The organism is Reichenbachiella sp. (assembly GCF_965223055.1).
Lineage (GTDB): Bacteria > Bacteroidota > Bacteroidia > Cytophagales > Cyclobacteriaceae > Reichenbachiella.
Genome location: NZ_CBDCVM010000011.1, coordinates 743,690 through 859,032 on the forward strand (window position 1 = coordinate 743,690; position 115,343 = coordinate 859,032).

The 115,343-nt window shown below is 39.3% G+C and carries 102 protein-coding genes and 1 tRNA gene (2 of these 103 running past the window's edge); 50 read left to right on the forward strand and 53 right to left on the reverse strand.

The genetic code is table 11. The annotated features are described in order from the left end of the window. Both ACOQO5_RS14510 and ACOQO5_RS14515 read right to left on the reverse strand, forming a co-directional pair. Positions 1-1,230, reverse strand: the 5' portion of a protein-coding gene (locus ACOQO5_RS14510) for an efflux RND transporter permease subunit (protein ID WP_420582408.1). The gene continues 1,179 nt to the left of window position 1, outside the view; only the first 1,230 of its 2,409 coding nucleotides appear in the window; its start codon is at positions 1,228-1,230; its stop codon lies off the left edge, out of view. Between the two features lie 174 nt (positions 1,231-1,404). Continuing rightward, positions 1,405-1,839, reverse strand: a complete 435-nt coding sequence (locus ACOQO5_RS14515; protein WP_420582409.1) for a TerB family tellurite resistance protein — start codon at positions 1,837-1,839, stop codon at positions 1,405-1,407. A 365-nt stretch (positions 1,840-2,204) separates the two neighbouring features. Here ACOQO5_RS14515 and ACOQO5_RS14520 point away from each other — a divergent pair, with 365 nt between their 5' ends. Further along, positions 2,205-3,395: a sodium:calcium antiporter gene (locus ACOQO5_RS14520; protein ID WP_420582410.1), complete on the forward strand. Its 1,191-nt coding sequence runs from the start codon at positions 2,205-2,207 to the stop codon at positions 3,393-3,395. A gap of 55 nt (positions 3,396-3,450) precedes the next feature. On the opposite strand, the gene ACOQO5_RS14525 is transcribed toward ACOQO5_RS14520, so the two are convergent. From ACOQO5_RS14525 to ACOQO5_RS14535, 3 genes are all read right to left on the reverse strand, one after another. Beyond that, complete coding sequence (locus tag ACOQO5_RS14525) at positions 3,451-4,125, reverse strand: energy transducer TonB (RefSeq protein WP_420582411.1); 675 nt, start codon at positions 4,123-4,125, stop codon at positions 3,451-3,453. 86 nt (positions 4,126-4,211) lie between these two features. After that, entirely contained in the window at positions 4,212-4,469 is a 258-nt protein-coding gene (locus tag ACOQO5_RS14530; RefSeq protein WP_420582412.1) for a hypothetical protein, read from the reverse strand. Next, a complete protein-coding gene (locus ACOQO5_RS14535) occupies positions 4,462-5,037 on the reverse strand; it encodes an RNA polymerase sigma factor (RefSeq protein WP_420582413.1) in 576 nt (191 codons plus the stop codon). Before ACOQO5_RS14535 ends, ACOQO5_RS14530 begins: the two co-directional genes overlap by 8 nt. 112 nt (positions 5,038-5,149) lie before the next feature. Here ACOQO5_RS14535 and ACOQO5_RS14540 point away from each other — a divergent pair, with 112 nt between their 5' ends. The 4 genes from ACOQO5_RS14540 (at position 5,150) to ACOQO5_RS14555 (ending at position 8,984) form a co-directional block, all read left to right on the forward strand. Beyond that, positions 5,150-5,743 (forward strand): 5-formyltetrahydrofolate cyclo-ligase, encoded by a 594-nt coding sequence (locus ACOQO5_RS14540; RefSeq protein WP_420582414.1) that lies wholly within the window; start codon positions 5,150-5,152, stop codon positions 5,741-5,743. Between the two features lie 9 nt (positions 5,744-5,752). After that, on the forward strand, positions 5,753-6,712 hold the full coding sequence (locus ACOQO5_RS14545; RefSeq protein WP_420582415.1) for a YpdA family putative bacillithiol disulfide reductase: 960 nt from the start codon (positions 5,753-5,755) through the stop codon (positions 6,710-6,712). A gap of 455 nt (positions 6,713-7,167) precedes the next feature. Continuing rightward, entirely contained in the window at positions 7,168-7,863 is a 696-nt protein-coding gene (locus ACOQO5_RS14550) for a hypothetical protein (RefSeq protein ID WP_420582416.1), read from the forward strand. Beyond that, a complete protein-coding gene (locus tag ACOQO5_RS14555; RefSeq protein ID WP_420582417.1) occupies positions 7,860-8,984 on the forward strand; it encodes a DUF3179 domain-containing (seleno)protein in 1,125 nt (374 codons plus the stop codon). Before ACOQO5_RS14550 ends, ACOQO5_RS14555 begins: the two co-directional genes overlap by 4 nt. Here ACOQO5_RS14555 and ACOQO5_RS14560 read toward each other — a convergent pair. From ACOQO5_RS14560 to ACOQO5_RS14570, 3 genes are read right to left on the reverse strand one after another with little or no spacing between them, the layout of a single operon-like run. Then, on the reverse strand, positions 8,947-10,338 hold the full coding sequence (locus tag ACOQO5_RS14560) for an alanine/glycine:cation symporter family protein (RefSeq protein WP_420582418.1): 1,392 nt from the start codon (positions 10,336-10,338) through the stop codon (positions 8,947-8,949). The genes ACOQO5_RS14555 and ACOQO5_RS14560 overlap by 38 nt on opposite strands. A gap of 13 nt (positions 10,339-10,351) precedes the next feature. Then, positions 10,352-11,023 (reverse strand): arylesterase, encoded by a 672-nt coding sequence (locus ACOQO5_RS14565; protein WP_420582419.1) that lies wholly within the window; start codon positions 11,021-11,023, stop codon positions 10,352-10,354. A 36-nt stretch (positions 11,024-11,059) separates the two neighbouring features. After that, positions 11,060-11,467 carry a YciI family protein gene (locus tag ACOQO5_RS14570; RefSeq protein WP_420582420.1) on the reverse strand — a complete coding sequence of 136 codons (408 nt, stop codon included), beginning with the start codon at positions 11,465-11,467 and terminating at the stop codon, positions 11,060-11,062. A gap of 193 nt (positions 11,468-11,660) precedes the next feature. Here ACOQO5_RS14570 and panD point away from each other — a divergent pair, with 193 nt between their 5' ends. The 3 genes from panD to ACOQO5_RS14585 all read left to right on the forward strand — a co-directional run bounded on the left by panD (position 11,661) and on the right by ACOQO5_RS14585 (position 15,383). After that, positions 11,661-12,029: an aspartate 1-decarboxylase gene (gene panD / locus ACOQO5_RS14575; protein ID WP_420582421.1), complete on the forward strand. Its 369-nt coding sequence runs from the start codon at positions 11,661-11,663 to the stop codon at positions 12,027-12,029. 95 nt (positions 12,030-12,124) lie between these two features. After that, a complete protein-coding gene (locus ACOQO5_RS14580) occupies positions 12,125-12,820 on the forward strand; it encodes an ABC transporter ATP-binding protein (RefSeq protein WP_420582422.1) in 696 nt (231 codons plus the stop codon). A 1-nt stretch (position 12,821) separates the two neighbouring features. Next, a complete protein-coding gene (locus ACOQO5_RS14585; RefSeq protein ID WP_420582423.1) occupies positions 12,822-15,383 on the forward strand; it encodes an ABC transporter permease in 2,562 nt (853 codons plus the stop codon). 220 nt (positions 15,384-15,603) lie between these two features. Here ACOQO5_RS14585 and ACOQO5_RS14590 read toward each other — a convergent pair whose 3' ends face one another. The 3 genes from ACOQO5_RS14590 to ACOQO5_RS14600 all read right to left on the reverse strand — a co-directional run bounded on the left by ACOQO5_RS14590 (position 15,604) and on the right by ACOQO5_RS14600 (position 19,289). Next, positions 15,604-16,632: a glutamine synthetase beta-grasp domain-containing protein gene (locus tag ACOQO5_RS14590; protein ID WP_420582424.1), complete on the reverse strand. Its 1,029-nt coding sequence runs from the start codon at positions 16,630-16,632 to the stop codon at positions 15,604-15,606. A gap of 145 nt (positions 16,633-16,777) precedes the next feature. Next, positions 16,778-17,848 (reverse strand): outer membrane beta-barrel protein, encoded by a 1,071-nt coding sequence (locus ACOQO5_RS14595; protein WP_420582425.1) that lies wholly within the window; start codon positions 17,846-17,848, stop codon positions 16,778-16,780. Between the two features lie 100 nt (positions 17,849-17,948). Continuing rightward, positions 17,949-19,289 carry an ammonium transporter gene (locus ACOQO5_RS14600; RefSeq protein WP_420582426.1) on the reverse strand — a complete coding sequence of 447 codons (1,341 nt, stop codon included), beginning with the start codon at positions 19,287-19,289 and terminating at the stop codon, positions 17,949-17,951. 488 nt (positions 19,290-19,777) lie between these two features. Here ACOQO5_RS14600 and ACOQO5_RS14605 point away from each other — a divergent pair, with 488 nt between their 5' ends. From ACOQO5_RS14605 to ACOQO5_RS14615, 3 genes are all read left to right on the forward strand, one after another. Then, positions 19,778-20,131, forward strand: coding sequence for a YraN family protein (locus tag ACOQO5_RS14605; RefSeq protein ID WP_420582427.1), 354 nt, complete (start codon positions 19,778-19,780; stop codon positions 20,129-20,131). Between the two features lie 98 nt (positions 20,132-20,229). Then, positions 20,230-20,703, forward strand: a complete 474-nt coding sequence (locus tag ACOQO5_RS14610; RefSeq protein WP_420582428.1) for a DUF3291 domain-containing protein — start codon at positions 20,230-20,232, stop codon at positions 20,701-20,703. Positions 20,704-20,772: 69 nt separating this feature from the next. Further along, a complete protein-coding gene (locus tag ACOQO5_RS14615) occupies positions 20,773-23,406 on the forward strand; it encodes an ATP-binding protein (protein WP_420582429.1) in 2,634 nt (877 codons plus the stop codon). Here ACOQO5_RS14615 and ACOQO5_RS14620 read toward each other — a convergent pair. Next, a complete protein-coding gene (locus tag ACOQO5_RS14620; RefSeq protein WP_420582430.1) occupies positions 23,398-24,078 on the reverse strand; it encodes a LytR/AlgR family response regulator transcription factor in 681 nt (226 codons plus the stop codon). The two genes, ACOQO5_RS14615 and ACOQO5_RS14620, sit on opposite strands and share 9 nt — an antisense overlap. Before the next feature lie 114 nt (positions 24,079-24,192). Here ACOQO5_RS14620 and ACOQO5_RS14625 point away from each other — a divergent pair, with 114 nt between their 5' ends. Both ACOQO5_RS14625 and ACOQO5_RS14630 read left to right on the forward strand, forming a co-directional pair. After that, entirely contained in the window at positions 24,193-25,665 is a 1,473-nt protein-coding gene (locus ACOQO5_RS14625) for a vanadium-dependent haloperoxidase (RefSeq protein WP_420582431.1), read from the forward strand. Between the two features lie 12 nt (positions 25,666-25,677). Then, positions 25,678-26,148 carry a doxx family protein gene (locus tag ACOQO5_RS14630; protein WP_420582432.1) on the forward strand — a complete coding sequence of 157 codons (471 nt, stop codon included), beginning with the start codon at positions 25,678-25,680 and terminating at the stop codon, positions 26,146-26,148. Positions 26,149-26,186: 38 nt separating this feature from the next. On the opposite strand, the gene ACOQO5_RS14635 is transcribed toward ACOQO5_RS14630, so the two are convergent. The 10 genes from ACOQO5_RS14635 to ACOQO5_RS14680 all read right to left on the reverse strand — a co-directional run bounded on the left by ACOQO5_RS14635 (position 26,187) and on the right by ACOQO5_RS14680 (position 35,896). Then, positions 26,187-27,218 (reverse strand): hypothetical protein, encoded by a 1,032-nt coding sequence (locus tag ACOQO5_RS14635; RefSeq protein WP_420582433.1) that lies wholly within the window; start codon positions 27,216-27,218, stop codon positions 26,187-26,189. A 156-nt stretch (positions 27,219-27,374) separates the two neighbouring features. After that, positions 27,375-29,168, reverse strand: coding sequence for an AMP-dependent synthetase/ligase (locus ACOQO5_RS14640; protein WP_420582434.1), 1,794 nt, complete (start codon positions 29,166-29,168; stop codon positions 27,375-27,377). A gap of 5 nt (positions 29,169-29,173) precedes the next feature. Next, positions 29,174-29,944, reverse strand: coding sequence for an EcsC family protein (locus ACOQO5_RS14645; RefSeq protein ID WP_420582435.1), 771 nt, complete (start codon positions 29,942-29,944; stop codon positions 29,174-29,176). After that, a complete protein-coding gene (locus ACOQO5_RS14650) occupies positions 29,937-30,809 on the reverse strand; it encodes a GNAT family N-acetyltransferase (RefSeq protein WP_420582436.1) in 873 nt (290 codons plus the stop codon). The genes ACOQO5_RS14645 and ACOQO5_RS14650 overlap by 8 nt, the downstream gene beginning before the upstream one ends. Further along, a complete protein-coding gene (locus ACOQO5_RS14655; protein WP_420582437.1) occupies positions 30,809-31,153 on the reverse strand; it encodes a tRNA-binding protein in 345 nt (114 codons plus the stop codon). The genes ACOQO5_RS14650 and ACOQO5_RS14655 overlap by 1 nt, the downstream gene beginning before the upstream one ends. Next, complete coding sequence (locus ACOQO5_RS14660) at positions 31,150-32,007, reverse strand: nucleoside phosphorylase (RefSeq protein WP_420582438.1); 858 nt, start codon at positions 32,005-32,007, stop codon at positions 31,150-31,152. The genes ACOQO5_RS14655 and ACOQO5_RS14660 overlap by 4 nt, the downstream gene beginning before the upstream one ends. 69 nt (positions 32,008-32,076) lie before the next feature. After that, positions 32,077-32,715: an acetyltransferase gene (locus ACOQO5_RS14665; protein ID WP_420582439.1), complete on the reverse strand. Its 639-nt coding sequence runs from the start codon at positions 32,713-32,715 to the stop codon at positions 32,077-32,079. Positions 32,716-32,740: 25 nt separating this feature from the next. Beyond that, complete coding sequence (locus tag ACOQO5_RS14670) at positions 32,741-33,973, reverse strand: hypothetical protein (protein WP_420582440.1); 1,233 nt, start codon at positions 33,971-33,973, stop codon at positions 32,741-32,743. 3 nt (positions 33,974-33,976) lie between these two features. Beyond that, positions 33,977-35,251, reverse strand: coding sequence for a DUF2851 family protein (locus ACOQO5_RS14675; protein ID WP_420582441.1), 1,275 nt, complete (start codon positions 35,249-35,251; stop codon positions 33,977-33,979). A gap of 63 nt (positions 35,252-35,314) precedes the next feature. Beyond that, positions 35,315-35,896 carry a TIGR00730 family Rossman fold protein gene (locus tag ACOQO5_RS14680; protein WP_420582442.1) on the reverse strand — a complete coding sequence of 194 codons (582 nt, stop codon included), beginning with the start codon at positions 35,894-35,896 and terminating at the stop codon, positions 35,315-35,317. Between the two features lie 119 nt (positions 35,897-36,015). On the opposite strand from ACOQO5_RS14680, the gene ACOQO5_RS14685 reads away from it, so the two are divergent. The 5 genes from ACOQO5_RS14685 (at position 36,016) to ACOQO5_RS14705 (ending at position 42,249) form a co-directional block, all read left to right on the forward strand. After that, positions 36,016-37,803, forward strand: a complete 1,788-nt coding sequence (locus ACOQO5_RS14685; RefSeq protein ID WP_420582554.1) for an ABC transporter ATP-binding protein — start codon at positions 36,016-36,018, stop codon at positions 37,801-37,803. Between the two features lie 108 nt (positions 37,804-37,911). After that, positions 37,912-38,928: a TerC family protein gene (locus ACOQO5_RS14690; RefSeq protein WP_420582443.1), complete on the forward strand. Its 1,017-nt coding sequence runs from the start codon at positions 37,912-37,914 to the stop codon at positions 38,926-38,928. A 60-nt stretch (positions 38,929-38,988) separates the two neighbouring features. Further along, a complete protein-coding gene (locus tag ACOQO5_RS14695) occupies positions 38,989-39,474 on the forward strand; it encodes a hypothetical protein (RefSeq protein WP_420582444.1) in 486 nt (161 codons plus the stop codon). A gap of 53 nt (positions 39,475-39,527) precedes the next feature. Next, positions 39,528-41,516 (forward strand): OmpA family protein, encoded by a 1,989-nt coding sequence (locus ACOQO5_RS14700; RefSeq protein ID WP_420582445.1) that lies wholly within the window; start codon positions 39,528-39,530, stop codon positions 41,514-41,516. A gap of 307 nt (positions 41,517-41,823) precedes the next feature. Beyond that, positions 41,824-42,249 (forward strand): DUF1987 domain-containing protein, encoded by a 426-nt coding sequence (locus ACOQO5_RS14705; RefSeq protein WP_420582446.1) that lies wholly within the window; start codon positions 41,824-41,826, stop codon positions 42,247-42,249. Positions 42,250-42,726: 477 nt separating this feature from the next. On the opposite strand, the gene radA is transcribed toward ACOQO5_RS14705, so the two are convergent. Then, complete coding sequence (radA, locus tag ACOQO5_RS14710; protein ID WP_420582447.1) at positions 42,727-44,100, reverse strand: DNA repair protein RadA; 1,374 nt, start codon at positions 44,098-44,100, stop codon at positions 42,727-42,729. A gap of 153 nt (positions 44,101-44,253) precedes the next feature. Between radA and ACOQO5_RS14715 the strand changes: the two genes are divergently transcribed. The 7 genes from ACOQO5_RS14715 (at position 44,254) to ACOQO5_RS14745 (ending at position 53,318) form a co-directional block, all read left to right on the forward strand. Further along, a complete protein-coding gene (locus tag ACOQO5_RS14715) occupies positions 44,254-44,472 on the forward strand; it encodes a FeoA family protein (protein WP_420582448.1) in 219 nt (72 codons plus the stop codon). 6 nt (positions 44,473-44,478) lie between these two features. After that, entirely contained in the window at positions 44,479-46,590 is a 2,112-nt protein-coding gene (gene feoB, locus ACOQO5_RS14720; protein ID WP_420582449.1) for a ferrous iron transport protein B, read from the forward strand. Positions 46,591-46,593: 3 nt separating this feature from the next. Then, on the forward strand, positions 46,594-48,402 hold the full coding sequence (locus ACOQO5_RS14725) for a MutS family DNA mismatch repair protein (RefSeq protein WP_420582450.1): 1,809 nt from the start codon (positions 46,594-46,596) through the stop codon (positions 48,400-48,402). A gap of 60 nt (positions 48,403-48,462) precedes the next feature. Continuing rightward, positions 48,463-49,599: a 5-(carboxyamino)imidazole ribonucleotide synthase gene (locus tag ACOQO5_RS14730; RefSeq protein WP_420582451.1), complete on the forward strand. Its 1,137-nt coding sequence runs from the start codon at positions 48,463-48,465 to the stop codon at positions 49,597-49,599. After that, the gene (gene purE / locus ACOQO5_RS14735) at positions 49,600-50,082 is read left to right on the forward strand and encodes a 5-(carboxyamino)imidazole ribonucleotide mutase (protein WP_420582452.1); all 483 of its coding nucleotides are present in this window, start codon (positions 49,600-49,602) and stop codon (positions 50,080-50,082) included. A gap of 130 nt (positions 50,083-50,212) precedes the next feature. Further along, positions 50,213-51,853 (forward strand): hypothetical protein, encoded by a 1,641-nt coding sequence (locus ACOQO5_RS14740; protein ID WP_420582453.1) that lies wholly within the window; start codon positions 50,213-50,215, stop codon positions 51,851-51,853. Then, the gene (locus tag ACOQO5_RS14745) at positions 51,843-53,318 is read left to right on the forward strand and encodes a DUF5723 family protein (RefSeq protein ID WP_420582454.1); all 1,476 of its coding nucleotides are present in this window, start codon (positions 51,843-51,845) and stop codon (positions 53,316-53,318) included. Before ACOQO5_RS14740 ends, ACOQO5_RS14745 begins: the two co-directional genes overlap by 11 nt. On the opposite strand, the gene ACOQO5_RS14750 is transcribed toward ACOQO5_RS14745, so the two are convergent. The 5 genes from ACOQO5_RS14750 to ACOQO5_RS14770 form a co-directional block, all read right to left on the reverse strand. Then, positions 53,315-54,043, reverse strand: coding sequence for a HisA/HisF-related TIM barrel protein (locus ACOQO5_RS14750; protein ID WP_420582455.1), 729 nt, complete (start codon positions 54,041-54,043; stop codon positions 53,315-53,317). The two genes, ACOQO5_RS14745 and ACOQO5_RS14750, sit on opposite strands and share 4 nt — an antisense overlap. 151 nt (positions 54,044-54,194) lie before the next feature. After that, entirely contained in the window at positions 54,195-54,890 is a 696-nt protein-coding gene (locus ACOQO5_RS14755) for a response regulator transcription factor (protein ID WP_420582456.1), read from the reverse strand. Between the two features lies 1 nt (position 54,891). Beyond that, entirely contained in the window at positions 54,892-56,508 is a 1,617-nt protein-coding gene (locus ACOQO5_RS14760) for a sensor histidine kinase (protein ID WP_420582457.1), read from the reverse strand. Positions 56,509-56,569: 61 nt separating this feature from the next. Next, the gene (locus ACOQO5_RS14765; protein ID WP_420582458.1) at positions 56,570-57,283 is read right to left on the reverse strand and encodes a YjjG family noncanonical pyrimidine nucleotidase; all 714 of its coding nucleotides are present in this window, start codon (positions 57,281-57,283) and stop codon (positions 56,570-56,572) included. Beyond that, positions 57,283-57,654: an ArsR/SmtB family transcription factor gene (locus tag ACOQO5_RS14770; RefSeq protein ID WP_420582459.1), complete on the reverse strand. Its 372-nt coding sequence runs from the start codon at positions 57,652-57,654 to the stop codon at positions 57,283-57,285. Before ACOQO5_RS14770 ends, ACOQO5_RS14765 begins: the two co-directional genes overlap by 1 nt. A 126-nt stretch (positions 57,655-57,780) precedes the next feature. Between ACOQO5_RS14770 and ACOQO5_RS14775 the strand changes: the two genes are divergently transcribed. Then, entirely contained in the window at positions 57,781-58,413 is a 633-nt protein-coding gene (locus tag ACOQO5_RS14775; protein ID WP_420582460.1) for a carboxypeptidase-like regulatory domain-containing protein, read from the forward strand. A 57-nt stretch (positions 58,414-58,470) separates the two neighbouring features. On the opposite strand, the gene ACOQO5_RS14780 is transcribed toward ACOQO5_RS14775, so the two are convergent. Next, the gene (locus ACOQO5_RS14780) at positions 58,471-58,797 is read right to left on the reverse strand and encodes a hypothetical protein (protein WP_420582461.1); all 327 of its coding nucleotides are present in this window, start codon (positions 58,795-58,797) and stop codon (positions 58,471-58,473) included. 261 nt (positions 58,798-59,058) lie between these two features. Here ACOQO5_RS14780 and ACOQO5_RS14785 point away from each other — a divergent pair, with 261 nt between their 5' ends. Both ACOQO5_RS14785 and lipB read left to right on the forward strand, forming a co-directional pair. Continuing rightward, on the forward strand, positions 59,059-60,741 hold the full coding sequence (locus tag ACOQO5_RS14785) for an AMP-binding protein (RefSeq protein ID WP_420582462.1): 1,683 nt from the start codon (positions 59,059-59,061) through the stop codon (positions 60,739-60,741). A 43-nt stretch (positions 60,742-60,784) separates the two neighbouring features. Next, positions 60,785-61,507, forward strand: coding sequence for a lipoyl(octanoyl) transferase LipB (gene lipB, locus ACOQO5_RS14790; RefSeq protein WP_420582463.1), 723 nt, complete (start codon positions 60,785-60,787; stop codon positions 61,505-61,507). On the opposite strand, the gene ACOQO5_RS14795 is transcribed toward lipB, so the two are convergent. Both ACOQO5_RS14795 and ACOQO5_RS14800 read right to left on the reverse strand, forming a co-directional pair. Next, on the reverse strand, positions 61,504-62,205 hold the full coding sequence (locus ACOQO5_RS14795; protein ID WP_420582464.1) for a LytR/AlgR family response regulator transcription factor: 702 nt from the start codon (positions 62,203-62,205) through the stop codon (positions 61,504-61,506). The two genes, lipB and ACOQO5_RS14795, sit on opposite strands and share 4 nt — an antisense overlap. Beyond that, a complete protein-coding gene (locus tag ACOQO5_RS14800; protein ID WP_420582465.1) occupies positions 62,202-63,263 on the reverse strand; it encodes a sensor histidine kinase in 1,062 nt (353 codons plus the stop codon). Before ACOQO5_RS14800 ends, ACOQO5_RS14795 begins: the two co-directional genes overlap by 4 nt. Positions 63,264-63,466: 203 nt before the next feature. Here ACOQO5_RS14800 and ACOQO5_RS14805 point away from each other — a divergent pair, with 203 nt between their 5' ends. The 3 genes from ACOQO5_RS14805 to ACOQO5_RS14815 all read left to right on the forward strand — a co-directional run bounded on the left by ACOQO5_RS14805 (position 63,467) and on the right by ACOQO5_RS14815 (position 67,479). Next, positions 63,467-65,689, forward strand: a complete 2,223-nt coding sequence (locus ACOQO5_RS14805) for a DUF5916 domain-containing protein (protein WP_420582466.1) — start codon at positions 63,467-63,469, stop codon at positions 65,687-65,689. A 99-nt stretch (positions 65,690-65,788) separates the two neighbouring features. Then, on the forward strand, positions 65,789-66,562 hold the full coding sequence (locus tag ACOQO5_RS14810; protein WP_420582467.1) for a hypothetical protein: 774 nt from the start codon (positions 65,789-65,791) through the stop codon (positions 66,560-66,562). Positions 66,563-66,705: 143 nt separating this feature from the next. After that, entirely contained in the window at positions 66,706-67,479 is a 774-nt protein-coding gene (locus tag ACOQO5_RS14815) for a hypothetical protein (RefSeq protein WP_420582468.1), read from the forward strand. Between the two features lie 83 nt (positions 67,480-67,562). Here the strand turns inward: ACOQO5_RS14815 and ACOQO5_RS14820 are convergent, their stop codons facing one another. From ACOQO5_RS14820 to ACOQO5_RS14840, 5 genes are all read right to left on the reverse strand, one after another. Continuing rightward, positions 67,563-71,309, reverse strand: a complete 3,747-nt coding sequence (locus tag ACOQO5_RS14820; protein WP_420582469.1) for a M4 family metallopeptidase — start codon at positions 71,307-71,309, stop codon at positions 67,563-67,565. A 321-nt stretch (positions 71,310-71,630) separates the two neighbouring features. After that, complete coding sequence (locus ACOQO5_RS14825) at positions 71,631-72,824, reverse strand: class I SAM-dependent methyltransferase (RefSeq protein WP_420582470.1); 1,194 nt, start codon at positions 72,822-72,824, stop codon at positions 71,631-71,633. 90 nt (positions 72,825-72,914) lie between these two features. Then, positions 72,915-73,907: an aspartate-semialdehyde dehydrogenase gene (locus ACOQO5_RS14830; RefSeq protein WP_420582471.1), complete on the reverse strand. Its 993-nt coding sequence runs from the start codon at positions 73,905-73,907 to the stop codon at positions 72,915-72,917. A 233-nt stretch (positions 73,908-74,140) separates the two neighbouring features. Beyond that, positions 74,141-75,670: an FtsX-like permease family protein gene (locus tag ACOQO5_RS14835; protein ID WP_420582472.1), complete on the reverse strand. Its 1,530-nt coding sequence runs from the start codon at positions 75,668-75,670 to the stop codon at positions 74,141-74,143. After that, on the reverse strand, positions 75,603-76,547 hold the full coding sequence (locus tag ACOQO5_RS14840) for an ABC transporter permease (protein WP_420582473.1): 945 nt from the start codon (positions 76,545-76,547) through the stop codon (positions 75,603-75,605). Before ACOQO5_RS14840 ends, ACOQO5_RS14835 begins: the two co-directional genes overlap by 68 nt. 72 nt (positions 76,548-76,619) lie before the next feature. Here ACOQO5_RS14840 and ACOQO5_RS14845 point away from each other — a divergent pair, with 72 nt between their 5' ends. The 3 genes from ACOQO5_RS14845 to ACOQO5_RS14855 all read left to right on the forward strand — a co-directional run bounded on the left by ACOQO5_RS14845 (position 76,620) and on the right by ACOQO5_RS14855 (position 82,399). Then, complete coding sequence (locus ACOQO5_RS14845) at positions 76,620-76,958, forward strand: DUF1801 domain-containing protein (RefSeq protein ID WP_420582474.1); 339 nt, start codon at positions 76,620-76,622, stop codon at positions 76,956-76,958. 115 nt (positions 76,959-77,073) lie between these two features. Then, the gene (locus tag ACOQO5_RS14850) at positions 77,074-77,367 is read left to right on the forward strand and encodes a hypothetical protein (protein ID WP_420582475.1); all 294 of its coding nucleotides are present in this window, start codon (positions 77,074-77,076) and stop codon (positions 77,365-77,367) included. Further along, positions 77,315-82,399 carry a lamin tail domain-containing protein gene (locus ACOQO5_RS14855; protein ID WP_420582476.1) on the forward strand — a complete coding sequence of 1,695 codons (5,085 nt, stop codon included), beginning with the start codon at positions 77,315-77,317 and terminating at the stop codon, positions 82,397-82,399. Before ACOQO5_RS14850 ends, ACOQO5_RS14855 begins: the two co-directional genes overlap by 53 nt. Positions 82,400-82,734: 335 nt before the next feature. Here ACOQO5_RS14855 and ACOQO5_RS14860 read toward each other — a convergent pair whose 3' ends face one another. The 4 genes from ACOQO5_RS14860 to proS all read right to left on the reverse strand — a co-directional run bounded on the left by ACOQO5_RS14860 (position 82,735) and on the right by proS (position 86,725). After that, a complete protein-coding gene (locus ACOQO5_RS14860; RefSeq protein WP_420582477.1) occupies positions 82,735-83,487 on the reverse strand; it encodes a carboxypeptidase-like regulatory domain-containing protein in 753 nt (250 codons plus the stop codon). Positions 83,488-83,586: 99 nt separating this feature from the next. Continuing rightward, on the reverse strand, positions 83,587-84,567 hold the full coding sequence (gene floA, locus ACOQO5_RS14865) for a flotillin-like protein FloA (RefSeq protein WP_420582478.1): 981 nt from the start codon (positions 84,565-84,567) through the stop codon (positions 83,587-83,589). Between the two features lie 17 nt (positions 84,568-84,584). Beyond that, complete coding sequence (locus ACOQO5_RS14870) at positions 84,585-85,055, reverse strand: NfeD family protein (RefSeq protein ID WP_420582479.1); 471 nt, start codon at positions 85,053-85,055, stop codon at positions 84,585-84,587. 185 nt (positions 85,056-85,240) lie between these two features. Then, a complete protein-coding gene (proS, locus tag ACOQO5_RS14875) occupies positions 85,241-86,725 on the reverse strand; it encodes a proline--tRNA ligase (protein ID WP_420582480.1) in 1,485 nt (494 codons plus the stop codon). Positions 86,726-86,813: 88 nt separating this feature from the next. On the opposite strand from proS, the gene ACOQO5_RS14880 reads away from it, so the two are divergent. Next, positions 86,814-88,172: a hypothetical protein gene (locus ACOQO5_RS14880; RefSeq protein WP_420582481.1), complete on the forward strand. Its 1,359-nt coding sequence runs from the start codon at positions 86,814-86,816 to the stop codon at positions 88,170-88,172. A 25-nt stretch (positions 88,173-88,197) separates the two neighbouring features. Beyond that, positions 88,198-89,763: a hypothetical protein gene (locus tag ACOQO5_RS14885; RefSeq protein WP_420582482.1), complete on the forward strand. Its 1,566-nt coding sequence runs from the start codon at positions 88,198-88,200 to the stop codon at positions 89,761-89,763. On the opposite strand, the gene ACOQO5_RS14890 is transcribed toward ACOQO5_RS14885, so the two are convergent. From ACOQO5_RS14890 to ACOQO5_RS14910, 5 genes are all read right to left on the reverse strand, one after another. Further along, positions 89,753-90,268 carry a shikimate kinase gene (locus ACOQO5_RS14890; RefSeq protein WP_420582483.1) on the reverse strand — a complete coding sequence of 172 codons (516 nt, stop codon included), beginning with the start codon at positions 90,266-90,268 and terminating at the stop codon, positions 89,753-89,755. The two genes, ACOQO5_RS14885 and ACOQO5_RS14890, sit on opposite strands and share 11 nt — an antisense overlap. Continuing rightward, a complete protein-coding gene (locus ACOQO5_RS14895) occupies positions 90,265-91,959 on the reverse strand; it encodes an ABC transporter ATP-binding protein (protein ID WP_420582484.1) in 1,695 nt (564 codons plus the stop codon). The genes ACOQO5_RS14890 and ACOQO5_RS14895 overlap by 4 nt, the downstream gene beginning before the upstream one ends. 101 nt (positions 91,960-92,060) lie before the next feature. Further along, on the reverse strand, positions 92,061-92,804 hold the full coding sequence (gene truA / locus ACOQO5_RS14900) for a tRNA pseudouridine(38-40) synthase TruA (RefSeq protein ID WP_420582485.1): 744 nt from the start codon (positions 92,802-92,804) through the stop codon (positions 92,061-92,063). Positions 92,805-92,810: 6 nt separating this feature from the next. Next, positions 92,811-93,998 (reverse strand): glycine C-acetyltransferase, encoded by a 1,188-nt coding sequence (gene kbl / locus ACOQO5_RS14905; RefSeq protein WP_420582486.1) that lies wholly within the window; start codon positions 93,996-93,998, stop codon positions 92,811-92,813. A 5-nt stretch (positions 93,999-94,003) separates the two neighbouring features. Then, positions 94,004-94,249, reverse strand: a complete 246-nt coding sequence (locus ACOQO5_RS14910) for a hypothetical protein (RefSeq protein ID WP_420582487.1) — start codon at positions 94,247-94,249, stop codon at positions 94,004-94,006. 166 nt (positions 94,250-94,415) lie between these two features. On the opposite strand from ACOQO5_RS14910, the gene ACOQO5_RS14915 reads away from it, so the two are divergent. The 7 genes from ACOQO5_RS14915 (at position 94,416) to ACOQO5_RS14945 (ending at position 102,443) form a co-directional block, all read left to right on the forward strand. Beyond that, positions 94,416-95,201, forward strand: a complete 786-nt coding sequence (locus tag ACOQO5_RS14915; RefSeq protein ID WP_420582555.1) for an enoyl-CoA hydratase/isomerase family protein — start codon at positions 94,416-94,418, stop codon at positions 95,199-95,201. 38 nt (positions 95,202-95,239) lie between these two features. Beyond that, complete coding sequence (locus ACOQO5_RS14920) at positions 95,240-96,760, forward strand: lipopolysaccharide biosynthesis protein (RefSeq protein WP_420582488.1); 1,521 nt, start codon at positions 95,240-95,242, stop codon at positions 96,758-96,760. A 220-nt stretch (positions 96,761-96,980) separates the two neighbouring features. After that, entirely contained in the window at positions 96,981-98,627 is a 1,647-nt protein-coding gene (locus tag ACOQO5_RS14925) for a tetratricopeptide repeat protein (protein WP_420582489.1), read from the forward strand. Continuing rightward, the gene (locus tag ACOQO5_RS14930; protein WP_420582490.1) at positions 98,620-99,369 is read left to right on the forward strand and encodes a DUF4292 domain-containing protein; all 750 of its coding nucleotides are present in this window, start codon (positions 98,620-98,622) and stop codon (positions 99,367-99,369) included. The genes ACOQO5_RS14925 and ACOQO5_RS14930 overlap by 8 nt, the downstream gene beginning before the upstream one ends. Positions 99,370-99,382: 13 nt before the next feature. Beyond that, the gene (locus ACOQO5_RS14935) at positions 99,383-100,564 is read left to right on the forward strand and encodes a murein hydrolase activator EnvC family protein (RefSeq protein WP_420582491.1); all 1,182 of its coding nucleotides are present in this window, start codon (positions 99,383-99,385) and stop codon (positions 100,562-100,564) included. Positions 100,565-100,715: 151 nt separating this feature from the next. Beyond that, positions 100,716-102,236, forward strand: coding sequence for a 2,3-bisphosphoglycerate-independent phosphoglycerate mutase (gpmI, locus tag ACOQO5_RS14940; RefSeq protein WP_420582492.1), 1,521 nt, complete (start codon positions 100,716-100,718; stop codon positions 102,234-102,236). A 133-nt stretch (positions 102,237-102,369) separates the two neighbouring features. Next, positions 102,370-102,443: transfer RNA gene (locus ACOQO5_RS14945), tRNA-Ala, on the forward strand. 50 nt (positions 102,444-102,493) lie between these two features. Here ACOQO5_RS14945 and ACOQO5_RS14950 read toward each other — a convergent pair. The 3 genes from ACOQO5_RS14950 to ACOQO5_RS14960 all read right to left on the reverse strand — a co-directional run bounded on the left by ACOQO5_RS14950 (position 102,494) and on the right by ACOQO5_RS14960 (position 105,202). After that, positions 102,494-104,323, reverse strand: coding sequence for a tetratricopeptide repeat-containing sensor histidine kinase (locus ACOQO5_RS14950; protein WP_420582493.1), 1,830 nt, complete (start codon positions 104,321-104,323; stop codon positions 102,494-102,496). Between the two features lie 71 nt (positions 104,324-104,394). Further along, positions 104,395-104,763, reverse strand: a complete 369-nt coding sequence (locus ACOQO5_RS14955; RefSeq protein WP_420582494.1) for a hypothetical protein — start codon at positions 104,761-104,763, stop codon at positions 104,395-104,397. Between the two features lie 163 nt (positions 104,764-104,926). Beyond that, entirely contained in the window at positions 104,927-105,202 is a 276-nt protein-coding gene (locus ACOQO5_RS14960) for a UBP-type zinc finger domain-containing protein (RefSeq protein ID WP_420582495.1), read from the reverse strand. A 265-nt stretch (positions 105,203-105,467) separates the two neighbouring features. Between ACOQO5_RS14960 and ACOQO5_RS14965 the strand changes: the two genes are divergently transcribed. Together ACOQO5_RS14965 and ACOQO5_RS14970 are read left to right on the forward strand one after the other, a co-directional pair. Continuing rightward, entirely contained in the window at positions 105,468-105,938 is a 471-nt protein-coding gene (locus ACOQO5_RS14965) for a YHS domain-containing (seleno)protein (protein WP_420582496.1), read from the forward strand. A 76-nt stretch (positions 105,939-106,014) separates the two neighbouring features. Then, positions 106,015-106,704: a DUF2461 domain-containing protein gene (locus ACOQO5_RS14970; RefSeq protein WP_420582497.1), complete on the forward strand. Its 690-nt coding sequence runs from the start codon at positions 106,015-106,017 to the stop codon at positions 106,702-106,704. Positions 106,705-106,933: 229 nt separating this feature from the next. On the opposite strand, the gene ACOQO5_RS14975 is transcribed toward ACOQO5_RS14970, so the two are convergent. The 3 genes from ACOQO5_RS14975 to ACOQO5_RS14985 form a co-directional block, all read right to left on the reverse strand. Beyond that, positions 106,934-107,428, reverse strand: a complete 495-nt coding sequence (locus ACOQO5_RS14975) for a cupin domain-containing protein (RefSeq protein WP_420582498.1) — start codon at positions 107,426-107,428, stop codon at positions 106,934-106,936. Then, positions 107,428-108,540: a DEAD/DEAH box helicase gene (locus ACOQO5_RS14980; RefSeq protein WP_420582499.1), complete on the reverse strand. Its 1,113-nt coding sequence runs from the start codon at positions 108,538-108,540 to the stop codon at positions 107,428-107,430. The genes ACOQO5_RS14975 and ACOQO5_RS14980 overlap by 1 nt, the downstream gene beginning before the upstream one ends. Before the next feature lie 224 nt (positions 108,541-108,764). Further along, complete coding sequence (locus tag ACOQO5_RS14985; protein ID WP_420582500.1) at positions 108,765-109,046, reverse strand: DUF427 domain-containing protein; 282 nt, start codon at positions 109,044-109,046, stop codon at positions 108,765-108,767. 259 nt (positions 109,047-109,305) lie between these two features. On the opposite strand from ACOQO5_RS14985, the gene ACOQO5_RS14990 reads away from it, so the two are divergent. From ACOQO5_RS14990 to nth, 3 genes are read left to right on the forward strand one after another with little or no spacing between them, the layout of a single operon-like run. Continuing rightward, on the forward strand, positions 109,306-109,905 hold the full coding sequence (locus tag ACOQO5_RS14990; RefSeq protein WP_420582501.1) for an RNA polymerase sigma factor: 600 nt from the start codon (positions 109,306-109,308) through the stop codon (positions 109,903-109,905). After that, positions 109,880-110,110 carry a hypothetical protein gene (locus ACOQO5_RS14995; RefSeq protein ID WP_420582502.1) on the forward strand — a complete coding sequence of 77 codons (231 nt, stop codon included), beginning with the start codon at positions 109,880-109,882 and terminating at the stop codon, positions 110,108-110,110. The genes ACOQO5_RS14990 and ACOQO5_RS14995 overlap by 26 nt, the downstream gene beginning before the upstream one ends. Before the next feature lie 45 nt (positions 110,111-110,155). Further along, positions 110,156-110,809 carry an endonuclease III gene (nth, locus tag ACOQO5_RS15000; protein WP_420582503.1) on the forward strand — a complete coding sequence of 218 codons (654 nt, stop codon included), beginning with the start codon at positions 110,156-110,158 and terminating at the stop codon, positions 110,807-110,809. Here nth and ACOQO5_RS15005 read toward each other — a convergent pair. Continuing rightward, on the reverse strand, positions 110,799-112,304 hold the full coding sequence (locus ACOQO5_RS15005) for a hypothetical protein (protein WP_420582504.1): 1,506 nt from the start codon (positions 112,302-112,304) through the stop codon (positions 110,799-110,801). The genes nth and ACOQO5_RS15005 overlap by 11 nt on opposite strands. 337 nt (positions 112,305-112,641) lie before the next feature. Between ACOQO5_RS15005 and ACOQO5_RS15010 the strand changes: the two genes are divergently transcribed. Next, positions 112,642-113,007, forward strand: coding sequence for a hypothetical protein (locus ACOQO5_RS15010; protein ID WP_420582505.1), 366 nt, complete (start codon positions 112,642-112,644; stop codon positions 113,005-113,007). 22 nt (positions 113,008-113,029) lie between these two features. Continuing rightward, positions 113,030-114,568, forward strand: a complete 1,539-nt coding sequence (locus ACOQO5_RS15015; RefSeq protein ID WP_420582506.1) for a YifB family Mg chelatase-like AAA ATPase — start codon at positions 113,030-113,032, stop codon at positions 114,566-114,568. Here the strand turns inward: ACOQO5_RS15015 and ACOQO5_RS15020 are convergent. Further along, positions 114,565-115,343, reverse strand: the 3' portion of a protein-coding gene (locus tag ACOQO5_RS15020; RefSeq protein WP_420582507.1) for an isoaspartyl peptidase/L-asparaginase family protein. Its footprint extends 247 nt past the window's final position; the window shows 779 of its 1,026 coding nt (coding positions 248-1,026); its start codon lies beyond the right edge, outside the window; its stop codon occupies positions 114,565-114,567. The genes ACOQO5_RS15015 and ACOQO5_RS15020 overlap by 4 nt on opposite strands.

Sequence of the window (115,343 nt, forward strand, 5' to 3'; positions counted from 1 at the left end):
CGTAGCAGCTGCGAAAATGTAATATTTGTGTCGGTGGACCAAAAGATCTAATCCAGTTAAGACTTTATCTAAAGGGACGAATTCTAAATGCTTTAAATGTCTACTTGACGGTGGCTTTAAAAATGAAAAAACCGCCGGAATCATGATCAGACTTACGACAAACGTGGCAAGAATATTCACTCCGGCAATCACCCCAAACTCTCTCAAAACCACGATATCCGTGAAAGCCAAGACTAAAAAACCAACTGCTGTAGTAAAATTGGTAATCAAAGTAACGATCCCAATTTTTCTAATTATTCTCTCCAAAGCTTTACGTTGGTCACCATGCTGAAAGTATTCCTGATGGTATTTATTCAGCATATACACCGCATTCGGAATACCTATCACCACAATAATTGGAGGAATCAATCCGGTGAGAAGGGTGATTTCATAATTGAACAATGCGAGCGTACCCATCACCCAGACCACGATCATTCCGATGATGAAGAGCGCCACAAATACTACCTTGAATGATCTGAAAAACAGAAACAGAATAAATCCTGTGACCATTACTGAGAATATCAGGAACATGTTGAGTTCCTTTTTTATTTTGACTGTATTGATATATCGCACAAAAGGCAGTCCCGCATATCTCAAATCGATACCTGTATGCTCCCTATACTGCTCGGTCACTTGTAGAATATCTCCCACTACAGTATTTCGAGCTTTTGAATTCATCACCTCATTTTCTATGGTCACCAAAACCATATTTGCTCCATTTTCTGCATTCAAGAGCTGTCCGCTGTAAAATTTAAGGCTTTGGCAATAAGCTATTAGGCTGTCGAGAACTTTTTGATCAGATGGTACATCATCAAAGACATTCTGAAGTTCAAACCTATTGTCTTCTTTATTCTTTACTAATCTTTTGAGACTGGGTAAACTCAATACATCTTTCACATATCTGATACTAGTCAGCTCGTCTGTCATGTACTTCAGCTTTCGAAAGTTGTCCTCTTGGTAGACCATACTGTCTTTAATCCCGATAGCCAGGATATTACCGTCCTCTCCAAATTCTTTTTTGAACGCTTTGAAATAGACCATTTCAGGATCCGTTTTCGGAACGATATTAGCGAGACTAAATGACCATTTGACAAATTGAGCCTTATAAGCCATAAAGCCTGTAATTCCGAATAATGCAAGGATCAGTAAGAGCCTGTACTTGAGTATGATTTGTGAAAGTTTATACCACATGTGCAAAAATGAATCTGCAAAGGTAAGGATTTTTACTATTTAAATAAGGTGTCCTTTTTTTTGTTAGACAACCCAGAAACTGCACTTGTATTTTCAATAAAAGCAGAAATAAAAACGCACAAAAAAAGGAGGAAATTCCCTCCAATGATAATGTCATAGTATAGCGAGCAGATATCAATTTTGATACTTTAATACTGCCATTTTCAACGACTCTTTATTTGCAACAATTGTTGGATCCGAATAAACTTTGGCAGACAACTCTGCTATAACCGCTTTCTTGAACCCAAGTTTTACCGCCACTTCTTCACAATACTTAACCTCACTTAAAAATACTTCTTTGTCAATTTTCATTAATTGAACCACATTGAAGAGATATTCAAACTTTTCATCATCTGTTATTGTGTTTAGCGGAGGCAAAGGCTCTGGATTTTCCAACAATCCATTAATCTCTTCTTCCGTTACACCATTTGCTTTGCCCACCATCAATATCATGTCTCTTTCATCGTCAGCAAAATCATTATCAATGTTTGCCAACTTTACTAGCATGCTTAATTGCGATTTAATACTCATTGTTTTATCAAGGTTATAGTAAATGCCGGTTGCATTCAAAGGTAAGAATTTAAATCAAATTGTTTGTTCAATTGGAACAGGTGCTATTTTCTATCAAGTTCTAACTAAAGATACATAAAAATCCAAGATCAACATATTGCATTGAATAGTCTGAATTGGCAAATCTCTCCCATCGAATAAAAATATGAATAGCTAACAGCTGCACTTTTTTGCCAGTCGCTCAGAAAAATCGACAAGCCTTTGAAATTGAAATCCTTACATAATTAGGCTCAGTTTGCCATTAGTTTAAAAAAATGCTTTAATTTAGAAACCCAATCAGCATATTAAAAACATTATATATATTGAGTTGTGCTTTCTTTACTCTAGAACATATAGACCAAGCATAACTTATAATAATACAATATATGGGCATCATAATACCGTTGATTTTAATCGCGATAAGCTGTGTAGTTATTTGGAGAGCCGGAGATGGCTTTATGACTGCATCAGAATATATAGGCAGAAATCTTTCTGAGGGAGTACGAGGAGCATCAATTAATGCGATTGCTAGTTCTATGCCCGAAGTATTTACCTCACTGTTTTTCTTATTTGTTTTAATGGATGCTGATGGCTTCGCTGGAGGAATTGGCACCACTGCAGGTAGTGCTATATTCAATAGTATGGTTATCCCAGCAGTTTCGGTAATTGCCGTAATTGGAATTGGCTTAGCGCGAAGAATAAAAGTTTCCAAGAAAGTAATGTTGAGAGATGGTATCTCACTGATCATTACAGAAGCAATATTCTTAGTCCTAATAAGTGGGTCGGTTCTCGATTGGTATCACGGTCTGGTTTTAATGGGTGTGTATGTGATTTACATTACTTACATGTTTATGTCGATGCGAAGCAACCAGAAAAATGCTGAGCCTGAAGAAGAAGAAGAGGAAGAGGAAGAGGAGGAAGAAAGAGGAGAAGCACCTTCATTCTTTATCAGTTTAGTCTCCTTTAATCTTGAAGATCTTTTTATCCGTAACAATAAGGTGACTGGCAAAAATGCTTGGCCATTGCTCATTTTTTCAACCATATCTATAGCAGCGGTTTGTTACTTATTAGTGATTGCCTGTGAATGGATGGGGTCCGAGGTCTATGAAGTACCTTATTTGGGTTCATACAATGGCCTGGGCATACCGTTGATGTTTGTAGCACTTGTTTTGGCCTCCGCTGCCTCTAGTTTCCCAGACACTATTATTTCTATCAAAGACGCACAGAGAGGGCAATATGATGATGCCATATCAAATGCACTTGGAAGTAATATTTTCGATGTATGTTTTGCGCTAGGGTTTCCATTATTCATTTTCTGTATTCTGCATGGCCCAATTCATATGGAACCGTCTGATATAGCCATAAGTAGTGAAATACGATTCTTATTATTACTCCTAACAATTCTAGCTGTAATCATATTTACATCTTCACAATACATTGGAAAAACGAAAGCCTTCTTATTATTGGGCATATACTTCCTGTTTATTGCTTACATCATAGGAAGAAGTGCTAACAATCCAGTTGCCAACTCAATTGCAGACTTCCTTGTATCTACAGTCAAGCTCATTATCGGCTGACAACAGCAAGCGAATTAAAGAAACTAAAGGCGAATCCTTCGATTCGCCTTTTTTATTATCCTAGTTTGAAAGTGATAGGAAGAATCATTCGGACTTTCACTGGCCGGCCTCTTTGTTTGCCAGGAGACCAATCTGGTGAATTTTGGATCACCCGAACAGCCTCTTCATCACATCCGCCACCAATGCCTTTAACAGCATGGACATTCGTAAGCTTTCCACTCTTATCGATTACGAATTGAACATACACTTTGCCTTCTACTCCCATACGTCGCGCTTGATTTGGATATTTCATTTGTTTTGCGACATGCAGATAAAAGGCTGACAACCCTCCAAGAGGCTCAGGCAGTGTTTCAACAATGTCGAATACTTCGTCTGGCTCCTCGATATCAACGGGTTCATCAAAAATAGGATCATCAATAATATCAGTTTCATCCATTTCTACATCCAAATCAATGTCAAGTTCCTCTTCAATTTCGACATCATCTTCGACAGCCACAATTTTCGGCAACTCCACTACTGGAGGTGGCGGAGGAGGTTGCACTGTTTGCGGGATCTCCATGATTTCTTCGAAGTCTTCATCGAGTTCTCCTATGCTCACTATTCCCGCGTCGCCATAAAACCGCCACTCAAAGGCAGATACGACTAGCATCAAACTGATGGCTAGGCCTATATTGAAAAAGGCACTTCTCTTCCGTTCCAAATCGATCTTTGGATTTTTTCTTAATTCCATGATTATTGAATTTATAGTTAGTAAAACATTCGCCACCTTGGCGAATCAGAACTAAGACTATCCCGGGCGAGTCTTTATGCTTTTATTTATTCTGTTTTGAATTCATCAAAAATATCAACCTCATCTTGCGGCTCTGGTGCAGGTCTTTCCTGAATTCGCTTTATACCAGCGTACATCATAGCGCCAATGGCTAAGGCTGCCAACACGATCGCAATTATCCTAAACCAACGACCTAGCTTATCTTCCTTGGGCGTTTTAGGGTAAAGACCTTTGAAATCCATGTGTCTCTCAATCTGACCTCTACTCAACGCCTTTCTCCTCAATCTGATGTCGTATCTAGTCATTCTTTAGCTCATTCATTTTATCGTATCGCTTCTTCAATTTATCGAGCGATCGGTACATTTTCATTTTAACAGCACTTTCTTTTTTATCCAGAATGAAAGCTATTTCTTTAAAATTTTTGGTTTCAAAAAACTTCAATTCCAGTATTCTAATCTCTTCGTCCTCCAACTCACTGATCAATTCTGTCAGAACCTTCTGTTTTTGCTCAACATCTGCCTCGTCCAGTTCGCTACATGTCATTACCAGATTCACCTTATGATCTTCCAAACTCAAGAGTCTTTTTTTGTTGTCTCTGAAATGTTTGTTCGTCTCATTGGTAGCAATTCGGTATAACCAGGCCCCGAATGGCACGCCTCTAAACTCAAATTTATCCAATGATCGCATCGCATTCATAAACACCTTCGACGTAAGATCAGCAGCTAAATTCTCATCATCCGTTTTTCTATGTATATATCTAAAAATCGCCTCATAATACTTCTTGTATATCGGCTCAAAGAACTGCAAGTCCTTCTTAGCTTTGGCTATCATTGCCTCTTCATCCCAATCTTTCCGGTTTGTTTCAGTATCCAATGAATTGATCTTTGTAGGTATAATCCAACTTATGGAAAAAAGTCACGCCAATTTTATCAAAAATAAGTGTCTTGGCAGAATAGCGTCCATAGATATGTATTAATTTCGGTCTATGAGTCAGTCACCTACCAATGTCGACAAAAAAAAGTACCGCTCAGTTTTCTTGCGCAAACGAAAAATGCTGGGATCTAAGGATTTCGACAAGAAAAATATTAGACTTCTCTACCATTTCAATCAATTTTTTGAGAATCATTCGGGATCAATGATTCATTCCTTTCTTTCTATTGAGAAAAATAGGGAGGTAAATACATGGCCATTGATAGAATGGTTTAAAAGGAGAGGTAAACAAATTGTAATCTCCAGATGTAGTAACTCCAGTAATGAACTAACACATTACCTATTTGAAGAATATAAGCAACTCAAAGACAGCAAGTATGGAATTCCTGAGCCTCAATATGGCACAGTAGTTCTTCCGAAAGAATTAGATATAGTACTCGTTCCCCTGCTGGTGTTTGACCGTATTGGTCAACGAGTCGGTTATGGCGCAGGATATTATGATCGGTTCTTGGCAGAATGCCCGTCTAATTGTATTAAAGTTGGACTTAGTCTAGCCCCTCCATTGGACAAAATTCCATTTGCCGAGCCTCATGATATTCCTATGGACTATTGTATCACCCCTTTAGGTGTCTATGAATTCAATTCTTAAATTCGCAAAATGAGCAATATCTTAGATGTAGTAATTATTGGAGCTGGCCCTATTGGTCTAGCCTGTGGAATTGAAGCAGAAAAGAACAACCTCTCTTATCAGATTATAGAAAAAGGCTGTTTGGTCAACTCACTATACAACTATCCAATGAACATGACCTTCTTCTCGACCTCAGACAAACTGGAGATTGGAGGAGTTCCATTTATATCTCATAATAACAAACCAACGAGAGCCGAAGCACTGGAATATTATCGTCGGGTAACTACTTCCTGGAAATTGAATGTGAAGTTGTACGAAGGAGTTAAAGAAGTAAACAGAAACGACATTTTTGAGGTCATCACTGAAAAGGCCAATTACAATGCAAAACACTTGATAATTGCCACAGGGTTTTATGACCTTCCTTTTTTACTGAACGTACCCGGTGAAGATTTGCCAAAAGTAAAACACTATTATGATGAACCACATCCTTACTTCGGTCAGAAAGTGATCGTTGTGGGTGCGGCCAATTCTGCTGTGGATGTGGCACTAGAGACCTATCGCAAAGGGGCTGAAGTCACTATGGTGATTCGCGAACCAGAAATCAATCCTAGAGTTAAGTATTGGGTTAGACCTGATATTGAAAACAGAATTAAAGAGTCTTCTATTACTGCCTATTTCGACTCTTCCATTGCTGAAATAAGAGAAACTGAAGTAGACGTCAGAAGCCCCAAAGGTACCTTAACATTGGCGAATGATTTTGTTTTAGCAATGACCGGTTATCAACCCAATTTCACTTTCTTAAAATCTTTAGGAATTACAATCGGTGAAGATGAGATGCAAACGCCCACTCATAATCCGGAAACGATGGAAACTAATATCCAAGGCATCTACCTGGCAGGGGTAATTTGCGGAGGACTTCAGACCAACAAATGGTTTATTGAAAACTCCAGAATGCATGCTGAAGTGATTATTAATGAAATAGCAGGATAAATTTTAAAGCTGATAAAATCCTGAAACAAGCTTTAGCGTAATATTAGCATTGTCACAATTGGGTAGCAGAGCATTTCAAGTCACAGGTATTTATCATCAATAGTTACCCACATACGCGTTCCAGAAAACTTTTCGCGTAACCACACATGAATTATTCAATTGTTTTTTGAACTTCATAGATTTAAATAGTGTTTCATTAAAAACCATGCAACATTTCAAATATTAGATTTTCAATTTTTTTAATTCTGCTAGCACTAGCCAATATAGCTCAAGGGCAAACTTGTTGCACCGGAGGAGTCCCGGTTCTAGATGCTTTTGTTATCCCTAACAATAACAAAGGTCAAATTGGCACGCACTTGTTTTATGGATACAATTACAATAATGATCTTCTTTTTAATGACGAATCAATTGAGGATTCGCACATTTCAAGAAAAGTATCGTCACTCCAGCTCCAAATGGATTATGCACTAAGTGATCAATTCGGAATTTCTCTTTCGGTACCTTTTTTATGGCAAAAAGAAATTGTTGATCTTCAATTCAACAATGCAGAATACGTAAACAGAGGAATTGGAGATGTCAGTATATGGTTTACATATGCAAAAAAATTTAAGAGTGTAAATATTAATTCAGCTATAAGTCTGAAGGTACCTACCGGCAGTACAGATGAAGAATCTGAAAACAATCTAGCCTTCCCTATAAGTATGCAAATTGGAACTGGTTCGTTTGATATGGCGTTGATAGTACAATCAAGTTGGTATTTAGGAAAACAAAGGAAATTTTCTGTGGAAAATCAATTGGCACTACGTCTCAATTCATCTGGCAATAAATTCAAAGCGCACCCAAATTATAAATTTGGCGATCAGTATATGGTTTATGCTGGATTAGGTTATCATTTTTTATTATTCAATTTAGTGACCGATCTATTTCTAGGCACATCATATCAATACAGAAATCAAGATGAATTTGAAGGAGGGTTTGAGAACGTCAATACAGGCGGACATTGGTTGAATTCGAGTATTGGTCTGAATATCTTTTTAACTCAAAAGCTTTTCTTTTCATTGAACGGAGGTGCTCCATTGTATAGAAATTTAAATGGGTTACAACTGAGCACAACTTCGCAAATAAGTGCTGCTATAAATGTGGTATTATGATGAGCAGAATCTATATTTTATTGGCACTAGTGATATGGCTATCTTCTTGCAAAGAAAGTGAACAGATATCACCTTCTGATCTTACTTTAGTCCAAGGCGTAATTAATGATGATTTTTCTGGTGAACCTGTCGCCATTTATGCTAATGGAATAAACCAAACACTTGTTGCGTTTAGCCGAGACCATGCCGAGTATGGTGAACCACTAACGTTGAGCATGTCTTCTGATCTCGCTCCAGCTGTGCTTCAAGATCAATTTGGTAACAATTATGATATCAATGGCAAATTTTTAGGTTCTGAAGGCGGGAACAAATTCAACCTGCAAAAAGTAAATTTTTTAGTTGGATATTGGTTTTTCTTTCCTGCTTTTTTTGAAAATACAATTCTTTATAACGGACAGGTCGTGAATAGCACCAAACAAACACCTTCGGAAGGATGGTTAGTAAACACAGACTTTATTTTTACAGGTAGTTCAAGGGATGGCATTCCTTCTATCGACAACCCCACTTTTGTTCCCCTTGCTGGAAAAGAGTTTGTTGATGATCCATTTTACAGCTCATTGAGTCAACATGATCTAATGACTGTTCTAAAAATTGGCAATACTAGTCATGTTTATCCCCACCAAATACTGGAATATCATGAAATAGTAAACGATGCGATTGAAGGACAAAATATTACACTTAGCTATTGCCCATTAACCGGTACATCCCGAGCTTGGAAAAGTGAAGTAAAAAACGACTTTTCAGAATTTGGAGTTTCTGGTTTATTATATAACAATAACCTCATTCTATACGATCGTATCACAGAGAGTTATTGGTCTCAGATACTGGAATTATCGATCAACGGGGACTGTTTATCTGAAGAAATCAGCCCAATTCAGGTGTATGAAACCACTTTTAATGGAGTAAAGAGACTTCAAGGCGAAGTACACTTACTAAGTACTAATACAGGGTTCAATTATATTTATAATCAATCCATTTATGACGATTATAGGATTTCTGATCGTGTTTCATTTCCCATATCCAATCAAAACAATAGTCTCAATCCAAAAGAACGAGTATTAGGAATCATAAAAGGAGGGCAGGTTAAAACTTACTCTTTTGGTGATTTTGAAGATCTTTGAAATATCTTTTTGCCTCATTCAGTACTTTGGGTGATAAGTATATAGCTGAGACCATTGTTGGAATGGCCATTAATCCGTACATCACAAAAATTAAGTTGACCACCCCATTCAACGACCAAACAGAACCAATGACGATGATGGCTACATACCAATAATTAAATAGATGCCCATGTTCTGCCCCAAATAAATAAGAAAAACACTTTTTCCCATAATATGCCATGCCAAAGACTGTAGTAAAGGCAAAGATCAAAACTGGTACAAATAAAATGTAATGACCAAATACTGGAATGGACATTTCAAAAGCCTGGGCAGTCAATGAAATCCCATCATTTCCTCCGGCTTGCCACACCCCAGTAGATAGTATACATAAACCTGTCATCGTGCATACAATAAGCGTATCAACGACCGGGCCTAACATGGCCACAAGTCCTTCTCTGATAGGTTCATTTGTCTTTGCCGCACCATGCATCATTGGCGCCGTTCCGATTCCAGCCTCATTTGAAAATGCAGCTCTTTTTGCACCTTCGATAATTACAGCGCCAACAGCACCTCCTAAAACCGCATTTGCTGTAAATGCATCTTCAAAAATCAGGAAGAAATTTTCCAAAACGGATTCAGCATTGAGAAGCATAATCAACAGTACACTCAAGCCATAGACTACAACCATAGCAGGCACTAGTTTGGATGCTACATCTGCAATTCTCCTTAATCCTCCAAAAATAACTAGAGCGGTGAAGAATGTGATCACAAGACCTATTCCTATATTCACCAGCAGTTCATTCGAACCCATCCATCCCATGGGCCTGAGAATTACATCTTTGGTGACTTGAACAATTTGATTGGCTTGAAATATAGGTGTGGCACCAAAAAGCCCCGCAATACAAAAAAATGCAGCTAATGGCTTCCACACTTTGGGCATTCCTTCTCTTATCACGTACATAGGCCCTCCTTGCAATTCACCTTGACTGTCCTTCCCCCTATACATAACAGCCAGGGTGCACGTGAAAAACTTTGTTGTAATTCCAAGCAATGCACTCACCCACATCCAAAATATGGCTCCAGGACCGCCGGCAACAATAGCTAAAGCCACTCCGCTGATATTACCCATACCAACGGTAGCAGCTAGATGCCCAGATAAAGCTTGAAAGTGACTGATTTCTCCTTTTTCTTCTTCGTCGTCATATTTACCCCTAAGTACGTCTATACCATGTTTGAAATATCGAAATGGAAGAAATCGTGCATAAAAAGTAAAAAACATCCCCCCTCCGAGCAGCAATATTAGTAATGGCATACCCCAGACATAACCTACGGCAACATTGAAAAAAGCTTCTAGGGACTTTAATATTTCGAACATATTTGGATTGTATTTAGAGCATGGGAGCTAAATGCTTCCATACATTTTCAGCTAGTATTTGATGCCCTTCTGGCGTTGGGTGAATCCCATCTTCAAGATTCAATTCAGGGTTGCCAGCTACTCCTTCAAGCAGAAAAGGAATCAGCGGAATCTCATATTTGTTGGCTAAATCAGGATAAATTTTTTGAAAGTTGTCCGAATAAGTCTGCCCCATATTGGGTGGAACCATCATGCCAGCTAGCAATATTTTGCAATCAGGATACTTAACTTTTACTTTTTCAATAATAGATTCCAGGTTTTTTCTTGCTTCTTCTATGCTTATCCCTCTAAGCCCATCGTTTGCTCCTAACTCTAAAACAAAGATGCTCACAGGGTTTTTTAGTACCCAGTCTACTCTTGAGTTACCGCTTGCTGTGGTCTCTCCACTCAGACCAGCATTTACTGTGCGATATTTATAGCCCAAAGAATCCAATCGTTCTTGTATAAGTGCAGGAAAGGCCTCTGATAAGTCCAACTGATACCCAGCGGTAATACTGTTTCCAAAGAAGAGTATGGTTTTCTTTTTTTGTTCTGTCTTTTCGGTTTCTGTTTTTTCAGAGGAGGGTGTACTTGTCAGCTCCTTTTTGTTTTTAGGCTGACATGCCATCAATACTAGAAAACCGAAGAGAATGATTGACCTATTCATCTGTCGAAGATAGGAATTTATCGGGAACCCATTGTCTTACTTCAACACACTCCCTTTAGCTGCCCACCAGGGCTTGACATCAATGGCTAATCGACCAGCTTTCACAGCAGGGTCGTTGCTAATGATACTATCAGCTTCGGCTTTGGTAGCGACATCATAGATGACTATGCCTCTCATATCTCCATCATCTCCAAACGGGCCAGCGATAAGTAAAGTGCCCGTTTTCGCATTTTCACTCATGTAATTCTGATGGGCCAGTTGTATTTCCATCACTTTTGCAGAATCCAATTCTGGTTTATCTGACACTCTCATAAGAAACCCCATGAAGTATTGCTTCATAATATAAGTAGTGTCTCCATCTTGATATTCGAATTCTCGAGGTGCCTGGCTAAAGCCTAATTGTGAAATGCATATGAATAAAAACAGAAATGTGAGTTTTTTCATGGTCAACAAAGTCTAATTGAGTCCCCAAGATACTGAAAACGGTGATTTTATAAGAATTGTTCTTAAATCGAACTTTTCTAGACTATTCTAGTTTAGGTAATTAGCCTAATTTTGCAGAGTTGAATACAAGTGCCTTGAAAATTATTTAATTTCGCGGTGCAGCATTAAAGTCAAGAAGCGTATGAGATGGATCATGAGATCGAAGATTCACAAAGCGGTAGTTACCGAAGCGAATCTGAATTATGTGGGAAGTATCACAATTGACAAAGACTTGATCGATTTGGTTGGGTTGAGAAAAGGTGAGAAAGTACAAGTCGTTAGTAACACCTCGGGGTCACGCTTAGAAACCTATGTGATTGAAGGGCCAAGAGGTTCTGGAGCCATTTGTATGAACGGTGCGGCAGCTCATTTAATCAACGAAGGAGAAGAGATCATCATCATGGGCTATGAATTGACAGATCAGGATATCAAACCTCAGACTATCCTTGTAGACGAAAACAACAAATTCGTACAATGGCTCGAAGAATCATACGAGCTGAATCGTGATATGAATTTTAATTAAACTTTTCTAAAGTTAGAACTTTGGAAAAGATGACTAGACTTGCATTCAAAAACTTCTGGTATTACTTTCCGTAAAATTCGGAAACATCAGATTACATGTCTACAATTCTTAAAGTCGAAGGACTTTCAAAATCATATCAAAGCGGATCAAAGTCGCTTCAGGTACTTCATAATATAAGTTTCTCATTAGCGGCAGGCGAATCATTGGCTATCGTTGGACCTTCTGGAAGCGGCAAAACTACCCTCCTAGGTTTAGCAGCAGGTCTTGACCAATCCGATGAAGGTTCCGTAGAGATTAATCAGATCAAACTAAACAACCTGAGTGAAGATGATCGTGCGCAAGTGAGAAATGAACATGTAGGATTTATATTTCAGAATTTTCAGTTGATCCCTACTTTATCTGCACTAGAAAATGTAATGGTTCCCTTAGAACTAAGGGGAGATAATGGAGCTCAAACAGTTGCGAAAAGCTTGTTGAAGCAAGTGGGGCTTGAAGAACGGATCGACCATTACCCTTCACAATTATCTGGTGGAGAACAACAAAGAGTCGCCATTGCCCGAGCTTTTTCAAATGAGCCCAAGGTGCTATTCGCTGATGAGCCAACTGGTAATCTGGATGACGAAACCGGACAAAAAATTGAAGATCTTCTTTTTACACTAAATAGAGAAAAAGGCACAGCACTGGTTTTAGTGACACATGATGTAGCACTCGCTCAAAAAACCGATCATGTTATTCACCTAAAAGGTGGAAAAATGATTGAATCCTCGATGAAAGCTTCTATTGCCAGCTGATATGGACAGTAAGATTTCCGTATCACCGAAGAAATACTCTCGCAGCTGGCTGTTCAAAATGGCGTGGAGAGATAGCCGAAGGAGCCGATCAAAACTTCTTCTTTTTACTACTTCAATCGCTATCGGAATTGCGGCTTTAGTTGCTATCAACTCTTTCAAAAGAAACCTGGATGAAGAAATTCAACTTCAAGCTAAATCTTTGCTTGGTGCGGATCTCGAAGTTTTCAGCAATAAACCATTTACCAGAGAGCAATATGGTCTATTAGATTCTTTAGGAGAAGAGAGGTCTAGCCAAACGCGATTTGGTTCAATGGTTTATTTTCCTAGAACAGACGGAACCAGGTTAGTGCAGGTGAGGGGAATTCGTGGATTCTATCCCTATTATGGGAAAATAGAAACTGAACCTCACTGGGCAGCCGGAGATCTGACCAATGGGCCTTATGCTTTAGTAGATGAAAAGCTAATGCTGCAATTCAATGTGGAGTTGGGGGATGAGGTGCGCATTGGCAATTTGAGTTTAGAAATTAGAGGCAAACTCAAAAATGTACCTGGACAAAGTGGAATTTCAACTTCAATTGCTCCAGTAGTTTATATTTCAGAAGGCAATGCATTTGCTTCTGGGCTCATTAAAAAAGGGAGTAGAGTTACGTTTTCAAAATTCTATAAATACCCAACTGAAGCCACTGCGGACGAAGTTATAGCCACGTTCGGTGAACGACTAAAAGAACTGGAACTACGAAGCGAAACCGTAGAAGAAAGAAAACAAGATACCAGTGAGGCTTTCACCAATATGTCAGTATTCTTGAATTTAGCAGCTTTCATTGCTTTGCTTTTAGGGAGCATCGGTGTCGCCGGTGCTGTGCATATCTATTTAAAAGAAAAAAATAAATCCGTCGCAATTCTTCGATGTTTGGGAGTGAAAAGCAAACAAGCTTTTTACATCTATCTCTATCAGGTGCTATTTATGGGCTTCATAGGTTCAGTTATGGGCACTGCACTCGGCATTGGACTTCAGTATTATTTACCCCAACTTTTGGGAGAAATATTGCCATTTTCGTTCGAGCCTAAAATATTTGGCATTGTCATACTTGAAGGCATACTATTAGGTCTGATTATAGCTTTCTTATTTGCACTGCTCCCATTAATAAAGTTGGGGGAAATCTCCCCGTTACAATCTATCAGAGCAGCCTTTGAAACATCCGGCCCAAAGATGAGTAAGGCTTCCCTTGTGGTGTTTTCCTGCCTGGTACTATTCCTTTTTGGATTCGCCTTTTTCCAAATTGGAGAATGGAGTCAATCATTGATGTTTGTAGGTGGATTAGCTGTGACATTTGGATTGCTCATCTTGATAGCCAGAGGGCTGATGTCAATAGCAAAAAGTATTTCATCTCGGACTAACTCATTTTTAATAAAACAAGGAATAGCCAATCTACACAGACCAAATAACCAAAGCACCATACTTTTACTGACCATTGGAATTTGTGCTGTACTAATATCTACGCTACTTTTTTCCAGATTCATTTTGGTTGAGCAAATTACACTCACAGGTGCGGACCAACGTCCCAACATGGTCCTTTTTGACATTCAGACCAAACAAAAAGAAGAGCTCAAAGATTTAGTCGTCGATTATGATTTGCCTGTAGTCCAAGACGTGCCTATTGTAACGATGCGCCTTAAAGAGATCAACGGAATTAATAAAAAAATGGTAGAAAAAGACTCCACACTTGATATAATGAGTTGGGTCTTCAATCGAGAATACCGAGTGACATTCAGAGACTCTTTGATCAATTCTGAAACGCTGGCAAAGGGTACACTTCAATCCAAAGTGGAATCGCCCGAAGACTCCATTTTTGTTTCTGTCTCCGAAGGCTTTGCTGAAGGGCGCCAATGGAAAATAGGAGATGAATTACTTTTCAATGTTCAGGGTGCACTCATTAAAACATACATTGGTAGTTTTAGAAAAGTAGATTGGCGTAGAATGCAAACTAATTTTTTGATCGTTTTTCCTGCTGGAGTTTTAGAACACGCCCCTCAATTCCATGTATTGGTTACAAAGGTGGACAAATCTGATGTATCAGCCAGATTTCAACAAGCAGTCGTGCGATTGTTTCCAAATGTCTCGATCATAGATTTAGAACTGATCATCAAGACCGTAGAAGAAGTACTCAACAAAGTCTCCTTTGCCATCAACTTTATGGCGGCATTTAGTGTCCTAACCGGCCTAATTGTTTTGGCCGGATCTGTTGTTCTTAGCAAAACCCAAAGGGTACAAGAAAGCGTTTTATTGAGGACTATTGGTGCTAGATCCTATCAAATCTTCTGGATTACATTTTTGGAATATCTGGCATTGGGTGCTATGGCCTCGTTAGCAGGACTTCTATTAGCGCACACTTTCAGCTATTTGCTTGCGGAGTTTGTTTTTGAAAATGACTTTTTATTCAGTATTTACCACTCCGTTTTAATCTTTTTAGCAGTCACATTTGGAACCGTAATCATAGGATTATTCAATATCAGACCAGTCTTAAAGAAGAGCCCTTTGGAGATTTTGAGAAAAGAAATTTGAGGGTGGCTCAGTTGTTGCTTGTCTTATATATAACTAATTCAAGAAACAATGAAACATTTCGTAGTGATATTGATGATCATATTACTGAGTTGTTCTGCCACTTTCCTGATGATTTAGTTGTTCTTTCGCGCTTTCTCCAACATCATTTACTCGAGTAGAAACATTAAAAAAGGGAAACCCAAAAATGAGTCTCCCTTTTGTCAATTTGAAATAAACTTTCTTATGCAGTCACTGCGTCAGGCACTTTAGCAGTTTTTACAGTTTTGATAATTCTAGCTGCAATTTTGTAAGGATCTCCATTAGAAGCAGGTCTTCTGTCTTCCAACCAGCCTTTCCATCCATTCTCTACCGTAGCGATAGGAATACGGATTGAAGCACCTCTATCAGACACACCGAAAGAGAATTTGTCGATAGATTGAGTCTCATGATCTCCAGTTAATCTTTGATCATTCTCAGCACCATATACGTCGATGTGCTCTTTGACGAAAGGAGCAAATGCTTCACAAATAGTAGCATAAGTTTCTTTAGACCCACATGTTCTCAACACAGAGTTTGAGAAGTTAGCATGCATACCAGATCCGTTCCAGTCACCTTTGATTGGTTTTGGTCTCCACTCGATAGAAACACCATACTTCTCAGCAGTTCTTTCCAACAAGTATCTTCCGATCCAAATTTCATCACCAGCTTCAGCAGCTCCTTTCGCAAAACATTGGAATTCCCATTGTCCTGCTGCTACTTCGCCATTAATACCTTCTACATTTAAACCTGCATCAAGGCAAAGGTCTAAATGCTCTTCTACGATTTCTCTTCCGTATGCATTACTCGCACCTACAGAACAATAGTATGGTCCTTGTGGTCTTGGGTAACCAGCTTCTGGAAAACCTAATGGTTTGCCAGTATTGTTGTCGATCAAAAAGTACTCTTGCTCGAAACCGAACCAGAAATCATTGTCATCATCATCGATAGTCGCACGGCCGTTACTTTCGTGTGCTGTACCATCTGCATTCAATACCTCAGTCATTACTAGGTATCCATTTTTTCTATCAGGATCTTCGAAGATCGCAACAGGCTTCAACAAACAGTCAGAAGAACCCCCTTCTGCTTGCTGCGTTGAACTACCGTCAAAAGACCACATAGGGCAGCTTTCTAGCTTACCATCGAAATCACTTACGATTTTAGTTTTGCTTCTTAGACTTTGAGTTGGCTTATATCCATCCAACCAAATGTATTCTAACTTTGCTTTTGCCATTTTACTTAAATTTTAGCTTTTACTGTTTTACTTTAATTCTATTTCACATTGCGTTCCTAAAAACCGGATGACTAAGCATTAGTTTTAAAGGATTTGCCAAGGCACCCAAAAGAGCACCCCGGCAAAAGCTAAATCCTAAATTTCCTTAGAACGCATATACTGCTGCCAGCACGAATGATGACAGGCTCTTTCCTAATTCTGCATTTGCGATGCCTGAAATATTTCCATTGGCATCAAAAGTTTGATCTCCTTTTAGAACATATCCGTCATCATAAGACAACATATCTATTCTGAATTCTGGTATAAGTGTCAAAGCACCTATCGAATAATTTGCAGACAATGTCAAATCAATCACGTTTTCATCTGCTGCAATGGCGAACCCTGCCTCGTCTTTGAAGTACTCTCCTCTAAGACCTAATGAGAAAGAATCAGAGAGTGAGCTTTGTAAATAAAGCGCTGCACCTGAAAAACTATCTTTAGCTTTAGTAGCGTTTACTCCTAAATAAAGTGCATCTGTCAGATCCCATCCAGCGGTCAAATCCACCTGATAAAAATCATCTGAATAGATGAAATTGAAATATGCTCCACCATAGCCCAATTGTGCTCCAAGTACATAATCTCCTGAAGGATTGAAATCCGTAGCATCAGTTGGGTTCATTACTGCAAGCATGGCCGTAACGTCTCCAAAAGTAAAATCCGCTTTCAAACCAGAGTGAGAGAATGGTCCATAAGAGAACATATAAGATGTAGAGTAGTTGAAATTTGACGCTGGTGAGATCACTTCATATCCTAAAAAAGTATTGAAGTTTCCAATCGTCAAGGTCACAGCGTCACTCACATTCCAATATGCATACAACTGATTGATTATGCTTGATGAAGCTGTAGTTGATCCAAAAACAGCATCCGTTCCTCTTGGCCCAAATACCAAATCAGCTACAAAGCCTGTTTTCTCTCCTTCTAGACCCAATACAACATTGGCCATACCTAGCGCAAATCCAGGTTTGTTTGCAAACGAAGTAGTTGGTGCTATATATGTATTATACTCGCCATCAGCATCAGGCAACAATAAACTATTGGATGCATTTAAATTGGCTCTATAGTAAGCATCTACACTACCTGAAATTGACAGTTCAGGTGCGCTTGACTCCTCTTGAGCTACTGCAGTACTAGATATGGCGAAAATTGTCATCATTACAATGCATAGAAATTTCTTCATGATTAAATTTGTGTTTTGGTTCATAAATTTGTTTGACAGATTTGTGAGATTAAGACCTGCTGGAACATGTTGGCAGACATGTCCAGCAGGCAATTTTTTTTTACTCGTCGTAAACGATTGTGTATCCTCTGATACCATGTTCGTGTGTATCGAGTCCTTCTTCTTCGTGTTGTTCTGACACTCTAACTCCAAGCGTTTTCTTAAGAACAAAGAATATGATGAAGGCGATTGGGAAGGCTGCAATAGCATACATTGCTACCCCGTAAAGCTGAGTAGTGAATGAGAAATCTTCTCCTCCAAAGATACCTACAGCAAGTGTTCCCCAAATGCCACATGATAAGTGAACTGAAACAGCTCCAACTACATCATCTAGTTTTAATTTGTCCAATGTGATGGCAGATAATACTACGATGATACCAGCCACAGCACCTACGATCAGTGAGTTGTTTACAGAGATCACATCCGCTCCAGCAGTAATACCTACTAGACCAGCCAAGATACCGTTGAGTACCATACCCAAGTCCATTCTTTTGAATACTACAAATGCAGTTAAAAATCCGAATAGTCCTCCAGTACAAGCAGCCATAGATGTTGTAACTAACACAAATGATACTAAGTCCGGATCAGCAGAAAGTACAGATCCACCATTGAATCCGAACCAACCTAACCATAGTAGGAATACGCCGATCACAGCTAGTGGCACAGAAGTACCTGGCTTATCGATTACTTTACCATCTACATATTTTCCAAGTCTTGGCCCGATCACGATGATACCTGCCAATGCACCCCATCCACCTACAGAGTGAACAAGTGTAGAACCAGCAAAATCATAGAATCCAGCAGCATCAAGGAATCCTGCTCCCCATTTCCAGCTACCTAGGATTGGGTAAACAATACCTACATATAGTACTGTGAAAATCATGTAGCTTGAAAGTTTTACTCTTTCAGCAATAGCTCCTGATACGATGGTAGCTGCAGTAGCAGCAAACATGCCTTGGAATAAGAAATCTGTCCAGTAAGTATATCTTCCACCGGCATAGTCTATAGAAGCACCGTCGCCAGCGTCTAAACCAAACCCAGCAAATCCAAGTACTCCACCGATGATATCAAACTCACCAGGGTACATCAAGTTGAATCCACAAATCAGGTAAGTCACCAAACCGATAATAGGAGTGATAGTATTTTTAAATAGAATGTTTACGGTGTTTTTTGACTGGCCAAAGCCAGCTTCAACTCCCGCAAAGCCTAGGTGCATTATAAACACCAAAGCTGTAGCCAACATCATCCAAATGTTGTTGGCGGTGAATAGTGCAGTAGCACCGGCAGCAGCAGCATCAGCCACAGCAGCAGTTACTTCAGCTGGTGTTTCAGCAACTACGGCAGCTGGGGTTTCCATTACCGCGACTGAATCTTGCACTACATTCGTCAACAGATTAATCATAGCATTAATTTTTAGTTCTAAATTGTTTTTCTCAGGAAAGCCCACTTCGGACTTTCAAGCTTCTCTCATTGAATTTTGCAATTTTCGAGTCAACTGGGTTAAAATTTGACCTGACAAAGCTGTTAAGCTGCTAATTCAATCTATTTGGGGATGTTTTTAATGCTGTTGAGATGCTAAAGTAGTATTTTTACGTATTACTACGTAATTTTTATACTTATAATTTCAGTAAATACGTGAATAATTACATATCTCGTTAATATTTTACCCTGAAATTGAATTATTTACAAAATTCACGATCAAAGACACGTACTTTTGTTGAATTTTCACCTAAAGTCACTTTTCGTCGGATCTGATTCAATCAAGACACTTAATTACTGAATGATTTTCAGCAAATCCTACCTTAGTTTGTATTGTCGTAAATTGAATAAGATTGCCAGTACGTATATTTTCGGCATTATTAATAGATTAGCAGAAACAATACTTCGCAGTTGAAAACCAACCGACCAACAAAAGATATTGGCCAAAAGGCAGAAGAGCAGGCTCTTCAATATTTGATTAACCAAGGTTATACACTTCGAGAAAGAAATTATAGATACAAACGTTCTGAGGTTGATTTGATCTTACTTGATTCTAAAACGATAGTATTCGTTGAAGTGAAATATAGAAGCACTAGCCAATTTGGATATCCAGAGGAATTTGTTTCAGACAATCAAAAAAAATTGATTTTGCAGGGCGCAGAAAACTATCTCGCCGATTTAGGTTGGCAAGGGCCGATAAGGTTCGATATCATAGCTATTGATGCTCATTTTAATATTACACATTTTGAGGACGCCTTTTATTAGTATTCGTCAAGCTGATTCAATGCATGAGTCTTTCTCATGAATATTGGTAGACTGTCTTCATTACTATTCGTTCCTTAATATTCATAATCACAAATCATATGAAGCAAACAACCTACAACCTAGCACAATTAAATATCACCAAGCTGAAAGCTGACTTGGATGACCCCATCATGAAAGAATTCAAGGACTTTCTTGCACCTGTTAATCAATTGGCGGAAGAAAGCTCTGGGTTCGTTTGGAGATTGAAAGACGAAACGGGTGAGACTGCCATAAATGCGGAGACACCATTTGAAGACCCCATGGTATTTGTAAATATGTCGGTTTGGAAAGACAACGAAGCACTAAAAGCCTACACTTACAACACCGTACATAGTTACTTTCTGAAAAACAGAAAAAAATGGTCGGATAAAATGGACAGTCACCAAGTGGTACTTTGGTGGGTTGAACAAGGACATATACCAACATTAGATGAAGCAAAAAGAAAATTGGATCAATTGGAAAAGCAGGGCTCCACACCTTCGGCCTTTGGTTTACATGAAGTGTATCAAGCAGATGGTACACCATTGCCTTGATACACAAGAGAAATTATACTGGCCATTTCTAAATCAAATTTTATAGCTTTAGCGCTATTAATTTGATCCATGGAATCAGGAAGAGTAAAAATTTGGCATTCTATTGTCACGAGGTTCGGTCTTTTCTTTATGGGACTTCTCATACTGGCCATATTTGTATCGGGCTTTCTGATTTATAAAAGAGCGTCGACTATTATCAGTGCATTTGGCCAAGAGCGAATTGCACATAGCTCTACCTTGGCAGAGCAAGCATTCTATTCCTTGCTCAGTGAAGTAGAAAACGATATTTCCATTTTAGCGGAAAATATAAAGATTCAAGCTTTTGCTAATGACCCCACTTCAGAATTGCAAAATGAAATCACTCAACTATTCCATACTACATTAAAAAACAAACCTAATTATTTCCAAATACGACTGATTAGTCTTTCAGATGCGGATGCCGGGCAGGAAATTATAAGGTTGGATAAAAAGAATTCCAAGATTACCCAAACACTCGAAGACAAACTACAAAACAAAAAAAACAGGCCGTATTTCAAAGCAGCATCAAACCTTGGGCCTTCAGCCTTCTATTTTTCTTCCATTAGTCTGAATGAAGAATACGGAGTAGTGAGCCCTTCATTGACTCCTACTATTAGAGCCATTAGCCTGATATTTAATTCTAATCAAGAGCCTACCCATATGGTGATCATCAATTTGGATTTGAATAATTTCTATCAAAAACTAAGAAGCATAATGACTTCGGGAATTGAATTGATGCTGATCGATGAAGACGGGCAATACTTGTTTGCTTCTGACATGACCAGATGCTTTAGTAAACAGCTCAGAAGTTATGACAGATTCGACGCAGACTTTGTGGTACCTTTTTCATCTCTACATACAGATTCCACACAATTTAGATCCTTAGTGAGCAAAAAAGGCAACTCTTTTTTGTCCCAAATCCAACCCATTACTTACTCAAGTAATGACCGAAAAATTTACCTCTTATCCTTTCTAAAGGAAAACATAGCGCTTAGCAGCGTGCTCTATATTAAAAAGTATAGTTACCAAATTATTCCGTTGGTATCCCTAGCTGCCCTTCTCGTTGCACTTGTTTTTATCAGACTTTTGGCTGTTAGGATTGGATCTATCACACAAGCCATTGGCAATTACGAACAGCACTCGGCTCCAACGATAAAGCTTTCCGAAAACCGAAAGGACGAGCTGGGTGTATTGGCCAGAACATTCATAAAAATGAAGACCAAAATCAACCAACAGGTTAGTGACTTGAAATCGGCTTTGGACAAGGAGCAAAAAGCCATCAAAGAAAAAGATGAATTTTTACAAAACATGAGTCATGAACTAAGAACGCCGCTGAATTCTATCATGGGTCTTACCCAATTACTTAGAAAGAACAAACCAACACCGGATCAAGAGCCAATAGTAGATGCTATCCATAGGAGCACACAGTCCTTGGCTGGCTTAATGCACGATGTATTGGATCACCAAAAATTGATCGAGGGACAAGTTCAATTGAAATACAAATCAGAAAATATAGCAGAATTACTCTCAGACATTCATGCGAGCTACCGATTTGATGCTATCAACAAAGGACTTGGCTTTGAGTTGAAAATAGCTCCTGAGCTGAAAGAGCAATGGCATCAGACAGATGCTTTGCGTTTTACTCAGATCATCACCAACCTAATTGTTAATGCTATCAAATTTACCGATAAAGGGAAAATTACCGTTGAGGCTAAAGTTATAAATCACAAATTAGTCATCAGTGTTACTGATTCTGGAAGAGGTATTCTTCCAGACAATGTCATGCGTATACGCGAACGTTTCTATCAAGAACAAAATTACTCCTCAGAAGAAGGTTTTGGATTAGGGCTCTCGATTGTGAAACAACTCCTTGAACTTTTTGATGGACACTTGGAAATTTCGTCCGAAAAAGATGTTGGCTCGACTTTCACCATTAACCTTCCTTTGATGGTGGCAGAACATATGCCAAAGGTTTCTGCACTGAATGCAAGAAGACTCGCTCTTTCTGATTTTTCAGAAAAAAAGAATGTGCTACATATCGAAGATGACGAGTCTGCCAGGTTACTGGTCAGTCAGCTATTTCAAGCTCCACAAATTGAATTAATACAAACGAATAATCTAGCTTTTGCCAAACAAACACTCTCGAAACAAAACCCTGATCTCATAATAAGTGATTTGATGTTAGAGCATATTGACATTGGAAATGAGTTGATCAAAATCAATGCCTCCTTTAGTCACTCGATCATTGTTTTGTCTGCACTTGAAAACGAGCGCATGAAAGAAATAAGTGAATTCTACCTACAAAAACCTTTTGATGTAGATCATTTACTGGATTTGGTCATTTGCCTCCTTGGAAAGAACACCTTTGATCTACCTCAATTGAGCAAAAGCTATTCGCAATACGATCATGATAAAGTCAAAATTAAAAAATTTATCGCTCTCTTGATTTCGGAGTTTGAAACTTATCTGGACCGAATAGACCAAGCTTTTGAGAATCAAGACGAAAGCGAATGGAATGCCATTAGACATAAGTTGATCACTCACATTCGAAGTTTAGAATTGCACAAGCTCGAAAAGGCTCTCCCTCTCAGAATGAGTGCCTTGAATAAGACAAACCTTGGTGAAGTCAAGACTCTTATTCTTTACAACTTAAGTTATTTCAGGAATGAACTTCGGTTACTTTAATAGCTTGATTTTATTCAGAAGCTCATTTTCGTATTTGTCACTGATCGATATTTCTTCCTGGCCTATCTGCACATCTCCACTGGCTATACTGTCAATATGATTTACATTGACAATATATGAACGTTGTACACGCTGGAAGTACTCGGGCAGTTTTTCTGCCAGCTCAGTCAATGTCATTAAGGTCAGTAGTTTTTTTTCTTCAAACACCAACTCTGCATAGTTCGCAGCGGACTTGATGTATTTAACCTCTTGCAAATTGACCTTGACTAATTTGTTTCCATCTTTCACAAAAATCTGATCCGAAATTGAGTCGGATGACTCAGTTCCTTTCTTCACCTTTTGCATTCCCTTGAAAAATCGAGCAAAATCAATAGGTTTCACTAGAAAATCAACGATCTGTTCATAATCATAAGATTCTGGGGCAAAATCACGATTGGCTGTGATCATGATAACGGAAGTGTCTGAACTCAATGTTTGTAAAATTTCCTTTCCAGTTATGTCCGGAAGATTATAGTCCAGTAAAATAACATCAAACTGATTCTCGCTAATCAAATTAATCGATTCAAAACCGCTATTGGTAACAGTGACGTTCGACACAAAATCTACCTTAGAACAGAAATGCTCCAATAAGTCGCAAATCAACGGGTCATCATCTACAATCAGGCAATGCATACTTTATCAATTCATCCTATAGTTTCGTCCACCAAGATAGCTATTTCGTCCTTTACTCTCCAATCAAGTTGTTCATTCAATTATTATTGAAATTCGAACAAGTAAAACTTTACAATGAAAAATTTCATACGTTACGCAATAGTTATTGCAATTATTACTTCGGCTTGCACATCAAGTCAGAACACAACTGAGATCAAAGAAGAACCTCGAGGCACAGAAAATGTTGCTTATCAATGGGGTAAAATGGCCCTCGAAGCTACAGCCAATGATACAGATATGTTTAAGCCCAGACCTACAATCACGAGTAGATTTTTGGGACTGATTTTTACCTCCATTTTTGATGCTTGGACGCGCTATGATGCGAAAGCCACACCAGTATATCTAAAGGGAGTTGACAGACGCCCAGCTGATGAGCTTACTATCGCAAACAAAGAGATAGCTATCAGCTATGCTGCTTATAGAGCCATGTCAGAATATTACTATTCGGACTCTACCATGTTCAGAAATTTTATGATAGAACTAGGTCTAGATCCAGATGACAAATCGATGGATCCCACTACACCTGTGGGTATAGGAAACCTGGCCGCCCAGGCCGTAATAGAAGAAAGAAAAAGCGATGGCTCCAATCAATACGGGGATATGTCTGGCGAAATGGCTAAGCCATACTACGACTACACCGAATATTCACCAGTGAACACGGTTGACAAAAATGTAGACATCAACAGGTGGCAGCCTAAGTACTTCGCCGATGGCAAAGGGGGGAAATTCGCCCCAAGCTGCCTGACTCCCTATTGGCAATTGGTAAAGCCACTAATGCTAGACTCCTCCAGCCAGTTCCGCCCTGGACCTCCACCGATGGTAGGTTCGGAGCAACTAGCACAAGAAGTGAAAGAAGTCATTGATTTACAAGCAGAGCTAACCGATGAGAATAGAGCTTTGGTAGAATTCATGAGAGATGGTCCTAAGTCGGTACAGCAGGCGGGTCACTGGTTGATCTTTGCGCAAAACGTTTCTGTGAGAGATAATCACACATTGGATGAGGACGTAAAAATGTATTTTCTGGTGGAAGCAGTAGCAATGGACGGGTTCATTGCCTGCTGGGATTCCAAAATGTTTTATGACTATGCAAGACCTTATGCTTTAGTCCATGATTACTACCAAGATCAGGTGATCAAAGCTTGGGGTGGTCCCGAAGTTGGTATGACCGAACTGAAAGGTGAGCAATGGAGACCCTACTCTCCAGAAACATTTCTTTGTCCTCCATTTCCGAGTTATGTTTCTGGGCATAGCACAATCAGTGGTGGGTGTGCTGAAGCTCTCAGGCTATTCAAAGGAGACGACAACTTCGGAGCTTCGGTGGACTTGGTGCCAGGTATAATGACCGAACCAAACCACCTCGGCGATACAGTTACGCTCAACTTCCCAACCTTCACCAAAGCCGCTGAAATGGCTGGTATATCCAGAGTAATGGGTGGATATCATATCCAAGCTGATAATGTAGAAGGCTTGAGTTTAGGTAGAAATGTTGCCAGAGATGTTTATAAAAAATACCTCAAACTAGTAGGCGAAGAGAACAAAACCATTTAATCACAAAAGGTCATGAGTGTAAAAGAAATATCAGAAAAATTAGATAGCGGACTATTCGTCATGGCTGATAGATATAGCTTAAGATTGCTCGAATCTTCTATTGGCCTTATCTATATATGGTTTGGTGTATTAAAGTTTTTCCCCAATTATAGCCCTGCTGAAGTACTGGCTGGGGATACTTTAGAACTGATCACTTTTCACCTTTTTGACAAGCAGTTTCTACTTTGGATACTTGCCAGTGGGGAGCTATTCATTGGCCTGGCCTTACTATTAAGAATCAAATCCAAATATGTGATTTGGGGATTACTTGTTCATATGGGAGGGACTTTCTCTCCCATATTTTTCTTTCCTGAACTGGTATTCACCCACCCACCGTTTGGCTTTAGCATGGTTGGTCAATATATCATGAAAAATCTAGTAATTGTAAGTGCTGCGTTGGTGATTTACACCAAAAATTCAAGGAATGGATATCGCAATTTTTAATAACAAAAAGCTCCTTTTATCTCAAAATGAAATTGAATCTAAAACCCAAACCTGTAACTAGCCATAACCATCAATTGTTGTTTAGATTTCAAGAAACCATATTCAGTCCTTAATTGTAGTTTATTATTGTGTTGATAGTTTATGCCTAGCAACATGTTCCAGCTATATTCCAGTCGCTTGTCAAATTTGTAATAAACATTGTCATCAGCAATCCCCCTCACCAGCTCATAGGCTGCTTGTTGCGCAATTTTTTGTGTAAGGGGCACGTTTTCCCAAAAAACGCCAGACCCATTTGGAATTTCGTTGTTCGTATACTTCGCCCAATTGTCATCCATTCGTTGCTTGTCCTCTTCTGAAATCCCCAATGCTTCATCAAACGCAATATTGCCGGAGGTACGATTATCAAGCTTTTGGTGTTGTGCCCCTGCCCAAACTGCAAAAAATCTATCAGGTCTTTTTGTCTTTATTCTTCTAACAACTCTTAAACCACTGACTTCAACACGGACGGGTTCATTCAAATTTTCATTGGTAGTCCAGGACCAAGAATAATCAGCCATTAATGCAACAGGCCCCAGCGGCACAGCACCTAATAAATTGAAACCATAATACTGCCCACGTATATCTGTTGTGCTATAAAACAACTCACTGCCAACGACACTAAAACTGATTGTTTGTTCACCCCATACTTTTCCATAATATCCCCCAACAGATAAAAAAGGAAAAACCCATGCATCTGCTCTAAAGTTTAAAGTATTGATCCGGCCAACCGAAGGGCCAAAATCAAGAATTCCAGTTAAATCCTTAAAATCTAAATTGTCTTCAGGCGTATCAGGATCTTCAATTGTCATCTCAAAATTTTCCAGAATGAGTCCTTGACGATTAAAAATGGTACCGACACTCGCTCCGAATGGAAGTTGAAGTTTATACCCTTTTTTGTATGCTTTATTCCCTAAAATAGGAAGTACATATGGGTACTCCTCTCGAATCTGAGTACTATCAATGTCTTGGCCAATCAATTGAGTAAAACTCAGGAATGAAATAGTCAAAACACACAAAAATCGCTTATTCATTACAGTATTCATTTAGCAGGGTCGGTATTAATGATATCGTTCAAAGATTGATATATTAATCAATGATGACAACTTTAGTGTCTAAAATTTAGTCCTACGCGAATTCTGGAGCCATAAATACTATTTCCATTAAGTATGGAAATAGTCAGCAAATGACTAATTAGAAATCATATAAATTCGTTCAATCAGCTCTTTAAATTTGTCTTTGATGATTCGGCGTTTTAGTTTGAGTGTAGGTGTCAGTTCGCCAGTGTCAATACCCCAGACAGCTTCCACGAGTTCAAATTTTTTGATTTGTTCCCAATTGCCAAACTCTTCATTATATCGGGCGACTTCGGTTTGAAACAATTTGACCACCTCTGGATGAGATATTAATTCTTTATGTTCCAAATCGTCGATACCATGATCTTTTTGCCAATCTACGAGTACTTCAAAATTCGGAACTATGAGCGCTGAAGGAAATTTCTTGCCTTCTCCGACCACCATGATCTGTTCTATATAGATGCTTTCCTTGAATTTATTTTCCATGACTTGTGGTGCGATATACTTACCACCCGAAGTCTTGAACATCTCTTTTTTACGATCTGTAATTCTGAGAAATCCTTCTTCAATTACCCCAATATCTCCTGTATGAAACCAACCATCCTGGATTACTTCTGAAGTCAAATCAGGAGCTTTGTAGTATCCCATCATTACATTCGGGCCCTTGCAGAGTATTTCGCCATCTTCCGCAATTTTGACCTCTACATCATCTATCAATCTACCAACTGCTCCAATTCTTACGCAATCTGGAAATGCAGCCGTAGCCGTGATCACAGGTGAAGTTTCTGTCAGGCCATATCCTTCACAAACTGGAATTTCGGCTGCCCAAAAGATTCGAGCCAGACGAGGTTGTAGAGCCGCAGCTCCTGAAGAAATAACTTTCAACTCTCCGCCTAAAGCTTCTTGCCATTTGGAAAATATAAGCTTACGAGCAATTTTTAATTTAAAATGGTACCACCTACTAAAATTTCCATTGGGATCGTAGATTAGCCCCAGATCTATAGCCCAAAAGAATAGCTTTCTTTTAATGAAAGGTAATTCGTATCCTTTCGATACAATCTTGTCATACACCTTTTCAAGCAAGCGGGGCACACATGTAAACATATTAGGGCTTACTTCTTTGATGTTTTCTCCGATCTTATCCATGCTTTCAGCATAATACACGGCCAACCGGTTATATATATAAACGTAAATAGCAGTCCGCTCATAAATGTGACACATCGGCAAAAAGCTCAAGGTGCTATCCTCTCCTGGAATCATCGTACCCATGATTCTCTTAGATACACCCAGTGTATTTGACACAATGTTATGATGACTGAGCATTACCCCTTTCGGTCTTCCTGTGGTGCCAGAAGTATAAATGATCGTCAATAAATCTTCTGGCTTCACTTGATCTTTCAAAGCAAGCACTTCATTCAAATCCCCCTCAGGGTTTTTCTCTTGCACTGCTCTCCAATGATCCACTGATTCCACTTTGTCGAATGAATAGATAAAATCAATGCCAAGTGAAGCTGTTGCCTTTTTTACCTTTTCAATCAATTCTGCATCAGCAGCAAAAATCATTTTCACCTCTGCATGCCGAAAAATATACTCATAGTCTTCGACGGTGATGGTTGGATACATCGGAACAGTGACAACCCCAATTTGCTGGCAAGCAAAGTCCACAAAATTCCACTCAGGTCTGTTAGGAGAAACTATGGCCACCTTATCTCCAGGTTTCATCCCTAAAGCCAATAGACCTAAACTCAGTTCATTTACAATTTGTACGAATTCTTTAGTACTATATCCCTTCCATTGACCAAACTCTTTGTAATTCAAGGATTGTGCTAACGGGCCGTTTTCTAGTTGGGAATAAAGGAATTCAAATACGCGTGTAGGTGTCATCTTGTCTTTGTTGTATTCTTCCAAGATACTTATTTCCGATGTTTCAGGAGCGATTTTTTTGATTTTTCTGAATTGCCGTTTTCAATATTCAATCTTCTCATCCGGTAGGCATTCATGGCTGTTTTCCCCAGTCTATTGGTCAATTTATGATTCACATAAGCGCCTACAACCGCCCCCACTCCGGGAATCAGTTGGAGCAACTTGGCTAGGTCCAAGTGATCCCGATATTCTTGCTGAAAAGACTGCCAATCAAACGCATTAATATCCTTTGGTAATTTGTCTTTCTGAACTTCCCAATTGCTAACTATTAAATAAATTTCATTTCGCCTTTTTTGACTTGAGAAAGCCAACTGGAATACGTACAGAATGAAGAGCCTTTCTTTATAATCTTTTGTATCCACACCATAACTAGCGGCAATATCAAAGAGCATCTTCATTTTAATAGACAACCACAACGGGAAGTCGGCCAACCCACTTACAAATCCACCAAACCCTGTAATAGCACCTTCAGCTGTAGCTGTAGATGTGTATTTATTGATTTTGTCCCTGACTTGGTCCTCGATATCCATCATTGATCGCACCTCTGTAACGGGCTTGGTAGTAAAGTCTGCGCCAAACAAAACCGCTCGGGTCAGTTCCTTGATTACCTTGGTAATTACCTTGTGCAATCTATTGGGCAATAAACTATTGATTTTGGTTTGCACTTTACGAATAGCCGCGTTGGAAACAGATGGGGTTCTTTGCATGGTCACTTGCCATTCTGCCAATTCTCTTGCTATTTTTTCCTCGTATTTAGACATGGCTCAGTGATTTTTGCATTTCATACTGCTGTAGATCTGAGGTAAACCCAGATGATTCAAAAAATTGTATCACTCCCTCTTCTTTTGTTTCAATGTTTAAAACAGAAAGTCTCTTGTTTTCACTTAAAAAATGTGCCCTATTTAACAATGAGGACCCAACACCCATTCGTCTATGCTTTGGATTCACGGCTATTTGAGTAATTCTTCCATTTTTTGGTTGAAAAATAATATACCCCAAAAGGTCTTGTCTTAACCGACACTCCAATATTATCTCTTTAGGCAAATGATATATGACTTGAGTCAATTGATCCAACATACTTGGATTTATATCTCCAATAGAACGAAATTCCTCTATTTGGAAATCACTCACTTCGTTAATTTCAAATTCATTTTCAGCATTCACATCAAGCATACCATCTCTAATCATCAGGCACTGAAAAGTCCTACTTTTTTCAAAACCTGCATTCTGATAAGCTTTGATGGCGTGTTTGTTATTTACCAACACTTCTAGCACACACTTTTTAACTCCCGTATCTGTAAGTTTAGGTGAAATAAAATCATATAATTTCGTGGTGAGTCCCTGCCCTAAATAACCTGGAATAACTCCTGTGCCTCCATTGTAAGCTGCCAGTACTCCTTCATATTCATGGATAGATTGGAATATAAACCCCACTAATTTGTCTCCAGAAAATACGCCAGGTGACATGTCAAAGTTGATGTTTAGTTTAAATAGCATTCGGTCTTCAAATGCTTCTCGAGACATTTTCATATTCACCTGATAGTTGGAAAATGCCTCAACAAAAGTTCGGTGCATTTGACCAAGGTCTTCTTTGGTGAGTGTCCTATAATGCAACGATTGAGCCATCAGCAAAGTCTAGAGCCATTGGGCAATTTTCTTTCAACAGACGATAAGACAATATCTCCATTTTCATCCGCAAACCCGGTAACTAATATTTCTGACATAAATTTCCCGATCTGTCTTGGTGGAAAATTAACCACACATATAACCTGTCTTCCCACTAAGTCTTCTAAGTTGTAATGATCGGTAATCTGTGCACTCGATTTTTTCACACCAATCTCATCGCCTAGATCAACTGTAAGTTTGTATGCTGGCTTGCGTGCTTCTGGGTAGGACTCTGCTGTAAGAATTGTACCAACTCTCAAATCAACCTTTTCAAAATCATCCCAATTGATCAATTCATTATTCATACTCTATCTAATACTTTTTGAATTAAATCATCTACGATTTCTCCCGGATTATTGGCGAATTCATGAGTTACACGATTGGCGAGAATTGCACTAAGACTTAATACTTCATGGCCTAACAACCTTCCTAATGCATAATAACCGGCTGTTTCCATTTCAAAATTGGATAGTCTAAAATCACCTTGCCTAAACTGATTCAAAACGTCCATAAACTTTGGCGACTTATTTCTGGCTCTCAATGTTCTTCCTTGCGGACCGTAGAATCCTGGGCAAGTGGCCGTGTGGCCGTGCAACATGTCGAAGGCAAGCTTTTCTTTCAAAAGTTGTGACCCAGCCACAGCATAAGGAGCGAAAGGCAACCCTGTTGTTGCTTGTATTGATTTGGAAATCGCTTCTTCTTCTGGGGTCTGCGCAAGGTCATAGTAGCACATGAGGGTATCAAAACCAACTGCTATCTCCGAGGCCAAAAGGGAACCTACAGGAATGTCCAATTGCATACTTCCAGAGGTTCCTACTCTTATAATGTTGAGGCTTGTTTTATGTTCTTTAATGGTGCGAGTAGCCAAATCAACATTCACGAGAGCATCCAATTCATTCAAGAAAATCTCAATATTGTCAGTTCCCATTCCCGTACTCATTACGGTCAGCTTCTTGCCCTTATAGCTCCCGCGATGGGTAACGAATTCTCGATGCTGCGTCTTGAAATCTACATGATCAAATCGATTCGTGATTTTCTCGACACGTTCTGGATCGCCTACCGTAATGATCGTATCACTAATATCCTCAGGCTTTAGATTGAGGTGATAGACACTGCCATCAGGATTAAGAATAAGATCCGTTTCAGAAATTTGGGTCATGCTTTTTTTAGGAAATTAAATTTCCGAAAAGATAGCAAAATCTACATGACCAATGGAAAATTGTTGTGCTTATGCGTCTACCTTCTGTGCCGGATTGCCAAATACTGTGTCTCCATCAGCCACATCGGCTATTACCACAGATCCCGCACCAATTCTTGCATTCTTGCCGATCTTTACGCCACTCACAATTACCGAGCCCGCTCCGACAAAAGCATTTTCACCCAATTCCACATTAGCACTCACTGTAGCTCCTGCTCCAATTTGCACAAAATCTCCCAATTTGGCATCGTGATCAACCGTGCATCCGCTGTGTAAGATGCAATGATTGGCTAGGTCCGAACCTGCGCCTAAAGTAACATTGGCATTGATAAAGTTGCCATGGCCCAGTACAGCTGATTTGGCAATATGAGCCGAAGCGTGGATGGCATTAGTCGGCATGACTTTGCGCTTTTCAATCAATGCTTTGGCAATCGTCTGTTTTTCTTTGCTATCATCCGTTGCCACAAATGCTTCGCATTTTTGACCTATCAATTTGAGGAATCCTTGATCATTGGTTCTACCCAACACTGGAATATTATCTATTTCTGTATTGTGCAATTTCTTATCATCATCCAAGAAGCCATAGACTACGTTTCCATTCGATTCAAAAATTTCAAGAGCGGCTCTACCTAGGCCACCTGTACCAAAAATAATTACGGGATTTTCCATGCCGCAAAGTTAGAGAAAAGAAGTTTCAATTCTTCCTAAAAACATGTAGAGACTGTAATTGATAAACAACAAACATGAGTACAAATGGGGCATAATAAACTTTAAATCGAGCTAATGTTCCAAAATTAGGAGCTGAGAAACTTAAAAAAATGGAGAGCGAACTGACATATATAAGAATAGCCAATATTTCCGCATTAAAAAACATCTTATTTTTCGCAAAGTATACGACAGCTGCAATTGAGCCGATAAGTAATATTAAGTTCTCTATCTCAGAAAAAATAGTTGGGAAATTCAGGTTTTCTCCAAATAATGGACGATAAATCCCTGAGAACCATAAGTATGGGATGTTGACCAATGTATCCATCCAATTATCAAACCAGCTGAGCAAAAAAAGGCCTCCATCAGGAGACAAACTCAAAAACGTCTCATGACTTTCTATCAAAATGTGCCAAAATCTTTGGTAGGTCAAATTGGGGTTTAGCCAATTGAAAAATAATAATGTAGGAAGGATCATGACTGCCACTATTAGAGCAGATCTTTTCCATGTTCTAATTCCATCCAATTGTTTCCAAAAAGGCAGATGATAAATAGTCAAAAACAAAAGAAGCGGTAGAAGTACCGCCGCTATATAATACTTGATAGAAACCAGGAAAATCAATGACACACCTCCTATCAGGATATTTCCAATACTTAGTCTGCCAAGTTGACGCCATCTAACATACGAACCAAGAGTAAAGGTTAATGCGGCGAAAGCTAAACTTTCTTTGAGCAAACCAGAAGACCAAAATACAACAGAAGGAAAGTATAAAAACCCAAGTATAACAGGGAACTTAAATTCATTATTCCATTCAACAAGTTTATCTGAAAAGTAAAAACAACCTAAAAAACTGAACAATGAAAAATAGGCCGACAACAGCCAATAATCTGCTTGGGTTATGTATTTAACCAATGCAATCATCCGCACAAAGTATATTGCTCTCATAGGATCCGACCAACTGACTTCATGAGTTATTGCCTGAATAAATGCTGGGAATTTAAGTCTAGTCAATACTGAAGCCTCTTGATAAAATTTAAAGGTATCCCCCCCTTCATAGTAAGATTGAAAAAGAAGCCCCATTACGATGCCGCATCCCAGTTTGAATAACAAAGCCGGTAGATAATAATTTCGTAGCATGCTATGGGTATATCTACGATAATTGAAATAAGCTATACCTAAAAGCAGTGCAACATTGATGATATAAATGAATGTGATGGACAAGTGCTAACTATTAATTAAGCTGACCCCAATTTTACAGGATAGGCACTTCTTTTTCAAACAAAAATCATTTCTTAGTCCTATCAAAGACTGACTATCAAATGCATCATTTGCTTTTAATCCCATTTCTAGCCAACCGTTAATAATATGATTTTTTTCAGCTGGCAAACTTTGCAGCAGTGCGACTGCTTTATCCATATAATTTTCCTCATCAGTATATTGAGCATAAGCCGCTAGTAGAGGTGCCACTGAATTTATCAAAATCAAATCAATACTTGCTTTTCCAATCTTCTTTGTAAGGCGACTTCCTTTTTTAGAAAAATCATAGTGCTCCTGCCAATAGGACGAAACTTTAAAGTCGAACATGATTCGAAGTTCTTTGCTATCTGTGTAATGAATGAACTGATCAAAGCATTTCACATTTTTCGCTAAAAAAGAAGAAAACTGTGCCAAGCGTACTGTCGGGAAATTGCCGGGTCTTAGCCTTAGAAATTTCCATTCTGCTTTCTTTAAGGACAAATCATCGAGCTTATATTTTTTCGATAAATAATCATACTCTTTGCTCAATGCCAATCCATAATCATCCTTCGCATCCTGTAGGAATCCGGCCATTCCAAAAATAAGCGATTCGATCTGATCAAGTTTTTGTGCATGTTTCATCAGAATTTTGTGATTCAAATTTTGTGACAGCTTGAGAAAGGGTTCTTCATTGGTTTTGAATCCAAAATTTTTAGCTAGTACCTGATAAGTAGTCTCTTCCCAATTTCCATTATTTTTTGCTAGAAGGTGCAGAATATACTCCGATTTTTGCTTCAATCGCATCACTCCTACTTGTTCAAGCATCGACAATTTATCAATGTCTTTGACCTGATCAAACTGCGACAAACAAGGAGTTTTTTCCGGACTTTTTATCAGCTGGTTACACTTCTTGAGCAGCTCAGGTTTGATACGGTCTTGTAATTCGAGTACTGGTAGTATTTGTCCATTGGCCATATGAACTTCCTCATCATTCTCCCAAACCACATGAAGCACCACATTGTTATAGGCCTCATCATGTTGATGTCGGTGCCTGTTCCAATCCGAGGATTTTAGATGCAGCTCTACATGTCCATACCAGGTAATTTCTCCAATCAGCAACTTGGCATTCAAGAAATCAGGACCAGCATCTGTATTATAGCTGCCTATGGAATAAACTTGAATCTGCTGTTCATCATGAGTAGTTAATGATTGATTGCTGAATTTTTGGAATTGCCAGATGAAATGTAAGAATGATTCTCTCACCGTTGGTTGGGTTGGATATTGAAGTTTAAATTCAATTTAGACTTTGATCATTTAAAGTCAAAATCATGTTAAATCCAATTTCTGCTTAAATGAATTGTCTCCTCCATCAAAGTCAGCCATTTTTTGCAACAATCCTTCCACAGTTTCATCTTCCACAAACAAATGCAAATTAGAAAATTTAACAAATCCTTCTTCATGCATGTATTGAAAGAGAGACAGTAATTTTTCATAAAACCCATTGATATTCAATATGCCGATAGGTTTTTTCACGAGCCCCAATTGTGCCCAAGTCAAAACCTCAGCCAATTCTTCTAATGTACCAAATCCACCAGGCAAGGCAATAAAGCCATCCGATCTACCAACCATAGTGGTTTTGCGCTCATGCATATTTTCCGTTTGAATCAATTCTGTAACATCCGTATTCGTTATTTCAATCTGATCCAAAAACTCTGGAATAACTCCGATTACCTCACCACCATGGCTCAAGCAAGCTTGTGCAACCGCTCCCATGATGCCTATTCGGGCTCCCCCATAAACCAATCTGATTTTTCTCTTTGCTAAGGCCGTTCCAAGTTCGGTGGCCGCATCCACATAGCGTACATCTTTACCTAGTGAAGATCCACAATACACACAAATACTTTTCATTGAACTAATATAATGGCAGAAGAGCAACTTTGATTACATGATTTGATAAATCCTCTTTGAACAAAAGGTTGGACGTGTGCATCGATAAAGATAAATTTGCGCACATTTTAAGAATTGCTATGGCCAAGGAAAAAATAAAAGCAGAAGACAAGCGGGCGTTTAACAAGGAAAATTTTGGCAAGCTCTATGGAATTTTCAAATACCTCATGCCTTACAAGTCCAAATTTGTGATAGGACTGGTCTTTTTGGTTTTGGGAAGTTTTCTTTTGCTTGCCTTTCCTCTAATCGCAGGAAAACTTATTGACGTAGCTTCCGGTGAAGGCACCTGGTTGCTGAACGACATCAATAGTATTGCGATGACATTGGTTGCTATTCTCTTTTTACAAGGCATTTTTTCTTTCTTTAGAGTCTATCTTTTTGCACAAGTAAGTGAAAACGCCATGGCCGATGTTCGTTTTGACTTATATAAAAAATTGCTCTATCTGCCTATAACATTTTACGATCGCCATCGAACTGGTGAGCTAATGAGTAGAATGTCATCTGATGTCACCCTGCTGCAAACTACTTTCTCTACAACATTGGCAGAAGTCATCCGTCAGGTAGTGACATTGATTGCGGGTATAGTAATCATTTTTGTGATCACACCGGCTCTCAGCACATTCATGATCATGACACTTCCAGTGATCATTATTGCTGCCATGATTTTTGGTAAAAAAATCAGAAAACTATCGCGTCAATCCCAAGATGAACTAGCTAATTCGTCGACCATTGTCGAGGAAACCTTACAATCTATTCTCGCTGTAAAATCATTCACAAATGAACTTTTTGAAAAGGCCAGATACAAAAAATCCCTTAACGAAGTAGTTTCCCTCGCATTAAAAACAGCCACTTTTCGTGCAGGATTTATTTCATTTATCATTTTCGCCTTGTTTGGTGGTATGGTAGCTATTCTTTGGTACGGAGCACTTCTTTTGCAAAATGGCGAAATGACTTTAGGAGATTTAACCTCCTTTGCTTTTTATACAGCATTTATTGGTGGGTCCATAGCTGGTATGGGGGATATGTTCGGACAGGTTCAAAGAGCCATTGGTGCTTCAGAGAGAATCTTAGAAATACACGATGAATCTTCTGAGACAGAAGTTACAGATTCTGAAAAAATAGAGAAATTCCAGGGTGATATCTCTTTTGATCAAGTGGATTTTCAATACCCGAGTAGAAAGGAAATGCCGATTCTGAGTGACTTCTCCATGCAAGTGAAATCTGGTGAAAAAGTAGCTTTAGTAGGAAAAAGCGGAGCCGGAAAATCAACCATTGCTCATCTTCTTATGCGATTGTATGATGGATTTGGAGGCTCTGTTAAAGTAGATGGGCAGGAAATTTCGTCTTATGATCTTTCAGCATTCCGAAAGAATATTGGCATTGTTCCTCAAGAAGTCATTCTTTTCGGTGGAACCATCAGGGAAAACATTGCTTATGGCAAACCCAATGCTACACAAGAAGAAATCGAATTGGCAGCTCAAAAGGCTCATGCCCTAGCGTTCATTAATTCATTTCCAGAGGGATTCGATACGATTGTTGGAGAACGTGGCGTGAAATTATCTGGAGGGCAACGACAACGTATAGCCATTGCTCGGACAATCTTAAAAGATCCTTCAATACTTATATTGGATGAAGCCACAAGTTCATTAGATGCCGAATCTGAACAGCAAGTACAACTAGCACTCAATGAATTAATGAAAGGCAGGACTACTTTAATTATTGCTCACCGATTGGCTACAATTAAAGAGGTGGATCGAATTTATGTAATTGAAAATGGGAAAATTGAAGAGTCAGGTGCACATAACGAATTAATAGACAATGTGAATGGCACATACCACCACTTAGTCAATCTACAATTGGTCAATTAAGTATAGTATTCTGATATAAATTTCATTATCTCCCTGATAATCATTTTCTTTGCGGCTTGTTAATCGAGAATAGCGAGTAACAATCAAAAACCACCAAGACACATACCCATGATTCTCAATTTGTTTTCGGGCACTAACGAAGCCTTACTGTTTGGCATCTTCGGGATTGTAATCATCCTATTTCTTGCGGTTGACTTAGGACTAGTTCATAAAGGACCTGCCAAGATTACGCAAAAGGATGCGCTGCTACAGACTATATTCTGGATTGTAGTTTCATGTATTTTTGGTGGGTTAATCTACTTTTTTGGAGGTGGAGCTAATGATGCCTTAGAGTATTTCTCTGCTTACGTCACCGAAAAAGCTCTTTCTGTTGACAATATCTTTGTCATCCTTCTCATCTTGAGATATTTCAAAATAAAGGACGAATACTATCATGACATTCTTTTCTGGGGAATCCTAGGAGCTATAGTTTTCAGAGCAATTTTCATTTTTCTTGGAGCACTACTCATAGGAGAGTTTCACTGGATATTGTACATCTTTGGTGTATTCTTGGTGTATTCAGGTATCAAAATCTTCAATGAAGATGAAGATATGGAAATAGAGCCTGAAAAAAATATGCTCACCAGATGGGCTAAAAAGGTACTTCCTATCTCAACCGAAGACCGCGGTGGACGATTTGCATTTATAGAAAATGGCAAACTGTGGTTTACTCCGCTATTCCTTGTCATACTTCTTATCGAATCAACGGATTTAATATTTGCAGTAGATTCAATTCCGGCGGCTTTCGCAATTACTCAAAATGAATTTGTGATCTATACCTCAAATATTTTTGCAGTGATGGGACTTCGTGCTATGTTCTTCCTTTTGGCCAATATTTTAGATCGCTTCTATCTATTACAAAAAGGACTTTCTATCGTTTTAATATTCATTGGTGTTAAAATGTTAATGGAAATGAGCATCGTTCAACAAGGGTTTCAAATGGCATTCGGTATTGAGCACGCACATATTCCAATTATTTGGTCATTTATAGTCATCATGGCAGCTCTGACCCTTTCTATAGTCTTATCCGTTATATTTCCGCAAGAAGAGGAAATTGTTAAGCCTGTAGAAACCACAAAAAATTAATCCACTTTATCGTTACTTTTGAGGTCTTATTTTCGTTAGGCACTTATAAAAGAGTAAACTATGTACATTCCATTTGACGAAATGGCTGACACTTCGCGTGTTTGGATTTATCAGGCTGACAAACTGCTTTCTACGTCGCAACAATCTCAGATTGAGTCTAAATGCAATTCCTTTCTGCAAGAATGGGCTGCACATGGACAAGCTTTGAAGAGCTCATTCCAAATTATCCATGATAAATTTTTGGTGATTAGTGTCGACGAATCATTTAATCAGGCCAGTGGATGTTCTATAGATGCTTCTGTTGCCCTTATCAAAAATCTAGAACAAGAATTTGAAATTAATTTCTTCGATAGAACCAAAGTTTGCTTTTTCATTGATGGCGAAGTTGTTGAAGTTCCTTTGAACGGAATCAAAGCGGAAGTTGAAAGTGGAACTATCACTTCAGAAACATTAACTTTTAACAATTTGGTGACTGACATTCGCTCATTTCAAACCGAATGGAAAGTGGAAGCGAAAAACAGTTGGCTGAAACGCTATTTCCAGTAAGGGACGTATATTAGGAATGTGTTTTATCTTTAGGTAAACTATAAATGGATTTTATGGCCAGCAACAACAGACTTTTCAGTTTATTTCTAATCATATTTTTGACTTCATGCAGTGCATCTAAAAAAGCAAACAAAAGTCTTGAAGCAGGAGAATATAGCGATGCCATATACCAGCTAGAAAAGTCTATAAAACCAGATGATCCAGAATCAAATTTTCTGCTGGCCGAAGCTTATAGAAAATCTAATCGGATTCAAGAGGCGGAACCCTATTACATGGCGGCCATAGATGCAGGCATTCAAGATGAAAGCGCCTACTATTTCTACGCGGTTTCACTCAAGTCCAATGATGATGTAAAGAGAGCCAATAAAGTGTTGGAGGATTACCTGAAAACAGGGGAAGACGATGCCGTAGTGGCATTAGCGGAGCGTGAATTGAATAATTTGGGTCAACTCCCAGAAATTGAAACAAGAGTAAACCATTTCCGAGTTAAAAACCTTGAAGCTATCAATTCGAAATTTGCAGAGTATTCGCCATTCTACAATGCAGGCAAACTCTATTTCACATCTAATAGGCATGGAGGTAAAATTTATAAAGGTACTGGAACACCGTTTACAGACATTTATGTAGTAAACACGCGTGGAGCCAATGTGGACCTGGCCACCTTGGAAGAACTAAGCCCAATCATCAACGAACCCAATGTGAACCTCGGATCTATCACCATATCAAAAAATGGAAATACCGTGATTTTTGCTAAAGGGAACTCTGGTAAATCTTCTGGTTCCAATGACGTCAACCTTTATTTCACGCGTTTCAGGAATGGTACCTGGCAAACGCCGCGTCCACTCAGCATTAATGGGCAGGACACCTGGGACTCCACACCAGCCCTCAGCCCAGACGGAAAGACATTGTATTTTTCTTCGAATCGTGAAGGAGGATTTGGTGGACTGGATATCTACACCGCTTCATTAAATAGACGAGGGAGATGGGTGGATGTGAGAAACATGGGAGAGGGCGTCAATACACCTGGTAATGAAATATTTCCATATGCTGGCGGTACCGGGAAATTATACTTTTCTTCAGATGGATGGCCGGGATTTGGAGGACTTGATATATTTGAAGTCACTCGGGAAGCAGGTCATGTAAAACTAGAAAACCTTGGCACGCCTATTAATTCTAATGCAGATGACTTTGGCCTATTTCTTTTTAATCCCTCTCGTGGATTTTTCACTTCAAACAGAAAAGGTGGTAAAGGTGATGACGACATTTACACCTTTGTCAATGATGACCCAGAGTTACGCATAGTAAACTACTGGCTGTCTGGCACGACACTAACCCATGAAAGCGACAGTCAACTCGTAGCTCTATCCAACACCAAAGTAGTCCTTAGAGACCAAGATGATAATATCATTGATGAGAAATTTACGCAAGTGGATGGTAAGTACAGGTTCCGAGTATTTACAGAAGAGAATTATTATCTAGTGGCTGAAAAAGAAGAATACTTTACTACTCGTATTGATTTTTCGACTATCGGCAAATCAGTAGATAAGTCTACGCTCAAAAACACAATTACCAATATCGAATTTGAAGTGGATCTTCCACTGGAAAAAATTGTGGTGGACAAAGCCATAGTGCTGAACAATATTTACTATGATCTAAACAAAGCTGACATTAAACCGGAAGCAGCGGCAGAATTGGATAAATTGGTTACACTCATGAGAGATAATCCGAACATCACCATAGAATTAAGTTCCCATACGGATGTACGATCCAGTCACGAATACAACATGAATTTATCACAGCGCAGAGCGCAAAGTGCAGTAAACTACATTGCCTCACAGGGAATAGAAAATAGAAGAATGGTGGCCAAAGGTTATGGAGAAACCAAATTGATTATTCAGAATGCCAAGACTGAAGAAGAGCATCAGGTAAACAGACGTACAGAATTTAAGGTGACTCGCTACAATAAGAAGTTTGCAAAACAACAAGCGGAAGATTATGACGAGTCGGATAGGTTTTTTAACGATGTAGAAGACACCCAGTAAATACCGATACTCAGTTAGGAGAATTACCTAAGCATCTAATTAAATCTATCACCACACTCTTTTTGTTATAATATCAAAAGAAATATTTTTCCTTTTATCCGAATTTTTTTGCCAATTCTAGCCATTATCGTACCTTTTAAGGAACAAAGTTAATTTTTAAGAGAATCCTGTATTCTCTTTTTTTTAAAAACGGATGATCTTTGAAGTTGAATTAATTGTAAACGAATAGTCAATTTCCTGACGCTAATGGTTTACAGAAAACTCAAAGGAGCCTTCCGAACCTAACCAATTAGAGTGAATTATACATATGAAAGGTTTTTTTATTAGAGCGACAAGAGTGACCCCATCGATTTATTTCGACCCAGGGAAAGGTCTGTTGGATATTCGGGGCAAATCAAGCCCGGAAAACCCGTTGGTGTTCTACAGGTATATCAATGATTCTATCGATCATTTTGGCAAGAGTGACAAAGCAGCGATCACGCTTAATGCAGCCTTCGAGTACTTCAACACAAGCTCGTCCAAATGTATTTATATTCTTTTCAAGAAACTAAATGACCTTAAAGTAGAAAGAGGCAAGGAGATTCATATCAATTGGTACTACGAGGAAGGAGATGAGGATATGTTAGAGGCAGGCGAAGACCTAAGCTCATTCTTCAATTACGAATTCAACTATGTCGAAATACCTGAAATTAAGATTTTAGGCCAAATAAGAGAGGAATCCTCAGAAAACTAGAATTTTATTAAAAAACTAAGAAATCTAAGACCTTGCATACTCGCAGGGTCTTTTTTTGTCATTTTTATTCCATTTCTATCTAAATGACTCAAAATTCAATCTATCAATTCCAATGATTCGTCGATCATCTCATTTTAGTCATCTAAAACATGACTTCGATTCGTCTAATAAACCGTAATAAATCTTGAAAGCTGGATAAAACAGCTAAACTTTGTTTTATTGAATTCATTCCATAAATAATAATATTATTGGAACGAATTAGTTATATAAGTCAATTAAATATTTTTTTAATCCTATAAATCAAACAGCTATGGATCGAGAATATAAATATTTGTTGCTCTATTTTATTGGATTGGTATTGCTGACAATCATCAGCTAATCAACTAAAAACATTACCGCTATGGTAAGAACTTCGGAGTGGCTTTTGTCGCTTCGATTCCTGAGCTGTCCCGCACCTTTTTGGTGCGGGATATTTTTTTAGGAGGATAGTTTTTTGAATACTTCAGCAATGTTTTGAACAAGAACTACATCTATTTTAAAATTGGCCGCTTCCACCGCCTTCGAGTTATTCTTAGAAACAAATATCTTTTTGAATCCTAATTTTTCGGCTTCCGAAATTCTGCTCTCAATTCTATTTACAGCTCTCACCTCTCCGCCTAAGCCTATCTCACCAGCAAAACAGATGTCTGAGCTTACCACCTTTTCCTCGTAGGAAGAGACGATTGAAACCGCTATGCTCAAATCCAAAGCGGGGTCATCAATTTTGAGCCCTCCTGCTATATTGAGAAATACATCTTGGTTGCCCAGGCGAAGCCCACCACGTTTCTCTAACACAGCCAACAACATATTCAATCTCTTTGCATCATAGCCTGTGGTGCTTCGCTGTGGTGTGCCATAGGCCGACGCACTGACCAACGCTTGAGTTTCGATAAGCAAAGGGCGATTGCCTTCAATCGATGCTCCGATGGTCACACCGCTAAGTTCACTGTCCTTGTGTGCGATCAAAATCTCTGAGGGATTAGACACCTGTCGCATTCCTGAGCCTGACATTTCATAAATACCCAACTCGGAAGTCGATCCAAATCTATTTTTAATGGTTCGCAATATTCTATAGCTCAAATGACGATCGCCTTCAAACTGAAGTACCGTGTCCACCATATGCTCTAACACCTTAGGTCCGGCAATGGTACCCTCCTTTGTAATGTGTCCAATGAGAAACACTGGCACATTCGAAGTTTTAGCAAATTGAAGGAGCTCAGCGGTACATTCCCTCACCTGACTAACACTTCCTGCTGAGCTGTCTACTTTAGAAGAAAACAATGTCTGTATGGAGTCTATGATCAGGATTTCTGGATTTACCTGTTTAATCTGTTGAAAAATATTGTTCAGTGATGTTTCAGATAGCAACAAACAATTTTCAGATTTGGCCTGCATACGTTCTGCACGCATCTTGATCTGTTGAGGGCTCTCTTCTCCTGATACATATAATATTTTCTTCTTGGGAAGGCCTAATGCTACCTGCAAAAAGAGCGTTGATTTTCCTATCCCGGGCTCTCCTCCTATCAATACCAAAGACCCCGGTACGATACCTCCACCTAAAACACGATTCAATTCCTCATCTATCGTCTTGAACCTAACGCTATCTTCCGCCTTAATTTCCTGAATAGAAACTGCCTGATTTGGTCTAGCATTATTATCTTCTTCAGTCCAAATCTTAGTATTGCTTGAAGACTGTGTTACCAATTCTTCCACGTAAGAATTCCACTCATTGCACGAAGGGCACTTGCCTACCCACTTGGGAGATTGAGCACCACAATTCTGGCAAAAGAAAGCTGTTTTAGTTTTAGCCATAGATACTTAAGTTTGAAGCGACAATTTAAATTGAATTTCAAAAAGAAATGGCGTTTTTGAGCCAATGACTTTTCTCATAAAATTAGACTTGCTGCCTAACCTCAAATCACATACTTTTGCTCTTATTTTTAATTATTCTAAATAAGAGTATTCATGCGATCAGTGGCACAGCTAAGACCTGGGGAGAGAGGAATTGTAAAAAATTTTACCAATGAATATATCTCTTTGAAATTATTAGAAATGGGCGTATTGCCTGGTACTGAAGTAGAAATGAAATTTTCCGCCCCTTTGGGAGACCCTATCTGTATCCGTGTATCTGGCTATGATTTGTCACTGCGGTTAGAAGAGGCAGCAACTATTACTTTATCCTAATTATCCATGAGCAGCGCTTCGCTAAATGTCGCCTTAATAGGCAATCCAAACGCCGGTAAAACTTCCATTTTCAATTTGCTCACGGGCATGAATCAAAAGGTGGGGAATTTCCCTGGCGTCACCATGGACAAAGTCAGTGGGACATTCCGAGAGAACGGAACCGTGGCTAACGTAATAGACTTACCAGGTACATATAGCATATATCCCCGCTCTATGGATGAGCGAGTGGTATTTGATGTGCTTAGTGACAAAAAAGCGCAAGACTTTCCTGACAAAATAGTCGTGATTGCGGATGCATCCAATCTTGAAAGAAATCTTTTACTCTTCACTGAGATTCAGGACCTGGGGTTACCAACCGTACTTGTATTGTCGATGCTCGATGTAGCCAATAGAAGTGGATTAAATATAGATATTCGCGCATTGGAAGAGCAATTCCAGACCACAGTTCTGACTATAAATGGAAGGACCGGTGAAGGCATTCATGAGCTTAAAAAGACTCTTTTAGAAGACCTGTCAGCTACAAACGAATTGTTTTATGATATCAACGAGTTGTCTCCGGAAATTATACCTGTCATCAAGGAAAAATTCGACCTTGACAATGACTATGTGGCTTACCAGTACGCTCAACAAACATATAGTAAAACCTTTCTGAGTAATGACGAAAAACAATTCATTGCTGACGAGAAAGTCAAATACAATTTTTGTGATCGCCAGTTTCAAACCACAGAAACTGTAGAACGATACAAAATCATTCGTGACAAGCTTTCACAAATTGTCACAAAAACTGACCTTGAAACCACCGCCACTCGAAATCAAAAAATAGATAAAATACTTACACACAAAATATATGGTTATCTCATATTTTTTGTGGTGTTATTTGCTCTCTTTCAATCCATTTTCGCATGGGCTGAACCATTTATGGATTATATCGATTTCGGTTTTGCGAAATTGAGTAGTTGGACCAAAACCTATTTGCCATCTGGTGTTCTGACAGATTTGATTGCTGAAGGCATCATACCAGGTTTAGGCGGTGTCATTATTTTTATACCTCAGATTGCCCTGCTTTTCTGCTTTATCGCCATCCTAGAAGAATCGGGGTATATGGCTCGTGTGGTCTTTCTAATGGATAAGATCATGAGGAAATTTGGTTTGAATGGTAAAAGCGTAGTGCCTTTGATCTCAGGTGTAGCCTGTGCCATTCCTGCTATAATGGCCGCCAGAAATATCGAAAACTGGAAAGATAGAATCATTACCATATTCGTGACCCCATTTATGAGTTGCTCAGCAAGACTTCCAGTCTATGCCATCCTCATAGCCTTAGTCATCCCAAATGATTATCTGTTCGGATTCTTTAGTGTTCAGGGACTTGCATTAATGGCTTTATATCTTGTCGGCTTTTTCGGCGCGATATTTTCTGCCTTGCTAATGAAGAAGATTTTGAAAGTAAAAGAACAAAGCTATTTCATTATGGAGCTCCCAATTTATAGATGGCCAAAGTGGAAAAATGTTTGGATTACGATCTTTTCAAAAAGTAAGACATTCGTGTTTGAGGCTGGTAAAATTATTCTTGCCATTTCAGTCATTCTTTGGGTGCTTGCTTCTTATGGCCCTGGTGAAAATTTTGAGCAAGCAAATGAAAAAATCTTGGAAAAGCATCCTGACGTGACAGTTGACTCACCAGAATTCGACGATCTACTCAGTGCACATAAACTTGAGTATTCTTATGCAGGTTTGCTAGGAAAATCAATAGAACCCGCCATTCGTCCACTCGGTTATGATTGGAAAATTGGCATCGCATTGATTACTTCTTTTGCGGCTAGAGAAGTCTTCGTAGGAACAATTGCTACCATCTACAGTGTGGGATCTGAAGCAGAAGATGAATCTACGATTAAAGACAAGCTAAGAGCTGAAATCAACCCATATACCGGTCAGCCCATGTACTCCATTGCATTGGGCGTATCCCTTATGCTGTTTTATGCGTTTGCCATGCAATGCATGAGCACACTAGCTGTAGTCTATAGAGAAACCAAATCCTGGAAATGGCCGGTTCTCCAATTGATTTATATGTCTGCTGTTGCTTATCTGTTTGCATTTTTCGCATACCAATTATTGAGCTAATACATGACTGATAAGGAAGAAAACTTCTACGATTCAAACCTGAAAGATTTAAAACAAAAATCAGCAGGTCTTGAACATCAAGTAAATCGTCTGTCATGGATTAGAGTAATTACGTTTTGTGTGTTCATTGTATCTGCTGTTTATTTTGCCAATGCCAGAGAAATACAATTGATGCTCTTTAGCGTTCTTCTATTTGTGCCTCTCTTTGGTTGGATCGTACGAAAACACAACAAATTCAAATTTGCCCTTGCCCAGCATCAATTTCTTATAACAATCAATGAAAATGAGACCAAAAGAGTCAAAGGAAAATTATCAGACCTGGACGACGGAATGGAATATCTGGACCCCCATCATGCCTATGCTCCAGATCTCGATTTATTTGGTTCCAATTCGCTTTTTCAACTTTTAGTAAGAAGTAAACTTTCAGGCACGCGAGAGTACATCAAAACGTGGCTATTAAACAAAGCCTCTAAGTCTGAAATAGAAGAAAGACAACAAGCCATTCAAGAGCTTTCCAGAGACACTTCATGGCGACAGAATCTGACAGCATATGGCTATCATGGAGATCAGAAAAATCAACAATACACCAATGTGGTCATTTCTCTTGTTCAGTGGATTGACAAAAATTTGAGCCTTATTGACAATCCTATTTGGAGTATGCTGAGATACGTCATGCCGGCAATTTCTCTAGGTGTACTAATAGGCATCAACCTTTTCGAGTGGCCATATCAATGGATTTATTTACCCGTATTAATCAACCTTGGTTTGCTGTCAGTCATTTTCAAACCGCTGATGGAAGTGACCAACGAGTTTGGCAACATTGCTTCTTTTCTAAAAGGATATGAAAATGTAATTGTTGAAATAGAACAAAGGAAATTCAACTCACCTCTACTTATACGACTACATCATCAATTAATAACAGATCATGGCAGTGCGTCAAGAGCCATCAAAGGCCTTAGACGAATTTTGATGTTCTTGTTAAGCAGAGCCAACTTTCTATACTTACCTTTCAACGTTCTTTTTCTATTGGATGTCAACTGGCTCTCGATGGCTATTAGCTGGAAAAAGAAAAACATCAACAACGTAGACAAATGGTTTGATGCTGTCCATCAGATCGATGCGTTGAGTGATCTCAGCTCTTATGCATTTTCTAATCCCAGCTATAGTTTTCCATCCATTTCCAATGAAAACCACTTTCTAAGTGTTGGATCTATGGGACATCCCTTGATCAAATCTGAACAGCGTGTCAGCAATGATTTCAACCTTTCGGAAATAGGGAAACTTGGACTTGTAACAGGATCCAATATGTCAGGAAAAAGCACCTTTCTTCGAACGATTGGGGTCAATATAGTTCTTGCTCAAATGGGAGCGCCAGTATGTGCCAAAAAATTCGAATGTTCACCCGTACAAATTTTTACCAGCATGCGAACACAAGACAACCTCGAAGAAAATGTCAGTTCATTCTATGCAGAACTTAAAAGATTGAAAAGTCTATTGAACCTTTTGACACAAGAAGAGCCTGTTTTTTACATGTTGGATGAAATTCTAAAAGGTACTAATTCAGAAGACAGGCATAAAGGAGCACTTTCCTTAATTGATCAACTGATCAAACAAAACTGTAGGGGACTCATCTCCACTCATGACATCCAACTCTCAGCACTTTCTAAAGAACATAGTAATATTCAAAATATGAGTTTCAATAGTACTATTGTTGATGATGAGATCATTTTCGACTACAAACTTTCACTTGAGCCGTGTAATAGTTTCAACGCAAGTAAGCTCATGGAGAAAATGGGTATCATCAAAAAATAAGAATCGTTTCAAGGATTGAACAGCCCTGTTTAGTTTTGCGCTATACAAGCAAAAAGATAAATGAGTTTCGATCCGAATGTAAAAATTGGTGTTCTCGGTGGCGGTCAGCTAGGAAGAATGATGATTCAATCAGCCATTGACATTAATCTGGAAATAAAATCAATGGACCCTGACCCCAACGCACCATGCAAATCCATCGCCTCAGAATTTGTCAATGGAGACATTCGTGATTTTGATCAGGTGATGGCCTTTGGGGAATCCTGTGACATTATCACTGTAGAAATCGAAAACGTAAATATCGAAGCACTGGAGGCTCTGGAGCAAAAAGGCAAAAAAGTCTATCCCCAACCACACGCATTAAAAACCATTAAGGATAAAGGCCTTCAAAAGCAATTTTATCTAGATCATGGCATAGCTACTTCAGCGTTCGTTTTGACTAATTCATTTGAAGATATCCATCAAAACAAGCATTTGCTCCCTGGCGTGCATAAACTAAGAACGGAAGGATATGATGGGCGAGGTGTACAAGTGATCAAAACCGAGGCAGATATTCCTAAAGGATTTGATAAGCCTTCCTTGATTGAAAAATTTGTGGACTACGACAAGGAAATATCTGTGATCGTCGCTAGAAATGAAAATGGAGAAATGACCACCTACCCCGTCGTAGAATTGGAATATCACCCAGAAGCCAATCTGGTTGAATTTCTTTTTGCACCGTCAAGTTTGTCAGAAGACATCAAAATCAAGGCGCGTGAAATGGCCAAAAAGGTAATATCCTCGCTAGACATGGTGGGCTTACTTGCAGTAGAAATGTTCGCTACAAAGGACGGAGAGGTCATCGTCAACGAATGTGCACCCCGCACACACAATAGCGGCCACCAAACCATCGAAGGAAACGTTACTTCACAATTCGAACAGCACATTAGAGCAATTTTAAATCTACCCCTAGGAGATACATCTATTACCGGGGCTTCCGTGATGATCAACTTATTGGGAGAAGAAGGTCATACAGGAGTGGCAAAGTATGAGGGTTTAGAAGAAGCCTTGCAGATAGAAGGGCTTCATGTACATTTATATGGAAAAAAATTAACCAAACCATTTAGAAAAATGGGACATGTGACTTTGGTAGGAGATCATTTGGACAATCTTAAAACCATAGCTCGCTCTGTAAAACACTCAATCAAAATCAAAGCATAAATGACACCATCCGTAGGAATTATAATGGGCAGCAAAAGTGACCTGAATATCATGAATCAGGCTGCTGAGGTTTTAAAACAACTGGGCGTAGACTATGAATTGACCATCGTTTCCGCTCATAGAACACCGCATCGAATGGTAGAGTATGCCGAAAATGCGAGGTCTAGAGGTTTAAAAGTAATAATTGCTGGCGCTGGTGGTGCTGCTCATTTGCCTGGCATGGTGGCTTCGATTACCACTCTACCTGTAATAGGAGTACCTGTGAAATCTAGCAACTCTATTGATGGTTGGGACTCTGTCCTTTCCATTCTACAAATGCCTGGTGGCGTTCCTGTAGCTACCGTTGCCCTTGATGGGGCTAAAAATGCCGGTATTTTGGCCGCTCAAGTTATTGGCAGTCATGACGAAAAGGTTGCCGACAAATTAGCACAATACAAAGTTGAAATGCGCGAAAAAGTAGAAGATTCTATCCGCAGCTTATAAAAACTCTTCATATTTTTGAAAAAGAAACAATAAAGCTGAGCTTAACCGTTTAGCTTTTAGTATTTCTAAAATTAGAAATATTAGTATATTGCCATTCAGCGTGGCAAAAAGTGTGGAATAAATAAAATTTGTGCAACTTATCAGATCTGTCTTGACCAAACGATATCAGTTTTTTAATACCATCTTGTACGGGTTGATTCTGCTATTCTTTTCAATGTGTAACGCAGGTGAATTGAATTTTGATGACATCAAAACTCCTCCCTATACTCCAGATGTATCGATAGTTATTGGACAAACTACTTATACAATACAGGAGCTCATTTCCGAATTGGAAGATCCAAATCTTGAAATATCGGAAGACAATACCAAACTACTTTCATTAGCCTACAGGGATACTACTTTTTTTAATGACATTAGTCAAATTATTACTCTGGATGATATTACCAACTCCGGGGTGATAGAACCCAATGACACACCTATTCCGGGATCACCTTCAGATCAAGATGTGATCATCCCTACTCAGCCATTAAATTTTGAATATGACTCCCCTAATAACGAAGAGTTGGATTCACTTAAATATACAGCAGGAACGATCACATTAGACATTCAATCTGGATACACTTCAGCCATTGAGTTTGAGATGACAATCAATGATATTGTTGATCTAGACACAGGTCAGCCATTAGTCTTTTCAAGTACATTACCAGCGAGTGGCTCACAGAACGTTAGTCAATCTCTAGTCAATCATAAAACGGTGATGGTAAGAGTAGGTAATGTCAATCAGTTTAGTGGGCAATTCGACGGAGTAATCAAAGTGAAGACAGGTGATTTTATCATTGGTACAGAGCAAATTAATTATACCTTGACCATTACAGGAGCAGCTTTCAGTGAAATTTATGGATGGTTTGGAGACAAGACTGTTGACATCCAAGACCAAACCATTGAAATGAATTTTTTCGAAGGCTTATCTGAATTTGGTTTGTATTTCAACCAACCAGAAATCAATTTTTATATCGACAATTCTTTTGGCGTGCCGATGGGCATGAATCTGGATGGCATATCTGCTTCTAATGCGGCAGGTACAAATGTGAATTTGTCAGGTGATATTACAACTTCACCTCAACTCGTTAGAGCTCCAAGCACAAGCCAGGTAGATAATAGTGTAAGCTCTTTGGTAACGATTGATGAAGAAAATTCAAATCTCAGAGATTTGCTTGCAATTTCACCCACGCTCTTTTCTATTAGTATAGATGCTGAGGCCAACTTCAATAATCCAACCACCTCAGAAAGAAATTTTGTGACAGAAAATAGCGAGGTCGAAATAGTTACCGAAGTCAACTTACCACTAGATGTCCGCTTGACTGAACTTACGAGAGATTTTGGGACGGACATAGCTGGCTTTGAGTTCGAAGATGCAGATACTATCAATTTGATTTTAACAAGCGAAAATCAATTGCCCTTTAGTGGAACTGTCAATATGCAATTTTTAGCTGCTGACTCGACCGTTCTTTTTGAATTTACAGATGTATTATTATTGGTTTCTCCGGAGGTACCTACTTCTGGCAAAATAGAAGAACCGCTACGTAATTCCTCTGTTGTAAAAGTATATAGAGGAAATGGATATCAAGAATTGTTGGACGCGGATATAGTTAATATGGAAATGACCGTCCATAGTTACAAAGCAGATGAAGACAACTATGTCAAAGTTTTTTCTGATTACCAGGTAGTATTAAAGATTGCCACACAAGCGGATATCAACCATGAACTTTAAGCGAACCCTACATATTACAATCCTATTTTTAGGGATTCTAGGTTCTGGTGCAGTCTCAGCGCAGTCAGGAATTTCCCTATATCATTTAACCAACAGTACCTATCAAGGAAGCAACTTTAATCCAGCTTTCATGCCAGAAGGTAAATTGTTTATTGGACTGCCTGTACTATCAGGTGTCATGTTTGATTACAATGGACGAATTAGCTACGAAAACGCCATTACAACCAATGAACTAGGTGAAAGAGAGTGGGACATTGACAGGTTTGTTAGAAACTCAAAAAAACGAAACTACCTCAGTATGGAGGCAGAAGTGTCTACTATGTATGTAGCTTGGAGAAAGTCAAAAACTAAAGCCTATTCGCTTTTCATCCGTGAGCGCATGGGAGCCAGAGGTTTTTACAGTGACGATGTCGTCAATATGGCCTGGAATGGCAATACACCTTTTGTTGGAGACAATGTTGATTTGAGTAAAACGGCCATAGACGTACGATACTATAGAGAATACGGGTTTGGAGTCTGGCGAAGTATTCCAAACAAAGGTGTTAATATCGGTGTCAGGGTTAAATTCCTAAATGGTATGGTCAGTGCTGTTACAGACAATAAATTCGATGGGTCAGTCGGTTTTGAGGAAGATAATTTTCAAGCCAACTTTCGTCTCAACAAAGCGAGAGTAAACACTTCGGGGACTAATATCTTAGATAGTGACAAATTGACTTCGCATTTGATAAGTAATGGCAATCTTGGGGCTGGAATTGATATCGGTGCTCACTGGAAAATCAATAACGAGCTTTCAGCTGCTGTGTCAGTAAATGATCTTGGATTCATCCGCTGGAAAGTGGATCCAGAAATTTATACTCTTGCAGACACCACCTTCCGATTTGAAGGCATCAGTCTTCGAGACGTGGACAATTTTCAGGATGCGTACTTAGATTCATTAAGAAACAGGTTGCAAGATACCACCCTCTACCACTCTTACACTTCTGGGCTCAACACTACAGCATTTGGCAGTCTAATTTATCAAATGACACCCAACGATCGTTTCATTGGGTCGATTGCCACGTTCATTGTAAAAGGAAACTTTAGAACCATTTATTCGGCCGGTTATACTCGGAAATTTGGAAGAACACTGGACCTTTCTGCTAATGTATCCAGGATTCCTCAACAAGGCATAGACCTAGGATTAGCAGCTGCAGTTAATTTTGGTTCTTGTCAAATCTACATGGCCTCTGATAAACTATTACGACTTTGGGATGTCACTAAGATTGATGCTGTGGATTTTAGATTTGGATTTAATCTTGTTTTCAATGGAAAAGGAAAATCACCGAAAGATGACAATAGCGACTTGATACATCCTTCTCCTTATGGGAAAAAAGATAAAGTGGAAAAAAGCGATGGAATCTACTGGATTATCAGAAAGCAGAAACGTCGTCCGGTCTATGAAAAGACCAATTTCAAAGATTATTAATTGACCCCTACGGCAAACTGCTCCATATCATCGAGGGTGATTTTTCCTTCGTAAAATGCCTTTCCGAAAATTACCCCATATACTCCTATATCCTGTAGTTTTTTGATGTCGTCTACATTTCTAATCCCACCACTAGCGAACAAAGAAAGATTTGGAAACTTTGCTATTACTTGCTGATACAAATCTAATGAAGGCCCTTCCATCGCTCCTTCCCTAGAGATGTCGGTAGTTTTAAGATATTTCAGCCCTCTGGAATAGAAATAGTCAATGTGCTCGAACGTATCAAGCTTTGTACCTTTTTGCCACCCGCCTACACGTATAAGTCCATCGAGCGAATCTGCCCCCAACGCAATTTTCTCACGCCCATAGGACATCATCCAAGAGGTAAACAATTCTGGGTTATAGACAGCAATAGTTGCAGAAGTAATACTCTCAGCACCATACTCAAATGACTTCGTAACATCTCCATCTGTGTGAATACCACCAGAAAAATTGATGGCAATGTCTGAATAGCCGGACATCATTTCAAGGATATGATAATTTACTGGAGTCCCTTTTTTTGCTCCATCTAAATCAATAAGGTGCAATCGATTGATTCCGTGATCTTCAAATCGACGGGCAAGATCCACCGGACTTTCGTCATATATCTTTCCAGAAGTATAATCGCCTCTGGTCAGTCGGGTTACTTTGCCATCCTTTATTGAAATAGAAGGTACTAAAAGCATAAATTATTTGGGTTACAGGTGAACAAATAAAACTAATGTAAAACTACACCAGCGTATTTCGGCTTTAAATTTTGTTAGTTCTACAGGTAATGGGAACAAGTTCCTATAACCGCCACAATTAGGAAATGGGCGGATACACAATATAATAAAATTAGTCCATTTTTACAAGCTTAAACCCTTGCCCATGAACGGTAAGAATATGAACGGATTCTTCTTCTTTTAGATACTTTCTGAGCTTAGCAATGTAAACATCCATGCTTCTTGCATTAAAATAACTATCATCTTTCCAGATGGCCATCAATGCGACACTTCGATCCAATGTCTCATTCATGTGATCACAAAAAAGCTTGAGTAATTCATTTTCCCTGGAAGTTAACTTAATCTCCCCTGAGGGCCTTTCAAGTACGCTTTTGTCATAACGAAACAGCAAAGAGCCAAGCTGGTATGAGGTAACATCCGACTTTCCACTTCCTTTATTATTTGTTCTTTTTAGTATGGCCTGAATCCGAAGCAGAAGTTCTTCCATGCTAAAAGGCTTAGTCAAATAATCGTCTGCACCCAATTTCAATCCTTCGATGGTATCCTCTTTCATTGACTTGGCCGTAAGAAAGATGATAGGTGTTTGCTTATCCATCGCCCGAATATCTCTTGCCAGTGAAAAGCCATCCTTTTTGGGCATCATGACATCCAAAATACAGAAATCAAAATTACCCTCTTGATAATTCTTGAAGCCAACTTCTCCATCTTGGCATAAAACGGTTTCATACCCCTTAAGCTGAAGGTATTCATTCAATATTTGACCCAAATTAGGATCGTCTTCCACCAGAAGAATTTTGACTTTACTCATATCATTCTTTCTTTATTTGGTAAGGAAGAAAAACGCTAAACTCACTTCCTTTTTTCAATTCGCTTTTAACTTGAATATAACCTCCATGGGCCTCAACCATGTTTTTCACATAAGCCAGTCCAAGTCCAAAACCCTTTACATCATGGAGATTGCCGGTAGGGTTTCTATAAAATTTTTCAAATATTTTATTCACCACATCTTTAGACATACCAATGCCCTTATCTATTATTTTAATCACAATGCCTTTGGCATGGTCTATCGTCATAATCTTGATGGTAGGTTGATCAATTGAATACTTGTTGGCATTATCTAATAAATTGTACACAATGTTTGTTAAGTGCATTTGATCCGCCGTAATAGTCTGATTGATGGCCTGCAAATCTTTAGAAATATGACCGCCTTTGCTTGTGACTTGTATTTGAATATTGTCCAAGGCTTTTTCGATGATTTCATGAACGTTGATCTGCTCAAGCTTCAAATTAAGATCATTTCTCTCTATGACTGCCATTTGAAGTACCTTCTCTACCTGAAGTCCCAATCGTTTATTTTCATCATGTATGATGCCTAAATATCTTTCGCTAAGTCCTTCTGTGGTTCTAATTTGATCGTCGCGCAATGCTTCACATGCCAGCGACACTGTTGAGATAGGTGTTTTGAATTCATGCGTCATATTGTTGATGAAATCACTTTTAATCTCTGATAATTTCTTCTGCTTGAAAATGGTATGTATAGCATAGGAAAAGCAGACCAGAATGATCACAATAAAGATCAATGAAGAAAGTAATGTCACCCAAATCTTACCTAATAAATATGTCTGCTGATCTGGGAATCTGATCACTAAATAACCAGCGGCACCCATGATATCATTTGGAAAAAGATTTGCCCGTAGTTGAGAAGCTTGTAATGCCGATTTGCTATCCGCAATTTGTTCAATAGTGAATCTTTCTTCTAAAGGATCGAATATCCCAAAATCAAATGCAAGCTCTATCCCACGATCTTGCAGACTACTTCTCAACAATGAATCCGCTTCTTGTGCATCAATTCTACTATCCAGTGATTTTACGCCAGCAAATAACTCATGCATAGCTAGCTGTACGTACTCACTCTTTTTGGCAATACGCTTTAGTCTTTTCTGATATTCTATGTTGTTGGTAATTATAGAATCAACTTCTCCTTCATTGATAATGATCTGTTCATCTGAATTACTGGAAGAAGTTTCGGTTAGGGTAATCGAGACATTTTTGAGATTTGGATCATTTTTTTCTGAATCAAAATAAAAACTCAGCCATTCCGGACGTCTGCTCGTGTCTTTGGCATAGTCCTGCACTTGAATCACTTTCTTTTCAAATGTACTTTCGATCAACTCATATTGATTTGAATCACTCTCTGAAGGGCTTTTGAACGCAAAGTTCGTGTGGAAATTATCTACCGCTACAATCATGGCTTCTTTCTTCTCCAACTTTTGAGCTACTAAAGTCAATGCATCCTGTACATCACGTTTGAAAGCTTCTTCATTCGCACTAATAATGCTTTCAATCCAATAGACTTGAAAAACCACCAGACCTACTAGTGCCATGCCCATAGCTATTATCAACCCACGAATGGCCATTTTATTCATGACTCAAATTTACGTTTTTGAAGAAGTAACGATTCTTATTTAACCAATTTTAACGAGTGAACTATTTTCTAAGCAGCTCAAGCAATTGAATCAGGTGATTGATTTCCTTAGTTACATCTTCTTTGTGACTGATTTTTGCCGGATTGAAATACACTTGATCCATACCAAAATCTCTGGCGCCTTTGATATCTGTACCTAGGTTATCCCCGATCATCAAAGAATCTTCTAAGACCGCACCTGTATGTTTTAAAGCATATTTGTAGATCCCAGCACTTGGCTTTTTGTGTCCTGCCTTTTCTGAAGTTATGATTTTATCAAAATACTGATCCAGGCCTGAATGTTCCATCTTGATAGATTGAATTTCTTCAAAACCGTTGGTTATTATGTGAAGGTCAAAATGATGTTTACAGAAGTCCAGCACTTCAAATGCGCCATCAATCACTTTTTTCTTTTTAGAGCATTCATTCAAGAAATTGGCATTGATATCGATCAGTAAATCTTCTTTTACACTTTTCATGTTGGCTTCCGCTGCCTCCAATACAATGCGAAAACGATTATTTCTCAGAAAGAATTTGTCAATTTTCCCCGTATCCAAATCCGCCCAAAGTTTTGCATTTTCATGAAAGAAAACATCGCGAAATATAGTTTCATCCACTACTCCATATTTAGCAAGATCATACCTGTGGTATAGTTCAAAAAGCGTCTCAGAGGCATTGGCATCCCAATCCCATAAAGTATGATCGAGATCAAAAAATAAATATTTATAGGGCTTCACTATAGTATTGGTTTTTTGTTAATTGATAATTCCCTGTTGGAGTGTAGCACTTTAAGTGTTTCCAAATCTTTTTGCAATTGTTGGTCTTTATTTAGAAACTTGAATATTTGGGAAACCATACCCATAACTTCCTCTTTAATTTGATAAAAAACCCACTGGTCCTTTTTTCTGGAATTTAGTAAGCCAGCATGTTTGAGGTAAGTAATATGTCGGGAAGTTTTGGTTTGCGTAAAATCTAAAACGTGCTCAATATCTGAAATGCTTAATTCATTTTCATTAAATAAGAGGAACATGATTCTCACTCTTGCTTCTTCAGAAAATGACTTGAAAATTTGCGAACCAAATTGAAGATTAAAATGCTTTAGTTGCATGAATTCTGGAGTTTAGGGATATATAATGACCAAACCATCCAATAAGGATTGCTGAATTATTGATTAGTTTTGTGGACATAGAAAACCAACTAGTGCAAATTAGCATTAATTAAAGAAAAAGAATCGGTGAAGCACGTTTTAGCAGCTCTTTTCGGTATCATATTTATGTCTAATGCCTTAGTATCCATAGGGCAAACGGATCAAAAAATCATCCAGTTCTCTGGAATTGTGGTTGGTGAAGACAGTACATCGGGAGTTCCAGGTGTGCACATATTTGTGCCAAAAGGGGGAAGGGGAACAACGTCCAATCCTTATGGCTATTTTTCGATGCCTGTGCTTGAAAATGACAGTTTGATTATCAGCGCAGTAGGTTATGAAAAAATGCATCTGCTTATCCCGGAGGGAGGAAGTGATAACTATACTGTGATAATTGAATTATTGCCTGACACTACCTATCTGCCAGAAGTCGAAATTTACCCTTACCCGACCGAAGAGCTACTGAAAGAAGCTATACTAGCTATGCAAGTTCCCTATCAGTATCAATATAAAAATATGCAACAAAGCCTGGATCAAGCCATGCTAAACAAAATGTATAGGAATCTGCCGATGAACGCTGGCAACAACTACAACTACTATGTAAACCAGCAAATGCTCACTTACAATTCCAGATTTCAGACTACTTCTGTTCCTTTACTCAATCCTTTTGCGTGGGGTGAATTCATCAAATCACTCAAGCGCAACAAGAACAAAAAGAAGTAAAAAGAGAAAAGGGACAAAAAATGCCCCTTTTCATCAACCAACCGTAAACTATTATCTTTATTCTTCGAGCTGATAAATAATTGCGGCATTTGATTCCATTATCAAATTGCTTTGCCCGATAAGTACTCTCAATTTCTGACTACTTGCATCATGCATCGGAGAGACTTCTCCTGTCAGAATGAGATTAAAGTCTTTATCAAAGATTTGAACTGGAACGGGGCAAGCCACACATTCTCCAACTGTTAAATCTTCGGTATCCACTATTTCCAAGATCTCTGTCTTGGCACTTGATTCTACATTTTCATTTTTATCCTCTGTATTGGCATGGAGAGTGAAGCTGAATGCCACCAGAGAGAGTGCGAGTAAATAGGTGTGCGTTTTCATGAGTAATTTATTTTGAGTAATTGACCTTGCCAGTTTTATAACCAATCCGATGCCAACTATTGTTAGTTGCTGATTTATAGCCAGTTACATATTAATCATTGATCAATAATACTCTTCCACTGTTCGCTTCTGTACAAAAAATAGGTCAATCCTGTACATAAAACCTTTTTTTCACCTTCATCGTAGTTAATTTTTTCTTTGGATACTGTGATGGTTTTTGGCTTTCAGTTATCTTGTTGGGTGCAACAAACGGCGCCACTCATGCATGAAAAACTAGACATCGACCACCTGCCTACTCTCACTGAAATGTTGTACCACTGGGAACAGACAAAACCCGATGACGTTTTTTTGAGACAGCCTTCGGGAGGTCAATGGACAACTTATACCTGGGCCGAATCGGTTGATCAAATTCGTAGAATGGCGCAATACCTGAGTGAATTGAATTTACCACGACTCAGTAAGATCGCCATTGTATCTAAAAATTGTGCACATTGGATATTAGCAGATCAGGCCATCACTATGGCTGGACATGTATCGGTACCCTTGTACCCCAACCTTACTGCCAATCAACTCAATGAAATTTTAATACACTCTGAATCCAAAGTGCTATTCACAGGTAAACTAGAAGACTGGGATTTAATGAAGGAAGGCGTTCCAAAAGGCATTCATGGCATTGCTTTACCTCTGAGCACAGAAAGCACATATAGTCGATGGGATAATATCATGGAGCAAACACAGCCAATGATTGAAAACCCAATTCCTCATTCAGATAACCTGGTGGCTATACTGTATACTTCAGGTACGACAGGTACCCCAAAAGGGGTCATGCTTCAACACAACAACTATCAGCTGGCCGTTCGAGCTGTGCAAAAAGTACTTAGTGTTATCAATAAACCCCATCGGTTCTTTTCTTACCTTCCGCTCTGCCATGTGGCCGAACGAGGGGTAGTTGAAACCTGCGGTATTTATTCTGGTGGCTCCATATCATTTGTAGAGTCACTAGATACGTTTGTTCAAAACTTACAAGACACACAGCCCACCATATTTTTTGGTGTACCTAGAATCTGGACCAAATTTCAACTTGGTGTGCTAGCCAAATTACCGCAGAAAAAACTCGATTTATTACTCAAAATACCTCTGCTGAGCACCTTCATTAAAAACAAAATCAAAAAAGGACTTGGCTTGAGTAAAGCGGAAATCTTGGTAACTGCCGCCGCTCCTTGCCCACAATCTTTGCACGAATGGTATCAAAAAATGGGTCTATCCCTGCTAGAGCTGTATGGCATGACAGAAAACCATGGTATCTGCACAATTATGCCACTAGATGCTATGCAAATGGGTACAGTAGGAACTGCATACCCCGATATGGATATGAAAATAGACCCAGAATCTGGTGAAATATTGATGAAAGCAGACTGGGTAATGTCGGGCTACTATAAGGAACCTGAGCTATCAGCTCAGGTGCTGGCCGATGGCTACTTGCATACTGGAGATATGGGAGAGATGGATGCCCAAGGATATTTGACCATTACAGGAAGAATCAAGGATACTTTTAAAACTGCCAAAGGAAAATTTATAGTTCCCGGACCTATAGAATGGGGATTTGCGCTCAACTCTGATGTAGAGCAAATCTGCGTCTTGGGACGAAGTCTGCCACAACCTATTGCTTTGATCGTGCTTTCGGAAATCGGTCTCAGCAAATCTCAGGAAGATGTGCTTCATGGACTCAAAGAAACCATCTCGCAAGTGGTACAAAATCTGGTAGACTATGAAAAAATTAAGAAGGCCATCATCGTCCATGAGCCATGGAGTATTGAAAATGGAATTCTTACACCAACAATGAAGATTAAACGTAATGTTCTCGAGCATCGATATACCGGCAAACTAGAAGAATGGTATAGTCATCCTGAGACCATCATTTGGGAGCAAGTCTCTACGGCATGATCTATTTGTTCTTTGTAGTTTTGTCGGAAAAAAGAGGAGTGTGATGAATATAGTGCAGAATAAGGAAACAAAGTTTATTGACCTGGGGTTGATTGATTATCAAAAGGCTTGGGACTACCAGACTGAGTTGTTTGACCAAACCGTCGCACTCAAAATAGAAAATCGAAAGAAGGAGGATTCTGAACAAACTATTACTTCCAACTATCTAATCTTCTGCTCTCATCCACATGTGTACACGCTAGGAAAGTCTGGTGACAAAGCCAATCTCTTGCTGGATGACAATGGCCTAAAAGAAAAGCACGCTACCTTTTATAAAATCAATCGCGGGGGAGACATTACCTATCACGGACCTGGCCAGATTGTAGGCTACCCTATTCTGGACTTAGATAATTTCTTTACAGATATCCACAAATACCTCAGACTGCTAGAAGAAGCGATCATTCAAACGCTTGCCGACTATGGAATTGAATCAGGAAGGATCGACGGGTTGACTGGTGTCTGGATTGACATTGACCATCCAGCCAAGGCTCGGAAAATATGCGCGATGGGTGTGAAGTCCAGCCGATGGGTAACCATGCACGGCTTTGCCTTCAATGTGATGACCGATTTAAACTATTTTCAAAACATCATACCCTGTGGTATTGATGACAAGGCCGTGACTTCTTTGGAATTTGAGTTAGGAAAAAAGCCAGACATGAATGAGGTACAAGAAAAATTGAAGGGGCATTTGGCTAAGCTATTCGAATTAAAGCTAATTGATAGCTAAAGCACAATCTTCCCCAACTTCTCCATCACCTCTACCTTGTAGTTTCGTCCCACCGGAATGCTTTCATTATTCAGTTCGATCTCACTGGCCGAGTAGCTTTCTATTTTGGGAATATTGATGATAAAAGAACGATGCACCCTGATAAAATGATTGGCGGGCAGCTTCGTCTCTAGCACACTGATTTTTTGGTGAGTGACTACCTCTTTCTCAGCTGTCTTAATTTTCACATAGTCCTTGATGCTTTCGATATAGAGGATGTCCTTCAGCCCAACGCGAATCATTTTTTTATCACATTTGAAAAAGATAAAATCATCCCCTTCAGCACTGGTAGAAATCTCCACTTCCTTTGATTGATTGAGTGCTTTAGACACAGCCTTCATAAATCTGTCAAATGATATAGGCTTGAGCAAATAGTCCAACACCTCTAGCTCAAATCCTTCAAGCGCATATTCTCGATAAGCTGTGGTGAAAATCACTTTCGGAGGTTCGGTCAACGTCTTTAAGAATTCAATACCTGTCAATTTCGGCATTTGAATGTCCAAAAAGATAAGATCCACAGGTTCGCCAGACTGAATGTAGTCAAAAGCCTTGATTGCATTTCTAAACTTACCTACAAGTTCCAAGGCGTCGATGCGCTCAACATACGATTCGATGACTTCAATAGCCAGCGGTTCATCATCTACGATTATACATTTCATGCCGTTTTCCTAAAGTTTATTTCCATCATTACAGTAAAAGTTTTCGCTCCATCTATGATATCCAAACGGTAGTCATCTCTATATAATAGATCCAGCCTTCTTTTTACGTTTTTCAGACCAATGCCATGCTCATGATCATCCAGCCGCTGGGTTTCACTCTTACTATTTTCAATACTCAATTTGAGTCTATTTTCAATAATTGACAAATCCAGATACACCCAGGATTTATCCAGTTCTTCATTCACTCCATGCTTGAAGCTATTTTCCAGAAAAGGCAAAATAATCATAGGTGCCACGTACACACCGCTCGTTTCTCCCGTAATCATGGCTTTGATATCCAGGTTATCTCCATGTCGCATGCGTTCTATTTCGATATAATTTTTGATGAAATTCAATTCATTATCCAAGGGTACTTTCGGCGCATTGCATTCATAGAGCATATAATTAATCAACTCTGAAAGCTTCAGCACCATCTCAGGTGCATGATCGGATTTTTTTAGTGTAAGCGCATAGAGGTTATTGAGCGTATTGAATAAAAAATGTGGATGAATCTGAGTTTTTAAAAATTTTAATTCTGCTTCCAATTTTTCGTGGGCAAGGATTTGTTTGTCTTGTTGATTGACATACCAATGCTTCAATATTTTGATGGTAGTAGCCAGAAAAACCACTGGGTAAATCTGAACGATGCCTTTGAAAATTTTAAACATCTGCAACACCTGCTCATTCAAATATTTCGGATAAAATAGTGGGTACTCTACATAGTAGGTGATCAAACGATAGAGCGTACCTCCTGTAAGGGCAGACGCAATGAGTAAAAAAGCAAATGACACCCATTTCCCTTTAAGTACATATTTGGGCAATAACACATAAATTGTGTAGTAGGTAATTACAATTTTTACAGGCAAATAGATGAGTTGATCTATAAAAGCCAGTTCCCACTCACCTTTGTAGCTTCCCCAAAGTACCGTATGAAAAACCACATAGCTCAGCCAAAATAATATATGGCTAAACAGTCTGTTTTTAAATAATTCTGCTACTCTGGCTTCAAGGTTTCCCATTGCAACAAATATACGATTTCAGTTAGTGTTTATACTGATTTGGCTACATACGGCTAATTGCAGCGTTCGAATGGTCAATATTCATCAATAAAGGACATTTATTGGTAGATATTGGCCAATTAGCCTTTGATATCGACCATTAGTCACATAGCGTCAACTTTGGCGTTCAATCCCGTTAATTTTGTAGACTCAACGAACTACTAATGATCTATCGACTGACTGCTCTATTGATGTGTAGCCTTGCTACGCTTTGCTTTGGCGGAAATAACAAGACTGGGAATAATCAGGCTTTTCAACTGCACATTGAAAGAATAGATGCCGAAGTAACACTCGATGGTCAGCTCGATGAATCATTTTGGACCGAATTAGCACCTTCATCAGATTTTATCAATAAATGGCCACAGGACACAGGATTGGCTAAAGCTAGGACTAAAGTGAAGTTGGCCTATGATGCTAACTTTCTCTATGTGTCTGCTGTTTGTTACCAAGATATGGACGAACTGGTAATCCAATCCTTGAAAAGAGATAACACCAGCGCTTTTTGGGATAGTGATGGGTTCAGCATCCTTATAGACCCCATCAACACTAAGACCAATGGCTATTTGTTTGGTGTAAATGCGGGTGGGGCTCAGGTAGAAGCTACATTGACTGCCAGGGGAAGCTCTACCAATATGGATTCTAATTGGGACAATAAATGGTTTTCTGCAGTAAGTAAATTTGAAGATCACTGGACAGTTGAAATGGCCATTCCATTTAAAACCCTGAGATATAATCAGCATAACAATAATTGGGGCATCAACTTAGTTCGAAATGACATGAAAAGGAATGTCTATTCGACCTGGGCTCACGTACCCATCGAATTTGATGGCATCGAGCTCGGCTACTTTGGCACCTTGAACTGGGATACGCCGCCCGCAAAAACAAAAGGAAACATGGCATTGATACCATACATTTCTACGGCACGTTCAAAGGATCATGAAGAAGACGAGCCAGTTGAAAGTAGTTTGGACTTTGGAGGAGATGCCAAAATTGCCCTAACCTCTTCGTTGAATTTGGACCTCACTGTGAATCCGGATTTTTCAAATGTGGATGTTGACCAACAAGTCACTAATGTCTCGAGATTCAGCGTGTTCTTCCCTGAGAAAAGAGGTTTCTTTTTAGAAAATAGCGACCTTTTCTCAGACTTTGGTACGTGGGCGGTTCGTCCTTTCTTTTCAAGAAGAATTGGTATTGATGAAGACAACGAACCAGTACCAGTAGCTTTTGGGGCTAGAATATCAGGGAACATTACTGACGGCATGCGTATAGGAATCATGGATGTTCATACTAAAGCTTCAGGTGATCTCAGCCCCACCAACTTTTTTGTAGGAAGTGTGCAACAACGTTTCTTTAAACGCTCCTCAGTAAAAGTTTTATTCAACAATAAAGAGGACTTTCCAGAAAATGAACTAACAGATAGAACATATAACAGAACTGGGGGTGCAGAATTCAACTATGTTTCAGAAGGTGGCCAACTTAATGCTTCATTGAAAATGCATTGGTCCACGACAGAAGAAAAGTTAAATAAAAATCAATTTACAGCATTAAATGGTACTTATACCGGTGAAAATGTAAGGGCAGGGTTTAGTTATAACAAAGTAGGTGAAAACTATATCGCCGAAATGGGGTTCACCCCGAGACTCCATCACTATGATGCGGAATTAGACACAACAATAAGAATTGGGTATCATTCCATTAACCCCTGGATAGGCTACGTCTGGAATGGAAGTGATGAAACTTGGTATAGAAATGCAGAAATCTTCACCTGGACAGTATTTGAGTACAACGATGATGGCGAGTTGATGGCACGAAGAACCTCTCTTAATGGCAGTATTATTTTTAGAAATAACTCCAGAACAAGACTGGGAATACTCAATAGATCGGTAACACTTCAAGTACCTGCAGACTTGATTGGTGAAGATGTTCCATTGCCAGTTGACCAATATGATTTTAATTATTATCAAACCAGTTACTCCACTAATCAACTCAAAAAGCTGTATTCCAGTACAGAATTTAACTTTGGTGGCTTTTTTAATGGAACGAGAATAGAGTTTGGTCAACAGATAAGTTATAGAGTTCAACCCTGGGGCGTTTTTACAATCGATTATAGAATGAACAAAATAAAATTAGCCGAAGGATATGGCGAAACCACCTTGCATCTTGTAGGTCCAAAGGCAGAAATAAGCCTACGAAACAATATGTGGTGGACTACTTTTCTTCAATACAATACACAGGATGAAAATTTCAATATCAATAGCCGTCTTCAGTGGAGATACAAACCGATGTCAGATTTTTTCCTAGTTTATTCAGACAACTACGCCACTACGGATTTCAGAACAAAAAACCGCGGTATTGTTTTAAAACTTACCTATTGGCTAAGCATTTAATAGCGCTTTTTTATTTCAATCAGAACAAAAAAGGATTTCATAATCCTTTAATCCAATTGAATTATTTTAGCTTTATTAGCAGCTAGTCAAAACTGAGATATGCGAACCCTACTAACAACCACCTTATTTTTCATTTTCACAACTCTTTCGTTTGGTCAAGAACAATGGCTGGTCACTGCCAAGTTGGACACGATTTATGGTAAAATATTTTTGGACACTGGTGATCCTTTGAAAGCGGATGCAGCTAGAATTATCAATGAAAATGGAAAAAATGTCCATAAAGCATACAAGCTATTGTCTGTACATTTGGGCACGCATAAAGATTACAAAACATTAAAAATTGATGATAGGTATCAATTTGCTAAAGTTGATCTGCCAGGAGAATATGTAAGCAGATTTCTTTATAAAGACCCTGAATCGGGACCTAATGCTAGTTATTCATTGCCTATCCTGGTCAACTGGAAAGGAGCGCAATACAAAATAGGTCATTTGACCTCCAGAAAAAAATTGGCTGAATACCTGAAGGATTGCCCTTCTTTAGAAAGCCAAATTTTAAATAAAGACATCAAAAAATCAAAAGACATGGATGTTATCATTCTTCGATATAATATGTGTATTGAAGAATCCAGAAATCAACCGGTCGGAGAAAATCGACTTAAAAGTTTAAGCCCTAAAGAAAAATTCGAAATATTTATCTCTGATTTAAAATCCAATGAGCTGTATGAGGGAGAGATAGTCCCAATGCTTAAAGACATTGAACAAAAAATAAATGCTGATCAATTTATTCCTAAATATTTGCAAGAAGTTATCCTTTCAGAATTAGCAGACAATGAAGCAATGAAGGCTCAATTTTTAGACATAATAGAAAATTAAATATCAATAGCCTCATTCCATCTAAAATATTAAGAACACATTAAAACTTTAGGTCGTAAAAAGTCTTGCCCATTGATGACTTGTTGTTTAATTAAAAAAAGCGAATAAAAATTGTTTACTTCGTGCCACATCAATTTTAAGTTATGCGTGCTCTACTTTTTTTCTTATTCTTTTCTTCAATTTCAGTATTCTCTTACGGCCAAGATCAATGGCTAGTAACTGCCAAAATGGACACCATTTATGGCAAAATTTATTTGGAAACAGGCGATCAGTATAAAGCAGATGAAGCGAAAGTAAAAGATGGAAAGAAAAAGATCAGTTATAAATCTTACCAAATTCGCTCAGTTCATTTAGGTAAAAATGATGACTATGAAACATTAAAAATAGATGGCAGATATCAATTTGTACAAGTTGATATTAAAGGCAAATATTTTAGTAGGTATTTGTATAATGACCCTGACCTTGGTTCTTCGTCCAACTTTGCATTAAAGATTTTAGTCAACTGGAAAGGGGAGCAATACAAAACAAGTAACCTGACTTCCAAGAAGAGGTTTGCAGCATATTTCGAAGATTGCGAATCAGTAAGTCAAAAAATAGAATCAGGTGAACTAAAGAAAAAAGATTTTGAAAAAATAATTGCTGAATACGATGTGTGCATCGATCAGATTCAGAGCCAAATTACTGCAATGCCAATCACAACACAACCAGTTGTCCTTTCGAGTGAGATGGAAAATTTGATCTCCGAACTCAAATCTAAAGACTTATATAAAGGAGAAATGGTAACTATGCTCGAAGATGTAAACCAAAGGATGAGCAATAACGAAAATATTCCGAATTATTTGCAGCAAGCAGTTCTTGCTCAGTTGGAGGGCAATGAAGACTTGAAAGCTCAATTCTTAGCAATTTTAGGAAACTAAAAAGCCGAAAAGGTTTCCCTCTCCGGCTCGTATTTATATTAAATAATAAAAGGTTGCAATCATCTAACGACCAAGTCCGCTATTTATTCTTTAGAGAACTTCTTGATTACTGATTTTCCTCCTTCATCAACCAATTGAAGTAAGTATATCCCTGATTTCAGGGTGCTCACATCCACTTTACTATTCACAAGCTGACCACTTGAGATTCTTTTGCCCATGAGGTTCGTAATTTTATAAGACACTTCATCTCTAGTAGTAACGATATTCAAAAAATAGCCTACTACTGGATTAGGATACATATCTACACTAACAGGCGTACCTACAGACGATGAAGGCGTTCCGCCAAAAGCAAATGCGCTAAAGCCTGCACCTCCTACACAAAATGGTGTAGTCTCACTAGACCCAAAAGAGCCTCCTGAAGCCAGTGTAGTACTTCCGTCTGTCAGACTATACGATCCACTACCATAAGAACAGCAAATACCATCACCATAGGTGTCATTAATTACAAAATCATAGCATCCATCATCCAAAGTAACATTTACATTCAATGTAGATCCATCAGCTTGAGCGCCGTATGTACCACCTGAAGCAACAACAGTACTCCCGCTGAGCATTTGCCAGCTGGTCTCCTCTGGATAGTTATCAAATGTTAAAGTAAGTGTCACATCGGTTGTGCCACCGGTTCCTCCTGCACTAAAAGAAACATTATCAACAGCAATATCTCCTGTATAGCTCGAACCAGTTGTGCCCACAAATCTAAGTTTAACAACATCCCCGGTGTAGGAATCTAAATTAACATTAGCCGTCTGCCAGCTATTGCCCTGATTACCCGACTCAGACCATACCGACGACCAATTCGTGTCATCTGTCGTAGCCTCCAACACAAGTGAACCCATGGTAGCTCCATACATGTGATATTTGAAAGAGAAACTAGCAGCACTCTCTCCTGAAAGGTCAAAACATGGACTTTCTATTCGAGTTGTTTTGCTTGGATAGTTTGGACTAGAAGCTTCTACATAGATGTAGTAGCTTCCTTCCGAAGCACTGCCAGGACCCGTGCTACCCGATGGTGTTGACCCTGTTCTTCTCGACCAGTCAAAATCGTCTCCACTTGAATTAGTCCAACCACCAAAACCAGACTCAAATCCTTCTGAATATGGAATGGCCTCCGTAGAAGCACAAGTCATGCCTGCACTTTGAGTAGTTACATTTACTGTATTGCTTGCATCTGAGATATTGCCCGCCAAATCCTTAGCTCTAACGCTAAACGAGTATGCCGTACCTGCAGTCAATCCCGTAATATCCGCTGAGTTAGAGGTGACAGTTCCAATATTAGTTGCGCCCTGATACACATCATAGCCCGTTACACCTACATTATCAGTAGAAGCATCCCAATTGAGTGTCAGTGTAGTCTGTGTAATGCTCGATGCAGTTAGATTTGATGGTGCTGTTGGTGCTTCAGAATCAGCAGAACCTGTTACCAAATTGACTGTGTAGTCTTCTACTTCACCATATTGAAATGACTCACAAGAAGTAGGAATGCCATTGTACTTCATAGATACCCTCATTCGGGTATTGCCATTTGCAGCTCCGCTTGGCACCGTGAATGACCCACTAACTGGCGAAGTTTGCGATGCAGCCTGAGAATAGACCTGTTCTCCAGCATCTGCAAAATCACCGTCTTGATTATAATCCACCCAAACTGAGTAGGCTTCATTATAAACCGTTCCTGTCCAGGTCGGCGTGATAGTTATCGTGTATTGTTCTCCTTTGGTTAAACTGGTCGATTGAGTTGTATAGTCACCATACCCTCCTGAAGAAGCATCGGTTGAATTATCAATAGTATTGAGTTGAACTCTACCGATGTACTCATCAGAAGTATTATTCCCATTGGATGAACAATAGTTGAGTGGTGGTGTTCCTGTAGTAGTTACGTTTAGATTAGACGAAAGTCCGCTACCACCGGTACCACAGTTCGCTACTACAGTACAAGCATATTGTGTCCCTGAGTTCAATCCAGAAGCTACATGGCTAGTTCCTGTTACATTGGTCGAAGAGCCACCCACCGTAATGGTATATGACGCTGCTCCTGAAACAGCACTCCAGGAAAGCGTGAACCCATTGTCATTGATACTTGACGAAGCAAAATTGCTCGGTGCAGCCAAAGAACAAGTCTGGACATATTCTGATCCTACTCCAACCGCATACCAAGAGTTAGTCACGGCTATCTCCTGAGCTGATCCTGAGCCAAATAACTCCACAGCCGATTGAATAGAATATGTTCTAAAATCTGCATAATCTGAATTGGTATTGAGATAAACAGACTCGGTTCTCCAAACGATGGCAGCTGCATCATCTACGCCAATGCCAGTTACACTGTAGGAGTCGCTGTTGTCATTGGTACCTGTTTCACCTGCTACCAATACGTAAAACCAGTGATTTGTTACACCACTATTGGTATGCACACCACAGTAGTCGTTTTGATTACTCGGTGTACAATTTTGGCTTATCCAGTTGGTGCCACCATACGTATCTGGATCACCATAGGCCTTAGGGTTAGACATAGATCTGAACGTTTGTCCTATCTCTGTCCCCAGATTCCAAAGGTCTTTGTTCAACCCATAGTTCTGATTGACGTAATATTCGACACAAGCTCCCCAAATGTCGCTTAGTCCTTCGTTCATAGCACCTGATTCTTTTTCATATACCAAATCCGCAGTACCAGTACAAAATGCATGGCCAATTTCATGCGCAGTAATATCTACAGTGGTCAATGGGTCAAGGCTATTGCCTTTTCCGTATACCATCACATAGCCAGTCCAGAAGGCATTGTCATTGTATCCACTTGGATAGCCATATACCGACTCTATGTCCGTGTTTACATGGCTTTCGATGGACGCTCCATTTCCGTCATAACTATCTCTGTTGAAGTTGCTCATAAAGAAATCATAAGTGGCTTCTGCCGCAAAGTGTGCATCTAAGGCTGCATTGTCCTTGTCTGCGTTGTCGTATTCTCCAGCGGTCCAGCTGTTGTTATTGTCTGTGTATTCCGAAGAACCATTGGGCCTTCCTGTGCTTTGGTTGGCACTCGTGGCCGTGGTGCCATCATAAGTCAATATGCCATTTCCCCGGGAATAGTCTCTCAACCTGTAGCTACCGCCATTGCTATCGGTAGTGATGGTTTGTGTTCCACTATAGCGAGTAGCGCCTGACCCTACTGCATCTGCGTGTTTGATCACACTATTGTATCTCACTACCTCTCCTGTCTTCGCATCGATATACACATAGGCATTCACAAAGGGCTTATTACCCAAAATGTGAAACTTATAAGCTAAACGAGCCTTATATCCATTTGAAGTATTTTGGACTATAACCAACTCCCCTTCAGGCTTTCTTTGAGGTAGTGTGGCACTTACTCCATTTGTCTCCCAGGCAAACTCACTGGCCTCAGTAGCAGACTTGGCTGCACTCAAAGCTGATGGACCTGTTATTTGTGGGTTGATATCAATCTCAGAAATAGTTGCGTAGTTACCTGTCATATGAGTGGGTACGCCATTTTTGGAGTGAATGGTGTAAGTCGAGCCTTCTACTCTTATGCCTTTGTAGAAGTGTTCGAATTTTTCATGGCGATAGCCCAGTTGGTCATTCTCTGCCTTCAGGGGTTTCATCTCCTCAGCGGAAGTCATGCGCAGTTGATTTCTCAACAATTCAGTTTTGGGTATTTGTCCTTGGCTAGCTTCTAGCCGGATAAAGGTTTTGGATTTGTCTTGAGTAAATCCTTGATAGCAGACACATGCCACTATCAAAAGGGTGTATAACACTCTTTTCATAATAATTAGGTTTAGTTGAATAATTAGATTAGTAAATATGATCAGTGAGTCTAGCTGCTGTTAGACTGAATTCGATCCTTAAGAAATGTGTGTGAAATCGAATAGCTATAAAATAGGTTATAGCAATATTTTCGATAGAATATTTCGGCAGAAGCCGAATATAATAGCGTATGCATTTGGGTTAGGTTAGGTTAAAAAATATTATTCTGTATTAGAATAATTCCCCAATATAGATTTTTAAAATCAATTAAACAAAAAGTGTTGAATACGGGCTGCAATCAGTAATTTATTACTAACGGGCGTTAGCCTCTTTTGGTGAGTCTAGACTTTCTCACATACCAATACAACCAAACTACTATCGATCAAGGTTGTCGCAAACAAATACACATCTCCGCCCTCTCTAATACCTGTTTTTTTTCTGATCTCCTTTACTGTCAAAGGATAGTTCCGGACTGTAATGTTGGCTTTTCCTTGGGGCAAGTATGCTTTTAGTTTCTTTTTGTTGACTACTGTCTGGGCTACAATTTTGAATGTACGACCAGGGAAATTATCTCTTCGCTCGTTTGAAGTATAGAGGTGAGAGTTTCGATGAAGTTTGTTTAGAATAAAAGCATTTGAAATGGCGTTGAACCCACCAGCCTTCAAAATAGAAGCATTAGGTTCATATAGAAACTCCAGCGGTTGACTGAAGGTTGGCAGCATTCCTTCGTCGGCTTCTTCAAACTCAAACAAAGATCGATTTCCATTCACCAAATTCGCCGCGATTCGTTTTACCGCTCCCTCATAACCAGGTTCAATTTTAAAAAGTAGCTCCTTGCATTCATTCTTCACCGAGACCACATGAAGTTCCTTTACATTCGGTAAAACTTCAAGCGCTCGACGAACATCCAACAAAGGAGAAAGCTTTATCAGTACCTGTGCCTTCCGATCCAACAATTGAGGCAGTATGAGATTCAAATCTGGTGTGCAATCTTCAATTTGGAATACCTTTTGGTTGGACTCATCTCTTCGAGCCGGATCTATGTAATATGCGTCGGCGGGTGTTTCTTCTATGGTTAGATATTGCTCCGCCGTAGTATTTACACGATCAATATTTTCAGCTTCAAGCACTGTAAAATTATGATCAGCCAAGTCTACCAACTCCTTGTTTTGTTCAATGTAAATAGCCTGTTCAAACTGCTGCGACAGGTAGTAAAGGTCTATCCCAAAACCACCAGTCAAATCGACTACACTATTTCCCTGAACCAATGAAGCTTTGTATTTCGCTGTTTCTTCAGACGAACATTGCTCCATAGAAATACCGTGCGGAAAGATGATATCATCTTGCTCATACCACTCTGGCAATTTTGCCTGCGCTTTTTTTCTGGATTGTATCTGAGCGGCTATTTCCCGAATGGGTAGATCAGGGTATTTCTTTGACTGCAACACCAAAGTCACAGGATCATCATTCATATGAGTATGAATAAATTCCCTGACAACTTTGGGAGATAAAATATTTATGATGGACTTGGACATAAAAAAACTGGCTCAAATGTAAAACATTCGAACCAGCCTTTTCTTTTGTGCGAATGGCATATTCACACGAATAACTAAAATAGGATTTTCTTAGAGCACTAAGTTGTGCTCTGATACATATTGTGCGATTTGAACAGCATTGGTAGCGGCTCCTTTTCTAAGGTTATCTGCTACAATCCACAAGTTCAGCGCGTTTTCCTTAGATTCATCTTTTCTAATTCTACCTACAAAGACTTCGTCCTTTTTGTGAGCTGTCAACGGCATAGGATACACATGGTTTGCCACATCATCTTGAATGATCAATCCAGGAACTTTGGAAAGAATTTCCTTTACTTCTGCCAAGTCATAAGGATTGTCAAATTCAATATTCACAGATTCCGAGTGACCGCCCATGGTTGGAATTCTCACGCAGGTGGCCGAAACTTTTACATTCTCATCACCAAGAATTTTTACGGTTTCGTTGGTCATTTTCATTTCCTCTTTAGTGTATCCATTGTCCTGGAACACATCAATATGAGGCAATACATTCATGTCAATTTTATGCGGATAAACCATTTCAGGAGTTTCTCCATTTCTCTCTGACATCATCTGGTCTACTGCACCTTTTCCTGATCCCGTTACCGACTGGTAGGTAGATACAATTACACGATTGATACCGTACCTTTCGTGCAACGGCCCGAGTACCAATACCATCTGAATGGTAGAACAATTTGGGTTGGCGATTATTCGATCATCAATCATGATGGCTGATCCATTGATTTCCGGAACGATCAGTTTTTTGGATGGGTCCATTCTCCAGGCTGAGGAGTTGTCTATTACAATCGTACCTACTTCAGCAAACTTAGGTGCCCACTCCAAGGAGGTGCCTCCGCCTGCAGAGAATATAGCTATGTCTGGCTTGGCAGCTACGGCGTCTTCCAGCCCTATCACGGTATGGGCTGTTCCTTTGTATTCAATCACTTTACCTACCGAACGCGCAGATGCTACCAACATCAGCTCGTCGTATTCAAAATTTCTTTCTTTGAGGACTTCTAGAATTTCCGATCCTACTAATCCTGTGGCTCCAACTACTGCTAATTTCACTTCTTGTAATTTTTGTTTTTGATCGATTCATGAGAGATCTCTGAACTCTCACAACGATACACTTTGATTAACTATCTCTGGGTTCCATGAATTGAGAATTCAAAATTAGTACAATTCTCTTGAGAAGGAGGCCAGCAAAATGCTGAAATTTTTGAATTATGTTAATGAATGCTGTTAATTGTTAAATTATTAACTGATAAAAATACTCAACAATAATATCTAACAGAATTCATTTATTCACGCAACATCTTTACTGGGTTTTCAAGCGCAGCACGAACAGAGTACCATCCTATAGAGACTAAGCCGATGAGTATTATTGAACCTACAGAGACCAAAAGGATAGAAAAACCTATTTCTATTCGGTAAGCAAAGTTGCTCAGCCATGCATTGCCCAAATAATAGGCTATGGGCAAACCGATAATGATGGATAGCATAATTACCATCAATTGTTTAATAGTAAAATACTTCAATATCCAAAGTTCTGAAGCGCCTAGGGTTTTTCTAATAGCCACTTCTTTTCTTTTGAGGCCTGTCAGGTATGCCGATAATCCATACATGCCAAATCCTGCCAGGAAAATAGCCAGTAGTGTAAATATGGAGAATAATTTTTGGGTGTGTGCCTCAGTGATATAAAGTCCTTCAAGTCTATCATCCAAAAAGGAATAGGCTACCGGCTTATCCATATCAAATTGTTTCCATTGGCTCAGCATGTCTTGTACGGCAGCTTGTGTCTGACTGCCTTTTACTTTAAAAACCAATCTGTTGATGGATCTCATTCCGGTAGAGATCACCAAGGGCCTAATGCTTTCATGTAAGGAGTGAATATGGAAGTCTTCCACTATGCCGATAACTTTTAGCGCTCTGGTGCCCATTGTATTTTTTATGGAAGAATTAACCGCTTGTTCTGGTGAATTCCAGCCGAATTGCTTCATTGCTTCTTCGTTGATCATTACATAACGAATGGTATCCGTGAAATCACTTTTTCTATAATTTCTACCAGCCAACAAAGACAAGCCAAATATCTCTGCTCCATTTTCGTCACCAGTGAAGTAAAAACTAACATTGACCGGATTTCCCTCACTTTCTGTTGTGGTGTATGTAGTAGCCCCATTCACAAATCCAGGTACTGAAGAAACAGCGGCCCCTTGTACAATATATGGAGACTTAATCAATTCGTTTTTGAATATTTCAGCCTTCGACCTTAACTCATAGGCATTATCCACGATCATCAGGTTTTCTTTGTCATAACCCAAATCAACAGTTGACAAATACTTGTTTTGCTGATAGACTACCAACGTCGAAACGATAACAACCAAGGATACACCAAATTGAAGACCCACTAGTACATTTCGTATCCACCGCTCCTGAGCTGACTCTGTAGTACTTTTGGCATTGGCATTAATAATTTCTGTAGGGTATACACCTGATAGCTTCAGCGCTGGATAAAGGCCCGCCACAATGCCCAACAACAACGCAAAAACCAAAAACATGCCTAAAAATGTCGGATTAAGAAGCACCTCTGCTGCCCAGAGTTTACCAGACAGGTCATTGAAGGTCGGCAAAATCTGGAATGACAGTAACAGGGCTACAGCTGCCGAAGTCATAGTAATTATCACTGATTCGCCGAGCAATTGTCTGGTCACCTCAGCTCTTGAGGCTCCCATAATTTTCTTCAGTCCTAACTCCTTTAATCTATTACCAGCCTTGGCCGTGGAAAGATTGATATAGTTGATGCAGGATATAATCAAAATGAATATGCCCACCGCCATAAAGAGTTGAACGTTGCTTTTTGTTGCCGTTGGGCTTGAACTCCCATCTTAGATTTGAAGTCAAATGAATGTCTTTAAGCGGCTGTAAAAAATAGTCATAGCTGTTGCCTTCTTCCAGCCATTTATCAAAATCCATCCCACTGGTATTCAAAGCCATTTGTTTCAAAAGAAACTCACGCATTTTACCTTCGAATTGAATTCTATCTACTCCTTCGTTGAGTTTGATATAAGTAAAATAGAAAAAAGCCGTCCCCCATTGTGTCTTATATCTGGACTCGCGCGAATCCACCATAGGTAAGATCAAATCTGCCTCAAAGTGGCTGTTGTCCGGCAAATTTTGAATGACTGCACTTACTTGATAATTGAGACTGTCTCTCACCACCAACTGCTTCCCAACAGCTTGAGTGGTCTTGAAATACTTCATGGCCAGTTTTTCCGTGAGTACAACCTTTCTGGGTTGATTCATAGCAGTATGCAGGTTGCCATCTAGTGGCTTCAAGTCAAAAAGTTTGAAGAAATCCGGATCAACATAGAGCCCTTTACTCTCTGTAAACTGGTGATGATCCACTTTAACATCAATGTCACCGGTTGACATTCGGCTGGCATGCTCTATCTCTGGAAAGTTTTCGTGCAAAGCCAAACCAACAGGCGCCGGAATCGACGCCCATCCTACTTCATTGTTGGGATATACTCTATTCAGCGTTACCCTATAGATTCTATCCGAATCAGAATAGTGATCATCGAAGGTGAGCTCGCTTTGTAAGTAGAGAAAAATAAAGATGGTAGAAGTCGTACCTAAAACCAGACCTATCAAGTTGATCGAATAGTACAGTTTATTACGGCGGGCGTTTCGGAGGAAGAACTTTATCATAGCAATAGATTTAGAATAATGCCTTTATTAAATTATTACATTTGGCTGACAAAAACCACTTGCTAAGAACGAATGACAGATGTCGACGCATACATAACCACCATTGAAGGTCCTCAAAAGAAACTCTTGTGTGTATTGCACGAGTTAATATTAACTCAATTTGACCTACAACCTAAAATCAGATTTCGAGTCCCTTTTTACTTTAATAAAAGCTGGATTTGCTACTTGAATCCTATCAAAAAAGAAGGAGTGGAGCTGTGTTTTGTACGCGCCAACGAGCTATCTAATGAAAGTGGTACCTTAGATTTTAAAGACCGAAAACAAGTGGCTGGAATTTCTTACTTCTCACCAGAAGATATTGATGAAACTGTGCTGAAAACCCATCATTCAAGAAGCTCTCCTATTGGATGAAACCGTAAAGTATGCGTCCAAGCGAAAGAAATAATATTAGCGTAATGCTTCTAAGGCTCATTTCGCTCCATGAGATCAGCAATTATCCGTATTTTAGTCGTTGTAATCTAGCTACATGAGGTACTTACTTACTCTTCTTGCCCTGTTCTTTATACAGGTATCCTTCGCTCAAGTTAATGATGACTTTTCGGATGGGGATTTGGATAATCCTACTTGGAGTGGGGATGTGAGTGATTTTGAGGCGTCAGGATTTGACTTACACTTAGATGCTGCCGATGCAGGAGAATCCTATCTTTCTACTCCCCAAACTGAGTTGGGTGAAACCTCTTGGGAATTTTTGGTAGACCTCGATTTTAATGTTACCACCTCCAAACCATGCTTTCTTTTATTTGATCTCAGATCAACCTGATCTGACTGGCTCACTAAATGGATATTATATTTCCATTGGAAGCACGAATGACGAAATTAGCCTCTATAGACAAACAGGAACCACTAAAACCAAAATATTAGATGGTGCAAATGATGTTCTTGATAGTGATCCGGTGCTTGTACGTATTAGAGTAACGCGTGATGCCTCCGCAAATTGGTCTGTTCATTATGATACTAGTGGGGGAAGTACATTTACTCTTGAAGGTTCCATCACGGACAATTTACATACCACTAGCGCATTCACAGGAGTGAGATGTGTATATACTTCCACTAGGAAAGATAAAATTAGATTCGACGACATTGTTATTTCAACGATTCCTGTTGTTTCCAGCTATGCTGTTTCATCATTGAGTCAAGAAAATTCCAATTCCATCAGAATCACTTTCAATCAAAATGTTGATAAAACCACAGCTGAGTCTGCAGCGAACTACACACTCAATTATGGATTTGGGAATCCCATATCAGCAGTGCAGGACATGACCAACCTAGACGAAGTCCTTCTCACATTCGCTGATGATTTCGTAAACAACGATTATACACTTACTATCGATCAAGTCGAAAATGAAGCGCAAGATGAGACCATTGATCATGTCAATCAATCTTTTGAGGTAGAGGTTCAAACCCCTTTCCGAAACATCGTGATCAACGAATTGATGGCCGACCCCAATCCTGTGGTGGCTCTGCCAGATGCTGAGTATATAGAATTATTCAACCCATCTGATCAAACGATCAATGTGGGAGGTTTCATGATTGATGGGCGTACGGTAGGCGATTTTGCGCTAGCGCCAGATGGCTACGTTACACTTACGACTATCGCCAATGCAGGATTATTTTCGGGAGATGTTATAGGGCTCAGCGGATTACAGTTAGGAAATACTGGCGAAGCACTGACGCTTACTGACAATTTGGGTAATCTGGTGGACTCAGTTTCTTATACGCTCGACTGGTACCAAGATGACGCCAAGGATAATGGCGGCTACTCCCTCGAACAAATCAATCCAGGGCTGCTTTGCAGCACAGAAAACAATTGGACCGCATCGAATCATGTAGATGGCGGCACGCCAGGGACACAAAACAGTGTGTATGACAATAGCCCGGATATCACAGGTCCAAATCTCATCGACTTCATTGCTACAGATGCTAATACTTTCAGACTCACCTTCGATGAGCCCATGGATGAAACCACACTCAGCAGTGGCACTTACACATTCGACAATGGTATTACTGAAAATGGCGTGTCAACTACCATCTACACAGCAGATGTTGCAGTCACCCCCGCACTGACCAGTGATGTAAACTATATGGTAACGGTTACCGGAGTCAAAGACTGTGCTCAAAACGATATCCAAACCAATACCCTATCCTATACCTTTGATACGAATCCTCCGGAACTAGACCATATAGTGGTAAAAACTACCAACCAAATTGAAGTGGTTTTCAATGAAGATTTGAACAAAAGTATTGCCGAGACAGAAAGTAACTACACCTCTGATCACGCTGGCGCAACAAATCCAACTTCGGCCGAACTAGACGATGAAAATGCTGCTGTGGTCCACCTGGCCTTTGATGACGATTTTGAATTTGGGGTAGAAAATACACTCACTATTGAGAATTTACAAGACATACCAGGCAATGCTTTGGTCGCACCATTGGCTCCTACTTTTACGTTGAGTCAGCAAATTGATACTGTGCATGTCATAGGGATCAACCTATTAGACATCTATTTCAAGCAAGACCTGGAAACAACAAGCGCCAGCACTACTAGCAACTACTCCGTAGATGATGCGGTAGGCAACCCATCCTCCGCCTTTGTGGATAGCAACAATGACCGTCTGGTTCATTTGGCTTTCGCCAATAATTTTGACGATAATCAAGAGCTGACGCTATCCGTAAGTGGGATACAGAATGCCGACACCGATTTGCTTACTACTCCAGATATTACTTTCGTATATGATACCTCTCCTCCAAAACTAGATACCGTAGAGGTTTTATCCTCTACTTCGCTCGCAGTCGTATTTACGGAAAAAGTGAATGAGCAATCAGCCGAATCTAAAGAGAACTATGAGTATGCAGATATTTTCCCAGTTGACGTCGCTTTAGAAGCTGATCAGCAAACTGTGATTTTGGATTTTGCTGAGGCATTTGAAAATGAAATGGTTTTTGAATTGTTGATAGACGAAGTCAAAGATTTGTATGGCAATGAAATCAAAACCAGACTCAAACAAGAATTTGTTTACGACATATTCGGCCCGAAATTGGACAGCATCATTGTTAAATCTCCTAGAGAATTGATCCTTTGGTTCCATGAAAATGTAGATCAAACTACTGCGGAAACCACTACAAATTACACCATTGAGGAGAGTGTCGGTCAGCCTAGCTCAGCCGTACTAAACCCGGAGTTTCAGCATATAGTTTCTTTAGAATTGGCCAGCGACCTTCCTCCAATAGCAGACATTCAATTAAGCATTTCGAGCATGTCAGATCAGCTAGATAATGCAATCTCAAAAGCGATAGCTAGCACTTTCGACTACGACGTTTTCTACGTTGGGAGCATCAACGTGCTTAGCCAAAATCAAATTGAAATCGAATTCAATAAGGCTCCATCTACAGGAACAAGGGCTGTATTGTCGAACTATATGTTGAATAGTGACCCTGCTTCTTCGATCAATTTTTCAACAGATCGATTAGCCACCATTACGTTCGATCAGGCTATGGAAAACAACTCCAACAATACACTAACTATAGAAAATATTAGCATAGGAGCTAGTACTATTGCCATCAACGACTATGTATTTGATTTTGAAAGTAGAGTGATTGGCGGGAGTCTTATAGGCAATCGAACGATTGAGATTGAATTTGAACTAGGTCTTGATCAGGGACAGGTTTTGTCTCTCTCTGATTTTACTGCTTCACCTGATTTGGGTAATTGTTTGGCAGCCATTATTGATCTGGAGGATAATGAAAAACTTAGACTCACCTTTGAACAAGCACTTATTCCTGATGCCGTTTGCCATGTTTCCTGGCAGAACTTATTCAATAAATATAAACACCGACTGCCGGATTATTTTACTTCAGTCATCAATGATCAAACCGCTCCTTCCATAATCGAGTATCTTGTGCTTAACGAGAATACCATTTGGCTTAAATACAATGAACCACTCAATGAAACGTCTGCAGAATTTCCACTTAATTATGAAATTACCCCTACGCTAGGGCACCCCTCCGAGGCAAAATATTCAGCGTCGGATTCTACTGTATTGCTCGAATTTTCTTCGTCCTTTATAGAGGGAACCAACTACACGCTTAATATTGACAATATCGAAGATCCATCGGACAATGCATTAATTGATCATGATATCACATTTACATATGAAGTACCAGATGTTCCTAATTTTGGAGACTTAATTATTACTGAAATCATGGCTGACCCCTCTCCATCTGTGGGTCTTCCTGAAGTAGAATTTTTAGAGATTTTCAATACCACATCAGAAGAAATATCGCTTTTTGGACTGATTGTGGTCGATGCCAGCGGCTTTGTCATATTAACAGAAGGTAGCATAGGAGGAAACGAATATTTGGTGCTGACTTCGACATCAGGAGCAACGCAATTAGAAGGCCAAAATGTGCAGGGTATATCTAGTTTCCCTTCTCTAAACAATACAGGAGAATCTATTTCTCTTTATTATGGCGACTCTCAAATATTCAGTACTTCGTACTCTTCCAGCTGGTACAAGGACAGCGAAAAGTCGGAAGGAGGTTGGTCGCTTGAGATGATAGACACAGACAATCCGTGTGGTGAAAAAGCCAATTGGAGTGCATCCACAGACCCTGCAGGTGGCACACCCGGTCGGGCCAATTCCATTCAAGCTTCCAATCCAGACAACTTTGGCCCAGAGCTTATCCAGGCATTGGCTATCACTCCGGACAGTTTACATCTTACTTTAAATGAAAAGCTTCACCCTGACAGTTTTGATCAGGCAAACATTCAACTTGAACCGTCATTGCTAATCGCCTCGCAACATTTATTTCATCCAGTACTCGATAGGGTGGCAGTATCCCTAGCAGAATCCGTTAGCCCTGGCCAATCTTATGAAGTTATGTTGACAAAAGTCTCTGATTGTAAACAAAACCTGATCAGTTCGGATCATCAAACTGTTCAGTTTCAGCTCCCTGAAGAAGCTGAGGCTCTAGATATCGTAATCAATGAAGTGCTTTTTAACCCAAGATCTAACGAAGTGGATTTTGTGGAAATCTATAACAATTCGAACAAGGCCATAGACTTGAAAGACTGGAGGCTAGCTGACAAGATCAGTGACCAGAAAATCATTTCCTCAGAACATTTCGTCCTTTACCCTTCCGAATATCTGGCGCTTACTCCTGACCCAGACCTATTGAGTCTTTCCTATCCAAATGGTGACTATACCCGAATGCGAGCCATGAGCGGTTTTCCAAGTTTAGCCGATACCGAGGATTCGGTCCTACTCATGACTGACCAAGGTGTTTTGATTGACCAGATGGAATACAAAGACGATTATCATTTCAACTTACTCGACGATGATGAGGGAGTCTCTCTAGAACGGGTTTCGTTCGATGCGCAAAGCACCAATCCAGACAGTTGGAAGTCTGCAGCAAGCACTGTAGGGTTTGCTACCCCAGGAGTGGTCAACTCGCAATTGCAGGCCGCAAATCAATCAACAGCTACTGTGACTATAGATCCTAGAGTATTTGTGCCAGACAATACTGGGATGAATGATTTCACAACTATAAGCTATCAGCTTGATCAAACCGGTAATTTTGCCAATGTGCACATCTACTCGACACATGGAATTTTAGTGAAGACGCTAGCCGAAGGCGAGCTGCTTTCTACTACTGGCTTTTTCACTTGGGATGGAACTACTGATAATGGTAGTTTGGCATCAGTTGGGTACTATGTTGTAGTTTTTGAAATTTTTGATGGACAAGGCAATAAATCGCTTCAAAAAGAAACTGTCGTGCTAGGCACTCGATTTTAGGACTTTTGCAGTATAGAATTTAATTTTTAGGAGAATCCCCTAGTTGACATTTACGGTTTTACTCTATTTCAGCTCTGACTTTTATACCCCAAATTTGCTATTCACAAGATCAGTTTAAAAACTCACCAGCTATGAGTATTTCGCAATCTTTAGTATCAAAGGGAATTAGGTTGCTCTTCAGCAATGAAGAGAATGTTTGGTATGCCGTCATAGGAGAGCGAAAAAAATATCTTGGTAGCGAACAAGATTGTAGGGTGTTTTTAAGGGAACTTAAAAACTAGGTAAATTGAGGATGTTCGCTTATTGAAAGCACGAGTCGCGAGTCTCGTGCTTTTTTATTGCTCTTCTTGTTCGTTCAGATGCTCATAATATTTTTTAATTGCACCTGGCAAGAACTTAATCAATTCATACTCCGAGCAGTTAGCCACATATTGTATAGTAAGCCCTGAGAATTTCATAAAATCACGATAATAATAGTCATCAAAATACTCATTCATTTGATCGAACGCATGATCCAGGTTTGAACGAGCTTTTTCATATACTAGGTCTTCCTTTTGCTTTTGTTTGAGATATAAAAAATTCTTTTTCTCCTCTTTGTAGCTTTTGCTGAATGCCCTATAAAGTGCTGTCATAGGACTCGCTACTGCCCCCAAACCTAAGTGATAATCCTTTTCTGCTTGTTTGTTTGAATACTTGACACCAGGGACATAATACACTTCCCGTTCTGGTTTTTTAATTATAGTGTTGGCCTGAAAGTTGGAAGTAACCTCTACATCATCAAGGATAATCGTACTTCTGTGCATCGCCAATATCACCTTTTGGACTTGATCTATATTAGTAATTACTAAAGACAAGGAATCATAGCCTACGAGGCGAAAGTGCAAAGTATCCAGATGATTAACCTGAAATTCAAACCGCCCTTCATGAGTAGTCGTGGTGCCCAAATGCTCTTCAAGGTAAACGTGCACATTGGCTAATTCTTCCAAACTCATGCCATCAAGAACTTGTCCATGAATAGTGACTTGCTGCGCACTAGCCCCTTGAGCAAAAAAGAGCGAAATGAGCGCAAAGGCTAAAATTTTAGGCACAAAAAAAACGGGCATCCTCAAAAAACAAATCATCGATTGCATTACACAACTAATGCTTGATAAGTTTCCGAGGATGCCCGTTTACAGTAAATTCCTTACTTATTTCTTAGGCTTCTTGCTTGAACCTGAGCTTTTTGGTTTAGAAATAGACTCTCTCATCTCAGTGTCAGCCTTGATGTTGTCCATTTTATAATAATCCATAATGCCCAAGTTGCCATCGATGAATGCCTGTGCCATCGCTTTTGGCACTTCCGCTTCTGCTTCGATTACCTTAGCTCTCGCTTCCTGTGCTTTGGCTTTCATTTCTTGCTCAACAGCTACCGCCATAGCTCTACGCTCTTCAGCTTTGGCTTCTGCTACTTTCAAGTCAGCTGCTGCCTGATCTGTTTGAAGATCTGCGCCAATGTTCTTTCCTACATCGACGTCAGCAATATCGATCGACAGGATTTCAAATGCTGTACCCGCATCCAAGCCTCTGGTCAATACCAGTTTTGAGATTTTATCTGGATTTTCGAGTACCTCTTTATGTGTAATGGCTGAACCGATAGAGGTCACAATACCTTCACCTACTCTAGCCAAGATAGTGTCTTCACCAGCACCACCGACTAACTGTGCCAAGTTTGCTCTTACCGTTACTCTCGCCACGGCAATCAACTGAATACCATCAGAAGCTACGGCAGCCACTCTTGGTGTAGTAATTACTTTAGGGTTTACAGAAATTTGCACCGCTTCGAATACATCTCTACCAGCCAAATCAATAGCAGCTGCTTGGTTGAACTCCAAAGCAATATTGGCTTTATCCGCAGAGATCAACGCTTTGATTACGTTGGGTACATTACCACCAGCCAAATAGTGTGTTTCCAGTTCGTTAGAAGTTACAGTTAGTCCCGCCTTAGTCGCTGTGATCAAAGAGTTCACCACTAAAGAAGGAGGCACTTTTCTGATTCGCATGAATACGAGCTCTGCCAATCCTACTCGAACATTAGAAAATACTGCAGTGATCCAAAGGTTAACTGGAACAAAATACAGAAAGGTAAAAAATAGGATAATTGCCCCGAAGAGCGAAATTATCATCATCATACTACTCATTGTAAGTATTAGTTTATTGGTTCTACAATTATTTTATTTCGCTCCAGCTTGATGATCTTGATTGCTGTGTTTTCTAACACAAACGGACCAAGTGAAGACACTTCATATTCTTTATTATCAAATTCGGCCTTGCCAACAGGCTTCAAAGAAGAAATACACACCCCTTCCTGACCTACTTCAAGTGCTGAAGTTAAACCTTCATTCACAGGCGTTTTCATCACACTCTTATTAGAGAATTTATTCCAAGCCCCCGATTTAAAACTTAAAATCACAGCAGCTAATCCCGCAGCCATAGATACAGCCAAAACAATATGACCAGTATCTACGCCATAAAGTTCATAACTTCTATACACCCCATATAGCCCAACCAGAAATCCTAATATCCCTACGATGGTCGTACCAGGCACAAAAATGATCTCCACAATAATTAGTGAGATTCCGGCCAGAATCAAAAACGCTATAAGAAAATAGTCAAGCAATGGTGGTGGTTTAAAATTAGCATTCGAATATACAAATAAAGGTTCTCTCAAAAGTCATTTTAAAGAATCTATCACACCGAAGCACGTCGAAATATCTTTCTGCCTTCAGCAACAAGGCTTCGAGTACCCGGGCGGCGTTCCGCTCTACCTGACTGATTACTTTATTTTTGAGATAGCACATACTCTTAATACGCTTTCGCAAAGACTACTCTGCCTTTTGAAGGATTACCTGAATACACGCATTTTCCATCTTCTTGTTTCTGATCAATCGGAATACAACGGATGGTAGCTTTAGTCTCGTTCTTGATCTTCTCCTCAGTTTCGGCAGTACCGTCCCAGTGTGCATAAACAAAACCACCTTCTTCGCTTTCGATGATCTTTTTGAACTCGTCGTAGGTATCCACTTCGAAAGAATGAGAGGTTCGGTAGTCCAAAGCCTTTTTATAAATCGTTTCTTGAATGTTGTCCAACAAGTCAGAAATACTTGATGCAAAATTGTCATCTAGCGTCATTACATTTTTCTCCAGCAAGTCTCTTCTAGCTACTTCCACCGTACCGTTTTCCAAGTCTTTAGGCCCAATAGCAATTCTTACTGGTGTACCTTTCAACTCGTATTCAGCAAACTTCCAGCCTGGCTTATGCGTTTTCCTATTGTCGAATTTCACCGAGATGCCCAATTTCTTCAAGTCACCTTTTATCTTCAAGGCTACTTCTGAAATTTCAGTCAACTGCTCATCGCTCTTGAATATTGGTACAATCACGACCTGGAATGGTGCCAATTTTGGAGGCAAAACCAATCCCTGATCATCTGAGTGCGCCATAATCAAGGCACCCATCAATCGTGTACTCACACCCCAAGACGTTCCCCATACATATTCCATCGCACCGCCTTCGGCATTGGCAAACTTTACATCAAAGGCCTTAGCAAAATTCTGCCCCAAGAAATGAGAAGTCCCTGCTTGTAAGGCTTTACCATCCTGCATCAATGCTTCGATACAATAGGTATCTTCTGCCCCAGCAAATCTTTCACTTTCAGATTTCACTCCTCTCAACACTGGCACCGCCAGGAAGTTCTCAGCAAAATCCGCATATACATTCATCATTTGAACAGTCTCATCGATGGCCTCTTGTTTAGTCGCATGAGCCGTATGTCCTTCTTGCCATAAGAACTCAGCTGTTCTCAAAAACAGGCGTGTTCTCATCTCCCAACGTACCACGTTGGCCCACTGATTTACGAGAATTGGAAGGTCTCTATAAGACTGGATCCATTTTTTATATGAATTCCAAATAATAGTTTCCGAGGTTGGTCTTACAATCAGTTCCTCCTCTAGTTTGGCATCTGGGTCTACTACTACCCCTTGTCCGCCTTCATCATTTTTTAGCCGATAGTGTGTTACTACTGCACATTCTTTAGCAAATCCTTCTACGTGATCGGCTTCTTTGCTCAAGTAAGACTTTGGAATGAACAAGGGAAAATAAGCATTGGAATGTCCCGTGTCTTTGAACATCTCATCCAATGTAGCCTGCATTTTTTCCCATATAGCAAATCCGTACGGTTTAATCACCATACAGCCCCTCACATCGGAGTTTTCTGCTAAATCTGCTTTTTTTACTAGTTCATTATACCACAAAGAATAATCTTCGCTCCGCTTTGGTAATCCTTTACTCATCTTGATTTCTTAAATTTGGTATGGATATTGCTTTTCAATCGTAGAAAATTGGACACAAATATAATAGGTTGTCCAGTAATTAAAATCAATGTCTTACCATTTAAACCCGGAGGCCGTTATGATTCTAAAAACCTTAAAGTCACCTGCACTAGTCGCTTTAACTCTTTGTATGGGGTTAGCCCAAACCGGATTTGGTCAAGAAGAATATGATGATATGTATTTTTCTTCGAAAGACAGAAAGAAAATTAAATTCGCCCATGAAACAACAGATGCAATAATTACATACGAGTCTTACTCGAACAATACTTATGACAATCCTTCATATTCTGCTAAAGAAGTGAATCCAGAATATATTGAGAAATACAAGCAACAGGCCAGAGCGTCTGTAGCCGCGGAAGTAGCAGCAGCTGAAGGAGAGACTAATCCTACTTATAGCAGTACGGATTATTTTGTAGAAGGAGAAGTCGCAGACTACGACAACCCTTCATTCTACAACAACCCAAAATACAATAGGGAAAACGAATCAACAGTTGCTGACAACTACAACAATAGTCGAAATCGAAATCCATATTATGGCGGGTTTAATACATGGGGACCATCTATGAGGATGTGTTATAACAATTGGGGCGGCTGGTCATATGGAATGAGTTATGGTATCGGTTGGGGAGATGGATACTACGACCCTTTCTTTTACGACCCCTATTATCCTCCTATATATAGTTACAATAGCTACAGGTGGTACAACAATGGGTACAATCGAGGCTATTATAATGGATATAACTACGGATACTACACTGCTAGCGGAATAGATAATGGGTATCAAAAACAAATTACACGGGGAGCGAGAGGCAGCAGGATTCAAAGCGCGGCAAGCAATTCGAGCATAGTTAAGTATTCGTCTACAACACCGGTTCGAGGCTCTAATAGAGAAGCTGTAACTACCAATAGAAGAACTAGTAGCGCTAACCAAATAGCATCAACTACTGGCGGCGCAAGGGTAGTATCTCAATCAAATAATCAAGTTCAATCACAAAATGAATACTTGAGAAAAGCCAACGTGAGTACATCGCGATCACGACTGACAGATTTATCTAACAGAACAAATTCACGTTCTGCATTAAATAACAGAACGACATATGCCGGAACCAATTCTAGAGTTTCTTCGAACCTCAATAGACAAAGTAATAACCTTACAAAAACGCCCACAATTTCTACCCGGTCAACTCGAAGTGCTAGTAGTTCCCGCAGCTCATCTGGAAATGTGAGAAGGTATAACACGCAACGCTCCTCTTATTCAAGCCCTACAAGAAGTTCATATTCGGGGACGCGATCATCATCTCCTAACAGGTCATATGCATCACCTTCGCGCTCTAGTAGCGGAAGTAGGAGTTCCTCGGGGCGATCTTCTGGCTCATCAAGCAGATCAAGTTCAAGAGGTAGAAGATAGGTCTTGACTATCGAAATTATTTTAAATGAATAGACTATTATTTTTAGTTTTCACACTCGTGTTGTGCGCCAACCAATCTCAAGCTCAGATTGGATATTTTAACGATGCCTTAAATTATAGTCGCACAAGTTCTATAGGAACAGCAAGAACTCAAGCCCTAGGTGGAGCTCAAGTAGCTCTTGGCGGTGACATCAATTCTGCTTATGCTAACCCAGCTGGATTAGGTTTTAATAGGAGTTCCGTGGTCACCTTTACACCTTCAACCAATTTTTACAATAGCAAGTCTGATTACTTTGGACAATTAGCTGAAGATTCCAAAGCCAATTTCAATATAGCCAACCTTGGAGTAATTTTCAATTTCGCCAAAAGCGATTATGAAGACAGCAAATTCAAAGGAGGGTCATTCGCCATTACTATGACGCGAGAAAACAACTTTCATCAAGACATGCTCTATGACGGTTATAATGGCCAAGAGCAAGGTAAGTCATCCATTGTTGACTCCTGGTTAGACCAGGCTTGGGGCACACCAACCAATCGATTGATCAATTTAGGATACCCCTACGATGCCTACAATCATTATTTGATTAGTGATTATGGAGATCCTGATCAGCCCAGTTATGATAAATACATGGGTTATCTGCCAGATAGTACCATAAGAGAGCTTGGAGATTTTCCCAGACAGATTGAGACTATCAAAAACACTGGAAGTCAATACCAATGGGATTTCGCGGCAGGAGGCAACTACAATGACGTCATTTACTTTGGTGCGAGCTTCAGCCTGAACTCTATCAAATATTCCAGCGAAAGATTGTTCAGTGAAACAGAGTTTCTATACAATGATCAACCAGACGAAATCATCAATGAAATCAGCACAATGTCAACAGTAGATGTGCGTGGTACTGGGGTCAGCGGTACTTTCGGTGTCATCGCAAGGCCTTTGGATCTGATCAGATTCGGGGTATCATTGGCAACTCCTACCTATTATTGGCTGTCTGAAGAAACTTCCGAAGATTTATTCACTTCGTATAATAGCTGGGACTATCATGACCCTGTTACTTCAGATGTTACAAGATTAGAAGACTTTTATGACGAATATTTCACAGAGTCCAAATACCAAATAAAAACACCTATGAAACTAACCACCGGTATTGCCTTATTCTTAGGTAAATCAGGCTTTATTTCTGCAGATGTAGATTTTATAGATTACTCGAAGTCTAAAATTACCTCATCTGATTTTGATGTGACAGATGACAATCTTGCCATTAGTTCCTTGTACCAAAAAACGATGAATTGGAGAGTTGGGAGTGAATTCAGAGTGAATGCATTTAGAATTAGAGGGGGATATAGTTATGAAGGAGACCCCTATAAAAATAGTGCTACTGACAATAGTATAAGTAAAATATCAGGTGGTGTCGGATATAGAAATCAAGAATTTTTTGTAGACATTTCGGCTGTTCACAGTAAATGGTCAACTACTCGAAGTCCTTATACGATATATTCATTCAGCGATCCTAATGAAGACATCAGTCCAACTGCTTTTATAGAAAACAAAAATTTAAATATATCGGTAACCTTTGGAATTAACTTTTGACTGATTCCAAATACTGAACAACATCCTGAAGATTCGAATTGGTAGTAAAAGAGGCTTTCTTGTAATGAGGAAGTCTCTTTTCATAAAGCGCTTGCATGTCCTGAGATAGAGATACATCCTCCATTTGATTAACTAATGGTCTTGCGCTTTTTTCTTTTTTCACCCTTTCTATTATAGTATCCATCGGAGTATCTATAAAAATAGTTGCTCCAGCTGTATTCATCTGATCCATATTGTCATAGAAACAAGGTGCGCCTCCTCCTGTAGCAATCACTGCTGGCTCGTTTAATCTGATTAGCATGAGCAAAACACTATTCTCAAGTTCTCTGAAATAATCTTCCCCTACTTGTTCGAAAATATCAGGGATCACCCATCCAGCCATGCGTTCGATCTCAGCATCTAAGTCAAAGAAATTTCTGCCCAGCTGCTCAGCAAGCTGTTTGCCTAATGTAGACTTGCCTGATCCAGGCATACCAACTAAAAATATTTTTGAAGGGGTTTTCAAGCGCTCTTATTTGTTACCTCTTTGTATTGCATTTTATGAAGTTGTGCATAATAACCATCTTTTGCAAGTAATTCGTCGTGAGAACCTGTTTCTTTTATTTCTCCCTGCTCTAAAACTAGAATCTTGTCTGCATGCTGGATAGTAGATAGTCGGTGGGCAATCACAATGGAAGTTCGACCTTTCATCATTCGATCTATCGCTTGCTGTATCAATTCTTCTGTTTCAGTATCTACGCTAGAAGTCGCTTCATCTAATACGATAATTTTAGGATCATATACCATAGCACGGACAAATGAAATCAATTGCCGCTGACCTACTGACAAAGTAGCACCTCTCTCCATCACGTTATAATCAAGTCCTCCTGGTAAGCGCTCTATAAATTCCTTTGCCCCTACTAATTCGGCCGCCTGCATGACTTGTTCTCTGGAAATATCCTCATTCCCTAACGTAATATTTTTTTCGATTGTGTCAGAAAACAAGAATACGTCCTGAAGTACTACGCCAATATTTCTACGTAAGGCACTCAGCTCATAGTCGTGAATATCAAATCCATCTACAGCAATTGTCCCTTTGTTTATGTCATAAAATCTACTGAGCAAATTGATCACTGAAGATTTCCCAGCACCGGTAGCACCTACTAGTGCAATGGTTTGACCTGGTTCAACTTCGAAACTTATATTTTTCAACACATAGTCTTCGTCATTGTATGCAAACCAGACTTTGCTAAAAGCTACACTTCCTTCTAAGTGATCTGGGTTTTTCGATCCTTCATTGGGTATATGCTCCTTGTTCTCCAACAAATCGATTAATCGATTCGAACTCACGATGCCCATTTGCAGTGTATTGAACCTGTCTGCAATCATCCTTATGGGTCGAAAAAACATCTGAATATACATGATGAATGCGATGAGGACTCCGGGTTGATACTGTGCATCTATCATTTTGACAGCGCCATACCAAACTACCAGACCTATGCCAATGGCTTGTATTACCTCTGCTACCGGGAAGTAAACCGAATAATACATTACAGATTTGATATTGGCTTTCTTATGCTCGCGATTGATTTCTTTGAATTTCTCTAATTCGCGTTTCTCACTATTAAATATTTGCACAATACTCATTCCCGTAATATGCTCTTGAACAAAAGAGTTCAAGTTGGATACTGCGGTTCTGACACTATTGAAGGAAACTTTAATTTTTTCCTTGAAAATATAAGTCGCAAAAATCAGTACGGGCAAAGTAGACAAACTGACCAATGTCAGTTTCCAATCCGTGTAAAACATGAAAATTAGAATGACCACGAGCTGAAGTAGATCTCCTATCATCATGGCGATACCCTGGCTGAAAACGTCCGCTAATGTCTCAATATCAGAAATGTTACGAGTTACCAACCTTCCAATTGGCGTCTTATCAAAAAACTTGAGTTTTAATTTTTGAATATGCTCATAAAGACTGGTCCTTATATCTCGAATAATATACTGCCCTAACCAACTAGAGAGATAGGTGTGTGCGTATTGGACAAAGGCTTGAGCTATGAGCAGCACGATCAACAAACCAATCATAAAGATCAATCCATCAAAATCACCGTTCGCTACATCATTGTCTATGGTCACTTGAATCAGATACGGCCGGATAGGGACCAAAATAGCCAGGGCTATGGTTAGCAATACCAACAGCCAAAATTGTGTCATGTACGGTTTGACGAAAACAAAGATTCTTTTTAGAACTTTGAAATCCAATATTTTACCGTCGGGTTTTTCTTTTTCCAAACTATTCTCGTGGTGACTTGAAACTAAAGATAAATGTCTTCGGAGTAGATGATGTCGCGCAAATATAGACCATGTGCAGGAACAGACCGACCGGCTTTTTTACGATCTCGACTTTCCAATACTGCTTGAAATTCCTTTATAGACATGCGTCCTTGACCTACGTCCAGCATGGTGCCAACTAAGGCTCTAACCATCCCTCTCAAAAATCTATTGGCACTTACGTGAAAATGTATCTCATCGTTTTGCTTTTCCCAGTATGCTGAAAAAATTTCACAATTAAAGTTGTTGACCTCAGTCTTCACTTTGCTCATGGCTTCAAAATCTTTCCATTTCTTGACCAGCTCGCAACAAGCATTCATGGCTTCCAGATCCAAAGGCTGATGGAAATGATAAGACTGCCCTTGTTTGAAAGGACTCTTGTGCTGGTGAATTTTATAAATGTAAGCACGAGACGAAGCTTCAAATCTCGCACTTACATCTTCTTTTACTTTTTGTATAGAATTAGCAGATATATCTGTAGGCAATAGGCTATTCAATTTAGCTACGAGCAGATTTTCATCAAATTCATTCTCATAATCGAAATGAACCATCTGCATCATGGCATGTACGCCAGTATCCGTTCGACCACTTCCTATAGTAGATATATCTGCCCTCAGTATTGTAGACAAGGCTTCATTGAGTACACCCTGGACAGTCTTAGCATTATTCTGAATTTGCCAACCGTGGTAATTCGTGCCATCATAGGAAATATCAATGAAGTATCGCATGAATGCTTAAATCACTTCGAGCTCTTTGCCAACTTTAGTAAAGGCAGCAATTGCTTTATCCAAATGCTCTTGCTCATGAACTGCAGAAAGCTGCACCCTAATTCGAGCCTGACCCTTAGGTACAACTGGGAAATAAAAGCCAATCACGTAAATGCCTTCTTCGAGCAAACGAGCAGCAAATTTTTGAGAAAGCACGGCGTCATACAACATGATAGGAACGATCGGGTGAAACCCAGGCTTGATATCAAACCCAGCCTCTGTCATTTTTTCACGGAAGTATTTCGTGTTTGCTTCCAACTTGTCTCTAAGTTCTGTGGTTTCACTTAGCATATCAATCACAGCTATAGAAGCACCTACAATAGAAGGAGCCAATGTATTCGAGAACAAATAAGGTCTGGATTTTTGACGAAGCATTTCAATGATTTCCTTTTTACCAGAAGTAAATCCTCCAGACGCGCCACCTAGAGCTTTTCCAAGCGTACCGGTAATAATATCCACCCGATCCATCACACCACATAGCTCATGTACGCCTCTTCCAGTTTTGCCCATAAAACCTGTTGAATGACACTCGTCAGTCATCACCAAAGCATCGTATTTGTCTGCCAGGTCACAAATTTTATCCATTTGAGCCACTGTACCGTCCATGGAGAATGCCCCATCCGTCACGATGATTTTGCATTTGGCATCTTTGGCTTCGATCAGTTTGGCCTCCAAGTCAGCCATATCATTGTTATTGTATCTATAACGCTGCGCTTTACACAGTCTCACCCCATCAATGATTGAAGCATGGTTCAACGAATCTGAGATAATTGCATCTTCAGGTCCAAACAATGGCTCGAATACCCCACCATTGGCATCAAAAGCCGCGGCGTATAATATGGTATCCTCCGTTCCCAAAAACTTAGAAATCTTCTGCTCTAATTCTTTATGAATATCTTGTGTTCCACAAATAAATCGGACTGAAGACATTCCGAATCCATGGGAGTCAATAGCTGCTTTAGCCGCTTCTATTACTTTAGGATGCGAAGACAGGCCTAAGTAATTATTGGCACAGAAATTAATCACTTCTTTACCTTCGCTGGTTTTAATATCAGCTCCTTGAGGTGTAGTAATTATTCTTTCAGACTTAAAAAGACCAGCTTCTTTGATCTCTTCTAGTTGTATTTTTAGTTTGGCTTCTAAAGACTTATACATTGAATTTATTTCATTTTGGGTTTAAACTTCATTTTGGGTTGGGTAGGAGCTACTTCAATCTCTTCTTTTAATTGATACTTTCTTCGTATCGGGTTGATCAAAAATAATTTTTGAGCTGTAAAACTGGCTGGATGAGATTCAGCAAAAACCAATTCTAGTTTTTCATACAATTCAGGCTCCGATGCTTTGAATTTTGAAGCATCGATTTTTTTGGTACTCAAATATGTATTGAAGTCGATTTGATTTTCCATTTCAAGGCAAATATACGGTTTGTTCATAAAGAGAAGAGAAGAATTACAGCATGAAATACTCTCTCAATTATTTAAATATTATTTTTCATGAAAAGTAAAAAAGACAAGCATTTGTGGTTTTAATTAGCTGCATTAAATACATTTGAAAAAACCATTACTCATCTTTATGGCTCAATTGGAAACATTAGCTCTTCAAATAACCGACGGCATCCTTACTATAACTTTTATTCGAGAATCTGCGCTCAATGCATTAAATGATCAAACATTTAATGAACTCAAAAGCACTTTCGATGAAGCCCTAGACAACAAAGATATATCAGGTATTATCCTAACAGGATCAGGAGAAAAAGCTTTTGTAGCCGGAGCTGATATTACCGAATTGGCTAAAATGACAGAGGTAAATGGTAGAAATTTTGCTGAAAAAGGCCAAGAGATCTTTGAGATGATAGAAGGCTCCGCCAAACCTGTAATAGCTGCGGTCAATGGCTTTGCCCTTGGAGGAGGTTGTGAATTGGCCATGGCTTGCCATATGAGAATAGCCACTGCCAATGCAAAATTTGGTCAACCTGAGGTGAATCTAGGAGTGATACCCGGATATGGAGGAACCCAACGTCTGACCCAACTCATTGGAAAGGGCAAGGCACTCGAACTCATGCTGACGGGAGATATGATTGGTGCTGACGAAGCACTTTCTTTAGGTCTGATCAATTACAAAGTCGATTCCAAAGCTGAAATGATCGGTAAGGCAGAAGAAATATTGAAAAAAATTCAAACTAAGGCACCCTTGGCCGTCGGCATGGTCATCGACTGCGTGAAAGCAGTATATACTTCTGGCGAAAACGGTTTTCAAACAGAGGCCAATTCATTTTCAAGATGCTGTGGTACAGAAGATTTTCAAGAAGGCACCTCCGCCTTTCTAGAAAAAAGAAAGCCTAGTTTTAAAGGCGAATAATGAAATAATTTCATGAGCATAAAAATTCTGGCTCAGACATGAGCAAAGTCAAAGGATTAGCTGGTGACACCATATGGTATGGGTTAAGTAGTATCATTGGCCGTATGATTTCCTACTTATTGGTGCCTCTATACACTGCTGTTTTTCTACCTGGTGAGTATGGAATTGTCACAGAACTTTATGCGTATACGGCATTTCTCTATCCCGTTTTTACCTACGGGATTGAAACTGCTTATTTTAGATTTGCCAATAAAAACCCTGAAGAAGAACCTACTCTTTTCAATCAGATAGAGTCCCTAATCATCCTTACCAGCACTTTTTTAGCTGGTTTGTTATTCTATTTTGGAGTTGATCTGGCTATCTGGCTAGACTATCCTGGAAAAGAGATGGTATTTTATTGGTTGGCAACAGTTCTTGCTATAGATGCGATCACTGCCGTGCCTTTTGCTAGGTTACGATTTCGTAAAAAAGCCAAAAAATTCGCTTTTATCCGATTTTTCAACATCACATTCGCCGTGGTGCTTAACCTCTTCTTTTTGGTTTTTTGCCTTAAGGTATATGAAGGTGTTTGGCTTACAGAAATGCAGGACTTCATGCAAATGCACTATGACTTTGAGTTTAAAGCCAAGTACGTTTTTCTATCCAATCTAATTTCAAATTCACTTTTAATCATTCTTCTCTATAAAGAATTTGAGGGCTTCAAACCTCGATTCAACTGGAGCAAAGTGGCGCCTATATTGCTTTATGCTTCTCCTTTACTTTTCATGGGGTTGGCCGGAGTAACCAATGAAATGCTCTCTCGAGCATTGCTCAAAATTTGGCTTCCGGAAGGCTACTACCCTAATCAAAGCAGCATGGATGCACTTGGGATTTTTGGTGCATGTTATAAATTGTCAGTTTTTATGATGTTGGGCATTCAGGCTTTTCGTTATGCAGCAGAGCCTTTCTTCTTTTCTAATGCAGAGAATAAAGATTCTCCAAAACTTTTTGCTAATGTCATGACAGGTTTTGTGATTTTTTGCACACTGGTTTTTGTGGCTATTTCACTCAATCTTGAAATCATTGGAATGGTCTTCTTTGCCAACCCAACTTACCGCGAAGGATTGTATGTGGTGCCTATTTTATTGTTGGCTTATTTATTCAATGGAATCTATTACAACCTTTCGGTTTGGTATAAAGTTACCGATCGCACGATGTATGGCGCTGGAATCACCATTTTTGGTGCTCTCATTACCATATTTTTCAACTTTATACTTATCCCAATCTTAGGCTATTTTGGCAGCTCTTTAGTTACACTGCTTTCATATTTTACCATGGCATTAATAAGCTACCTTTTTGGTCAAAAATATTACCCGGTTCCCTATCAAATTGGAAAAATTCTTGTTTATCTAGTTCTAGCATCCATATTAGTAGGTTTATTTTATCAGTTCAATATCGACAATTGGGTGGCAAATTTTCTCATTAAGAATCTTGGTGTCATGATTTTTATATTGGGAAGCTATTTAGCAGAAAGAAAACATCTTGCAGGTCGAGTGGTTTTCGGATTTAAATTTCCTTAAATTATTGGGTCATTTGATACATAGACAAATGATTGGATTGAAAACCAATAACGTACAACGCTTTTTCGTTAAATTTGTCCACCCCAAACTATAAAAGGTGGCTGATCGTTTGATCAATACTATGAATACAATATTGCGGACTATATTTATTTTAACCCTTGTAATCACTTGCGGTCACCCTTCTTTTTCACAGAAAAGGAAAAAGAAAAACAAACCTCGAGTGAACATTGAAGAAGTTCAGTTTCTGACTGATGAGGAAAAAGCGGAAGTAGATCACTATTTCTTAGAGGGTGAAAAGTACTATTTACTCAAAGACTTTTCAAAGGCAATGACGGCCTTTCAAAAAGTATTAGACCTAGATCCTAAAAATGCAGCTGCACACTATAAAGTAAGCCAAATATACAGTGAGAATAATGACATGAATAAGGCGCTGCCTCATGCCATTTTTGCTAAAAATTACAATCCCAAAAACAAATACTATTACCTCCTCGTCACCCATGTGCAAACCAGTCTCGGAGACCTAAATGCTGCTGAGAAAACATATACTGAGATGTTAACCAACGTCCCTGGAACAGAAAATTACCTGTTCGAACTAGCTGCGGTTCAGCTTTATCAAAAAAACTATAATGCAGCGCTAGAAAGCTATCAAAAAGCTGAGGATCATTTTGGGCCAATGGAAGAAATCACCATCCAAAAGCAACAAATTTATTTAAAAATGAATCGTCTGGACTTGGCGATTCAAGAAGGAAAGCAGTTAGTAGATTTATATCCAAATGAACCTTCACATGCCTTGTCATTGGCACAAATGATGCTCTCTAATGATAAATATGAAGAAGCCGAAGAGTTTATTCTTTCAAAAATTGACCATTATCAGAATAACGAGAGACTTTATATTTTCCTTTCTGAAGCCTATAGCAAACAGAAAAAACATGTACAAGCTATCGAAGTGCTGGAAGTCCCTTTTGAAAGTACAACCCTTGATCTGACAAGAAAAATCAGAACCATGGCAGGATATCTGGCCATGCTCCCAAATGAAGAGCTCAATGAACCGTTGTTGAGATTGTCAGAAAAATTGGTAGAAACTCACCCGAATTCCTATCAAGCATTGGCCATGACGGGAGATTTATATTACAATATCAATGACCGTCCAAAAGGACGAGAATACTATCTGAAGGCCGTTGAAATTGACGGATCTAACTACAACATTTGGCAAAATATATTGTCTCTTGATCTCGAATTGGAAGATTATGATGCGGTCATTAAACATTCGGAAATGGCGATAGAAAATTTCCCAAATCAGGCTACGCTCTACTATTTTGGGGGAACTGCTTATTTAATCAAAAAGGACTATGAAAACGCCCTTAAAACTTTCAACGCGGGCAAGGCCTATGCGGCTAGAGATGCCAATATGAAGAGTCTTTTTCATGGCCAACTAGGCGATGCTTATAACAGTATAGGCGATCATAACAAATCGGACGAAGCTTATGAAATAGCATTAAATGCAAAGCCTGATAACGATCATGTCCTAAATAATTATAGTTACTTCTTATCTCTTCGTAAAAAAGATTTGGATAAAGCCTATGAGATGTCTTCTAAACTGGTGAATGACTACCCTGAAAACTCCACCTATCTCGACACTCATGCCTGGGTACTATACATGATGGGAGATTTTGAAGGAGCAGCTAAAAATTTAAAGCAGGCCTTGTTATATGAACCGAGTGCCACCATCATCGAACATTATGGAGACGCGTTATTCCAATTAGGCAAAACCGATGAGGCCATCATACAATGGAAAACTGCCAGAGACATGGCTGAAGACACCACCACATTAGATAAAAAAATAGCTGATAAACAACTCTATGAATAGATTTATCCTATGCCTCGCAGGCTTGTTAATTTTTTCAGCCTGTAGCAAAAAACTCGCAATCTTCTCTTCTAAATCATCTCAGCTCAATCTGAATAATTTGGAATACGATAACTTATCAATGAAGTCGAAAATCAAATACAAAGATGAAAACCGTGATTTGAAAGCGACAGCCAATATCAGGATCAAAAAGGATAGCATCATTTGGTTTTCATTGACACCTGGATTAGGTATAGAGGCAGCCAGAGGTGTGGTTACTAGAGATTCAATTATTATTTTAGACAAAATACACAAAGAATATCAGGTATTGAAGGTTTCTGATTTGTCAGAAAAGTATCACTTTGATTTTGACCTGAAACTGCTTGAATCTATCATCATAGGCAACTTGATCTGGCCCATTACTGATGAAGATGAAATTAAGAAAGAGGATGGCTATTTCAAGGTTCAGAAATCTGATGGAGATCTAAGCGTCATGAATTTTATCGGTGCCAACTCTATGAAACTGGAGAAACTACAAGCCGTTAGCGATACAAGCAAAAACGCACTATTTATCCATTATACAGAATTCCTAAAAGAAGAAGATAAAATTCTTCCATCTGAAATCAACATGCAAATCAACTATCGCTCGAAAAGAAATAAAGCGAAGAAAGTTTCTAAGGTTCAAATCAGACATTCAAGGATCAATATTAACAAAGAAGATCTGAATTTCTCATTTAGCATTCCTGACAAATATGACCCAATGTAAAATTTTTACATGGTTGTATATAATTGCAACCTTTCTCATTCTTCCTGATGGGTTTTCTCAAAAAAGTAAATCTCAAATTGAAAAAGAGAAGAAAGAAAGTTTGGCCAAAATTTCCGAAGTTCAGAAAATTCTAAAAGAAACTGAAACTGAAAAGAAAGCTTCAATTGGTCAATTGCAAGCGCTCAATAAACAAATAGAAGCGAGACGATCTTTGATCTCTTCCCTTTCACAGGAAATAGAATTGATCAGTGGTGAGATCACTGACCTATCTATAGTAGTTAATTCCTTACAATCCGATTTGGAACACCTCAAAGACGAATATGGTCAGATGATCTATGATGCCTACAAAGCCAATCAAGGATATAGCAAATTGACTTTTCTGTTTTCAGCGCAAACCTTCAATCAATTATTTCTGAGACTGAAATACCTGGAACAATACACCAAAGCTCGTGAGGTACAGGTAGAACAAATTGAAAAAGTAAGAGACGCACTAAATCAACAAATGGGAGTATTAGTAATCAAAAAAGAAGAACAAGACGCATTGCTAAAAACCAAAATTAAGGAGAACAAAAACCTCCTTGCTTTAAAATCCAAGCAAAACAAAGTAGTTCAGGAATTGAGCAAGAGAGAAAAAGAACTAAAAGCTGAAGTGGCTGAAACCAAGAAGGCAGTCAAACGATTGGACAATTTATTGGCCAAGATTATCAAAGCTGAAATTGAGAAATCCAATGCTGATAAAAATGCCAACACCATTAATCTCACAGTGGAAATGGCCAAGGTGTCTAGTGCTTTTGAAGGCAAAAGAAATCGATTGCCTTGGCCTGTGCAATCAGGCTTTGTATCCGAAAAATTTGGCAAGCATCCGCATCCGGTTTTAAAGAACATTTGGGTTGAGAATCAGGGCGTAGATATTCAAACGCAAAAAAATGCACAAGTCAAAACTGTTTTCCAAGGCAAAGTAGCCACTACAGCATTTGTACCAGGCATGAACCGTGTGGTCATTGTCCAACATGGTGATTACTACACGCTATACGCCAAATTGAAGAGTGTGAATGTAAAAAAAGGGCAAGTACTTCAGGCGAATGAAAGCGTGGGCGAAGTTTATACAGATTCTGATGGGATTTCGGAACTACAATTTCAAGTTTGGAAGAACAATGTAAAAATGGATCCCGAAAAATGGCTGGCTAATAAATAGAGGCTTACTTCTGCTATTTAATAATTCACATATTTTCAAAAAAAGCAGGTTTCATTGAATGAAATTCAATGTTTTAATCAACAAATTGAAAATGAACTCCTTTTTTATCAATAAATTTCAATGAGCTGTATAGTAAAACTATATTTGCATTATGGATAAAAAGGTAATACTAATGATTTTGGATGGGTGGGGCATTGGCACCAATCCGGAAGTATCTGCAATCAAAGCAGCAAAAACTCCCTTCGTAGATTCTTGCTATACAAAGTATGCACACAGTAAATTAGAAGCCTCTGGTTTAGCCGTAGGTCTTCCCGAAGGACAAATGGGCAACTCTGAAGTGGGGCACATGAATATCGGCGCCGGTCGAGTGGTTTATCAAGACCTTGTGAAGCTAAATCTAGCTGCAGAAGACGGTTCATTGGCTAAAAATGAAACGCTTCTCGAAGCCTTTGATTATGCCAAAACCAATGACAAATCCGTTCATTTTATTGGTCTTGTTTCCGATGGGGGAATACATTCTCATATCAATCACCTGAAAGCACTTTGTGATGGAGCTGCAGCTCAAAGATTAGAAAATGTACTTATTCATGCTTTTACTGATGGTAGAGATACCGACCCAAAAAGCGGTATCAATTACCTCACCGATCTACAAAAACATCTGGACAAAACCACTGGCAAAATAGCTTCTGTAACAGGGCGCTACTACGCCATGGATCGAGATAAAAGATGGGAACGAGTAAAGCTCGCCTATGATGCCATGGTACTTGGTGAAGGAACTAAAACCACTGATGTCTTAGGTGCTATTGAAAAATCTTATGCTGAAAATGTGACCGACGAATTCATTATGCCTATCGTGCAAACGGATGAAGCAGGTCAGCCATTAGGCACCATCAAAGAAGATGACGTAGTCGTTTGCTTCAACTTCAGAACGGACAGAGGAAGGCAAATCACGGAAGCCTTGACACAGGTGGATTTTCCTGAGCAGGGAATGAAAAAATTGTCTTTGAAATATCTGACCATGACCAACTATGATGGGACTTTCAAGGGAGTTTCTGTCATGTATGACAAAGACAATCTCAGCAACACTTTGGGCGAAGTGCTCGAATCTGCTGGCAAAAATCAAATCCGAATTGCAGAAACTGAAAAATATCCTCACGTGACATTTTTCTTTTCCGGAGGAAGAGAAGAGGAGTTTAAGGGAGAAAAAAGATTGCTTTGCCCTTCTCCAAAAGTAGCGACTTACGATTTGCAACCAGAGATGAGCGCAGGAGATATTCGTGATGCGATCATCCCGGAATTAGAAAAAGGAGAAGTTGATTTCGTTTGCTTGAATTTTGCCAATCCAGATATGGTAGGACACACTGGCGTTTTTGAAGCTGCGGTAAAAGCCTGTGAGACTGTAGACAGCTGTGCTCAGTCTGTGGTAGAAGCTGCTCGAGCCAATGGCTACACGCCTATCATTATCGCGGACCATGGCAACTCCGACATCATGATGAACCCTGACGGCTCTCCGAACACAGCACATACCACCAATTTGGTACCCTGTATCTTCGCAGATGAGGATATCCAAGAGCCTGTAAAAGACGGAAAGTTAGGAGATTTAGCACCTACCATTCTTACTTTGATGGGCGTAGATGTTCCTGAAGAAATGACAGGGAATATCTTGGTTTAAAAATATGATAGCCGAGCATGCGAACACTCGGCTATTTTAATATATTTGCCAACCCACTTACAGGGCATTAGCTTCCCGAATCCGCCTATCGGCTTGTTCGGGACAGGCGCTTCGCCAATGCCCTTGAAAATATGGGGCATTAGCTCAGCTGGCTAGAGCGCTACGCTGGCAGCGTAGAGGTCATCGGTTCGACTCCGATATGCTCCACAAAAGGAAGTCAATTTGGCTTCCTTTTTTTATTACATACTTATAGAGAATTATTGTCTATTTAAAGGCAAAAATATCTTGAATGCTGTTCCCTTTCCTTCTTCACTCTCCACCTCTATTCGGCCATTATTCAATTCTGCAAATTCATGGACTAAGAGCAAACCAAGCCCAATACCCTTTTCCCCTTTAGTACCCCATTGACTTCGAGTGCCTTTTAGAGAAAATATATTTTCTAATTTTTTTTGTGGGATTCCTATGCCATTATCCTTCACTTCAATAACACCAATACCTGCTTTTTCAGAGATTTCAAGAGTAACTTTTCCACCTTCCGGAGTGAACTTAATGGCATTACTCAACAGGTTTCGGATGATGGTAGAGACACTATTTTTATCGGCTTTGATAGTCACATCTTCAGGCAAGTGGCCTACCAGGTCAATGTTCTTAGCAATAGCCATGTTCAACATGATGTTCAAATTAGACTGACTGATTTCTCTCAATGAGATGATTTGAGGATCATAAGGAATTCTACCTTCTTGACTCAGTGCCCACTCCAGCAAATTATCTAGTAATTCTGAGACCTCTTTGGCGGAAGCCTCCATCATACTACCTAGCTGCTTTAATCCGTCTACATCTTTGCTTTCAGCCAATACATTAATCAATCCTGAAATACCCTGAAAATTGCTTATTGGCCCACGGATGTCATGTGATACAATAGAGAAAAACCGATCCTTTGTTTTATTTACCTCGTCGAGTTTGTTTCGTTGCGCAGCGATTACACGCCTTCTTTGGCGGACGATGCGAACGGCACGGTCTTTAATCCTATAAATTTTTAGTAAAGCAATTGTCAACACCAATAACAAGGCTATAATAAATACAGCACTCCACGCTACCATCCTATTAAGTTTGGCCTGCTCACTTAATAAGTCCACTTCCGATTGCTTTTTGGCTACCTCATACTCTGTTCGAAGGTCCGCCATTTTACGAATGGTTTCTTCGTTGTTGATGCTATCCCTATAGGTAATGTATTGCTTGAGATAGGTGTAAGCTTCATCAGAATTTCCAGCAGACTTGTAGAGCTCAGAGAGTTTGAGACTAGCGTCTCTGATTTGCTCTTTTAAACCCTCTTCTATGCCGATATTCAAACTGCTTTGGGCAAATTTTAGAGCTCTATTATAATTACCTCTCTTAGCATAAATATCAGCCAATGAGGTTTGATATACCGCTATCGGGTATCGATCACCCAATTCTTCTAAAATAGCAATAGCACGGTTCATATTTTCTTCAGCCTGATCGATTTGACCTTTTTCAGCTAATACAAGCCCTATATTTCCAAGGTTGTATGCAGTGCCAATGGAATAGTTTAGTCTATTAAAGATAACTTTTGATCGTTGGAAGAAAATCAAGGCTGAATCCAAATTTTGATACTCTCTATAAAGTTCCCCCGTATTCAATAAAGTGGTGGCCAAACGAGTGGAATCTTTTGCTTCTTTGAAAACTCTTATCGCCCTTTTAAAATAAAAAGAAGCATTGGAGAAATTATCCTGCACCGTATACACACTGCCGATATTGGCGAACGCTGATGCCACACCAATATGGTTCGAAAAAATCTCATATGTTTCAATTGATTTCAAATAATACTCAATTGATTTTTCCAATTCACCTCTAGTTTTATACGCATCACCGAGTGCAAAAAAGGCAGGAGCTCTCCATTCATGTTTATCCATTTTTATTGCAATCTGCAATGCCCTATTGGCATACTTCAAGATAGTATCCGGAGCCATACCTGGATAATTCGAAATAGCCAAATCGGTCAAATAGAGAATAGAATCAGGTTTGTCCAAACTATTTGCTACTTGAATCAGGCTATCCACCTTGTACATATTTTGGGCAACAAGAGGAGTCGCTAAATGGCCTGCAATTATACAGGCCAATAGTATGTTTACATTTAATTTCAAGGTCCTGGAGGTGGAGGAGTTACTTTTAGTTGTGGATCTAAGGTGAAAAATTTATCCTCTCCATCCAATTTATATACGATAGTGTATTTCGTATCTCCAGATTTTCGCTTATCTATTCTTGCGAACCAAACACCATCTTTTTCCCTAGGCATTCTCTTAAAAACTTCATAGCCTGAATCGACTCTAATGTACTTGATTTCTGATACTCCCTCACCAGGTACCCATCCAATTTTTCCATTGGGTCTTACTTTCGTAGTGAAAGACTCAGGGTCTTTAGGGTTGAATTGACTCCCCTCATTATCACAGAGTGAAAGCTCCCCATTTTTGAAAGAAACCGTCACGACGGCATTTTCTTTTACGCTCATTATTCAATGTTTAGATTATTAATTTATTAAATCTACAGGTGAAGCTTTAATATTAATAAAAGCCATTGGATTATGGAAGGCTAATAGAGTCACATTTCATAATGAGAAAATGTAATACAATTATGGCTGTTTCAAATATGAATATTAGCTCATTAGACAGGACTTATTGAGGTTTGAATTTTTTGTACAAATTATCGAGGTAACAAAATGCCCAATACTCATTAGGCTCGGCAGAGGCTATCACCGGATGCGAACTTTCTTCGTGATGCGTACGTGCATGTTTATTTATAGATGAGTCACAGCAAAGGGTCACACCGCAGGTTTGGCAAGTTCTAAGATGAACCCACTCATCGCCGGTCTTCACACACTCTTCACAAACCCCTGCACCAGATTTGATGTGATCAATTGCTTCAAGGTGACTACAAGATTTTGGTTTCATATCAGATGTGTAGGTGCCAATCTTAAGTTAGTGAATAATTATGAATATCTACAAACCAGCTTCATGCAACCCCATGGATTAAAATCGGTCTTTTGATTATTCCACAAAAGAGCTTATTTCCTAAAGCCTGATAGATGCTGGAAGCGCTTCCAGTTGATGTCAGGCTTATTTTTTCCCAATCTGAAAAAATATTGCCCTGATTGTCCTAACTTATTACTCCCATTCGTCATGTCAATGAATAGCAGATAACTAAACTGAAAAAATTATGAAAGCATTAAAAATAATAGGCATTGTTGTGGTTGTATTGATTGTAGGAATTTTTGTGTTCGCCAAAACCAATCACGTAGCCCCATTGGGCATGGTGCCTTCCAACGAATTCGACACTTACTCTGGTGTAGCCATCCAGGGCTACGACCCGGTAAGTTACTTTGTAGCTGACAAAGCAAAAATGGGATCTGAAGAATATCAATATGAATGGAAAGACGCAAAGTGGTACTTTGTGTCCGAAGAAAACAAAAATGCTTTTATCGCTAATCCCGAAATGTACGCTCCACAGTATGGCGGCTATTGTGGATTTGCTGTGAATGCAGGATTCTCCGCCGGGGCCGACCCCACCTCTTACATCATTCAAGATGAAAAACTCTACTTATTTAATGGAGCGGAAGTCAAAGCTGAAGCGCAAGCTGGCGGCTCAGAGTTTTTTGAAACAGCCAACAATAACTGGAACAAAAAGTAAGAAAATCTAATTAACTTGAACTCACCCATCTTTACACTCATAAGGATGGGTGTTTTTTTATTCATCAAACACACTTATGCCTGCTCAATCTTTACTCTCTCAACCTTTCGAATTTTTAAACAAACTCAAAAACAACAATAACCGAGAGTGGTTCAACAAAAACAAAGATCAATATCTGGAAGCCCATCAACAAGTTATTGAATTCGCAGAGTTGCTACTCATGGAACTAAGCAAGACAGATGTAATCGAAACGCCAACTGGGAAAAAAAGCCTATACCGAATTTATAGAGATGTTAGATTTTCAAAAGATAAAACTCCTTATAGTATCTATTTTGGGGGAGGGTTCAGAAGAGCTTCAGCCGAAAGAAGAGGTGGTTATTATTTCCATCTAGAACCCGGCAATACTTATGTCGGCGGTGGGTTTTGGGGGCCTAATTCACAAGACATGATGCATATTAGAAAGCACCTGCAGCAAGAGCCAGATATGCTAAGAGAAATTATTCAAAGAAAGGACTTCAAAGAGAATTTTGGGTCACTCAAAGGAGCACAACTCAAACGTGCACCCAAAGGGTTTGAGGTGGATGATCCAGCCATAGATTTACTCAGATACAAACAATATTGGGTGAGACATGAATTCAATATGAAAGAGGTGATGAAACCCAACTTTCATTTGACTATTATCAAACAGTTTCAAAATATGCGACCTTTCTTTGATTATATGAGTGAAATATTAACTACAGATTTGAATGGTGAGTCGGTTTTATAAATAAAAAATCCCAGGGAACCACCCCTGGGATAAACTCAAAACATAACCAATCAACTAATCTACTTTCGGCCTGCTGCCGAAAACTGTCAACCAGCAGGGCTGCTGATTCAACAGTACCACACAAAGTGGCGATTAATCAAAATCTAAACTCGCAAAACAATATTCAACTCTTGTGCCAAAACAGCAATTGAAGGGTCAAAATGGGTATAATACCTAGAAGAAAAGTAGTTTAGATCCTGGTGAGAGAGGTAATCAATTCTTTATGCTCCGGAAATTCAGCGCGCAGCTGGTTTCGATCGGCCATTTCAAAATCTTCAAAATCAAAACCTGGTGCTACCGTACAGCCAACTAAACCATATGCTCCACCATCTTGCACCTTAGAGGCAAACCAGCAATGGGCTGGCACCACTGCTTGTGGCACTTGTCCTTTCTCCAAATCAAGACCTAGATTAATTTCATTAAGCTTTCCATTTTGATCAATGACATAAATGCTTATAGCATCGCCAGAATAAAAATGCCACATCTCATCAGACTTGATTCGATGGAAAGCTGAGAAATTTCCGGCGGTGAGCAAAAAGTAAATGCCAGTAGACACGTTTCTCTCTGACGAAAAATCAGTGAATTCTGTTGATGCTGAAGAACGATAGGTTTCTTTGAAATAACCACCATCGGGGTGCGGCTCTAACCCCAAACGCTCAACCCAATATTTAGCGGGCTTTCTCATCAATCCTTTATGCGCTTCATTTTGATTTTAAGGTTTTGCTCGTAGAAGCGGATACGCTTAATCTCTGGCTCGGAAACAAGGCATAACGACAAACCATTTAATCCTGCTCTACCAGTACGTCCACTCCGGTGCGTAAAGTATTCCAGATGCTCTGGCACCTGAAAGTGCACAACATAGGAAAGGCCTTTCACATCAATTCCTCTTGCAGCCACATCAGTAGAAACCAGAATCTGCAAACTTTCATTCTTGAATGCACGCATGACCTTGTCCCGCTCTTTTTGCTTCATATCACCTTCGAGTGCTTCCGTGGCAATGTTTTTGGATTGTAATTGTTTGCTTAAGGTTTTGGCAGCAGCCTTTGTGTTGCAAAAAATCAACCCCCTATTTTCCTTTTGTGATTGAAGAAACGACAATAAAACCTTCACTTTGTCTTTAGGGTCGCATACGACATATTGATATTCAATATTCTCGTTGGCTCCTTTCTTTTTGAGTTCAACACGCTGGGCATTTTGAGACAGGTAGGTTCTAATCATTTTTTTCACACCTTCTGGCATGGTGGCTGAAAACAACCATTTATTACTCCTGGTAGCAGTTTCGTCAAGGATCTTATTCAAATCTTGCTTGAATCCCATGCTTAGCATTTCGTCAGCCTCATCCAGTACAACAGTTTGAACATGATCCAATGAAACAGCTTTACGCTGCAGCAAGTCTACAAGCCTCCCAGGCGTAGCCACTAAAATTTGTGTTGGCCGCTGAAGTCGGCTGATTTGCTCATCGATTTTAGCTCCTCCAAATACAGCTTCGGTAAATATCTTTTCTGAATACTTCGTGAATTTGAAAAGTTGTTTAGCTATCTGTTGGCAAAGTTCTCTCGTAGGAGCGAGTACCAGTGCCTGAATATGCTTTTCCTTTGGGTCTACCAATTCCAGTAAAGGCAATCCAAAAGCTGCTGTCTTACCAGTTCCTGTTTGCGCCTGTCCTACAAAATCTGTCTGACCTTGTACAAGTATAGGAATAGTTCGCTCTTGAATTTCTGAAGGCTCTTTAATGCCCAACTCATTCAATCCTTTAATTAATGACTTTGAAATACCTAATGCTGAAAATGAAGACACGATGTGCTGTATTTAAATGAAGGTACAAAGATAGGTAGCCGCTTGCATACCATTCCTATATTAGATCTTTACTTCGAGTGAAGAGTAACTAAACTCTAGGGTTTTAAGCCTTAGAAGTTTAAGTAGGGCTATTGAACTTTTCCAAAGTTGATCTCCAGGAAGGATACTAAGACTACCTGTCCACAAAATTTAGCCATATAAACTTTGGGAAAGTTGTCCTTCTTTTACTTTACTACCTCAACACCTTTCCAAAAGGCCACATATCCTTCGATGTTCTTGGCTAAGTCGGAAGCAGATGGATAATACCAGGCGGCATCTTGATTTCTTTCGCCATCTACTTCGACGGTATAGTAGCTTGCTACACCTTTCCATGGGCAATTGGTATGCGTATCACTTGCTTTGAAAAATTCACTGTTTATGGAATGAGGAGGAAAATAATGATTGTTTTCTACAACTAATGTGTCCTCACTTTCAGCTAAAACTTGTCCGTTCCAAATGGCTTTCATCTTTTTCTAATTTTATTTATGTCATAACCCACTTAGGGGTATACCAGTTCCCTCATTGTCTTATTAATCGAAAGTACTCCTACTTTGATCGAAATTTATAGCAGTATACCTGTATAAAATAGAACTTTCAAAAGATTTAATTTTTGCAAGTAGTCGGTTAGAGTTCGGATGAACTGCTGCCTTTCTAAAAAAACTCATTCTTTAACCAAACACTACAATATGGTCTAGACAAGTACGTTAGAACAAAAGTGTTATACAGATGAATAATTTTGGTGTTAGTGATAGCTTATTAGTATCACATTACAAAAACGGTAGCGAAGAGGCATTTGAAGAGTTGGTGGCTCGACATAAGTCTCGTGTTTTCACTACTATTTACTTGATTGTAAAAGATAAATATGTGGCTGAAGATCTTCTTCAGGAAACATTTATCAAAGTCGTAAAGACTGTAAAATCAGGAAAATACAATGAAGAAGGGAAATTTCTGCCCTGGGTGTTGCGCATTGCGCACAACCTGGCGATTGACTTCTTCAGAAAGGACAAACGTTACCCTACAATTGTAATGGAAGATGGAAGTGGTGTATTCAATACACTCGACTTCGCGGAAGACTCTATTGAGTCCATCCAGATCAAACAAGATACTAATGCGTTATTAAAAAAGCTTGTACAGGAATTACCCGAAGTACAAAAGGAAGTTTTAATAATGAGACACTATATGCAAATGAGTTTTCAAGACATTGCAGAGTCCACTAACGTCAGTATCAATACAGCTTTAGGTCGGATGAGATATGCCTTGATCAATTTGCGTAAGAAAATGCAAAAATTGAACATCGCTTATGATCACCACTTTTACCGAAAATGACCTGCTCCGCTATTTATATGGAGAGTCAACTGAAAATGAAAAAACCGACATTGAAAATGCATTAGTTTGCGACGCTGAACTCGAAGCCAAATTTTTTGATTTAAAGCTAGATAGCTCTTTATTAGATGGGCTATTCTTTGATCCTGCAGATTTTAGTATTGATAAGATTTTTAATTTCTCATCCAATTATCCGACAAGGTCGTAGCTGGTAGAGGTCCCATTTTGCCATTCTTTTTTGTACATTCGAACCATGAACAAGAAAGAGCGGTATCAGTTTTTTATTGACTATTTCAGTCAACACCAACCCGAAGCCGAAACGGAATTACACTACGAAAATCCCTTTCAACTCATTGTTGCAGTGGCGTTGAGTGCCCAGTGCACGGATAAGCGAGTAAACATGGTTACTCCTGCCCTATTCGAAACATTTCCTACCCCTGAAGCTCTCGCCGCTTCCAACTTTGACGAACTGTTTCCTTATATTAGAACCATTTCCTACCCCAACAATAAAACTAAGCATCTGCTTGGTATGTCCAAGATGTTGGTAGAAGAGTTTAATTCTGAAATACCTTCAGACTTGAAGGAGTTACAAAAACTCCCAGGAGTTGGAAGAAAAACAGCCAACGTGATCGCATCAGTCATATTCAACCAACCTACCATGGCGGTAGACACGCATGTATTTCGAGTTTCGAAACGACTTGGGCTTGTTACTCAAACAGCCAAAACTCCTCTAGAAGTAGAGAAGCAACTGGTAAAATATATTCCGGAAGAACACATCCCTAAAGCGCATCATTGGCTAATCCTGCATGGCAGATATATTTGCCTGGCCAGAAAACCACAGTGCGATCAATGCAAAATATCTTTGATGTGTAGGTACTACGAAAAAAATGTGTCGCCTAAGAATTAGCGAACTTTAGCTTGCTTACAGTTTTAAGTACTACTTCCCATAAATCTTCATAAGGTAATATTTCAAAATCTGAGAATGGAGGATAAGATCTTTTCTCAATCATCTTAGCCATATACTTATCAGTTTTTGCTTTTGTCTTGTCTACATTAAAATCTAACGACTTCAAAACTTTGAGCATTTTGTAAAATTGCTTTTCTCTTGGGTTCTTTCCAGGTTCGTTGAGATGCTTGAAGAAATAATGCTCCACCTCATCCAGCTTATTCATAGCCAAATCAAGCCTGTCCTTATTTACATGATGCACAAATTCCAGAAGTGGCAAGCTCATATAGTAACCCTTAGATTCTATGAAGTAGTAATCCGCCGCTTCGTAGACATCACTAAAACGAACGCGTTTGAGCATATCTTTTCCTGGAGTGGCGAAATTCAAATAAATTCTGAAAATTTTCCAACGCCCAATTGTAGCTTCAGAAGCTCTTGAATAATTCGGGTTTTTTAAAACTTCTTCAAGGACTTTTTTCGCCAATTTGTAATCTTGATTGTGCATCGCCAACAAAAAATAAGTCTCTGAATGATCAAACCAACGCTCAGTTGATTTATCCATAAACTTAATGCCTGCTTTGGCTTCAGCATACCCCTCTTTGTATTTTTCTGAAGCCAACAACGCACGACTGGACAAAAAGCTATTATAACCATAATCGAACCGCTCTGGATCAACTTTAGCCTTCCCAACAGTTTTGACGGCCTCCTGAGTGAATTTATATAGTCCTCCAAAATCCTCTTCTACCAAGAAAAACCAAACTTTTAGTTGATAATAGTTCAGATAAATATTTATTGATTTGGTGGATTTATAAGCCTTTTCTGATTGCTTAATTGATTCTTTTAAATGATTCTGACTAGTATTTCTAGAATGAATGGATTTTGACATCAGCATCCTCATTTTCAAGAATAAATCCTGATTCTCTTTTTCAATTTGATGCAGCTTCCTAAGCTCTCCAAGTCGCTTAACTGTAATATCAAAATCAGTAGGCTTACATTCGTGAGAAAGAATGTCACTCTTCAATTCACAAGCCTCCACCAGAGCTTGCGTGATTTGGTTTTCTTCGGCCAGTGTAATGCATTTGTTCAACTGCTTATCTGCCATGCTGTTTTCACCCAACTTGAATAAAATATGGGCCTTGTGCAAATACTCTTTGCTTTCAAGCTCTACTTTAGTAGAATGAGTAAAGCCAGGTTCATCAAAATCTATGTGATAAAGTAGATCGTATAATTTATGTCGCAGCCTGGATTTCAACATTCGAAATCGTTGATCATAAATGTCAGACTGATACATCCCTTCTGCTGCACTTTCATCCGTGGGATACAATCCATTTAGGACTCCATTATACAGTTGCTGCTCTTTCCCTGGATTTTCAACGTCGCCATTTAAATTGATTACATCATAGTTACTTTTTAGACCATGAGTAACCAGGTCGACTAACTTATTAATCTCTTTCATGCTGCCATTAAGTTTAATTTTTAGTTACTCAATACTATGATTGGCTGCTGACACCATACATAAAATTGTATTCACTAAAAAAACATATTATTTTTCTCAATATGCAATATAAAATATTGCGTGTTGTTTTCCGCCTGATTCATGTTAAATGCCTCTTTAGAGAATCTCTTTGCGATAAAGTCAGAGAATAATTCAAAACTGAAAAGGAATAAGAGGCATTGATAGATTAAAATTAATTTAATATTTAAATTAGTCTCATCATTGCTGAATCACACTTCGGATAAAGTTATTTTGCAATGAATATTAACCAGCTATTATTCATTCAACACAAAAACGCATGAAAAAATTCAAGACCTTTTTCTATGGTATATACATCCTCTATTTTTTCTTCTCTTCTTTCATTGCGTTTAACTATGAGAATATTGTACTTCACTGGGATTGGGACTGGATCAGTACCTGGACAGGACTGATTAGACTAGTGCTACAAATGGGCGGAATAGGGGTTATTTTATTTCTTACCGAAATAATTGTTGAAAACATCCATCTAGGAGCTAAAAGAAGTAAAATAAAAACCTTAGAGAAGGAAGTAACTGACCTAAAAGCCAAATTGTATGATAAATCAAATGCTTCAGCGCCTGAGCCAACATCAGCACCTGCGGTTGAGAAAAAGAATGAAGACCCTCAACCTCCTGTCAGCGAATAATCAACAAGACCAACCAATCTAAATGTTAGCCAAAACTTTTGGGAGTGCCGTTTATGGAGTAGATGCTCACATCATTACGATTGAAGCCAATGTAATTGCTGGCACCAAGTTCTATATGGTAGGGCTGCCTGATTCAGCTGTAAAAGAAAGCGAACATCGAGTAGAATCTGCGCTGAAGCAAAATGGATTCCTCATGCCCAGACAAAAAGTGATTGTGAATCTGGCACCTGCAGACATCAAAAAAGAAGGGTCATCTTATGACCTACCCATTGCTCTGGGGATTCTCAATGCTTCCGGACAGTTAGAATTCAATGGACTTGAAGAAAGCATCATCATGGGTGAATTGTCTTTGGATGGTAACATCAGACCAATCAAAGGAGCGCTACCTATTGCCATAGAAGCAAGAAAAAAAGGATTCAAAACATTCATTCTTCCAAAAGAAAACGCCTCTGAAGCAGCTATCGTGGACAACCTAGAGGTGATTCCTGTTGATTCATTGCAAGAGGCCATTGATCATCTCTCGGGCACTCAACCGATCGAACCTTTGGCATACGATACTCGAGATATGTTTCAGACTCATATCAATGAATACGCAGCTGATTTTGCCAATGTCCAAGGACAGGAAAATATAAAACGTTCATTAGAAATAGCGGCAGCAGGTGGACACAACGTAATCATGATTGGTCCGCCTGGAGCAGGAAAAACAATGTTGGCTAAAAGACTACCTTCTATTTTACCTCCTTTGTCACTGCAGGAATCTCTCGAAACCACGAAAATTCATTCGGTGGCGGGTCAGCTCAAAGAAAATTCTTCGTTGATTGCTACAAGGCCATTTAGATCCCCTCATCATACTATTTCGGACGTAGCCTTGGTCGGTGGGGGTGGAATTCCTCAACCTGGGGAGATTTCTCTGGCCAATAATGGTGTGCTGTTTCTTGATGAATTGCCTGAATTCAAAAGGACCGTATTGGAAGTCATGCGCCAGCCACTAGAAGAAAGAAAAGTTACGATATCAAGAGCCAAAATCTCGATAGAATTTCCTGCAAATTTTATGTTGATCGCCAGTATGAATCCTTGTCCGTGCGGCTACTATAACCACCCCGAGAAAGAATGCGTTTGTGCACCGGGCGTGGTACAGAAATATCTTAACAAAGTCAGCGGGCCTTTGTTGGATAGGATTGACCTCCATGTAGAAGTGACTCCAGTATCATTTGATCAATTGACTGAAGACCGAAAAACTGAAAGTAGTGAAATCATTCGAGATAGAGTGATAGAGGCTAGAATGCTTCAGCAAGAACGATTCAAAGACCACCCCGAAATATTCAACAATGCCATGATGAATTCTCAAATGGTAAAATCCATTTGTCAAATTAATGCCGCCGGAAAAAACCTGCTTAAAACAGCCATGGAAAAGCTAGGCCTTTCAGCTCGTGCATATGACCGAATCCTAAAAGTAGCTCGCACCATTGCAGACCTTGCGGGTAAAGAAGAAATCCAAATCGAACATTTAGCAGAAGCCATTCAGTATCGAAGTCTTGACCGGGAGGGATGGGCAGCCTAGCCTTCGATTTTATAAATATATGTACGCGCTTTACCTTCTTTTTGAATGTAACCTCGATACATCCCTGGCGTATTGAAAGTCATCGAGATATTTCCATTGGAATCGAGTGCCACAACTCCACCTCCACCTCCGATTCTCTTTAACTTTTCCATAATCACATTTTCAGCAGCTGCTCCCAGTGGTATTTTTTTATACTCCATCATGGCGGCTATATCATAAGCCACCACATTTCTGATAAAATACTCTCCGTGACCAGTAGCAGAAACTCCACAGGTCTTATTGGCGAAAGTGCCAGCCCCAATGACAGGTGCATCTCCGATACGCCCATATTTTTTGTTGGTCATCCCTCCTGTGGAAGTTGCTGCGCAGATATTGCCATTTTTATCTAAAGCTACGGCGCCCACAGTGCCATATTTATAATCCCTCCATTGCTTGATGCTTCCTTCTTCATTAGCCTTTTCCGCTTCTTTGAGGTTATCCAATTGCTTCTTCCTTCTCTCTGTATAGAAATAGGAAGCATCCACACGTTCAATATTTTGATCAACTGCAAACTGTTCCGCTCCATTCCCAGCCATCATCACATGCTCAGAATTATTTTTGACTGCTTGAGCTGCTAGTATTGGGTTTTTGATAGTTTTGATTCCAGCCACAGCTCCGGCAGAACCATCTCCACCATTCATGATAGAAGCATCCATTTCATTCGTTCCTTCATTGGTGAAAACCGCCCCTTTTCCAGCATTAAATAAAGGCGAATCTTCCATAATCATAATTGCCG

Excerpts from the sequence above, each read along its gene's own strand:
- ACOQO5_RS14520 (WP_420582410.1), top strand. The coding sequence starts at position 2,205 with ATGGGCATCATAATACCGTTGATTTTAATCGCGATAAGCTGTGTAGTT.
- ACOQO5_RS14525 (WP_420582411.1), bottom strand. The coding sequence starts at position 4,125 with ATGGAATTAAGAAAAAATCCAAAGATCGATTTGGAACGGAAGAGAAGT.
- ACOQO5_RS14530 (WP_420582412.1), bottom strand. The coding sequence starts at position 4,469 with ATGACTAGATACGACATCAGATTGAGGAGAAAGGCGTTGAGTAGAGGT.
- ACOQO5_RS14540 (WP_420582414.1), top strand. The coding sequence starts at position 5,150 with ATGAGTCAGTCACCTACCAATGTCGACAAAAAAAAGTACCGCTCAGTT.
- ACOQO5_RS14545 (WP_420582415.1), top strand. The coding sequence starts at position 5,753 with ATGAGCAATATCTTAGATGTAGTAATTATTGGAGCTGGCCCTATTGGT.
- ACOQO5_RS14550 (WP_420582416.1), top strand. The coding sequence starts at position 7,168 with ATGGATTATGCACTAAGTGATCAATTCGGAATTTCTCTTTCGGTACCT.
- ACOQO5_RS14555 (WP_420582417.1), top strand. The coding sequence starts at position 7,860 with ATGATGAGCAGAATCTATATTTTATTGGCACTAGTGATATGGCTATCT.
- ACOQO5_RS14560 (WP_420582418.1), bottom strand. The coding sequence starts at position 10,338 with ATGTTCGAAATATTAAAGTCCCTAGAAGCTTTTTTCAATGTTGCCGTA.
- ACOQO5_RS14565 (WP_420582419.1), bottom strand. The coding sequence starts at position 11,023 with ATGAATAGGTCAATCATTCTCTTCGGTTTTCTAGTATTGATGGCATGT.
- ACOQO5_RS14570 (WP_420582420.1), bottom strand. The coding sequence starts at position 11,467 with ATGAAAAAACTCACATTTCTGTTTTTATTCATATGCATTTCACAATTA.
- panD (WP_420582421.1), top strand. The coding sequence starts at position 11,661 with ATGAGATCGAAGATTCACAAAGCGGTAGTTACCGAAGCGAATCTGAAT.
- ACOQO5_RS14580 (WP_420582422.1), top strand. The coding sequence starts at position 12,125 with ATGTCTACAATTCTTAAAGTCGAAGGACTTTCAAAATCATATCAAAGC.
- ACOQO5_RS14585 (WP_420582423.1), top strand. The coding sequence starts at position 12,822 with ATGGACAGTAAGATTTCCGTATCACCGAAGAAATACTCTCGCAGCTGG.
- ACOQO5_RS14590 (WP_420582424.1), bottom strand. The coding sequence starts at position 16,632 with ATGGCAAAAGCAAAGTTAGAATACATTTGGTTGGATGGATATAAGCCA.
- ACOQO5_RS14595 (WP_420582425.1), bottom strand. The coding sequence starts at position 17,848 with ATGAAGAAATTTCTATGCATTGTAATGATGACAATTTTCGCCATATCT.
- ACOQO5_RS14600 (WP_420582426.1), bottom strand. The coding sequence starts at position 19,289 with ATGATTAATCTGTTGACGAATGTAGTGCAAGATTCAGTCGCGGTAATG.
- ACOQO5_RS14610 (WP_420582428.1), top strand. The coding sequence starts at position 20,230 with ATGAAGCAAACAACCTACAACCTAGCACAATTAAATATCACCAAGCTG.
- ACOQO5_RS14615 (WP_420582429.1), top strand. The coding sequence starts at position 20,773 with ATGGAATCAGGAAGAGTAAAAATTTGGCATTCTATTGTCACGAGGTTC.
- ACOQO5_RS14620 (WP_420582430.1), bottom strand. The coding sequence starts at position 24,078 with ATGCATTGCCTGATTGTAGATGATGACCCGTTGATTTGCGACTTATTG.
- ACOQO5_RS14625 (WP_420582431.1), top strand. The coding sequence starts at position 24,193 with ATGAAAAATTTCATACGTTACGCAATAGTTATTGCAATTATTACTTCG.
- ACOQO5_RS14630 (WP_420582432.1), top strand. The coding sequence starts at position 25,678 with ATGAGTGTAAAAGAAATATCAGAAAAATTAGATAGCGGACTATTCGTC.
- ACOQO5_RS14635 (WP_420582433.1), bottom strand. The coding sequence starts at position 27,218 with ATGAATAAGCGATTTTTGTGTGTTTTGACTATTTCATTCCTGAGTTTT.
- ACOQO5_RS14645 (WP_420582435.1), bottom strand. The coding sequence starts at position 29,944 with ATGTCTAAATACGAGGAAAAAATAGCAAGAGAATTGGCAGAATGGCAA.
- ACOQO5_RS14650 (WP_420582436.1), bottom strand. The coding sequence starts at position 30,809 with ATGGCTCAATCGTTGCATTATAGGACACTCACCAAAGAAGACCTTGGT.
- ACOQO5_RS14655 (WP_420582437.1), bottom strand. The coding sequence starts at position 31,153 with ATGAATAATGAATTGATCAATTGGGATGATTTTGAAAAGGTTGATTTG.
- ACOQO5_RS14660 (WP_420582438.1), bottom strand. The coding sequence starts at position 32,007 with ATGACCCAAATTTCTGAAACGGATCTTATTCTTAATCCTGATGGCAGT.
- ACOQO5_RS14665 (WP_420582439.1), bottom strand. The coding sequence starts at position 32,715 with ATGGAAAATCCCGTAATTATTTTTGGTACAGGTGGCCTAGGTAGAGCC.
- ACOQO5_RS14680 (WP_420582442.1), bottom strand. The coding sequence starts at position 35,896 with ATGAAAAGTATTTGTGTGTATTGTGGATCTTCACTAGGTAAAGATGTA.
- ACOQO5_RS14685 (WP_420582554.1), top strand. The coding sequence starts at position 36,016 with ATGGCCAAGGAAAAAATAAAAGCAGAAGACAAGCGGGCGTTTAACAAG.
- ACOQO5_RS14690 (WP_420582443.1), top strand. The coding sequence starts at position 37,912 with ATGATTCTCAATTTGTTTTCGGGCACTAACGAAGCCTTACTGTTTGGC.
- ACOQO5_RS14695 (WP_420582444.1), top strand. The coding sequence starts at position 38,989 with ATGTACATTCCATTTGACGAAATGGCTGACACTTCGCGTGTTTGGATT.
- ACOQO5_RS14700 (WP_420582445.1), top strand. The coding sequence starts at position 39,528 with ATGGCCAGCAACAACAGACTTTTCAGTTTATTTCTAATCATATTTTTG.
- ACOQO5_RS14705 (WP_420582446.1), top strand. The coding sequence starts at position 41,824 with ATGAAAGGTTTTTTTATTAGAGCGACAAGAGTGACCCCATCGATTTAT.
- radA (WP_420582447.1), bottom strand. The coding sequence starts at position 44,100 with ATGGCTAAAACTAAAACAGCTTTCTTTTGCCAGAATTGTGGTGCTCAA.
- ACOQO5_RS14715 (WP_420582448.1), top strand. The coding sequence starts at position 44,254 with ATGCGATCAGTGGCACAGCTAAGACCTGGGGAGAGAGGAATTGTAAAA.
- feoB (WP_420582449.1), top strand. The coding sequence starts at position 44,479 with ATGAGCAGCGCTTCGCTAAATGTCGCCTTAATAGGCAATCCAAACGCC.
- ACOQO5_RS14725 (WP_420582450.1), top strand. The coding sequence starts at position 46,594 with ATGACTGATAAGGAAGAAAACTTCTACGATTCAAACCTGAAAGATTTA.
- ACOQO5_RS14730 (WP_420582451.1), top strand. The coding sequence starts at position 48,463 with ATGAGTTTCGATCCGAATGTAAAAATTGGTGTTCTCGGTGGCGGTCAG.
- purE (WP_420582452.1), top strand. The coding sequence starts at position 49,600 with ATGACACCATCCGTAGGAATTATAATGGGCAGCAAAAGTGACCTGAAT.
- ACOQO5_RS14745 (WP_420582454.1), top strand. The coding sequence starts at position 51,843 with ATGAACTTTAAGCGAACCCTACATATTACAATCCTATTTTTAGGGATT.
- ACOQO5_RS14750 (WP_420582455.1), bottom strand. The coding sequence starts at position 54,043 with ATGCTTTTAGTACCTTCTATTTCAATAAAGGATGGCAAAGTAACCCGA.
- ACOQO5_RS14755 (WP_420582456.1), bottom strand. The coding sequence starts at position 54,890 with ATGAGTAAAGTCAAAATTCTTCTGGTGGAAGACGATCCTAATTTGGGT.
- ACOQO5_RS14760 (WP_420582457.1), bottom strand. The coding sequence starts at position 56,508 with ATGAATAAAATGGCCATTCGTGGGTTGATAATAGCTATGGGCATGGCA.
- ACOQO5_RS14770 (WP_420582459.1), bottom strand. The coding sequence starts at position 57,654 with ATGCAACTAAAGCATTTTAATCTTCAATTTGGTTCGCAAATTTTCAAG.
- ACOQO5_RS14780 (WP_420582461.1), bottom strand. The coding sequence starts at position 58,797 with ATGAAAACGCACACCTATTTACTCGCACTCTCTCTGGTGGCATTCAGC.
- ACOQO5_RS14785 (WP_420582462.1), top strand. The coding sequence starts at position 59,059 with ATGCATGAAAAACTAGACATCGACCACCTGCCTACTCTCACTGAAATG.
- lipB (WP_420582463.1), top strand. The coding sequence starts at position 60,785 with ATGAATATAGTGCAGAATAAGGAAACAAAGTTTATTGACCTGGGGTTG.
- ACOQO5_RS14795 (WP_420582464.1), bottom strand. The coding sequence starts at position 62,205 with ATGAAATGTATAATCGTAGATGATGAACCGCTGGCTATTGAAGTCATC.
- ACOQO5_RS14800 (WP_420582465.1), bottom strand. The coding sequence starts at position 63,263 with ATGGGAAACCTTGAAGCCAGAGTAGCAGAATTATTTAAAAACAGACTG.
- ACOQO5_RS14805 (WP_420582466.1), top strand. The coding sequence starts at position 63,467 with ATGATCTATCGACTGACTGCTCTATTGATGTGTAGCCTTGCTACGCTT.
- ACOQO5_RS14810 (WP_420582467.1), top strand. The coding sequence starts at position 65,789 with ATGCGAACCCTACTAACAACCACCTTATTTTTCATTTTCACAACTCTT.
- ACOQO5_RS14815 (WP_420582468.1), top strand. The coding sequence starts at position 66,706 with ATGCGTGCTCTACTTTTTTTCTTATTCTTTTCTTCAATTTCAGTATTC.
- ACOQO5_RS14820 (WP_420582469.1), bottom strand. The coding sequence starts at position 71,309 with ATGAAAAGAGTGTTATACACCCTTTTGATAGTGGCATGTGTCTGCTAT.
- ACOQO5_RS14825 (WP_420582470.1), bottom strand. The coding sequence starts at position 72,824 with ATGTCCAAGTCCATCATAAATATTTTATCTCCCAAAGTTGTCAGGGAA.
- ACOQO5_RS14840 (WP_420582473.1), bottom strand. The coding sequence starts at position 76,547 with ATGATAAAGTTCTTCCTCCGAAACGCCCGCCGTAATAAACTGTACTAT.
- ACOQO5_RS14845 (WP_420582474.1), top strand. The coding sequence starts at position 76,620 with ATGACAGATGTCGACGCATACATAACCACCATTGAAGGTCCTCAAAAG.
- ACOQO5_RS14850 (WP_420582475.1), top strand. The coding sequence starts at position 77,074 with ATGAGGTACTTACTTACTCTTCTTGCCCTGTTCTTTATACAGGTATCC.
- ACOQO5_RS14855 (WP_420582476.1), top strand. The coding sequence starts at position 77,315 with ATGTTACCACCTCCAAACCATGCTTTCTTTTATTTGATCTCAGATCAA.
- floA (WP_420582478.1), bottom strand. The coding sequence starts at position 84,567 with ATGATGATGATAATTTCGCTCTTCGGGGCAATTATCCTATTTTTTACC.
- proS (WP_420582480.1), bottom strand. The coding sequence starts at position 86,725 with ATGAGTAAAGGATTACCAAAGCGGAGCGAAGATTATTCTTTGTGGTAT.
- ACOQO5_RS14880 (WP_420582481.1), top strand. The coding sequence starts at position 86,814 with ATGTCTTACCATTTAAACCCGGAGGCCGTTATGATTCTAAAAACCTTA.
- ACOQO5_RS14885 (WP_420582482.1), top strand. The coding sequence starts at position 88,198 with ATGAATAGACTATTATTTTTAGTTTTCACACTCGTGTTGTGCGCCAAC.
- ACOQO5_RS14895 (WP_420582484.1), bottom strand. The coding sequence starts at position 91,959 with ATGACACAATTTTGGCTGTTGGTATTGCTAACCATAGCCCTGGCTATT.
- truA (WP_420582485.1), bottom strand. The coding sequence starts at position 92,804 with ATGCGATACTTCATTGATATTTCCTATGATGGCACGAATTACCACGGT.
- kbl (WP_420582486.1), bottom strand. The coding sequence starts at position 93,998 with ATGTATAAGTCTTTAGAAGCCAAACTAAAAATACAACTAGAAGAGATC.
- ACOQO5_RS14910 (WP_420582487.1), bottom strand. The coding sequence starts at position 94,249 with ATGGAAAATCAAATCGACTTCAATACATATTTGAGTACCAAAAAAATC.
- ACOQO5_RS14915 (WP_420582555.1), top strand. The coding sequence starts at position 94,416 with ATGGCTCAATTGGAAACATTAGCTCTTCAAATAACCGACGGCATCCTT.
- ACOQO5_RS14920 (WP_420582488.1), top strand. The coding sequence starts at position 95,240 with ATGAGCAAAGTCAAAGGATTAGCTGGTGACACCATATGGTATGGGTTA.
- ACOQO5_RS14930 (WP_420582490.1), top strand. The coding sequence starts at position 98,620 with ATGAATAGATTTATCCTATGCCTCGCAGGCTTGTTAATTTTTTCAGCC.
- gpmI (WP_420582492.1), top strand. The coding sequence starts at position 100,716 with ATGGATAAAAAGGTAATACTAATGATTTTGGATGGGTGGGGCATTGGC.
- ACOQO5_RS14950 (WP_420582493.1), bottom strand. The coding sequence starts at position 104,323 with ATGTACAAGGTGGATAGCCTGATTCAAGTAGCAAATAGTTTGGACAAA.
- ACOQO5_RS14955 (WP_420582494.1), bottom strand. The coding sequence starts at position 104,763 with ATGAGCGTAAAAGAAAATGCCGTCGTGACGGTTTCTTTCAAAAATGGG.
- ACOQO5_RS14960 (WP_420582495.1), bottom strand. The coding sequence starts at position 105,202 with ATGAAACCAAAATCTTGTAGTCACCTTGAAGCAATTGATCACATCAAA.
- ACOQO5_RS14965 (WP_420582496.1), top strand. The coding sequence starts at position 105,468 with ATGAAAGCATTAAAAATAATAGGCATTGTTGTGGTTGTATTGATTGTA.
- ACOQO5_RS14970 (WP_420582497.1), top strand. The coding sequence starts at position 106,015 with ATGCCTGCTCAATCTTTACTCTCTCAACCTTTCGAATTTTTAAACAAA.
- ACOQO5_RS14975 (WP_420582498.1), bottom strand. The coding sequence starts at position 107,428 with ATGAGAAAGCCCGCTAAATATTGGGTTGAGCGTTTGGGGTTAGAGCCG.
- ACOQO5_RS14985 (WP_420582500.1), bottom strand. The coding sequence starts at position 109,046 with ATGAAAGCCATTTGGAACGGACAAGTTTTAGCTGAAAGTGAGGACACA.
- ACOQO5_RS14990 (WP_420582501.1), top strand. The coding sequence starts at position 109,306 with ATGAATAATTTTGGTGTTAGTGATAGCTTATTAGTATCACATTACAAA.
- ACOQO5_RS14995 (WP_420582502.1), top strand. The coding sequence starts at position 109,880 with ATGATCACCACTTTTACCGAAAATGACCTGCTCCGCTATTTATATGGA.
- nth (WP_420582503.1), top strand. The coding sequence starts at position 110,156 with ATGAACAAGAAAGAGCGGTATCAGTTTTTTATTGACTATTTCAGTCAA.
- ACOQO5_RS15005 (WP_420582504.1), bottom strand. The coding sequence starts at position 112,304 with ATGAAAGAGATTAATAAGTTAGTCGACCTGGTTACTCATGGTCTAAAA.
- ACOQO5_RS15010 (WP_420582505.1), top strand. The coding sequence starts at position 112,642 with ATGAAAAAATTCAAGACCTTTTTCTATGGTATATACATCCTCTATTTT.
- ACOQO5_RS15015 (WP_420582506.1), top strand. The coding sequence starts at position 113,030 with ATGTTAGCCAAAACTTTTGGGAGTGCCGTTTATGGAGTAGATGCTCAC.